Below are 93,962 nucleotides of genomic sequence, written 5' to 3'. Positions count from 1 at the left end.
CTTATGGGGAACACTGGGGCAATTTATACCGGGTACAAGGTCAAAACCGGCTCGGTGTGGTCTTTAGGTTTTGACGTTGACCTTGTGTTCCGGCTTCAATCGCACCGTTTTTTACCCTTCAGTCGGGGTCACGTGGCCGGGAGCCACGTGAGTGAGCGATCGTCTGGAACGAGTCGCGAACGACCGCGAATGTTGGGTGAAAAACGGTGTTTACCGCTTGCGGCGATTGATTTGCCGGGAGTCCGGGTTCTTAGGGTGACGACGGTGGTCACCCTAAGACGTTCACCAGTTCAGTGGCTATATGAAACAATGAACATCGGGTGAACGGAACTGTCTCCCTTCTCACAAAGATGTGACTAAGAGACAGCCTGGGGGAGAGGGATATTTATTCCCAAAATCAAAAATTATTGAATCCCTTCAAAGAAAGTTAAGCCACATCGTTGTATGTTACGCGCCGTTTAACACGCAATGGCGGACGTAATGTACGAGTTTAACCTGGTGTTACTGCTCCTTCAGCAGATGTGCGTCTACCTGGTTATCGCCTGGTTGATGAGTAAAACGCGTCTGTTTATCCCGCTGATGCAGGTCACTGTACGCTTGCCGCATAAATTACTCTGCTACGTCACGTTCTCTATCTTCTGCATTATGGGCACCTATTTTGGCCTGCATATCGACGACTCCATCGCTAACACACGGGCGATTGGTGCGGTAATGGGCGGGTTGCTCGGTGGGCCGCTGGTAGGCGGGCTGGTGGGTTTAACCGGCGGGCTGCATCGTTATTCGATGGGAGGCATGACCGCGCTAAGTTGCATGGTTTCCACCATTGTAGAAGGGCTACTTGGTGGGCTGCTGCACCGTTTGCTGATTCGCCGTGGCCGTAGCGATTTGCTGTTTAACCCGCTGACCGCAGGTGGCATTACGCTGCTGGCTGAATTTTTCCAGATGGGCATTATTTTGCTGATAGCCCGCCCGTTTGCCGATGCGTTGAACCTGGTGAAAAGTATTGCTGCGCCGATGATGGTGACCAACACCGTGGGTGCCGCGCTGTTTATGCGTATTCTGCTCGATAAACGGGCGATGCTTGAGAAATACACCTCGGCGTTTTCGGCCACCGCGCTGAAAGTGGCGGCCTCCACCGAAGGGATTTTGCGCCAGGGTTTTAACCAGGAAAACAGCATGAAGGTAGCGCAAGTGCTGCATCAGGAGCTGGATATTGGCGCGGTCGCTATCACCGATAATGAAAAGCTGCTGGCGTTTACCGGTATCGGTGCGGACCACCATCTTCCAGGTCGGCCCATCTCTTCTGAATATACCTGGCAGGCCATTGAGCGTGGGGAGGTGGTTTATGCTGATGGGAATGAGGTGCCATACCGCTGCTCGCTACACCCGCATTGCAAACTCGGCTCCACGCTGGTTATCCCACTGTATGGCGAAAACAGCCGGGTGATTGGCACCATCAAACTGTATGAAGCGAAAAACCGTTTGTTCAGTTCGATTAACCGCACGCTGGGCGAAGGCATCGCGCAGCTGCTCTCAGCCCAGATTCTGGCGGGGCAGTATGAACGCCAGAAGCAGATGCTAACGCAGTCTGAAATCAAACTGCTGCATGCCCAGGTGAATCCGCATTTCCTGTTTAACGCCTTAAATACGCTGGTCGCTGTTATTCGCCGTGACAATGAGCAGGCATGCCAACTGGTGCAATATCTCTCAACTTTCTTTCGTAAAAACTTAAAACGCCCGAGCGAAATCGTCACCCTTGCGGATGAAATAGAACATGTGAACGCCTATCTGCAAATTGAGCAGGCACGTTTTCAGTCACGCCTGAAAGTACAACTGAATGTGCCACCCCAGCTGGCACAAATTCGGTTACCCGCTTTTACCCTGCAACCGATTGTCGAAAATGCCATTAAACACGGTACGTCGCAGTTGCTCGGCGTGGGTGAAATCACCGTTAATGCCTGTCTGTGGGGTGACCATTTGGATCTGTCTATTGAAGACAATGCCGGTTTATATCAGGAAAACACCAGCGCCAGCGGGCTTGGCATGAGTCTGGTGGATAAACGGCTACGCGCTCGTTATGGCGATGACTGCGGCATTAAAGTGGATGTTGAACCCGACCGATTTACCCGCATTACCCTACGTTTACCTCTGGAGGAAACCCCATGTTAAAAGTGCTGATTGTCGATGACGAACCATTGGCGCGTGAGAATTTGCGCATCATGCTGCAAAACGAGCCAGACATTGACGTCGTGGGGGAGTGTGGTAACGCGGTGGAAGCGATTGGCGCGGTACACCGCTTGCATCCGGACGTGCTGTTTCTCGATATCCAGATGCCGCGCATCAGCGGGCTGGAAATGGCGAGTATGCTCGATCCTGAACAGCGCCCTTACATCGTGTTCCTCACCGCCTTTGACGAGTACGCGGTGCAGGCATTTGAGGAGCACGCTTTTGACTATTTGCTCAAACCGATAGACAGCAAACGGCTCGAGAAAACCCTGCACCGCCTGCGCCATGAACGCGTTGACCAGGATATGACGTTGCTTGCGCCAAACCAGGAAGATCTCAAATTCATTCCTTGTACCGGGCGCAGCCGCATCTATCTGCTGCAAATGGAAGAGGTGATGTACGCCAGCAGCCGCATGAGTGGCGTGTATGTGACCCATGCGCAGGGGGGTGAAGGGTTTACCGAACTGACGTTACGCACGCTCGAAAGCCGCACGCCGCTGGTTCGCTGCCATCGGCAATATCTGGTTAATATGGCGCACCTCAAAGAGATCCGCTTTGAAGAGGGTGGGCAAGCCGAACTGATGCTGCGCGACGGGCAGTCTGTCCCGGTGAGCAGGCGTTATTTAAAGAGCCTGAAAGAAGCGCTGGGGTTGAAAGCGGTCTAGTTTAAAAGGATATAGTTTTATGTAGGGTATATGCGGTCATGCCGATATACTGCCCGCTTTGCAAGATTTTGAACGAGAGAACCACCAACTATGATGAATAACGATGTACTACGCAGCGTGCGTTACATGCTGAATTTGGGCAATGACGATATGGTGAAAATTTTCGCCCTGACCGACACTGCCGTGACTGCTGAGCAAATTGTTAGCTGGACTAAAAAAGAAGACGAAGAGAACTTCAAACTTTGCCCTGACATTCTGATGGCTAACTTCCTTAACGGCCTGATTTACTTCAAACGTGGCAAAGACGAAAGCAAACCTGCGCCAAAAATCGAACGCAAGATGACCAATAACATCATCCTGAAAAAACTGCGTATTGCGTTTGATTTGAAAACTGATGACGTGCTGGAAATTCTGACCTCGCAGGAATTCCGTATCTCGATGCCAGAAATCACCGCCATGATGCGTGCACCAGAGAACAAAAACTTCCGCGAGTGCGGCGACCAGTTCCTGCGTTACTTCCTGCGCGGTTTGACTTCACGCGTACACGTCGCGAAAAAATAAGATTTATTGCGGTGGATGGTGCTCGCGCACATCCACCCTGCTGTAGGTCAGATTCGCGCAGCGGCATCCGATATAAAGCTGTGACCTCCAAACTATCCCCGCGCTTCGTTCTTCCGCTTCACGATATCAGCCATCACCGCCAGCGCAATTTCTGCCGGAGTTTTACTTCCCAGCGGCAAACCAATCGGCGCATGAATGCGTTGCAGTTCCTCCCGGCTAAACTCCGCAATAGTCTGCAAACGCTCAAGCCTGCGGGCGCTGTTCTTCTGCGAACCCATTGCACCAATGTAAAATGCGGGTGTATTCACCGCTTCCATTAAAGTCAGGTCATCCATACGCGGATCGTGGGTGAGTGCGACAATCGCTGTGTTGGCGTGGCAACTGTGCTGTTCGAGATAGTTCGCCGGGAAGTGTTTAATTAACGTGATTTCAGATTTCAGAAGAGCGGCAAAGTTTTCCAGCGCTTCCGGGCGATTCTCGCAAACTAACACTTCAAAACCCAGCGAGCTGGCAAAGTCAGCACAATAGAGCGCCACACTCGACAGCCCGGCAATCAGCAAACGTGGGGCGGCGGCAACATGCACGGTAATTTGCTGCCCGTTGCGTTCAACCTGAGTGATATCGGCAAATTCGGTGGCTTCCAGATGGCGGCAAGGCTCAGGGAGCGTCAGACGTTTTTGCAAGGCAAAATGGCCATTTAGCGCAGCTGCCATCTTTTCGAGATACTGCACATTTCCTGAGTGAGCAGGCAGATACTCCACCAGAATATCTAGCACGCCGCCGCAGGGCAGTGCGATGCCTGGCTCAAGCCCACCTTCACCGTAACGCACAACCTGGCTGCTTTGCTGGTACTCACCCTGCGCGATTCGTTGTAAAAAATCCTCTTCGACACAACCACCCGAAAGCGAGCCACAAAAGCGACCGTCGGCAGTGGCAACCATTAGCGCACCCGGTGAACGGGGCGATGAACCAAAGGTGTTTAATACCGTACAGAGCCAGACAGGTTGTTGCTCAAGCCAGCGACAAGCCTGGTGAACCACACTGATATCAAGATGCTGCATGATTATTTTCACTCCTTTGAGCCAGATGTGATGGAAGGTCGATATCACGTTGCGAGTCGGCATCGCCAGCCGCGATGAGATGCACAGCTTCAGCGCGTAACAATTCACGGGCACCGTTGTCGCCTGAAAGCTGGCTCAGTTTTTCAAACCACTGGCGTGCGAAACCGACTGGATGACCGGGGTGTTCACCCACACATGGTCGTGCAAGCGTGTGAAACTCCAGCGCGTCTGCGACCTCGATAAACAAAGCTGGCGCTACAAAAGGCATATCGGCCAGATGAATCAGCCAGCCTTGCCAGTGCGCAGTGGCGCAAACACCCGCGGCAATCGACTCACCCAAACCGGCACTGGCAATGAGTGTCACGGGAACCTGTTGCGCATGGCACAACGCTTGAATATGAGTATTTTCCGGGCGAGTCACAACATGCACTTCCAGACCAGATGCTTGCGCATGGCGTAGCGTTTGCGCAAACACACTGTCGTTGTTGAGCAACGCATTCAGTTTGTTACCTTCTCCCCCCGCTTTTCTGAAGCGTTCAGCACACCCTGCAGCGGCAATAAGAATGCCTGCTTTCATATTCAAGGCTTATTCCTCACTGCCTTTCTGATTACGCAATACCATGAGTAATTTGCGCAACAATGTTTTTTTTATGAAAATGAGATGTTAATTCTCACATGATTTAGCTTAAATATATATACTTATATTCACTACGGAAATGTATAAGATCTACGCATAATTGTTTGAAAAAAAGACAATAATAATTTTAAACGGGACGTTTTATGAGCAATTTTAATCCATCACGGCGCAGTTTTATTAAACGCGCGGTGGTTGCCGGAGTCGCGGTGTATCTTGCCCCTCTCTATAGCCGTGCTTATGCCGCGCTATTTGAACAAAAAATCCTTCATTCGCCGAACTGGGATGCCAAAAACAAGCGCATCCGTTTCCGAATTGACGGGAAATCAAAAGTGATGGGGCAGAAAGTCTTTGCCCGCGATATTCGCGCGGTAGACATGCCGCACTGGCCGCAGAAACAGGCACATGCTTTTATTTTGCGCACCACCAAAGCCGACAGGTTGTTTAGCGGTATCAATCTGGCTTTATTGGGTGATGATCTGAAACCCGATCGTCTGGTGACCGCCGAAGATCTGGCGCGTGATGGCCTGGCATTTCCGGCGTTCTATGGTGAAGACATGCTGCTGCCGACCGGCAAAACGCCGGCATATCTTGGGCAAGCTGTTGCCATCCTGATTTACCACGATTTTGCCCGTTTCCGCTTTGCCAAAGACAAACTGAAATTTAAAGACGAAGTTATCCAGTACGGTGCCGAAACCGGCCCGCTTGAGCGTGACCCGTGGGGCACCTTCCGCTTTGTGCGCGTCGGTGGTGCCACTTCGCAGGACGACGATCACTTCTCCAGCCTGAAAGACATGCCTATCTTCCCGGTGTCGATGAAAAAGCATCTGCCGGTCTGGCCTGAAGGGCGCGAAGGCGGCAAGCTGGATCAGGAAGGCATGTATTACGCAGGCATGATTGCCGATGAACTGAAGAACCCGCCGGAAGACTGGCTGGTGCTGTCACGCCGCTACACCACACAATCTATCGACACCGCAGCACTTGAGCCGGATAACGCCAACGGCTGGTTCGATGAAGCGACGCAAACACTGCATATGGTGGTGCCGACGCAATCCCCACAGGAAGTGGCAGACGAAATGCCACGCATGCTGGCAAAACGCACGCAGCCGGTAAAACAGCTGATTCTGCACCCGTGTTACACCGTGGGTTATGGCTCAAAAGATCACTACAACTTCCCGTATTACGGTGCGGTTGCCGCAATGTATGGCGACGGTCACCCGGTGCGCCTGGCGAACGACCGTTACGAGCAGTTCCAGAGCGCACTCAAACGCCACGCGTTCGATATGAATTACACCATCGCGGTGAATAAAAAGACCGGCATCCTGCAATCATTTTTGGGCGACATGACCGCCAACGGCGGCGGGCGCAGCAACTTTACCCCGTCAGTTTCGATGGTGGGTGCCACGGCGGCACAATCTATTTATTACTTCCCGAAAAGTGATTTATCGGCAGTGGGCGTGGCTTCTCGTGCCATCGACGCGGGTTCCGCTCGTGGTTATGGCACGCTGCAAAGTATGGCCGCCACTGAAATGATGGTGGATGAAATTGCTGCGCAACTGAATATCGACCCGATTGAATTCCGGATGCGCAACGCGCTGAAATCAGGCATGAAAAACACCCAGGGCGCGATCCCTGCCGGGGCGATTCGGGTTGATGAAGTGCTGGCGAAAGCGGCAAAACATGAAATCTGGCTGAAACGTGCCGAACGCAAAGCCGAATTTGAAATGAAGAACCCAGGCAAACGTTATGGCGTGGGCTTTGGCTGCGTACAAAAAGACTTTGGTACCGGGGCGGAAACCTCCTTTGCGCGCGTGGAAGTCGGTGCCGATGGGCGTATTGCCTTGCATCACAGTGGTGCGGAAATGGGCACCGGCATGTCGACATCACAATCCGTGCTGTGCGCCCAATGGCTGGGCAAACCGGCAGACGAAGCGCATTTCTCGGTAACCGACTGGAGTTCTCTGCCGGTTGTTACCAGCGGCGACCCGTACATTATGTCTCAGGAAGATCAAGACAAACTGTCTGCCAATCCTTCCTGGTCGCCGTCTTATTGCTCGCCATCAAGTGCCAGTAACTCGGCGTATTACTTCTCACACAGCACGCGTGAAGCGGCGCGTTTAGTGTTTGAGCATGGTTTGTGGCCTGCGGCAATGGCTATCTGGTCCACCGGAATCGGTGGTGGTCAGGCCGCACCGCTGGTGGTGCGCATCGAAGACGCCCGTTGGGTGGAAGGTGGTTTAACCGCCGCCGGAATGGAAATCTTAAGCCTCGAATTGCTGGCTAAAAAAGCCCACGAAATGAACCTGATGACCGGTGCTGCGGTGCACGTCTTTAACCGCTGGCAGTGGGCAGAAGCGGACTTTAAAATCGGTGAACAAAGCAAACGCCTGCCTGTGGACGGGCTTTCCGTGCGTAACGGCACCGGAGAGTTCACCACCCTTGCCCGGGAACATGTTTACTACCCGCCAACGCAGCGTAACAACGCGGCGGTGACCTATTACAGCGCCGTCGGCACGCTGGCGGAAGTGGCGGTCAGTCTCGCAACCGGCGATGTCGAACTGCTGAACCACCACTCGATTATGGAGTGCGGCAATCTAATCGTCCCGGAACTGGTTTCCGGGCAGCTGCAGGGCGGCCTGGCGATGGGTATTGGCCACGCACTACACGAATATTTACCTCTCTATGAAGACGGACCAGGCAACGGGACATGGAACTTCAACCGTTATCACCTGCCGCGTGCCAGCGATGTGGCGGTCTGGAAACAGACTGGCGATATCCTCCCCGCGCTTTCGGAAACTGACCCACCAAAAGGCATGGCTGAAGTCGTGATGATCCCGGTTGTCGCCGCGATTGTGAATGCGATTGCCGATGCCACCGGCCACCGTTTCCGTGATTTGCCCGTCCGTGCTGAAAATATTCGTGAGGTATTACCATGAGCATCACAACTAAACCAATGAACCTGACCATCAACAACAAACCCTACGGCCCGATTGATGTGCCGGAAGGGTTGATGATGATCGATTTCCTGCACGAATATGTCTATCTGACCGGTTCACGCCTGGGCTGCGGGCAGGGCATTTGCCACGCCTGTGTGGCGATTGTCGACAACCCAAGCGGCACCAGTGAAGAAGTGCGCACCTGCATTACGGGCGCTCATTTCTTTAACGGCAAAAAAGTCCGCACCGTGGAAGGCCACGCTAAAGTCGATGAGCAGGGCGAAGTGGTGGAACTGTCGCCCATTCAGCAGTCATTTCTCGATCACTACAGTTTCCAGTGTGGCTACTGCACGCCGGGCTTTGTGAACGCCGCAACGATTTTTGTTGAGAAGCTGAAACGTGAACCGATTGCACGTGAAGAGCTTGAAGGGGCGATTTCTACTGCGCTGGAGAACCACATCTGCCGCTGTACCGGTTATGTGCGTTACTACGAAGCGGTGCGCGATGTGGTGCTGAAAACGCCGGGGCTGGTGAAGGAGGCGGTGAAATGAAAAAACGTCTCGCACTCATTGTGCTGGCGGTGGTCGCCATTGTTGTGGCGATTTTGTACTGGCGGGAGTACCGTACGTATGACGGCCCGGTGCAGAAAGTCACCGCCAGCAAAGAGCAAATCGAACGCGGTAGTTATCTGGCTAAAGCGGCTGACTGTGCGGCTTGCCACACAGCTTCTGGCGGTGCTCCATTAGCTGGCGGCTACCCGCTGGAATCCCCATACGGCACGATTTACGGCAGCAACCTGACACCTTCTGCTGATTACGGTATTGGCCGCTGGACGAAAGATGATTTCTACAAAGCGCTGACCGAAGGCGTTACCCCAACCGGGCGTCATCTGTTCCCGGCGATGCCTTATACCTCGTATAAAAACATCTCGCGCCAGGATTCAGATGATATTTATGCGTACCTGATGACGCGCCCGGCGGTGGATGTGGCAACGCCGGATAACGAAATGGCCTTCCCGTTCAACCAGCGTATTGCGTTGATTGGCTGGAATATTATGTTCCACGATAAAGATCCTTTACCTGCCATTTCAACGGGTAATTCTGCTGACTGGCATCGTGGGCGTTATCTGGCGGATGTGCTTGGGCACTGCGGCGAATGCCATACTGAACGCGGATTATTGGGCCAAATGAAGCTCGATAAAGCGATGCAGGGAGGGGAGTTAGGGCGCTTTATGGCACCTGACATCACGCCAAAAGCGTTAGCGCAACGTGGCTGGACACCGCAGGATGTACAGCAATTCCTGACTACTGGGATTGCCCCGCAAGGTAGCGCGTTTAGCGAAATGCATATGGTGGTTGACCTCAGTACTCAGCATTTGACGCCTGCCGATCAGAAAGCGATGGCAACGTATTTGATGGGCAAAGCGCCGCCAGCCGCGGTGCCTGCAACACTCGGCAACGGTAACGAATCCGGGCGGATGACATATCTCGACCAGTGCGCTGGATGCCATGCCCGTGAAGGTGAGGGCAAACCGCACGTTGCGGTGTCGATGCTGAACAATGCGACGCTGCGCCAGCCGGATGCCAAAAACCTGATTGTTTCGGTGCTCGATGGCCTGCCTGCACAGAACTTCCCGAACGGCGAAAGCATGCAAAGTATGCCGGGCTTCGGTGAGCGTCTGAACGATGATCAAGTCGCGGAGCTGGTGAATTATCTGCGCGTGACGTGGGGTGGTTTGCCGGGGGATGTGACGGCGGAGCAGGTGAAGGCGCTGAGGGTGGAGAAGTAAACTGGGTGCTTATGCCAGAAGGGTGATTGTTCCGTTCACCTGAAAGTTCACTGATCCCACATAGGTTAGTGAACGGTGAACGTGCCAGGTGGATAACGACATCCCCCTGGCGACCCCGTCGCCCGGTGATTAAATTGCCGCTGCGCGGTAAACCCCAGCTTATCCCCAACGTTCAGGGGCGTTCGCGACTCGGTTATTCGGCACATCCGTGTGCCGAACCACTTCGTGGCCAACGCAAGCGTTGTTCAAAAATGTTCCTGACATTTTTGTCCGGCGGTCGCTCTCTTTCGCTGCTCCCGGCAGCTCAACCCTGACTTATGGGCAACGCTGGGGCAATTTATACCGGGACTAAGGTCAAAGCCCAAACCAGCCAGGCTTTTGACTTTAGCTTTTGACGTTGCCCTTGTCCCCGGCTTCAATCGCGCCGGTTTTTACCCTTCAGTCGTGGTCACGTGGTCGGGAACCACGTGAGAGAGCGATCGCCGGGAGCGAATCGCGAACGACCGCGAATGTTGGGTAAAAAACGGTGTTTACCGCGAAGCGGCGATTGACTTGCCGGGCGCCAGGATTGCCAAGGAGAGGGCGTTCTCTCCTTGGCACGTTCACCGTTCACTGAAAGATGTGGGATCGAATAACGTTTAGGTGAACGGAAAATCACCGCTCCGTCATAGGAAACGCACACTAGGGTGAACGAAATACCACTCCCCCCCCCATTTCTAACCGCTCAAACACCAATACAACCGCTCACCAAAACTCCCGCTTATTGCGTATCCAACCCATGCCAGCATAGCGCTGAACTTTTTATCTTTGGCTCTGGAGTGGGTTATGCAACACGCACTAACTTTTGTTATCGCGACTTTGTGCATTCTTGCCATCTGCTATCGCCTTTACGGGGTGTTTTTCGTCCGTAAAGTGCTGAACGCTGATGACTCTGAAATCACACCGTCACATATTCTTGAGGACGGCAAAGACTACGTCCCAACTAAAAAATGGGTTAACTTTGGCAGCCACTTTGCGGCAATCGCCGCAGCGGGCCCACTGGTCGGCCCGGTACTTGCGGCGCAATACGGTTACCTGCCAAGTTTCTTATGGCTGCTGATTGGTTGTGTGGTAGGCGGCGCGGTGCATGACACCGTGGTGCTTTTCGCGTCGATGAAACACCGTGGTAAGTCACTCTCAGAAGTGGCAAAAGCGGAACTCGGCCCGGTGGCTGGCTGGTGTACCGGTCTTGCCATGTTGTTCATTATCACTATTACCATGGCGGGTTTGTCGATGGTGGTGGTTCACGCTCTGGAACGTAACCCATGGGGAACCTTCGCGGTCTTCATGACGATTCCAGTCGCGATTTGCGTCGGCTTGTGGGAGCGGTATACCGGTAGCATGCGCGGTGCGACCTGGGTTGGCATTATCGTGATTTTCGCCTGCGTGGTGATTGGCCCCTATATTCAGGAATCCTCTTTCGGGGAGTGGCTGAGCCTGCGTGCTTCAACGGTGAGCCTGGTGCTGCCATTCTATGCTTTCTTCGCCACGGCGCTGCCGGTGTGGATGCTGCTGACGCCGCGTGGCTATCTCTCAAGCTTTATGAAAATCGGCGTGTTCGGTGCGCTGGTCATTGGCGTGGTGTTTATCAACCCGGAAATTCAATTCCCGGCGGTGACGCAATTTATCCACGGTAATGGTCCGGTACTGGCCGGTCCGGTCTGGCCATTTATCTCAATCACCATCGCCTGTGGCGCAATCTCTGGTTTCCATGCGTTTATCGGTTCCGGCACCACGCCTAAGCAAATTGATAAGTGGAACGATATTCTGCCTGTCGCTTTTGGCGCGATGCTTGCGGAGTGTGTCGTCGGTGTGATGGCGTTAATCGCCGCAACCGCGCTGCACCCGGCAGACTACTTTGCGATTAACTCCTCACCTGAAGTGTTTGCTGGCTTGGGGATGAGCGTGGTGAATTTGCCGCAGCTTAGCGAGTCTATCGGCCTGGATTTATACGGGCGTACCGGCGGGGCAGTGACGCTTGCAGTCGGCATGGCAGATATCTTCACCCGCATTCCATGGTTCAGCCACCTTGCGTCTTACTTCTTCCAGTTCGTGGTGATGTTTGAAGCGGTATTTATTCTGACGGCAGTAGATTCCGGTACCCGCGTTGCACGTTATTTGCTGCAAGATTTCCTCGGCGACATTTGGGCACCGCTCAAACGCACTAACTGGATGCCGGGCGCGATTGGTTGCAGCATCGTTGCCTGTGTGCTGTGGGGTTACCTGTTGAACTCGGGCGACATCAACTCAGTTTGGGCATTGTTTGGTGTATCCAACCAGTTAATGGCCTCTATCGGCCTGATGATTGGCGCGACCATTATCCTGCGGATGTCTGAAAAACGCTGGTACGTGCTGACTTGCCTGGTACCGCTGTCATACCTGTATGTCACGGTAAACTACGCGGCGTACTGGATGGTGAAGAACGTCTACTTCAACAGTGCTGCCAAAGGTTTCAACATCTTCAACGGTACGATTTCGATTGTGATGGTAGCGCTTGGGCTGGTGATTATGGTGGCGTCGGTTCAACGCTGGTTCGTGCTGTGGCGTGCCCGCGGGAATTCGGAGCCGATTGAATTGCTTTCCTGATAGCTAAACTTGAGGCTGGTCATCCGTGACCGGCCTTTTTACTTACTGAAAAATGACAGAATTAGCGTGATCGGCGCGATATTGAATCTTCACGCGCTGGCCGTTCAGGGTGTATTCGGTATACGGGTACACTTCTTTCCAGCCTGCCGCTTTAAGTTTTGCTTCTACCTGGCTGGTCGTTAAGTCCATCAGATCTTTCTTCTCGAGTTTCTTCGCACTGGTGGTGCTGGTGCTGGTGCTGCTAACTTGTTGCAGTGCGCCATGTTTATGCGGTGCAGACCATTCGCCACTCATTTCATCACCGCTACGGGTGAAACTCAGGGTGTAGCCCGCGCCTTTCCATTCTGCAAAATCAGGATTGTTAATGGTTCGGGTCGCTTTTTTACCGTTGATGGTTACGGCTTTGTTGTTCACCACGACTTTTACTGAATCACCCGCACCTTTCCAGCTACCGTTAGCTAAATCCAGTGCCATTGCTGCTGGAGATAACACTAATCCGCCCACCAGGGCTGCAACTACTACGTTAAATTTGTTCATCATTAACTCTCTTATATATTAGGTATTCTTAATTATTGCCCATAGGGAAAGTTTAAGAAGTGGAATGTATTTGCGTGGCGAGATAATGCTGCTGAGTGCGTCTGCCGTTGTTGATATAAATCAAATTGATGAATGTGATTTCGGTAAGTATTCTTAAAAATAATGATTAGCCGGTGAGAGTTGTTTTTAGCTCTTACATTCGAAAGGCCACTGGCGCACAGACGCCAGCGGCTTTGCTGATTATTCCACAGTGACAGCTTTATTTGCCGGCTGCTCAAGGATCATGGTTTGCGTCTGGCTCAGGCTGATACCTGCCGCGCGCAGCATCTTAAGAATTTCATATAACAAATCGCTGCGCGTTGAACTCACCATACGTGGGCTGTTCACATAGCCGGTTACGCTTAACACAATCCCGGTTGGCCCCAGCTCTTTAAAGCTGACTGATGGCGCTGGGTTTTCCAGAATCGACTCATGCAGGTTATAGGCTTCGAGCAACAAGTTGCGCACCTGTTCAGGGTCGATATCCAGCGGGAAGGTCAGCGTAATCGTGGCGACACCTTGTGCATTCCCCATCGTTGCGTTACGCACGTTCTGCGAAATTAGCTGCGAGTTCGGCACAATAACCGTGGATTTGTCGCCCAGTTGAATCTCGGTGGCACGCACATTGATGCGGCGAATATCACCTTCAACGCCACTGATACTCACCAGGTCACCCACTTTTACCGGGCGCTCGGTCAACAGAATCAGGCCGGAGATAAAGTTCTTCACAATCTCCTGCAAGCCAAAACCGATACCCACCGATAAGGCACTGACTATCCACGCCAGTTTGTTCCATTCAATACCCAACATGGATAGGGTTAGCATGATAATCAGCACGTAGCCGACGTTGGTGAACAGTGTCACCAGGGACGCGCGCAGACCACGGTCCATATTGGTTTTTGGCAGGAAATCGTTATCCAGCCAGCGGCGCGTGGAGCGCAGGACATACCAACCAACCACCAGACACAGAACCGCATTAAGGGCGTGTGCCGGGATGATGTTCATCCCTTCAAGGCCTTTGCCGCCCCACATATCGGCGATTTTGGCCAGCAGTTCCATCGGCGTCGTGGTACCGAAGGTACCGTTAAGCAGCGCAACCGCTGCCATTAACAGCAGTGACGTTTTACCCAGTGCGGAGAAAAGTGTCGCCGCAAGCGAGAGGTAGCGGTCATTCAGGCTAAGTGTACTTTTGAGGATTTTCCCGCTGTGCGTTGACGGTGAAAACACGGCTTCACACAAGTCCACCACGAAATGAATCAGCAGATACAGACTGCACACCACCAGGCCAATCCACAACAATTCGAAGGTGACGAAACGGGCCAGCGGAATGTAGCCAATCAACAGCGCCAGCAGAATAACGAAAGCGGTCAGGCTGATGACCAGGTGAATCAGACCCGCAACAGTGGAACGCGCTTCGGTTTGTTCCCCTTCAGCGCGCATTTTCCGGCGTATACGGTTCACACGAAGTGGAGCGACCAGGCAGTTTAGCGCCACTAATAGTGCAGAAAGGCCGTTGCCAAATAGCGTGGCGTCGATACTTGCGCCAACCAGCGCGTTCAACTGTTCAATGATGCCGAAAAGAAAGATGAACGTTGCCAGTAAAATCGGGAAGGTTGCGAGGGTTTTTGCCAGCGGATCGGCAATCCCCGGCAAACGCCAGGAAGGGTGGTTATTCGACAGCAGGGCGATACCCAGGCCTGCGATCACGGCGGAAAAATAGGTCAGCTCGACCAGTTGATCGGCAAATTCAAGGATCCATGGGGAGGTATCGGGCAGGCGCGTAAAGATATAGCACAACAGCTGCATGCAAATACCCAGCGTCAGCGTGGTGCTTAACGTGGTGAAACAGGCCAGGAAGCTGCGACGGAAACGACCTTGTGGTAGCCAGCGTGGTAGCACCCAGTTCATGGGTTTATCCAACGCGTGGCGGCCAAACAGCCCAATGCCTAATGCTAAGAGAAGATAGATGCCGGTGCCCAGGCGCCATTCTTCGCTCCAGGCCTCATCCCAGGCGCTTCCAACCTGAGCGCCGAACTCGCCAAAACGAGCCGCATCTTTATCGTTGGGTTGAAAGACGGGGGACCAAAATTTTTCACCAAGAATGCTGCCGGTGTTCAGCGCGATTTGTGTTTTCAGCGCGTCGCGGCGCAAGCCGGAAATTTGTGACGAGAGGTTTTGCGCGCCTACCGCAATCGCTTTAGTTTGCTCAATTTGGGTCGTGAGCAATGTTTTGCTGTTGTTGAGTTGTTTGCGCTGGCTAACAACCTGTGGCGTTTCAGTCAGCGTTCCCGGGGCTGGAGCCGGTCCCAGAACATCCAGCTGCGCCTGAACTTGAGTTAATTGCGGTGCCAGCGCAACGGCAAGTTTGTCGGCTTCGGCCACCAACTTTTGCGAATCATCGTTCAGGCTGGTGAATTGTTTATCGGTTTTTGCCGCGGATACGCGCTGTTTAAGTGAGTCCAGTCGCTTTTGCAGCGCCGGAAGTGCCGTGTTGGCATTAACCTTTGCCGGCTCTTCAGTGGCAGATTGCCCGGTGGACTCGTCTGCCTGAGACAGGAAGGGTGCCATCATTAAACAGGACAACAATGCCAGCAATAGCAGCGGCATTCTTAACGTTTTACGCATAGAAGGTTGTTTCCGATAAATCGAATCGTAAAAATAATCCGCTAAGGATACGCGTTATTCGCCGGAAACCAACCAGGGTTAATCTGTTTATGTTACCGATGGTATCAGGCTGGCAGGTGCCTGAAGCGTTTCGTTATGTTGATACTCCTGCCATTGGTTGCGGCCATTGTTTTTTGCCTGGTACAGCGCCTGATCGGCATGTTTAAACAATATTTCATATTTTTGCCCCTCAACCCACTTCGCCATACCGGCGCTGATGGTTAAAGGTAATGGCTCGTTATCAATGATCAGCGGCTTTTTGCCAATTTCAGTAACAATTAAATCTGTCAGCGCTTCATGGCTTTTATCAGACTCATTCGACAGTAGTAGCGCGAACTCTTCACCGCCGACCCGGCCAAACAATTGTTTAGCGGGTAAACAGAGTTTTACCAAACGGCAAAATTCGATTAAGACTTTATCGCCTTTTTGGTGGCCTAACTCATCATTCACTTTTTTGAAGTAATCGAGATCAATTAAAATCATCGCGCAGCGTTGGTCTTTGTTCAGTGACGCTATGGTGTGCTCTGCCGCATTCATAAATGCTCGACGATTGAGAATACCGGTCAAATCATCGTTATCAGCCAGTTCAGATATTTTTGAATAAAGTTTATCGCGCTCAGAAATCGCCACAGCAATGGTCAATGCGCACAGCGCAAGCACCGTGACAACAATTCTCACAATCGCCACATAGATGTTTTCGGAAAAATGTAAGTGCCGATGAGATGAATGAACAATCCACATGAAGAAGAAGGCACCATTCATACTGATACCAAAAGTAGTGAGGAATAAGTTCCCTGACAGTGCCAGCCAGACAATGGTAGGGATAATCAATATTGACGCCATCAAAAAGTACATTTCATTTTTTATGAAAATGAAAACGAACAGAAGTAAGGCTGAAGGAAGGATATGCAGGAAAATACTTAAAAGGTCACCCTCAGACGATTTAATGACTTTTGGGATCGCCAGGATAACGGGTAAGAAAACAATGAAATTAAGTGATTCGTTAAGATACCAAAAAATAGCCGATTGTAAGTAAGGCTTATCAAACATAAAGAACAACCCACCGGCACCCAATAAAGAGCCAATGATAAGGGAAGGTTGGCAAAGTAATAACCACTGGGGAACACAGTAAAGTGTCGAGAGCCATTCGGAGTTTTCAGAACGCGATGCGAAGCGGTTCAAAAACAGCCAACCTAACCAGATGGTGAGCACATTCGCACTTGTCATTATTAAAACCTGGTGATAAGCCGTCCCCGCCAGCAAGTCGGGAACCACCATCCCCACCGCGCAAACAGCAAAATGATGCCAGCTTACGCGCGGATAAAAACGCAGCAATAAGCCAATTGAGACCGCATTTGTCACCCACACCAGGGAAAATGGACCTTCTAATCTCTCTAAAATACCAATAATTGCTGTGACCACATTAGCTACAAATAAAGTCACCAGTGGGTAACGCTTGCAAGAAAAATATTGAAGAGAACGTATCATAATCTGTCCATTTCTTATGGGGGCACTTAATTTACACAAATCGTTAGTAGCTCAATAACACACTTGTACATGGGTCTCTATTTACACTAAAACAGAGATTCGATGGGCGCAGGTTTCCCGGTATGATAGCCCTGAAGCCAACCGACCCCCATGGTTACCAACATCTTTTCAATCTCTTCATTCTCAACAAACTCGGCCACGACTTCCAGGTTTTTAAAATTCGCCGCTTCACAAAATGACATGACGGTAAAACGATCGAATTCATTCTCAACAACATTTCTGATAAATGAACCATCTATTTTGAGAATGTCAGCTTCTAAATTTTTAAGGCGCAAATAACTGGACTCACCTGTACCAAAATCATCAATAGCAATTTTACAGCCCAGTTTACGGAGTTCACGTAACACCCGTGATGCGTTAATACTATCAATGATATCAGACTCAATGATTTCGAAGATGATGCGGTCTGGGCGAATGGAGTAGGCCTTAAATAGCGCATACAACCTGTCCTGGAAATCATTTTTTATCAAAGACTGTGGGGTAAGGTTTATTGAGAAGCGGCTGCTTGCATGTTCTTCATCAAGCGAATTAATAAAGCGGAATGTTTGTTCAATGACTGCCATATCAACTTCTGCGAGCAGGCCTGCATCATACGCAAGAGGTAAAAATGTATTGGGGAAACACAATTTATTACCCGCCATCTTCATTCGTATCAGTACTTCATGGTACTTCTCATGCCCCTTTGTCGAAACAATTGGCTGGGCAACCAGTACGAAACTTTGGCGGTCTATCGACTTTTGCAGATAATGGCGTATGACGCCGATACTCATTGCATCATCTCCACTTGAAGTGAGATTTAACGCTTCAGGCTTGCCTTGCTGTAGAGAGATGAAGGTACTGGCATTAAGTAGCCCGACCATATGCGATAGATTATTCACACTTTGGTCATAAACCGTGTGCGCTATGCCAAAGTTCAGGCCTAGCTTCATCTCCTCCCATGAGAAGCGGAACGCTGACATGGCTTGATAGTAGGAATCAATGCGGTCAACATTGATACTGTCCAGGCGCAAAAGTATCCCATAACCCGGGCTGTAATATATTTTCTCGTTGTCCGACAATAATGGGTTTAAATAGCGTACAACGGCTTTAACAAATTCAAAACGGAATGCAATCCCATGATTCTGTGTCAGAGTATTTAACTCCGGGCACTGGAGCATGCATAACCTTACACTGTTAAGGCGGATAATATCATTTTTCAGTGCTTGTAAATTGGGTAGCCCGGTATGCGGCTCAGATAAAGAGATACGTTTAAGGTGGCGAATATATTTTCGAATACGTGTCGTCATTACCCCAACGATCACTATCGTCAGCGAAAATACAAATATGACTGATGATGCCAGTGCCAGGTGGAAAATATAGTGGTCAACCGTAAATGTGCGTTCCAGAGTGATATAATTATCAATAGAATCACTCAGCAGAATAAGCATCAGCACCCAAAGGGGGGCGATCAAAGCATGCCCGAGGCATATTGCCCCCCAAAGCATCACGGGTAGAAGCCACACCAGAGAGTAATCTGTGAAAATAATGTCATCTCGTTTTATGTAAACCAGGCAACACATTAGCCCGACTAACAGCAATATCCACACGATCTGGTAGACCGCCTTCGGCCCGAAAATAATAATCTCTTTTAATTGTTTCAGGTAGCTGAAAAACCAAACAGGTTTGTAACAGGCGCGGAGAATAAGATAACAGAATGGAATACCTGTCAGGCATGAAGTCATCATCCATTGCATGCTGATCAGGGTCGGTATGCTCCAGATTTTTTCATCAAAAGTGGCGAAAAAATGGCTTTTTTGCAGTATGAGTTGGTGGAGCAGTGTGAACACAATGGTATTAACACATATCATCCAAATAATGCGTTGCGCACTGAGTTGGCTGCGGCCAAAACTCACGATGCTTCTTTTCCCTGCGGCATAAAAATAGATCGTATAGCTGGTTAAAGCAGCCATGAGTTGAGCAATGGTATACAGAAAATGTGACAGCGGGTGACTACAGAAAGAGTAAAGTGCAAACAGGCCTAACGTAGGAAGGGCTCTGAAGCTGTATAAAACGAGCAGGGCTGAAATCACGGGTAGGGTGAGATCATAGAGCTTGAGCGAAACACCGATGATCTGAATGCTGCTACTCAATGTATCAGCAAGCAGGTAAAGCAGAAAAAATGAAATACAGAGTACAAAATGTTTTTTTATACCACCAGGCAAAGCCATAATTGTCAGTGGCATATGTCCCCTATCGTGAAGGGAGACGCTGTTCCCGGTATTGTGATTTTTTTTGCTCAACTGGACATCCGTAATTTCTGGAGTATGTATTTTTGCACGCTTTTCCTTAAGCTGCGATATACATTCTCATAACAATGTTTATAACATGCCGTTAATTTCCAACCGATATTAATTACACTATTTCAATAATTATAATCCGGCATTATATAATAGCAGGCTGCCCGTAAATGAACATTAAACCAAATCAGGTTGTATAGAACCTAAACTTTAGGGTTTCATTTGTTCTAATTCACTCCTGAATACTTACTCATTAGTAGTGATTTTTGTGACCGGGTTGCAATTGCCATTGAGGGCAAGTTCCTGCTCCATCTCTTCTGAAAAAGGGCTTTGCAGGTTTAGTTTTAAATAAGGAATCGGGCTATTGAACCAGATGTCGTGAATTTTTGCGAAATCATGTGAATTACGAATTTTACACAGGCTTTGATTGACTAGCGACTTAAATTCATTATCACCATTCGGTAACAGGATAACGAAAAACTGCGGTTTCCCGACACCTTTTGCACTAATGTAAAATGATGATTTATCGGTTTGCCCCTCAACAATCTCTTTTAAAGAGATGTCATTAATGAAGGCTGCGGATGTTGTGCCGTCATGCATTAGCTCAAAAGCCTTCTCCATGGTCGGAGTGGTTATCACCAGGATATTCAGGCCAAGCTCACGGTTCGCTTTGTTGAGCGCAATCGAATCAACTGAACCTGCGGTAACACTAACGGTATGTCCGGCTAATTGTTCAATATTGGTGATTTTTTTATCTTTTAATGTCGCGAATCGGGTCCAGGAATAGGTATACGGAATAGAGTAATCAGCCAGATTCTTCCATTCGGCAACATTTGCATTGACTGAACAGATCATGTCAACTTTTTGATCACGCAATAACTCATCTCTTTCTGGCAAGTATTTATTATCAATATAATTAACTTTCAGATCGCGAATGTTAAGGTGTTTACTTATATCACTGACAATGACATTGCATAAATCAATGACGTAACCAACGACTTTTCCATCTGCTGTTTTATAAGAAAAAGGAGGGGCGTCGCGGTAGGCGATATTAATTTGATGCGAATTTGTTATGCTTTCGATCGTTTTTGATGCTTGAGCTTCAACGGTCTGTACAAACAGACCTGAAACAAAAAAAACACATATGCTTAACCAGTTAACTGTTTTTGTCATTCTGTCTGTTCCGCGCGTGATTTTGTTTTTTCTTTTTAGATAAGATGTTGAGTTTATGTGTTCTTTAACTAAATCTATTTAGATTTTGTCGTCGTGGCTAGTTATACACATAAAGCCTGCGGTTGCCAATTCTGTTATATCTTAAAACTCATCGCCACTGGTTCAACCTGTATCTTCTAAAGATGAATGGTTATATAACATCGGGCCTTTAAGTCATTCAGTAAGAACTAAGTTAATAAATACGATCTGTTATTGTTTTCACCAGTGGTAAAATAACCAATGGCATATAAAAGCGCGAAAATGGAAATTAGGAGCGTTGTAGTCTTTGTTATGTACTCGAGGGTAGCCAAAGGGACGACAGGCTTGCACGGGCATGTCACTTCCCCTACTCTGGCAAAAGTAAGCTAATAAGTACCACATGACTCGGGGTGCCCTTCTTTGTGAAGGCTGAGAAATACCCGTACCACCTGATCTGGATAATGCCAGCGTAGGGAAGTCAGATGCCTGCCAGGTCATCCCTTCTTCACGCCGGGCAGGAGCTTTTAAGATGCAACCTGACCTGCTACCCGGCACGCGTGCCGCCTCGGTTTTACAGAATTTACGCCACCATTCCCCACTTGTTCACTGCATGACAAACGATGTCGTACAGAGTTTTACGGCCAACGTTTTGCTAGCCCTTGGCGCGTCCCCTGCAATGGTGATTGAAACCGAAGAAGCCGCGCAATTTAGCCCCGTTGCCAGCGCACTGCTGGTTAATATTGGCACGCTGACGGCCGAACGCCGTGGCGCAATGCTTGCCGCCATTCATGCTGCCAATGAATCTTTCACACCCTGGGTACTCGACCCGGTAGCGGTGGGTGGCCTGGCATTTCGCACACAATTTGCTTTTGATGTTCTCGCGCTTAAACCTGCTGCTATCCGTGGCAATGCTTCGGAAATTCTGGCGCTGGCGGGTGAGCACTCTGCGGGGCGTGGTGTGGATAGCGCGGATGATGTGCTTTCCGCACTCCCGGCGGCGGTCAGACTCGCGCAACTTACTGGCGCAGTTGTCGCCGTGACAGGCGAGCGCGATTACATCACCGACGGTGAAAACGCATGGCGTGTTGACGGTGGTGGTCTGTTGATGACGCGCGTGGTCGGCACCGGTTGTGCGCTTTCCGCCGTGGTTGCTGCCTGCTGTTCATTGCCCGGTGAGCGCCTTGATAACGTCGCGGCAGCTTGCCGGTTTATGAAACGTGCAGGCGAGCAGGCTATTGCCGCCAGCCGGGGACCAGGGAGTTTTATTCCGGCATTTCTCGACGAACTCTACTTACTTAATGCGGGGGAGCTGGCATGAAAACGCTTAAACGCATTAACGCCCTCACCATTGCTGGCACTGATCCAAGTGGCGGCGCGGGTATTCAGGCTGACCTGAAAACTTTCTCCGCGCTGGGTGCGTACGGCACCAGCGTGATCACCGCGCTGGTGGCACAAAACACACGCGGTGTGCAGTCTGTTTATCGCATAGAACCAGCGTTTGTTGTCGCGCAACTGGAATCGGTGTTGAGCGACGTACGTATCGACACCATTAAAATCGGTATGCTGGCGGAAACGGATATTGTCGAGGCTGTGGCTGACGGGCTGGCATTTTACAAGGCGCATAACGTGGTGCTGGATACCGTGATGCTGGCAAAAAGTGGTGATGCACTGTTAGCCCCTTCAGCGGTGGAAAGTTTACGGCGCCAGTTGTTGCCACAGGTCGCGCTGATTACCCCGAATTTGCCGGAAGCCGCAGCGTTGCTGGGTGCGTCACATGCTCGTAATGAACATGAGATGAAAGAGCAGGGTGAAGCGCTTTTAGGTATGGGCTGCAAAGCCGTGCTGATGAAAGGCGGGCATCTGGATAATGCACAAAGCCCAGACTGGCTGTTTACCCGCGATGGCGCACAACGTTTTACTGCGCCGCGTGTGCAAACCCGCCATACCCACGGCACCGGTTGCACGCTTTCCGCCGCGCTTGCCGCACTGTATCCACGTTATAACGACTGGCCGCAAACCATCAATGCGGCGAAAAAGTGGTTATCTCAGGCGTTAGAACAGGCAGATTCACTGGAAGTAGGAAACGGGATTGGGCCGGTGCACCATTTTCACGAGTGGTGGTAGTGGCTTAAGCACGCGTCTGGAAAGCGTTACAGCGCAAAAGCAACCAAAAGTGCTCCCGGAGTGGCAAAGGACGCCACTCACGACCAGGATTAGGACTGCCTGTTTTCACCGAAAGCAGGCCAGGAGAATCCATCCTCGGCGGGCAGGGTGCTCGCTGAACTTATGGGAGCGTATTATGACTGATATTGCACAGTTGCTTGGCAAAGACGCCGACAGCTTGTTACAGCATCGTTGTATGACTATTCCGGCAGACCAGCTGTATCTGCCAGGCTCAGATTATGTAGACCGCGTGATGGTGGATAACAACCGCCCACCAGCGGTGCTACGAAATATGCAGACGCTGTATAACACCGGGCGACTGGCCGGCACCGGTTACCTTTCTATTTTACCTGTCGACCAGGGTGTGGAGCACTCCGCCGGGGCATCGTTTGCGGCAAACCCACTCTATTTTGACCCGAAGAATATTGTTGAACTGGCGATTGAAGCGGGCTGTAACTGTGTTGCTTCAACCTATGGCGTGCTGGCGTCGGTGTCGCGCCGTTATGCTCACCGCATTCCTTTCCTCGTCAAACTTAACCATAACGAAACCCTCAGCTACCCAAACACTTTTGACCAGACGCTGTACGCAAGCGTCGAGCAGGCTTTCAACATGGGGGCGGTGGCGGTAGGCGCGACGATTTACTTCGGTTCACCAGAGTCACGCCGCCAGATTGAAGAGATCTCTGTGGCGTTTGAGCGTGCGCATGAACTGGGGTTAGTCACCGTTCTCTGGGCGTATCTGCGTAACCCTGATTTCAAAAAAGATGGCGTGGATTACCACGTTAGCGCCGATCTCACCGGGCAGGCCAACCACCTGGCGGCGACCATTGGTGCCGATATCGTGAAGCAGAAAATGGCTGAAAATAACGGTGGCTACAAAGCGGTGAATTTTGGTTATACCGATGATCGCGTGTACACCAAATTGACCAGTGATAACCCGATAGACCTGGTGCGTTATCAACTTGCGAACTGCTATATGGGCCGCGCAGGGCTGATTAACTCCGGTGGTGCCGCAGGCGGGGAAACTGACCTGACAGATGCAGTGCGTACCGCTGTCATTAACAAGCGTGCGGGTGGCATGGGGCTGATTCTGGGGCGCAAAGCCTTCAAGAGATCCATGTCTGAGGGGGTGAAGTTGATTAATGCGGTGCAGGATGTGTATCTGGATGGGAAGGTGGGGATAGCGTGATGAGGGGGCTTGAGTCTGCAAGCCTGGCTGTTTTCCGTTCGCCGGAACGTTTAAGGTTATGGGAGTGCGGTGATGTTCCGTTCACCTGAGAGTTCTTCGTTCCCACAGATATCAGTGAACGGTGAACGTGCCAGGTGGATAACGACATCCCCCTGGCGACCCCGTCGCCCGGTGATTAAATTGCCGCTACGCGGTAAACCCCAGCTTATCCCCAACGTTCAGGGTCGTTCGCGACTCGCTCCCGGCGATCGCTCTCTTTCGCTGCTCCCGGCAGCTCAACCCTTACTTATGGGCAACGCTGGGGCAATTTATACCGGGACTCAAGGTCAAAATCGATTCGGCTTTTGACTTTAGGTTTTGACGTTGCCCTTGTTCCCGGCTTCAACCGCGCCGGTTTTTACCCTTCAGTCGTGGTCACGTGGTCGGGAACCACGTGAGAGAGCGATCGCCGGACAAAAATGTCAGGAACATTTTTGAACAACGCTTGCGTTGGCCACGAAGTGGTTCGGCACACGGATGTGCCGAATAACCGAATCGCGAACGACCGCGAATGTTGGGTAAAAAACGGTGTTTACCGCAAAGCGGCGATTGACTTGCCGGGCGCCAGGATTGCCAAGGAGAGGGCGTTCTCTCCTTGGCACGTTCACCGTTCACCGATAGATGTGGGATCGAATAACGTTCAGGTGAACGGAAAATCACCGTTCCGTCATAGGAACCGCACACTAGGGTGAACGGAAAATCACCAGACCGGACTAGGTTAGACTCACGCAATACCACTCACCCCCCTCGTTATCCCCGTCACAATTTCATAACAATTTGTGAAAAACATCACGCCACCTTGTGCATATGACCAAAAAATCACCCCCATTTAGGCACCTTTGAACGAGGCGAAGGTGCTTTTTTACGCATACAGTAGATGGTGAAACGCTGTTTTAAAATCACAAAAGGACACTAACAGCCGTGAAAATAGAATCCGTAAACGTAACCGTTTTTACTTACCCAACCCGCCGCGTTTCTGACAGCGCAGGCCATTCTCACCCAGGGCCGGAGAGCCTTGCAAAAATGGCGATGCTGACGATCACCACCGATGAAGGTGATTGCGGTTACTCTTTCGCGCCGCCGGAAGTGGTGCGCCCTTATGTGGTCAATGCCTTCTTCCGTAAAGTGCTGGTCGGGCAAGACCCGTTTAACCGCGAGCGCATCTGGCAAGACCTGGTGCACTGGCAGCGCGGCAGCGCACACCAACTCACTGAACGCGCACTCTCATTTGTTGAACAAGCGCTGTGGGACTTGATTGGCCGCAAACTAAAAGTGCCGGTTTACAAGTTACTCGGTGGCTTCCGCGACAAAGTCCCGGCCTATGGCAGCACCATGTGCGGCGATGAACTGGAAGGCGGTTTATCCACCCCGGACGAGTTCGGCCAATTCGCTGAAAAGCTGGTCGCTCGTGGTTACAAAGCTATAAAACTCCATACCTGGATGCCACCGGTTGCCTTCGCGCCAGACCCGAAAATGGATGTCAAAGCGTGCGCTGCCGTGCGCGAAGCCGTCGGTCCGGACATCGATTTAATGCTTGATGGCTACCACTGGTACAGCCGTAGTCAGGCGTTGTACATCGGCAAAGCGCTGGAAAAACTCAACTTTGCGTGGTTCGAAGAGCCGATGGAAGAAGAGAGCATGGCGTCTTACGTCTGGCTTTCAGAAAACTTATCCATTGATGTAGTCGGGCCGGAAAGCCTCGGTGGTAAACACCATAGCCGCGCAGACTGGGTGAAGGCTGGCGCGTGTGACATCCTGCGTGCGGGTGCCAATGGCGTGGGCGGGATTTCGCCAACCATGAAAGTGGCTGCACTTGCTGAGTCCTTCGGCATGGACTGCGAAGTTCATGGCAATGGTGCGGCAAGCCTCGCAGTAGTGGGCGCAATTCGTAATTGCCGCTGGTACGAGCGCGGTTTACTGCACCCGTTCCTCGAATACGATGAGCCAGCAGCGTACCTGAACAGCATTGTTGACCCGATGGATGCCGATGGCTTTGTGCATCTGCCACAACGCCCGGGCCTGGGTGAAGACATTAATTTCTCGTATATCGAAACACATACCGTAAGCAAAGACTAACAGCCGTAAAAATAATAATCCCGGCGCGAAAGACGCCGGGCAATCTCCACCCTACAAAAACGGTATCTATCATGAATCGAAGCTCCCGACTGGGGGCGTGGTTGCTCACGCTCCTGTTCATGTTCGGCAGCGGCTCGACGATGGCGAAAACGCCACCTGACCAGCTGATTATCGGCATGAATATGAACAACCTGCTCACCCTCGACCCGGCGGCGATGACCGGCAACGAAGTGGTCGGGCTGGTGGTAAACCTCTATGACTCGCTGGTGGAACTGGACCCGGCGAAACTCACCAACGTGCGCCCGGCGCTGGCAAAGTCCTGGGAAGTTTCTGAGGACGGCAATCGCCTGACCTTCCACCTGCGCGATGGCGTGAAATTCCACTCTGGCAACTCACTCACCGCCGATGACGTGGTGTGGTCGATGCGCCGCATTTTGCACCTTAACCTGGCACAGGCATCGGTGTGGAAATCCTACGGTTTTAGCAAAAAGAACGTCGATGAACATGTCAAAGCGCTGGATAGCTCAACAGTAGAAATCACGCTGCCGAAAGCCAACGACCCGCAACTGGTTATCTATTCGCTGGCCGCTCTCGGTAGCGTCGTGGTGCTCGACAGCAAAACGGTTGAGCAGCATGTGCAAAACGATGACTGGGGCAATCGCTGGCTGACGACCAACGAAGCGGGTTCCGGGCCATTCAGCCTTGAAGTGTGGCAGGCGAAAGATGTGCTGCGTATGCAGCGCAACCCGGAATACTGGCGCGGTGAGCCGAAACTGGCACGCGTGGTGTTCCGTCACTTCCAGGAGTCACAAACGTTGCGCCTGATGATTGCCAAGGGCGACCTGGACATTGCCAGCAACATGGCAGTATCTGACGTTAACGCGCTGCGAAAAGACCCGGATATGACGGTCGATGCGGTTAAAAAAGGCACCATTTACTACGTCGCTATGAGCATGAAAGAACCGCATTTCGCCAACCCTAAAGTGCGCGAAGCGGTACGTTATTTAATTGATTATCAGGGCATCAACAAAGCGCTGATGCCTGGCTATGGCGTGCTGCACCAGCGCCCGATTCAGTCCGGAATGCCCGCAACACTGCCGAACCCAGGCTACTCGCTGGATATTCCACGGGCCAAAAAACTGTTGGCTGAAGCTGGCTACCCGGACGGCTTCGACACCACGCTGCGCGTGCTGGCGGACCAACCCTTCCTGAATATCGCGATTGCGGTGCAATCCACGCTGATGCAGGCGGGGATCAACGCGAAAATCGTGACCGGCACGGGTAACCAGATCTACGGTGCGATGCGTGAACGCAAGTTCGACATGCTGGTGGGCCGCGGCGGCAGCGGGGTAGAACCGCATCCGCATTCAAGCCTGCGTTCGCTGGTCTACAACCCGGACAATAGCGACGCGGCTCGTCTGACAAACTTCCAGGGCTGGCGCACCAGTTTCTACGACAAAACGCTCAATCAGCAAATCGACAACGCGTTGGTTGAACGTGACCCCGCGAAACAGCTTGCTGAATATCAGGCGATCCAGACGCGTTATGACGAGCTGATCCCCGCTTTATTACCGCTTTCGCAAATGGTGGACTCGGTGGTGGTGCGCAAAGAAGTGCAGAACTACCAGCCGCACCCGTCGGCGACGACCTTCCTGCGTGATGTCTATAAAACGCCAGCTGAGAATGGGGAGAATAAAGGATGAGCATGATTCTACTGGCACCGGGCGGTCGCGCCCGGCGTTTCTCAAAGCGTCTGAGCCAGGTGCTGGTCACCCTGTTTGGGTTGCTGCTGCTGACTTTCTTTATTGGCCGCGTGATGCCAATTGACCCGGTGCTGGCGATTGTTGGCCCGGATGCGGACCAAAGCACCTATCAGCAGGTTTACCACCAGTTAGGGTTTGATCAATCGCTGGCTACTCAGTTCTGGATTTACCTCGGCGGTCTGCTGCACGGCGACTTAGGCAATGCGTTGCTGACCGGCAAACCGGTGGTGGACGACATTCTGCGTGTCTTCCCGGCAACGCTTGAACTGGCGACGGTGGCGATTATCGTCGGCGCGGGCCTCGGTATCCCACTTGGCGTCTGGGCGGCGGCTCGCCGTAACAGCGTGGTGGATTACGCGGTACGTATCATCAGCCTCGCGGGTTATTCGACGCCGATTTTCTGGGTCGGGATGATGGGACTGCTGCTGTTCTACGCCTGGCTTGGTTGGGTCGGTGGTGCAGGGCGGGTGGATTTAGGCCTCGATGGCATTGTGCCGCGTCGCACAGGTTTGCTGTTAGTGGATGCGTTGCTGGCGGGAAACAGCGCGGTGTTCTTTAACGCGCTAAACCACCTGATTCTTCCGGCTTCTCTTCTGGGCTTCCATTCGCTGGCCTACATCAGCCGTATGACGCGCAGCTTTATGCTGGCGCAGCTTTCGCAGGAATTCATTATCACCGCACGCGTCAAAGGGCTGACCGAGCGCCAGGTTATCTGGAACCACGCGTTCCGCAACATTCTGGTGCAGTTGCTGACGGTAGTTGCGCTGGCGTACGGCTCGCTGCTCGAAGGTGCGGTATTGATTGAAACTGTGTTTTCGTGGCCGGGTTTTGGTTCTTATCTCACCGGTAGTCTGTTGCTTGGCGATATGAATGCGGTGATGGGTTGCGTGCTGGTGGTGGGGGTTATTTTTGTGTTGCTAAACCTGCTGTCCGACATGCTTTACCAACTCTTTGATCCGAGGACAAAATCATGACGGTTTCCTTTGGAACACCACAACTCACCGCCGCTGACGAGCGCTCGCTGCGCGTTAAACGCGCGGGTCTGCGGGCGGTTGGGTTTATCGGCAAAATGGCACGTAACCCGCTGACCGCCATTGGCGGTGGGATTGTCTTCCTGCTGTTGATGGTAGCGGTTTTCGCGCCGTGGATAGCACCATTTAAACCGCTGGTGCAGGATTTGAATAATGCACTGACCGCGCCAAATGCCACACACTGGTTTGGCACCGATGAGTTTGGCCGCGATATTTTCAGTCGCCTGGTTTATGGCTCGCGCATCACGCTCTACATTGTGTTGCTAGTGTCGATAACCGTTGGCCCCATTGGTTTGCTGCTCGGTGTCACAGCCGGTTATTTCGGCGGCAAGGTCGATATGGTGCTGATGCGTATCACCGATATTTTCATCTCGTTCCCAAGCCTGGTACTGGCGCTGGCATTTGTTGCGGCACTCGGCCCCGGCCTTGAGCATGTGGTGATTGCGATTACGCTTACCGCCTGGCCGCCGATTGCTCGCCTGGCGCGTGCAGAAACCCTCTCTTTACGCCAGGCCGATTTTATCTCTGCGGTACGTTTACAAGGGGCGTCGCCAGTACGTGTGTTGTGGCGCCACATTGTGCCGCTGTGCATGCCATCGGTGATTATCCGCATCACGATGAATATGGCGGGCATCATCCTGACTGCCGCAGGTCTGGGCTTCCTGGGCCTTGGCGCACAACCGCCTGAGCCTGAATGGGGAGCGATGATCTCCAGCGGGCGCACTTACATGATGGAGTGCTGGTGGGTGGTCACAATTCCGGGGCTGGCGATTTTAATCAACAGTCTGGCATTCAACTTCTTGGGAGATGGCCTACGTGACATCCTCGATCCTCGTAGCGAATAACGCGCCACAACTGCTTGATGTACGCGACCTGAATGTCACCTTTGTGAACGGTCGCCAGCAAACCCACGCGGTGCGTGGCGTTTCATTCCAGCTTGGGCGTGAAAAGCTGGCCATCGTTGGCGAGTCCGGTTCCGGGAAATCCACCGTGGGCCGTGCGTTATTGCAGCTTCACCCGAAAAAAGCGCAGATCACCGCCGATCGTATGCAGTTCGGCGACGTTGACCTGCTGCGTGCCAGCGATGCGCAAATGCGCGACGTGCGCGGCAAACGTATCTCAATGATTATGCAGGACCCGAAATACTCACTGAACCCGGTGATGTGCGTGGGGGATCAAATCGCTGAAGCCTGGCTGACGCACCACCGCGTCGGCCATAAAGAAGCGAAGCAGAAAGTGCTGGAGATGCTGGAAGTGGTGCGCATTCGCCAGCCGGAGCGCGTTTATAACCTCTATCCGCATGAAGTTTCTGGCGGCCAGGGGCAGCGCATCATGATTGCCATGATGCTTATCACTGATCCTGAAATGGTAATTGCTGATGAACCGACTTCAGCACTTGATGTTTCGGTGCGCCTGCAAGTGTTGGCGCTGCTCGACGATTTGGTACAGTCGCGCGGGCTAGGGCTGATTTTCATCAGCCACGACATCAACCTGGTGCGCAGTTTCTGCGACCGAGTGCTGGTGATGTACGCCGGGCGGGTGGTGGAATCGATAGCAGCGAAAGACCTCGATAACGCGCAGCACCCTTATACGCAGGGGCTAATTAGCGCCTTGCCGGATATGGACAAGCGCCGGGTGCATCTGCCGGTTCTGCAGCGCCAGGCTAGTTGGCTAACCGAATAAAGGAGCAACGCATGTCATCTATGATTGAAGTCAGCCAGCTCAATTTAACCTTTGGCGAAGGGGTGAAAACCAACCAGGTGCTGTTTGACGTGAATTTTAACGTCGGACATGGTGAAATTTTTGGCCTGGTGGGGGAGTCGGGTTCCGGGAAAACCACGGTGCTGAAATGCCTCGCCGGGTTGTTTACGCACTGGCAGGGCAAACTGGTGATTGACGGAACCGAACTCGAGCACAAAATCAGCCGCGAGCGGTGCCGCATGGTGCAAATGGTGTTTCAGGATCCCTACGGTTCGCTCCATCCGCGCCATACCATCGGCGACATTCTGGAAGAACCGCTGCAAATTCAGGGTTTCACCGATCGTGACCGCCGCATCAATATGATGCTCGATAAAGTCGGTCTTAACCGCGCGTTTCGCAGCCGTTATCCGCATCAGCTTTCCGGCGGGCAACGTCAGCGTGTCGCCATCGCGCGTGCGCTGATTCTTGAGCCGGAGGTCTTGCTCCTTGATGAGCCGACGTCAGCGCTGGATGTTTCGGTGCAGGCGGAAATTCTCAACTTGCTGGCGGATTTGCAGCAAGAGTCGAAACTCACCTATTTGATGGTGACGCACGATTTAGGCGTAATTGCACATTTGTGCCATCGCGTCGGTGTCATGCAGCATGGGAAGATTCTTGAGTCACTTAGCACCGATAATTTAATTAGCGGTGCGGCACAAAATCCTTATACCCAAATGCTGGTAAACGCCAGCCGCCAGTACAGCCGTGAAATGGCTCAGCAGGTGGCGCAGTTCTGACCTGCTTTTCGCGCAAAACAAACTCGCCCGCGGTTGTTAACCCAGCAGCGGGCAGTTTGGCGGCAGGCGGCAGCTTATCGCATTCGGATGGATATCAATGCGGAACTTTTGGCTGGTCAGCGGCTCGCCATCAAGGTTAAAAGTGATGTCGTGTGGGGCGGTTATCTCAAACCAGGATGAACGCCCATCAATAATATTGGGGTTGTCGTCTGGTTGCGTCAGCGTTTTAAAAATTGCCGGTAGCAACTCTTCGCCAGTAAAAATACGCAACTCTAATAAACCATCATTAATCAACGCCTGCGGGCAAAGTTCCTGCCCACCGCCCGCCTGGCGGCCATTACCTATACCAATCACCAGCGCGTCACCTTGCCACTCAAAATCTTGCCCGCGAATTTCGCAGCGGTCGGGTTTAAGCGTATCGAGGCGAATCAAACCATGCACGAAATAGGCAATGCCGCCTAATGCCGCTTTCAGTTTTTCCGGTGTTTCAGTGGTGATGCGTGTACCAAAACCGCCGGTCGCCATATTGATAAACCAGGCCGACTCGTTCACTTGCACCAGGTCGATAGGCACGCCTTTGCCGACTATCGCCAGCTGTAATGCTTTGTCCAGCTCCTGAGGAATGCCGATGCTGGTGGCAAAATCGTTCGCTGTGCCGAGGGGTAAGATCCCAAGCACCGGGCGTTGTTCCGGTGCAAGCTTTGCCAGCGCCGTCGCCACTTCGTTTATTGTGCCATCGCCACCACCCGCAACCACGGTATCAGCGCCCATTCGCGAGGCTTCTTCAACATAGCGTATGGCATCACCTTTTTCCCAGGTAACACGGATATGTAACATGTATCCCTCATCACGCATCACGTTGACGGCACTGCGCAAAATGTCGTTTTCGGCACCTTTGCCGTTCAGGATGACGAACGTTACAGGAAACTGCTCCATGGCATACCTCTGGAAATGTAGTTGATTTCTGAGTGTATCTTATGTGAGGGATTTACGGGTAAGAACAGGCTGAGTCTGCGGGGTTTAGCGAAGAATAGTTACACGCGAAGCATATTATTGATAAATGACATACATACAGTTTTATGCGTGAGTATTATATCTGACGGCTTTCAACGCATTGAATAACTAAAAATACACAACAACATTCACTTAATAAAAAAGAAATATGATGATGAACAACATTGAAGAAGAACGTGGGCGTCTTAGAACGTCCTGCAGTGTCGAATTAAAGGGATTTTCTCAAGCGACTCCAGCGCAGACGTTTCAGGAAATGGCTGACTGGGCGCAGTCTAATGATGTAACCCACGACGTTTATGGTGAAGGTGCATTCATTCAACACTTTGAAGAGAAAGTGGCAAAACTGCTGGGCAAGCAATCGGCCGTATTCATGCCCAGCGGGGTTATGGCGCAGTTGATAGCAGTAAATATCTGGTGCGAGCGAAAGCGACTGCAACGCTTTGGGGTGCATGCATCTTCACATTTACTGCTTCACGAAAAGCAATCCTATCAGGCCTTAATGCAGTTGCACGGCGTGACGGTAGGACATCGACTTCGGCCTATTGTGGAGGAAGACTTATCCGCTGTTGCTGAACCGCTGGGCTGCCTGGCCGTTGAGTTACCGGCCCGGGAACTTGGCGGGCAACTACCGGAGTGGGAAGAACTGGAGGCGCTGAAAAAGAGTGCCGCGCAGTCAGGTACACCTTTGCATATGGATGGGGCGCGCCTGTGGGAAACCAAAGCCTATTACCAACGGTCATATGCCGAAATTGCTGATGGTTTCTCGTCAGTTTATGTCTCAGCCTACAAAGGTCTCGGCGGCATTGCTGGAGCACTGCTGGCAGGCGATACCGACTTCATCCAACAGGCACGTCTCTGGCTCAGGCGATTAGGCGGCAACCTGGTTTCACAAACGCCAATGGTGGTATCAACGGCTATGCGTTTTGATAAGCAATTAGCCATACTTGAGGCTTGTTATCAGCGGACATTGAGCCTGGCCGCTTGCCTTCAAACAATACCGGGCATTCGAATTTTGCCGCGCACTCCTCAGGTAAATATGTTTCATGCGTATTTTGACGCGGATATCCCCGCATTACTCAATGCCCGGGATAATATCGCCAGGCAGCATGGTTATTGGTTGTTCAATAATCTGGAAGGGACCGAAGTGCCCGGATGGTGCAAAACTGAGTTCTATATAGGTGACAGCTTGTTGCAGATGAGTGATGTTCAAATCCTGGATTTATTCAGCGAATTAATGGGGCAGGTTAATAAAGGCAATTAATGTTTCTGGATTGAAACTGGCGCAACGGTGTTTGCAAATGTTGAATCGGTAACGACAAAAAAGAAGGCCTGCGGAAGGGAGATTCCACAGGCCAATGAGGTGGTTCCTGGTACAACTAGCATTTATGGGTTATGTTTTTCAGCCCGACGATAATAACCGCATCAAACGAAGCGGTGTGTGATCGGTTTCTAAGAAATCTCCTGGCGTGAAAAAATAACGTAAATTAACTATTTAGCTTGTGGATCGCGTGCCGTTTGACCTGCCAAATTGCGCATCAGCAACGCATAATCCAGCGACACATCTTCTGGCACCGGCATCCATACAATATGGCCATCGCCAGGTGCGACTTCAATCGGCTGCGATTTGGTATTTTCCAGCACTTCAAGCGTGAAGGTGACGTTACCTTGCGGTGTCATTAATTCCAGGCTGTCGCCGAGCAGGAATTTGTTCTTCACTTTCACTTCTGCCAGACCGCCACGGCGTTCACCGGTAAATTCACCGACAAATTGCTGACTTTCAGAAACCGAGTGGCTGTACTCGTAATTCTGATAAGAATCATGATTATGACGACGCAAGAAACCTTCGGTGTAGCCACGGTGTGCCAGACCTTCCAGCGTGGTCAGAAGCGTTGGGTCGAACGGTTTGCCTGCTGCGGCATCGTCGATTGCACGGCGATAAACCTGAGCGGTACGCGCACAGTAGTAATAGGATTTGGTGCGGCCTTCGATTTTCAGCGAGTGCACGCCCATTTTGGTCAGGCGTTCAACGTGTTCGATGGCGCGCAGATCTTTCGAGTTCATGATGTAGGTGCCGTGTTCGTCTTCGAACGCCGTCATGTATTCGCCAGGGCGTTTGCCTTCTTCCATCAAAAACACTTTATCGGTTGGTGCGCCCGCGCCCAAAGTCGGCTCAATGTTTTGTACCGGAATCGGCTCATGAAGATGCACGATATTACCGACATCATCTTCTTTGCCTTCTTCAACTTTGTATTCCCAACGGCAGGCGTTGGTGCAGGTACCCTGATTCGGGTCACGCTTGTTGATGTAACCCGACAGCAGGCAGCGGCCAGAATAGGCCATGCACAGTGCGCCATGAACAAAGATTTCCAGTTCCATGTCCGGCACTTGCTCACGCACTTCAGCAATCTCTTCCAGCGACAGTTCGCGGGACAAAATCACGCGGGTCAGGCCCATTTGTTTCCAGAATTTCACGGTCGCCCAGTTCACGGCATTCGCCTGTACCGACAGGTGAACGTCCATTTCCGGGAATGCTTCACGCACCATCATGATAAGACCAGGGTCAGACATGATCAGCGCATCCGGGCCCATATCGATAACCGGTTTCAGGTCACGGATAAAGGTTTTCAGCTTGGCGTTATGCGGGGCAATGTTGACAACCACGTAGAATTTTTTGCCAAGCTCATGGGCTTCGTTGATGCCGAGCTGGAGGTTTTCGTGATTGAATTCGTTGTTGCGTACACGCAGGCTGTAACGCGGTTGGCCCGCGTAGACAGCATCTGCGCCATAGGCGAATGCGTAACGCATATTTTTCAGCGTTCCGGCCGGGGATAGAAGTTCTGGTTTAAACATGGGGTTCTCGTCTGATTTCAGGTCAGAAACCACCGCATATGGTGCGGTGGTTTGAAAGCGTGTGCATAAGGCACAGTTTTAGGGCGGGAATTGTAGCGCTAATGCTCTTCATACTTCAAGTTGCAGGGGCGTTGGCTGCGCTCACTTACCCGAATCACTTACATAAGTAAGCTCATCGGGATAAATTCCCTTGCCGCCTACCTGAAACTCGAATTATTTTGAGCATATTTCTTCCAGAAACTACCCTCACGCAATCCTGCACTCGTCCGCTTCCCAGCGGTAACCCACGCCGTAGACCGCACGGATAAACGACTGTTCTTCATCCAGCGCTTCGAGTTTACGGCGCAGGTTTTTGATATGACTGTCGATGGTGCGGTCAGTCACTACGCGATAATCATCATAAAGCTGGTTGAGTAACTGTTCGCGTGAAAAGACTTTGCCCGGCTCGTGAGACAGCGTTTTCAGCAGGCGGAATTCAGCTGGAGTTAAATCCAAAAGTTTGTCGCGCCAGCTCGCCTGAAAACGACCTTCGTCAATGATTAACGGGCTGATTTCATCGGCTGCAACCGGGTCGCGCTGGCGTTTGCAGCGGCGCAAAATGGTTTTGACGCGAGCCACCACTTCCCGAGGACTGTAAGGCTTGCAGATGTAATCATCTGCACCAATTTCCAGACCAAGCAGGCGGTCGATTTCCTCGATTTTAGCGGTCACCATGACAATCGGAATTTCAGAGAAACGACGAATTTCACGGCACAGCGTCAGGCCATCGGTGCCTGGCAGCATTAAATCAAGCAGGATCAAATCTGGCGGCGTCTGGCGCACGAAAGGCAGTACTTTGTCGCCATGGGTAATCAACTCTGGCGCATATCCCGCAGCACGTAAGTAATCAATTAACAGTTGGCCGAGCTTCGGCTCGTCTTCAACAATTAAAATACGCGGTGTGTTTTCGTCAATCGGTAACTCAGTCATACAGGTCTCAACGATTCTGGCTCCAGCGGTAACTCTACTGTAATGCTAACCCCGCCGAAAGGCGAATGCGTGGCGTAAAGCTTGCCGTTATGGGCGGCAACAATATTCTGGCAGATGGATAGGCCAAGCCCGGAGCCGCCACTGGCGCGGTTGCGGGAGCCTTCGGCACGGTAAAAACGCTCGAACAGCATGGTTAACTGCTCGTCGCTCACACCCGGTGCGCTGTCGGCAAAGTGCATGACGAAACGTTGATTTACCACTTCACCTGAGATAACTAACTGGCCGCCCGCATCCGTGTAGCGCAGGCTGTTTTCCAGCAGGTTATTGAATAACTGCATCAAGCGGTCGCTGTCACCGAAAATGGTCGCACTATCTGGCAGGGCAAGGCTGATGCTTAAACCACGTGAGTTAAAGCGCTCGCGGAATGCGCCCGCCACAATCTCCAGCAGGTTAATGATATCCAGAGATTGCTTCTGGTAGGCCAGTGCCCCTTCGTCGGACATCGACAATTGGTGCAGGTCATCAACCAGTTTGGTCAGGGTGGCGACTTCCATTTGTAGCGAGGCGACCGACTCCGGGGTGAATTTGCGCACGCCATCCTGAATTGCCTCCAGCTCACCGCGTAAAATCGCCAGCGGGGTGCGCAATTCATGGGAAATATCGGCCATGTAAGCGCGGCGCATATTGTGGTTTTTCTCAAGCGTACTGGCGAGCTGGTTGAAGTCCTGCGCCAGTTTGCCGAGTTCGTCCTGGCTGGTGGAGTCCACGCGGGTGGAGAAATCCCCGGCGGCGAGTTTGTGCGTCCCTTCAACTAATCGTTTCACCGGGGCTAACAACCCTCGTGCCAGCAAGAAAGTGGCGGCCGCAGCAAGCAGTGTGGCGAGGCCGACGATAATCCAGCTGGTGCGCCGTTGTTGGCGATCGAAATTAATATCGGTGTTGCGCGTCAGGCGCTCGACCGGCGAGGCGACCACCCAGCCGGCATCGCGGCCATTGACGTTAATCGCCCGGCGCGTACCGTCGGTCGGAACCGGGCCGCGTGGGCCAACCAGCACTTTGTAATCCTGGTCAATGACCCAGAATTGCGTGCGCCAGCCGTGTGGCGGTAGGTTAGCGTTTTCCACATCGCCATGCTCGAATGAGCGCAGCAGCTTGAACATAAAGCGGTCGTTGTTGCGCAGGAACTGCCAGTTGCCGTGCTGCTCGTATTGCTCGCCCAGCGCGTCGCTTAACATCTCGAGGCGCTGTTCATTGCCGCGTTTAATGTAATCAATAAACCCATGTTCGAAGCTCAGCCGCACGCCCCAATGCATGATTGCCAGCACCAGCAGGCAGGTCGAGAAAATCGCGAGGAACAATTTGCCAGTGATACCTGGCCGCCAGAGCTTCATGGGTTCCTCCTTTTGCGTCGCGCAATCACGACATTTTTGGTGGTGTCTTTCGGGACGCGAGCAAAAATCAGCGCGGGGAGGGCGATAACCACCGCCATGCTGAGATACGTATACATAAACACGCTATGGACGACGGCGCTGTCCGCCGTCAGTTGATGATGCCCGTACATGCCGAGCAGCAGCCCGGCGATGGTGACGCCGATACTCATCGAAAGCTGCATCACCATCGAAAGCATGCTGTTGCCGCCGCTGGCCAGATCGTCAGGCAAATCTTTCAGCGTCAGCGTGTTCATAGACGAGAAGCGCGTGGAATTGACCATGCCGAGCAGGAACAACACCACTGGCAGCAGGTAGTACCAGCCCAGCAGAGCTGTCGCCATAAATAACAGGATAACCAGCGATAACCCTAAGGTGGTGGCGACCAAAACGTTGCGGTAGCCGAAGCGGTTAACCACCTGCACCACAATGCGTTTCATGCCCATACTGCCGAGCACCATCGGGATCATCATCAGGCCCGCGTGGAAAGGCGAAAAGCCAAGGCCGATTTGCAGGAATACCGGTGTCATAAACGGGATCATTCCGCTGCCGATACGGCCACAAAAACTGCCTAACAGGCCGAGCGAGAAAGTCTGCGTCTTAAAAAGATTGAGGTTGAACAGGGCGTTGTCATTGGCTTTGGCGTGCCACAAATAGAGCGCCATTGCTGCAGCTCCGCCACCCACTAACAACCACACCGTGGATGGGCTCACGCCTAAACCTTTTGCGCCATCAAGTGCAATAGTCAGCGCCGCCATACCAAACGCCAGATAGACAAAGCCCATCATGTCGAATTTGCGCGTCTGCATGGTGTAGTTCGGCATTAGCCACAGCGTGGCGATGGCGCCGATAATGCCAACCGGCAGGTTAATCAGGAAAATCCAGTGCCATGACGCATATTCCACCAGCACGCCCCCGAGTGCCGGGCCAAGCAGTGGGCCGATTTGCCCGGGCAAAGTCACAAAGGTCATTGCCGCCATATATTGCTCACGCGGGACAATTTTCATCACCGTTAAGCGCCCGACGGGCACCATCATGGCCCCGCCAACCCCTTGCACCACTCGCGCCATCACCAGTTCATTCAGCGTGGAAGCGTGCGCGCATAATAACGAGCCGATGGTAAACAGCACGATGGCGGTGAAAAAGATATTGCGCACGCCAATGCGGTCCGCCAGCCAGCCGCTTGCGGGCAACATCACCGCGACCGTCAACACATACGACACGATAACCGAGTGCATGTGCAACGGGCTTTCCCCAAGGCTCGCCGCCATGGAGGGCAGGGCAGTGTTGACGATGGTGGTGTCGAGCGACTGCATGAAGAAGCCAAAGGCGACAATCCATAGTTGCCAGCGGACGGCGGCAGGCAGTTCAGTCATTTAAATATCCTTCATACTTGAAGCTGCAGCAGCGTTGCTGCGCTCTTTCGCCCAAATCACTTACTCAAGTAAGCTCATCGGGACTCATTCACTTGCGGCCTTGCTGCAACTCCAATTATTTTGGATATTCCAGTGCCATCGGATGATTAATCCGTTGTCGCAAGACGATCATTTTTACGCGCAAAGCGCATCCGCAGGCGGTCAAAGAACAGATACACCACCGGGGTGGTGTACAGCGTCAGCAACTGGCTGACGACTAAACCGCCAACGATGGTGATCCCCAGCGGCTGGCGCAGTTCCGCGCCGTCACCGCTGGTCAGCACCAACGGCAATGCGCCAAACAGCGCCGCCAGCGTAGTCATCATAATCGGGCGAAAACGCAACAAGCAGGCCTGGAAAATCGCCTCTTCGGGTTGCAGGTTACCGATACGCTGCGCGTCTATCGCGAAGTCCACCATCATGATGGCGTTCTTCTTCACAATACCAATTAAGAGCATGATGCCGATAAGCGCAATTAAGCTAAACGGCGCACCAAATAGTTCCAGTGCCAGCAAAGCTCCGACGCCCGCAGAGGGCAGGGTAGAGAGGATTGTCAGCGGGTGAACGTAGCTCTCATACAAAATCCCCAGCACGATATACACCGTGGCGATGGCAGCGATAATCAGCAACACCTGGGATTTCATGGTGTCCTGGAACACCTGCGCGGTTCCGGCGTACATCCCGCGCACAGTGGAAGGCACGCCTAATGCCGTCATAGTGCGGTCGATGGCCTCGCTTGCTTCCGATAACGACACGCCGGTTGGCAGGTTAAAGGACACCGTAGACGCGGCGGATAACCCCTGGTGGTTGACTGATAGCGGGGCGTTCGCCGGTTGCCATTTGGCAAAGTAAGAAAGCGGGATCGGCTTGCCCTCTTTATTCATGACAAACATTTGGTCCAGCGCGCTGATGTCCTGCGTATAACGTGGGTCGACTTCCATCACCACTTTGTACTGGTTTAGCGGCTGATAAATGGTCGAAATCTGCCGCTGGCCAAAGGCGTTATTTAGCAGGTTATTGGCATCTGAGACGCTGATCCCCAACCGTGCCATGGTTTCACGGTCATAAATCAAGTCCATTTCCGCACCGTTGTCCTGGCTGTCGGAGTTTACGTCAGCCAGCTGCGGTAGTTTGGCGAGCGCCTGGCGAATTTTCGGCTCCCAGGTACGCAAGTCGGCTAAATTATCGGAAAGTAGCGTGTACTGGTAACTGGCATTGGCCTGGCGGCCGCCAACACGGATATCCTGCACAGCCATTAAGAACAGGCTCGCGCCCGGCTCTTTTGCCAGCGACTGACGTAAACGATCGATAACCTGTTGCGCGGTTTCTTTACGCTCAGAAAGTGGCTTTAACGAGATAAACATCATGCCGCTGTTGACCCGTGAACCCCCGGTAAAACCCGTGACGTTATCGACGGCAGGATCGTCACGGACGATTTTCATAAAGTCCTGCAATTTGCCGCGCATCGCCTGGAAGGAAATGCTCTGGTCGGCCTGAATGTTGCCCATTAAACGCCCGGTATCTTGTTCCGGGAAGAAGGTTTTCGGGATCGCAATATACAGCCAGACGTTCAGTGCGATGGTCGCCAGTAGCACAACGCCCACCAGTTTAGTGTGGTTCAGCACCCACTTAAGCGAGCGCCCGTAGCCCTCTTGCATCGCAATCAGTACACGCCCAAAGCCGCGTTTGCGGGTCGGGCTATGTGGCGGTTTGTTCTTTAACAGCCACCCGCACATCATTGGCGTAAGCGTAATCGACACCACCAGTGAAATCCCGATGGCAACGGAAAGCGTGACGGCAAACTCCTTGAATAACCGACCCGGTAAGCCGCCCATTAACAGTAACGGCAGGAAAACCGCGACCAGCGACAGACTCATCGACAACACGGTAAAGCCCACTTCGCGCACGCCCTGAAGTGCCGCCTGTAAGGGTTTGACGCCCGCTTCGAGGTGGCGGGAAATATTTTCCAGCACCACTATCGCGTCATCTACCACAAAACCGGTGGCGATGGTCAGCGCCATCAACGACAAGTTATTCAGGCTAAAGCCGCACAAATACATGGCGATGAACGTACCAATCAGGGACACCGGTACCGCTACTGCGGGAATCAGAGTTGCCCGGCCGGAGCGCAGGAACAGGAACACCACCAGAATGACCAGCGCAACGGAGATAATCAGCGATTGTTCGACTTCGGCAAGTGATGCACGAATGGTGGGTGAGCGATCCTGAGCTATCTGCAAATCAATCGACGCCGGAATCGTTTCACGCAGCTCGGGGATTTTTGCCCGGATCCTGTCCACCGTTTCGATGATATTCGCTTCCTGGGATTTACGAATCATCAGCAAAATCGCGGGCTTCGCGTTGGTCATCCCGGCGTTGCGCACATCTTGAACGGAGTCGGTGACGGTGGCGACATCGCTTAAATGCACCGCACCACCATTGTTGTAATGAATAATTAACGGCTGATATTCCGCAGCGGTTTTGAGTTCATCATTGGTTTGCAGCTGCCAGCGGCGTGCGCCGTCTTCCAGTGCACCTTGCGGGCGGCGCACGTTGGCGTTGTCGATTGCCGTACGAACGGCATCAAGCGAAACGCCCTGGTTAAACAGCGCCTGAGGATTCAGGCCGACGCGAACGGCGGGGAGCGAACTGCCGCCGACATCCACATCACCCACGCCATCAATCTGTGCCACGGTTTGCGCCAGTTGCGTGGAGGCGAAATCATAAAGCTGGCCTTGGGAAAGCGTGTCTGAAGTCAGTGTCAGAATGATAATGGGCGCATCAGACGGGTTGGCTTTGCGATAGGTCGGGCGGCTTGGCATACCGCTTGGCAACAGGCTTTGTGCGGCGTTGATTGCAGCCTGCACATCACGCGCCGCACCGTTGATATCGCGATCAAAGGTAAACTCCAGAATGATGCGCGTGCTGCCGAGCGAACTCGACGACGTCATCTCATTTACCCCGGCAATACGCCCGAGCGCCCGTTCAAGCGGCGTAGCCACTGACGACGCCATGGTTTCAGGGGAGGCACCCGGCAGTGATGCGCTGACCATAATCACCGGGAAATCCACCTGTGGCAGCGGGGCCACAGGCAGCAAACGAAAGCCCAGCACGCCACACAATGTAATGGCGGCGGTCAGCAAAATGGTGGCGACGGGCCGGTAGATGAACAGTGCGAAGAATTTCACAGCACTTCCTCATCGCGACGACCAAAACGGCGACTTACTGCATGCGACAGGTTATCAAATAGCAAGTAAATCACCGGAGTGGTGAACAGCGTCAGTACCTGGCTCACCAGCAAACCGCCGACCATGCCGATACCCAACGGGCGGCGCAGTTCTGCACCGACGCCGGTTGAGAGCATCAGCGGCAATGCCCCCAGAAGGGCGGCAAGTGTGGTCATCAGAATCGGGCGAAAACGCAGCAAACAAGCCTGATAAATGGCATCGTACGGCTTCATTCCTTGCTCGCGCTCCGCCGCCAGGGCGAAGTCGATCATCATGATGGCGTTTTTCTTCACGATCCCGATGAGCAAAATAATGCCGATTATCGCAATCACATCCAGCTCAGCCCCTGCCAGCATCAACGCCATTAATGCGCCGACACCCGCGGTTGGAAGGGTCGAAAGGATAGTTATCGGGTGGATAAAACTTTCGTATAGCACGCCGAGCACGATATACATCGCCACCACTGACGCCACGATAAGCCAGATGGTGCTGCCGAGTGCAGCCTGGAAGGCGAGGGTGCTGCCCTGGAACTGCGTGGTGATATCCGCAGGCATGGCGAGCTCTTTTTCCGCCGCGGTAATCGCTTTGACGGCCTCTTCCAGGGAGTGATCGTTTGTGACGTTAAACGAGAAAGTGGTCGACGGGAACTGGTCGAGATGATTGACCGTCAGCGGCGCAAAACGCTGCTCTATTTTTGCAATGCTGTTTAGCGGCACGCTCCCGCCATCGGTGCTGGCAAGGCGGATATTATCCAGCGCGCTCAGGCCCGGTGTCGTGCTGGTGTCGTGTTCCAGTACCACGCGATACTGGTTAGCCTGGGTGTAAATGGTGGAAATCAGGCGCTGGCCAAACGCGTTATACAACGCATTGTCGACATCAGACATTGAGATGCCCAAACGACTGGCACTGGCGCGGTCGACATTGACATACGCCACCAGACCTTGATCCTGCCAGTCGCTGCTGACATCCGACAATTGCGGCAATGTGCGCAGCTTTTCGGTGAGTTGTGGAACCCAGGTGCTCAGTTCATCAAGGGACATCGCCTGTAAGCTGAACTGGTACTGGGTGCGGCTGACGGTGGTGTCGATGGTCAAATCCTGCACCGGTTGCAAATAAAGTTCGACGCCAGGTACTTTCGCCACGTCAGCTTGTAACCGCTCGATGACCACCGGAATGCGGTCGTCACGGTCGCTCAACGGCTTGAGGTTAATTTGCAAACGCGCACTGTTCAGTGACGGATTGGTACCATCCACGCCAACAAATGAGGTCAGGCTTTCTACCGCCGGATCTTTCATTATCACATCTGCCACCTGCTGTTGGCGGGAAGCCATACTGGAGAAGGAGACAGATTGTGGCGCTTGTAAGGTGCCCTGAATAATGCCGTTGTCCTGAATCGGGAAGAAGCCTTTCGGGATAAACATCCACAGCACCACGGTGAGGGCCAGAGTGCCAAAAGCGACGCCCAGCGTTAGCCACGGGTGGTGCAGCACGCGCGTCAAAATACGGCCATAACCGGCAATGACACGCTCGAAAAAGCGCTCGCTGGCTCGGGAGAAACGGTTCTGCTTGCGTAATGATTCGTGGCTCAACATGCGTGCGCACATCATCGGCGTTAGCGTCAGTGACACCACCGCAGAGATCAGAATCGCAATAGCCAAAGTGACGGCAAATTCGCGGAACAGGCGGCCAACGATATCGCCCATAAACAGCAGTGGGATAAGCACGGCGATCAGCGAAAAGGTTAGCGAGATAATGGTGAAGCCAATTTCACCGGCACCTTTCAGCGAGGCGGCGAGCGGTTTTTCACCTTTTTCGATATAACGCGAGATGTTTTCGATAACCACAATCGCATCGTCGACCACGAAACCGGTGGCGATGGTTAACGCCATCAGCGTCAGGTTGTTTATCGAGAAGTCGAGAAAAACCATCACGGCAAAAGTCCCGATCAGCGATAGCGGAACGGCAACCGCCGGGATAATCGTTGCCGGAACGTTGCGCAGGAACAGGTAAATAATCATCACCACCAGCGCGATGGCGAGCATCAGTTCGTACTGGGTGTCGGTAACGGAGGCGCGGATATTGGTGGTGCGGTCGCTAAGCAGTTTGACTTCAACCGATTTCGGCAGGCTTTTGGTTAGCGCGGGCAACATTGCACGAACGCTGTCGGCAGTATCGATAATATTGGCACCCGGCTGGCGCTGCACGTTCATCACGATCGCCGGTTGTTTGTTTGCCCAGGCACCAAGCCAGGCGTTTTCCGCCCCTTGTTCAACGGTTGCCACATCACCAAGACGAATTGGTGCACCGTTCTGATAAGCAATAATCAGGTTGCGATACTCTTCAGCCGACTGCATTTGGTCGTTGGCTGAAAGCGTGACGGCGCGCTCCGGGCCGTCAAGGCTACCTTTTGCCGAGTTAACGTTGGCACTGGTGATGGCTGTGCGCACGGTTTCGCTGGTCAAGCCAAATGCTGCAATCGCCGGAGCGTTAAGTTTCACGCGCACCGCAGGGCGTTGGCCGCCGGAAAGCGTCACCAGACCGACGCCGGACACCTGAGAAATTTTCTGCGCGACGCGCGTTTCCACCATGTCTTCAACTTGCGTCATTGGCATGGCGGTTGAGGTCACGGCGAGCGTCATAATCGGCGGATCGGCCGGGTTAACTTTGCTGTACACCGGCGGGTTGGGGAGATCGGATGGCAACAAGTTTGTCGCGGCGTTAATCGCAGCCTGCACTTCTTGCTCGGCAACATCCAGCGGCAGAGAGAGCTGGAATTGCAGCGTCACCACCGATGCGCCACCAGCACTTTGTGAAGACATTTGTTTCAGGCCGGACATTTGCCCGAACTGGCGCTCAAGCGGGGCGGTAATCGCCGAGGTGACGACATCCGGGCTCGCGCCTGGGTAGAGCGTCACAACCTGAATAGTGGGGTAATCCACTTCGGGTAGTGCAGAAACGGGCAGGAAGCGATAACCGATAATCCCGGCAAGTAAGATCGCCACCATCAAAAGTGTGGTAGCGACAGGCCGCAGGATGAACAGGCGCGATGGGCCACCTGTGGAGCTCGGTGGTAACACCTGCATCAGGAAGTCGCTCCGTTACGTTTGTGTTTTTGCGGGTGTTCGACCTCTTTCGGTGGGGAAGCAGCTGTCGCTGATTGCGCCTCAACTACTTCAACTTTCGCGCCTTCTGTCAGGCGATCAATTCCGTCAGTCACAACACGATCTCCGGCAGAAAGCCCGGCGGCAATCACCACTTTTTGGCTGTCCTGAATGCCGGTCGTGACCAGGTGTTTACTGACTTTATCATCACTATTAAGCACCCAGACAAAGTTGCCTTCGTTACCCATTTGCAGGGCAGCCGTTGGAATGACTACCGCATTTTGCTGGGTATCAACCAGCATTCGCGCGTTGACGAACTGGTTAGGGAAAAGCGCATCGTCTTCATTATTAAAACGAGCTTTGAGTTTGATGGTGCCGGTTGTGGCATCAATTTGGTTATCCAGGCTCAGTAATGCGCCGGTGCTCAGCTTGAGTTTGTTGGTGCGATCCCAGGCCTCAACGCTAAGCGTGGCTCCCGCTTTTTGCGCTTTGACAACGGTCGCAATATCACCTTCCGGCAGGGTAAAGATCAGGTCAATAGGATGCGTTTGGGTCAGCACCACAATACCTGCGGTGTCGCTGCTGGAGATCTGATTGCCGACATCGACCTGTTTTAGCCCCACGCGGCCATCAATCGGCGCGGTGATGCGGCTCCAGTCGAGTTGCAATTGTGCGCTGGCGACAGCGGCTTCATCGGCTTTTATCGTCCCGACAGATTCATTGACCAGCGCTTGTTGGGCGTCCATCTCCTGGCGGGAAACCAGATTGGTTTTAACCAGTTGCTGATAACGTGCCAGGTCACGGCGTGCATTGGCAAGTGTTGCCTGATCTTTTGCCAGCTGCCCTTGAGCCTGGGCGAGGGCGATTTTGAACTGGCTTGGGTCAATTTCTGCCAGCAAATCACCGGCTTTAACCTGTTGCCCTTCCTGGAAGTGAATGGCCAGCAATTGCCCGTCTACCCGGCTGCGCACCGTGACAGTATTGGCCGCAGTAATGGTGCCGAGACCCGTCAGGTAACGCGGCACAGATTCGCTGGTTGCCGTTGCGGCTTGCACCGGGGCTAACGCGCCACCGCGCATCCCGTGGCGACCGCCAGCAGGGCGTTGTTGTGTCGATTGCGAACCTGCGGTGTCGTTACCGGCATTCATGTTACGCCAGAAGAAAATGGCGGCGATAACGACAATGACTGCTGCTGCAATCCAAAACCAACGAGCGGTGAATGTGCCTTTCATAGATGTACGTATTCTCTTCCTGAAACGATTATCCCCGTCATGCTCAGGGGTTAGGCCTAATGATACTAGTGTAGTGAGATAAGGCAGCGGAAAAATGGAGGAATTATGAAGTACTGTATGGATCCATCAAGGGGGATGGTTTTTTGCGTAGCGCCTCGGAAGAAAACGGTTGAATAGTATCCTGTTTGAATTTTGGGCAATAAACTGTGGTTTATACATTTAATATAAACTATAGTTTATAAGGCAACGCTATGACATGGAAGATATTGACTACAAAACGGTATGAAGAATGGTTTGATGAGCAACACAATGACCTTCAGGAAAAGATGCTTGCAGTGATGGGGCATTTACGGTTTTGGGGGCCTTATTTGCCTCGTCCCTATGCCGACACTGTAAATGGTTCACGTTTTGCCAACATGAAAGAGTTGAGAGTTCAGCACCAGGGTAAGCCCGTTCGGGCATTTTATATTTTTGATTACCGCCGAAATGCTGTTCTGTTGTGCGCAGGTGATAAGTCGAAAACTAAACGGTTCTACGAATCGATGATCGCTATTGCGGACAAAGAGTTTATAGCTTGGTTGAAGTCACAGGAAAAATAATATGAAAAACAATCCGAAAGGTTACAGCACATTAGAAGAGTTAATTGCTCGTCGTTCACCTGAAAGTCAGAAACGAATAGCTGAAGCGACTCAGGAACTGATTCTGGAAAGCTGTCTGTCAATGGTTCGCGAGCAAATGGGCTGGTCGCAACAACAACTGGCAGAAGCGATGGGTATCAGCCAACCGGCGGTGACGGCCATTGAAAAACGCGGCAATGAAGTCAAACTGGGGACGTTAAAGCGTTATATCGAAGCGTTGGGTGGCAAACTCTCGCTGCAAATTGAGTTTCCGGATGGTGTTAAACAGATGAAAATTTAAAACGCCGCAGGTTCCCCCACGGCGTGGTTTTTAATTAGCGGAACACCACATCAGCCCAACGGGCAAGGCCTGCGGTGACGGAGCCGAAATCATCGCCTCCTGCCAACGGAATACCCGGTAATTGCTGCGCAAGTGCATGCTTGAGCAATGGCGAACGGGCACTCCCGCCGGTGAGATAAATCACATCAGGTTTTACCGCACTGTTTTCCAGCGCCAGTGTGACTTGCTCGAGAATACGTTGCAGCGGCTGGCTGATAGCACTTTCCAGCTCTGTTTGAGTAATCTCGCAGCCCAGTTCTTTACTGATAAACGGCAGCATGGTCGCGACTTGCTGGCTGTCTGAAAGCGCAATTTTGCTCTCTTCAGCTGCGCGCACCAGGCGATAGCTAAGACGCTGGCGCCAGACTTTTTGCAGGAATGCGACTTTCTCAGGCTCACGCGAATCGCGTACCAACTCGTTTAGCATGCGGCCATTGGCACTGCTGTAAAAATCGTTTTGCGCCGGGACATCGTTTATCGCAACCGCATTCCACCACGGCAGTACCGGCAGCGCGATGCCTTTCTCCGTTTGGCCGCCCATGCCCAGTAAGGGGGAGAGCTGTTTGAAAGCCAGCATGATATCCAGATCGTTACCGCCAACACGGCAGCCGCTATGGCCGAGCAGACTTTGCTCGCGGTCACGTCGGGCGCGCCATTGTGGGCCCATCAGTAACACCGAGCAGTCGGTAGTCCCGCCGCCGATATCCACGACGAGCACCTGTTTTTCTTCCGTTAGCGTCGCTTCAAAATCGAGGCCTGCCGCGACCGGCTCAAACTGAAACACCACGTCTTTAAAGCCCGCGCGATGAGCTGCGCGGTCAAGAATACCTTGCGCCTGCTGGTTTGCTTCATCGCCGCCTGAGCCCTGGAAGTTGATCGGGCGACCAATCACGGCTTGAGTGATGGGTTCTGCGACCTGGCTTTGCGCTTGATTGCGAATATGCAGCATCATGGCGCAAACTAAATCTTCGAACAGCGCGACTTGTTGTGGTTTTAATCCGTTGGCGCCGAGGAATGATTTTGGTGATTTAACGAAGTAAACTTCTTCGGGATCTTCCATATACTGCTGCAGGGAGCTGAGCCCAAACTGCACGCTGCCAGGCAACACATCAATATCTTCTTCGCGGTTAAAAGAGACCGCTCGACGCAGCAATGCCTGGGTTTCAGTACCGGTAGCCGGGACTTCGTGATGACGATAAAGCCACTCACTCACTGATTCACGTGTCGGTGCGCACAACATTGACGGAAGCAATGTCGAACCGTTTTCCATCTCCAGCGCCTGTGGAACGCCATCGCGCATCACTGCTACAGAGCAGTTTGCAGTACCATAATCAAAGCCTATAAATTGCATAACATCCCCCATGCCGGTGAAGAAGGGGGGCGACTTTAGCGGAATGTGAAGCACTGAGCAATAAAATATACTTCTGTGCCGCCGATACTCAACAGCAGAGATGAAAGTATGTACCAACTAGACTACAACCCGCCTTATGACTGGAAGTGGATGTTTGGATTTCTGGCCGGACGTGCGGTCAGTGGCATTGAGATTGTCTCAGAGGATCGTTATTGCCGCAGTTTTGCACTGGGGAACCATCAGGGGTTACTGACGCTTGAAGCGGATGAAGCAGCCTGCCGGCTAAACGTGACGCTAAGTGAAGGTTTGCAGCCAGTTGCCAGCGAAGTGTTAGCGCGAATAAAGCAGTTGCTGGATTTGGATTGCCAGCCGCATACCATTCTTGAAAGCCTCGGTGAATTGTCGGTGGCGCGTCCGGGCCTGCGCCTACCCGGCTGTATGGATACTTTTGAGCAAGCTATTCGCGCAATTTTAGGGCAACTGGTGAGCGTGGCGATGGCTGCAAAACTGGCCAGTAAACTGGCGCTCACCTTTGGTGAGCAGCTGGTGGAACACCCAGAATGGGTTATTTTCCCACGCCCTGAGGAGTTGGCATCGTTGGTGCCTGAACAGCTAAAAGCGCTTGGTATGCCGCTAAAACGCGGTGAGGCGATTATTCATCTGGCGCGTTTGATGGTCGAGGGTGAGTTCCCGCTACACAGCCCTGCGGATGTGGAACAAGGCGTGAAAATGCTGACAACGTATCCAGGAATTGGCCGCTGGACAGCAAACTACATCGCTTTGCGTGGCTGGCAGGCAAGCGATGTATTCTTGCCTGATGATTATTTGATAAAGCAGCGTTTCCCCGGCATGACGCCTGCACAAATCCGCCATTACGCAGAACGCTGGAAACCCTGGCGCTCCTACGCGCTATTGCACATCTGGTATAGCGAAGGCTGGTTTCCGGCAGTTGAACCCGAGCCTCAGTTAATCGCAAAATAACTGGAGTTAAGCAGCATTTCCAGCGGGGTTGGTTGTGTCACCGCTTCACCATAAATCAGCTCTACACCAATGCCGGAAAGCGTATCCAACACCATCGGGATATCCGCCGGGCCAGCGATGGTTTGTAATGACTGGCGCTGTGCGTGGCCATGAATTATGGTCACCATCATTTCGTCCATCAGGTTGCAATGCACGTTCTGAATCAGTTCGCTGTCCACAATGATGTAACTGAAATGCTGGCGTGATATGTCTTTAAAGATATCCAGATCGCGGCCCACATGACTCAAAATTAGCTGGCAGCCGCTGTCGCGAAGCCGTTGCAGGTTGCGGTCGATTCTTTCATCTTCATGTTGCAACGCTTCGCAATGGATCATCAGGTGCAACAAGCGTGCGGGGAGGGGGCTACGTGATAATTGCGCCAGTATTTCATCGACGACGTTATCGCTTGCGAGGCCAGCAGAGGAAAGGGTGAATGCAACCCCAAAGCCTTTGTTGGCCACTTGCAGGGCAAACTTGCTGAAGAATTCATTAAAAATCCGCAGGTCGAGTGCACATTGCAGATTTTTATCGGTCACTGCGGCACGGAAAACGGACTCATTAATCACCATATCGTCACTTCCCCACAAGCGCAGCGACATGACATAGAAGCTGGTTGTCTCCGGGATGCGTGGTGGGGCAACACCCTGGGCGACCATCAGAATAGGGTTGTCATTGATAATGCGTTTTTGTTCATCGACAGAAAAATTCTGATCGTTGGTGTGAATATCGTGCTGGGAAGATTCAAACACCGTTACCCGGCCACGGCCGCCATTTTTCGAGGCGTAACAGGCTATATCCGCTTGAGACAGCACTTCCGAGGCTATTCGGTTATCGGCGTCAATTTGCGTGATCCCGGCACTGGCACCAATACGATGCAGACGCCCGTTCCAGGTAAAGTGGTAGTCATTGATACTCTGAATAATACGTTCAGAAATATGACGTGCGTTGTCTGCTGAACAGTCCGGGAGGAGCAGGCCAAACTCATCGCCACCCAGACGAGCCAGGAAGTCTCCAGTGCGCAACATGCTAAGCATTAAGGAAGCCAGTTCGCGCAGCAGCGCATCGCCCGCCGCGTGCCCCGCAGTGTCGTTCACCGCTTTAAACCGGTCGAGATCGATAAATACCAGAGCGTGGCGTTGGCGGTTTTCCCCGGCGCTTTGCAGTAAACGCTTGAGATGATTTTCGAAACTCACCCGGTTTGCCAGGTGCGTCAGGCCATCGTGTGAAGCGCTGTAGCTCAGTTGTTTGAGCATTTTCCGCGATTCAGTGACATCCTGAATAACCAAAACCGAGCCGATACTTTGCCCATCAAGTGTGGTTAACGGGGTAATGCTATAATGAATGTCGTAACTGCCGCCGTTGCGGCAATGCAGAACCACATCATGCTCGATAGTTGTGCGTGAATAATCACCGCTGTGAATGTTTTCCATCACCGGACCGGTGTCGCCAAACGTGATGTGTAAAATCGCCAGAATATGCTGGCCAATCGCCTGCTGTTGCGGCCAGCCGCTGAGCTTTTCGGCAATCGGGTTCATAAAGGTGATATTCATATCCACGTCGGTACAGATCACCGCTTCCCCAATTGAGTCCAGCGTGATGTGCAGTCGCTCTTTTTCCTGGTACAGCGCTTCGTTAAGCTGTTTGACTTCCGTCATATCCATGTTGATACCGAGCAAACGCTCAACATCACCATTCTTATTCAGTACGCGGTTCGCCAGCGAGCGAATATGGCGAATACCCTCTTTGACATTAATGCGGTATTCCATTTTAAATGGCACACGATCATGCAAGGCTTCGCGAACTGTTTTCTCAGCCGCAGCGGCGTCATCAGGAACAATACATTCCAGCCATAAAGCGTAGGTGGGTTTCATATGGGCCGGGACTTCGTAGAGATCAAACATGCGTTTATCCCAGCTAATCACATCGCTGACAAGATCCCACTCCCAAATCCCAATTCCGCCCGCTTCATTAGCCAGCGTAATGCGCTCCATCAACCGCTTATTCACCCATTCGGTATGCTTGAGGTCGTTGATGTCTTCGATTTGCGCGATTAAATAGAGCGGGGAACCGTCAATATCGCGCACGATAGATACCGCAAGCAGTGCCCACACCACATCACCCTTACTGGTGTAGTAGCGCTTTTCCATCGAATAGCTGTTGATACTACCGCTAACCAGCATATTGAGTTGCTGCAAATCAGCATGTAAATCTTCCGGATGCGTAATTTGCTGGAAGGTGAGTGAGCGAAGCTGCTCCGGGGTATAGCCAAGGAATTTGCTCAGTGATTTATTAACCTGCAACCACTGCCCGTCGGTCGAAACCAGCGCCATACCAATGGCTGAGTACTCCATGGCGTTACGGAAACGTGCTTCACTTTCGGTGATGTGCTTACGCTCTTCACGAAATGAATACATCACCATCGTCATGACGTTTGCCGGCAGCAAAATCATCAGAAACGGCAGCCAGGGCGCATTGTTCATGATTGCTGTGTGGGGCTGTTGCAGGCCGGTTTGATTGGTGGTGGCCATCATTAATGAGACAACCATGAGTGTCCCAAGGAAAACAATAAAGGCTTCCAGGCGGGGCAGGCGGATTGCACTCCACATCAGAAAAACAATAATAAAAGTAAAAGGCCATGGCATATAAAGCAGGGCGAGATAGCTCAGGGTCAGAGTGATAACAAAAGTGAATATCGTTTCTACTAATAGTTTTGGGTTCTTATAGCGTAATAAATAGGCAGGTTTAAACAATAATGCTGTTGGAACCAATGCCAGGCTACCGATCGTTTCTGACAGAACCCAGACAAAAAAGGTTTTTGCGACATTTGCGCCACTCAAGCCTTCCAGCCAAACCGCCAGCAACCCTCCAACCAGCGGGGGGATTACGGCGCTGCCGACGACCAGCCGCACCCAGCTATTAAGATTTTGCAGTGGATTATGCTGTGGCAACAGACGGCGCAATAAAGATGCGCCGAGCAACGCCTCAATAATATTGATAGCGGAATAGCCGAGATTAATTTCATTTATGGGAAATACAACAGCCGATGCGCACAAACTGCCGAGAGCACAAACCACAATGACCATTGGCCACTGGCGAAAAGAATGGCGAAATAATGCCACCATCATGATGGACGTTGGGAACCATAATGGCGCTAAAACAGTACCGACTAGTGATAATTCCAGGGAGTAATAGGTAAATACAAAGCTTAGAACCCCTAATCCCACCGGCAGTACGAAGGAAGGCATTGCGATTAACTCTTTTGTGCTTTGTTTGATCATTACCGCAAATCCGTTAAGGCGTGCCGCCAGGTGCCATGCCCGGATGCAAATAAAAAAGATAAGTGTCGGTTTATGCTAGTACAAACAATTTACAATTCCTATGCAGTGCGGTCATAATTTAACATCAAGAAGTCATAAAAAGTGATATTTGACAGACTTATTTTCACCTCTTGATAATAGTCATATTTATTGAAAGGACATTATTGCCTTCCCCTTCAGCAGCTAAAATCGCCCTTGAGAGCGCATTACTCTGGTATCAGCGGGCGGATCTCCCTATAATTGCCGCGTTTGACGCATGTAGCGTCGCCCTTCCTCAACATTTAAGTCAACAAGGCTCGTTACAACATGACTGACAAGTCCCATCAATGCGTCATCATCGGGATAGCCGGTGCGTCGGCTTCAGGAAAAAGTCTTATTGCCAGCACACTGTATCGCGAATTGCGTGATCAGGTTGGTGATGAACACATTGGTGTCATTCCAGAAGACAGTTATTACAAAGACCAAAGCCATCTTTCGATGGAAGAACGAGTTAAGACCAACTACGACCATCCTAATGCGATGGACCACAATCTGCTGTTCCAGCATTTACAAACGCTTAAATCCGGTAACCCCATTGAACTGCCTGTCTACAGCTATGTGGAGCACACCCGTACCGGTAACACTGTTCATTTAATGCCGAAGAAAGTCATCATTCTGGAAGGGATTTTGTTGCTGACGGATGCCCGTCTGCGCGAAGAGATGAACTTTTCTATCTTTGTTGATACGCCGCTGGATATTTGCCTGATGCGTCGTATGAAACGTGATGTAAACGAACGTGGCCGTTCAATGGACTCTGTAATGGCCCAATACCAGAAAACCGTTCGTCCTATGTTCTTACAATTCATCGAACCTTCTAAGCAGTATGCCGATATCATCGTGCCGCGCGGGGGTAAAAACCGTATTGCCATTGATATCCTCAAAGCAAAAATCAGTCAGTTCTTTGAATAACCACTCCGGTTAACGCGCCTGTAGCAAGTCTGTTCTTGCAGCTTGCTCGCAAAAAATAATGAAATCCCGGTGTTTACCCTGCCACAGCATGGCTATCTCAGCCCCGCTGTGGCAGGGTAAACAAAACTGAGCATGAGATAAGGAGCATCACTGATGCGTTTGTGTGACCGCGATATAGAAGCCTGGCTTGATGACGGGCGCTTAACGATTACCCCTCGTCCGCCAGTTGAACGCATTAGCGGAGCAACCGTTGATGTTCGTTTGGGGAACAAATTCCGTACCTTCAGCGGCCATACCGCACCGTTTATTGATTTGAGCGGCCCTAAAGATGAAGTAAGTGAAGCGCTGGAAAGAGTGATGAGTGACGAAATTGTCCTCAAGGAGGGCGACGCATTCTACCTGCACCCTGGTGAACTGGCGCTGGCTGTCACGCTGGAGTCCGTCACGCTGCCTGATAATTTAGTCGGCTGGTTAGATGGGCGTTCATCTTTAGCACGTTTGGGTCTGATGGTTCACGTTACCGCACACCGTATCGATCCGGGCTGGCATGGTTGTATCGTGCTTGAGTTCTATAATTCCGGTAAGTTGCCATTAGCATTACGCCCAGGCATGATGATTGGTGCGTTGAGTTTCGAGCCGCTTTCAGGTCCCGCTGCTCGTCCGTATAACAGCCGCCAGGACGCGAAATATCGCGATCAGCAAGGGGCTGTTGCGAGCCGTATTGATAAGGACTGAGATTCCATCTGTATGGGGATTGTATGAGACGATTATTAACCACGCTGATGATCTTGCTGGTTGTCCTGGTTGCCGGCCTTTCTGCGTTGGTGTTATTGGTTAATCCCAATGATTTTCGTGCATATATGGTGCGCCAGGTTGAAGCTCGCAGTGGTTACCAGCTGGATTTAAGTGGACCATTGCGTTGGCACGTCTGGCCCCAGCTCAGTATTTTATCAGGGCGTATGTCGCTGACCGCACCCGGCGCTTCTCAACCGCTGGTGAGCGCGGACAATATGCGCCTTGATGTTGCGCTTATACCGCTATTGTCACACCAACTCCAGGTTCAGCAGGTGATGCTCAAGGGTGCTGTGATTCAACTCACTCCGCAGTCTGAAGAGCGCCGTCCAAAAGACGCGCCGGTGGGTCCATCAAGCCGCATTTCCCCACCTGAAGAAGAGCGTGGCTGGACGTTCGATATCGGCAAATTAAAAGTTGCTGACAGCGTGCTGGTCTTCCAGCATGACGGTAACGAACAAATTACGGTGCGTAATATCAATCTGCACATGGAACAGAATGATAAAAAACAAGCGCATATCGAACTGAGCAGCCGCATTAATCGCGACCAGCGAGACCTGAGTTTATCGCTGGTGGCCGATCTTGATGCCAGTAATTATCCGCAGCAACTCAGTGCCAATATTTCCAAACTTGATTACCAGCTTCAGGGTGCAGACCTCCCGTCGAAAGGGATTTCAGGCAACAGCACTTTTGTGGCCAACTGGCTTGAACCACAGCGCCGCCTTGAGCTTAATCAGTTGCAATTCACCGCTAACGACAGCGACCTGCAAGGCAATGCGAATGTCGTGCTGGAAGAAAAACCTCAGTGGGTGTTCGACCTCCATTCCAGTAAGTTAAACCTCGACGGTCTGGTTGCGGGTAATATCAACGCTGTGACGGCGACTAAACCGGCTCAGCAAGCCCAGTTGCAAAGTACTTTACCGCGCCCAATCATTGCTTCGGGTATTGAAGACACCAACTATCAGAACCTGCGTAGTTATAGCGCTCAAGTCAAAATTGCCGCTTCAAGTGTGCACTGGCGCGGTCTGGAATTTACCGATGTCCAGACGGCAATGACGAACCAGTATGGTCTGTTGACGGTCTCTGAACTGATGGGGAAATTCGGCAAGGGCAGCATGTCATTCCCTGGCGTTCTTGATGCACGCAAGAATGAGCCGCAGTTAACCTTCAACCCAAAAATCGATGATATTGAAATTGGCCCGATTCTTACCGCATTCGACTACCCCATTGCACTGACTGGATTGTTGTCGATGGAAGGGGAGTTTAGTGGCGACAGGCTCAATGCCGAAGCGTTCCGCCGCAGCTGGGAAGGGGATGCGAGCGTAACAATGTCGCACACCTCAATGCAGGGCATGAACTTCCAGCAGTTGATTCAGCAAGCCGTCACCCGTAGTAATGGTGATGTCGAGGCTCAGGATAACTACGATAACGTTACCACACTCGATAGTTTCTCCGCTCAGGCTAGCCTCGATACCGGCGAGCTGACGCTCAAGCAAATGGCGGGTAAATCTTCCGTGCTTGAACTCACCGGGCAGGGGACGCTTGATTTGGTTAAGCAACAATGTGATACCCGATTTAACGTCACCGTACTGGGCGGCTGGAAAGGGAATACTCAACTCGTTGAAATGCTGAAAACCACGCCAATCCCACTGCGCGTTTATGGACCATGGCAGAAGCTGAATTACTCATTGCAAGTTGACCAGGTGCTGCGTAAACAGTTGCAAGGCGAGGCGAAGCGCCGCCTTAACGATTGGCTCGAGCGCCATAAAGACAGCAGTAAATCGAAAGACGTTAAAGAGTTGCTGGATAAGATGTAATCATCTCAAATCGGGGGAATAGTGGATGTCGCAGCGCTAATCCCCCGGGACAATTCACACCTCGTAATCTGCATCCTCATCGCGGGTCTTCGGTACAATTTGCACCTTCTGAACGCGATGGCTTTCCACCTGTAAAGTTCGCAACAGAAAATCCCCCACTTCAACCGTTTCTCCCCTCACCGGAATATGCTGCAACGCCTCCATCAATAACCCGGCGATGGTGTGATAGTTGCGTTTGTCATCAAGTGGTAATTGCACGTACTGGACCAAATCCTCAAGCGGCATATGCCCGTTCGCCGTCCATGTGCCGTCCGGGTTTTTCTGGATATCATGGCGCGCATCTATTTCTTCGACTTCATTGGGCAAATTACCGGCGATGGTTTCCATCACGTCACTTAACGTCACAACGCCCTCAACTGAACCAAACTCATCCACCACAAAGGCAAAGTGCGTTCTGGCATTGCGGAACTGCTCGAGTGCAGCCAGCAGTGGCAGCGTTTCCGGGAAGATAAGCGGCTGGCGAATTAATACTTCAAGGTTGAGCGGTTCGCCCTTCAGCGATTGCTGTAGCAAATCAATAACGTGAACCACACCTAAAATTTCATCGCCATCACCGGTTATTACCACGCGTGTATGCTGGTTTTTATCCAGCAATGTGCGGATTTGTGGCTCGGGGTCGGTGAGTTTGATGTGTTCAACATCATGGCGTGAAGTCATGATACTGCTCACGGTACGCTGGTTAAGATTGAGTACGCGTTCAATCATCAGGCGTTCCTGTGGCTCAAATATCTCATCTTGCCGGGCGTGGTCGGCAATCAGCGAAGCGGTTTGTGCATCCAGTTCAGCCTCTTCCTTCTTACCATTCAATAAGCGCAGCACGGCTTCAGCGGTGCGCTGGCGCAACGATTGATCAGCAGAAAGGAAACGGCGGCGGTTGAATATCGCCAGCTGGTTTAAACTTTCAATCATCACCGAGAAGCCGATAGCGGCATATAAATAGCCTTTCGGGATATGGTAACCAAAACCGTCTGCGACCAGGCTAAAGCCTATCATCAGCAGGAAGCTCAGGCAGAGAATCACAATAGTTGGGTGGTTATTCACAAAGCGGGTTAAGGCTTTGCTGGCAAGCAGCATCAGGCAAATTGCGATTATCACTGCGGCCATCATCACGGGCAGATGGTCGACCATGCCCACGGCGGTTATCACCGAATCGAGGGAAAAAACTGCATCCAGAATGACGATTTGTGCGACCACGGGCCAGAACCGTGCACCGCGCCGCTGAGTGTGGTTTTCGCTATCTTTGCCCTCAAGCCGTTCGTTGAGCTCAACGGTCGCCTTAAATAAAAGGAATAACCCACCAAAGAGCATGATCAGATCCCGGGCGCTAAAACCAAGTTCACCGAACCTGAACAGCGGGCGGGTTAACGTGACCAGCCAGGAAATGGAGGCCAGCAGCAACAAGCGCATTAGCATCGCAAGAACGAGCCCGGTGACGCGTGCTTTGTCGCGTTGGGCAGGGGGAAGTTTTTCGGCAAGGATAGCGATAAACACCAGGTTATCGATACCCAGGACCAGTTCAATAACGACCAGTGTAATGAGACCAGCCCAGATTGAGGGGTCGGCAATCCATTCCATATCCCGTAGTAAACCTTTTGTTAGATGGCAAACGCCACTATCAAATGATGGTTAACCGCGCGAAAAATTGCAATGTTGCTGGTCGGGATAAATCTTGCAGGGTTTAAATGTTAAATATCTCCCGGTTAATTCCACTTAGTCACTAAGGTAAATAATTAATTATTCGCCAAATAGTGATGTATTGTTTTTTCTTATTGTAAAATTCACATGAGATATATCTGTATATTAAGTTACGCCTTATCATTTATTAATTTTCTGTCAATATAAAGAAAATCCTAAAGGCATGTAATTGTGTTGTTAATACTATTCTTAAAAGCCGCGCTATTGTCTGGCGGTGCCTTGCCTGAAATAGGGTTAGCTGCAACAATCGATATCGGTGACTGATATCGGTTGTATTTTTTATATTCACTGAATCCGTGATATTTAACCGGGCACCCAAAGGTTTATCTCCAAAGACGTGTTCTTTGGTGTTAATTATTATACTCGTTACTTCTTATAAATTGTCTTTTTTCAGTAGGTTGGTGACTGTAAGCCAGGGGCGGTAGCATGCCCGAAGGCCAGAGAATAAGCCTCAATTATTCTGTCAATAGGATGTCGGGAAATAAGCGATTTTTTAGGATTGATGCCAGTTATTTTCTGCATCAACCAGGTTTCAATTTAGGCCTTATTCAAAACCCTAACGAGTCACTTATTTTATACCCAAAATAATTCTAGTGCAGCCAACACCCCTGTAACTTGAATTCTGAAGGGTATGTTCGCTCAGGATAATTACTCTGCCATAGTGATAAATACTCAATGATTAAATACAAACTTAAATTGATGCCTTTATTGGTGTCGGTAGCCCTTATGAGTGGTTGCACAGTACTCCCCGGTAGCAATATGTCTACGATGGGGAAAGACGTTATCAAGCAACAGGATTCAGATTTTGATCTGGACCGCATGGTCAATGTGTATCCGTTAACACCGCGCCTGGTTGAGCAATTACGTGTCCGCCCAGCGGTCGCACAGCCAAATATGTCTCTCGACCAGGAGATCTCTGCTTACCAATACCGTGTGGGGCCAGGCGATGTTCTGAATGTCACGGTTTGGGACCACCCTGAACTCACCACCCCAGCGGGCCAATACCGTAGCTCAAGCGATGCGGGTAACTGGGTACAGTCAGACGGCACCATGTTCTATCCGTATGTCGGCAAAGTAAAAGTCACCGGTAAAACCCTTTCTGAAATTCGCAGTGATATTACCAGCCGCCTTGCGACGTACATCGCTGACCCGCAGGTGGACGTTAATATCGCTGGCTTCCGCTCCCAAAAAGCCTATGTCTCAGGCCAGGTGAATAAATCAGGGCAGCAGGCGATTACCAACGTCCCGCTCACCGTTCTGGATGCCATCAACGCCGCAGGCGGCCTGACTGATGCTGCCGACTGGCGCAACGTGGTGCTGACGCACAACGGTAAGGAACAACGCATTTCCCTACAGGCGCTGATGCAAAACGGCGACCTGAGCCAGAACCACCTGCTTTATCCCGGTGACATCTTATTCGTGCCGCGCAATGACGATCTGAAAGTGTTCGTGATGGGCGAAGTGAAGAAACAAACCACCCTGAAAATGGACTTTAGCGGCATGACGCTGACCGAAGCGCTCGGCCAGGCCGAAGGTCTGGATATGACGGCTTCAAATGCCAGCGGGATCTTCGTGATTCGCCCAATCAAAGAGAAACAGGGCGGCAAAATCGCCAACATTTATCAGCTTGATATGTCGGATGCGACGTCGCTGGTTATGGGCACTGAATTCCAGTTGCAACCTTACGATGTGGTGTATGTGACCACAGCACCTGTCACGCGTTGGAATCGTCTGATCAACCAACTGCTGCCGACGATCAGTGGCGTTCGTTATATGACGGATACCGCCAAAGATATCCATACCTGGTAACGCGCTATGTTCAACAAAATTTTGGTTGTCTGTGTGGGGAATATTTGCCGTTCCCCAACCGCTGAGCGGTTACTCAAAAGCTATCACCCGGAGCTGACCGTGACCTCGGCGGGGCTGGGGGCTTTGGTGGGGAAGGGGGCTGACGCTGGCGCCATTCGTGTCGCCGAACAGCATAACCTCTCCCTTGAGGGGCACTGCGCAAAACAAGTTTCCGGCAAAATGTGCCGCGAATACGACCTGATCCTCGCCATGGAAAAACGCCATATCTCCGCACTTTGCGAAATGGCTCCAGAGATGCGCGGCAAAGTGATGCTGTTTGGTCACTGGGATGCGGAACGGGAAATTCCCGATCCGTATCGCAAAAGCCACGACGCTTTTGAAGCGGTTTACGGTCTTCTGGACCAGAACGCCCAAAAATGGGCTAACGCACTCAACGCTCATCAGGGATAACAATGACAGACAAAGCACGCCGTTCGAGCGCCCCGGCTGAGGGCAATGACGAAATTGATATTGGCCGATTGTTCGGTACGGTCCTTGAAGCCCGTTGGTGGGTTCTGGGGATCACCGCCATCTTCGCGATACTTGCCACTATTTATGCCATGTTCGCCACGCCAATTTATAAAGCCGATGCACTGGTGCAAATCGAACAAAACGCCGGTAATTCGTTAGTCAACGACATCAGCTCCGCGCTATCTAATAAGCCGCCTGCTTCTGCCGCTGAAATGCAGTTGATTCAGTCGCGCCTGGTATTGGGCAAAACAGTTGACGATCTTAACCTGGATATCGCCGTCGAAAAGAACAGCTTCTGGCTGTTAGGCGCGGGCTGGGACAGGCTTCAGGGCCGCCAGAACGACACTGTCATTGTCGATACTTTTAACCTCCCGGCAGGGCAGGCCAAAAATGTGTTTACCATTGAAGTGCTAAGCCCGCAGCAGTATCTACTGACCAGCGATAATGGATTTAGCGCCAAAGGGCAGGTGGGTCAGCCACTGAGTCAGGGCGGCATCACCCTGTTAGTGAGCGCCATTAAAGCGCAAGTGGGCGACACGTTTACCGTCAACAAATACTCAACGCTTGGCATGATAAATCAGCTTCAGGGCAACCTGACGGTGGCTGAAAACGGCAAAGATACCGGCGTGTTAAGCCTTTCTTATACTGGCGAAGACAAAGACCAAATCCGCGCCATTCTCGACAGCATCACGCGTAACTATCTTGCGCAGAACGTGCAGCGTAAATCGGAAGAAGCGGCCAAAAGCCTGCAATTCTTAGCGCAACAGCTTCCGGAAGTCCGCAGCCGTCTCGATGCTGCCGAAAATAAATTGAACGCTTATCGCCAACAACAGGACTCGGTTGATTTGTCGCTGGAAGCTAAATCCGTCCTCGACACCATGGTTAACATCGATGCGCAGCTCAATGAATTGACCTTCAAAGAGGCGGAGATTTCCAAGCTTTATACCAAGGTTCACCCGGCTTACCGCACGCTGCTGGAAAAACGCCAGACTCTCGAAGACGAGAAAAAGCGTCTGAATGGGCGTGTCACCGCGATGCCGAAAACACAGCAAGAGATCGTGCGTTTAACGCGTGATGTGGAGTCCGGCCAACAGGTTTACATGCAGCTGTTGAACAAACAGCAAGAGTTGAAAATCACCGAAGCCAGTACCGTGGGTGATGTGCGTATCGTCGATGCGGCCATTGCGCAACCGGGCATGGTGAAACCGCAGCGTGCCCTGATTATTCTCGGCAGCATTATTCTTGGCCTGATGTTGTCCATCATGGGCGTGCTGTTACGCTCCTTGTTCAACCGTGGTATTGAAAGCCCGGCGGTACTCGAAGAAGCCGGGATTGGTGTTTACGCCAGCATCCCACTTTCTGAATGGCAGAAATCCCGCGATAACGCCACCGTGCGTAGCGTCAAAGCGGCGAAGCGTAATAAGCAAAGCCAACTGCTGGCGGTGGGTAACCCGACGGATCTGGCCATTGAAGCGATTCGCAGCCTGCGTACCAGCCTTCATTTCGCCATGATGCAGGCATCGAATAACGTTCTGATGCTGACAGGTGTTAGCCCGTCGATTGGTAAAACGTTTGTCTGCGCCAACCTTGCTGCAGTCATCAGCCAGACCAATAAGCGCGTGTTGCTTATCGACTGCGATATGCGCAAAGGCTATACCCACGAACTGCTAGGCACCACCAACACCAACGGTCTGGCAGAAGTGCTCTCAGGCCAGGCGGAAATTACCCGTTGTGCGCAAAAAACCTCAGTACCCAATTTTGACCTTGTGCCGCGCGGTGTCGTGCCGTCGAACCCTTCCGAATTGCTGATGAGCGAGCGCTTTGCGGAGTTAATCGCATGGGCAAGCAAAAGTTATGACCTGGTGTTGATTGATACCCCGCCGATTCTCGCGGTTACCGACGCCGCGGTTGTGGGCCGCCATGCGGGCACCACGCTGATGGTGGCGCGTTATGCAGTCAACACGCTGAAAGAAGTCGAAACCAGTCTCAGCCGCTTTGAACAAAATGGCGTCACCGTACGCGGCGTAATTCTCAACTCCATCTTCCGCCGTGCGGCAGGGTACGAGGATTACGGTTATTACGAGTACGAATATAAATCCGATGCGAAATAATTGAGTTGTTCGCCCTCACCTAACCCTCTCCCCAGGAGAGGGAATCTATTGCCCCTTCTCCCTAAGGGAGAAGGCCGGGATGAGGGTGGTTGCATGCTGACTTGTCATAAAACAATTTCAAGGGGAGCGCCATGAAACGCCCACTTATCTCTATTTATATGCCGACATGGAACCGCCAGCAGCTGGCGATTCGCGCCATCAAATCAGTGCTGCGCCAGGATTATGAACACTGGGAAATGTTAATCGTTGATGACTGCTCGTCCTCTTTCGAGCAGCTTCAGCACTTTGTTGATGAGCTGGGTGACCCACGCGTGCGTTATACCCGCAATGATTTCAACTCGGGTGCCTGCTCAGTGCGCAACCAGGCCATCAGTAATGCCACGGGTGAATTAATTACGGGTATTGATGACGATGATGAGTGGACGCCAAACCGCCTGTCGGTATTCCTGGAGCAGAAACATCAACTGGTGACTCATGCATTTCTCTACGCCAATGACTATGTCTGCGAAGGCCAGGTCTATTCACAGCCCGCGAGTTTGCCGCTTTACCCGAAATCACCTTTTTCATTAAAGCTGTTTTATAAGCGCAATATTATCGGCAACCAGGTCTTTACCTATGCCGACCGCTTCAAGGCCTGCCTGTTCGATACAACCCTTGCCGCGGCCCAGGACTACGATATTTTCCTGCGCATGGTGGTGGAGTATGGCCAGCCGTGGAAAGTGGAAGAGGCCACGCAAATTCTGCACATTAACCATGGCGAAATGCAGATCACCAAATCACCGAAAAAGTTTGCCGGTTACTTCCATTTCTATCAAAAGCACAAAGACAAATTCGACCGGGCCAGCAAGAAATACCAGCTGTTTACCCTCTACCAGATCCGCAACAAGCGTATGTCTTTACGCACATTATTAGCGCTCTTGAGCGTGCGTAATACTAAGCGTCTGGCTGATGGATTGCGGGGGAAATAACGGTGCTTGAAGATCTGCGCGCAAACTCCTGGAGCCTTCGCCCTTGCTGCATGGTGATGGCCTATCGCATCGCTCATTTTTGCTCGGTATGGCGTAAAAAAAGCGTCATCAACAATCTTTGGGCGGCACCCATAATCCTGCTTTACCGCTTTGTTAGCGAGTGTCTGTTTGGCTATGAAATCCAGGCGGGCGCGACCATTGGCCGCCGTTTCACCATCCACCACGGTTATGCCATTGTCATCAATAAATTCGTGGTCGCCGGAGATGATTTCACCATTCGCCACGGCGTCACTATTGGTAATCGCAGCAAAAGCAATGATTGCCCGGTGATTGGCAACAGTGTCGAGCTAGGCGCGAATGTAGTGATTATTGGTGGCATCACCGTGGGTAATAACGTGGTGGTCGGCGCGGGTAGTGTGGTGCTGGACAACGTGCCGGACAATGCGCTGGTCGTCGGTCAGAAAGCGCAAGTAAAGGTTATAAAATGAATATCTTACAATTCAACGTGCGCCTGGCAGAAGGCGGTGCGGCGGGTGTCGCGCTGGATCTTCACCAGCGCGCAAATGCCGCAGGTTTTAGCTCACGCTTTATTTACGGCTACGGTAAAGGCGGCAAGAAAAGCGCCAGTCATGACAAGTTCCAGGGGGTGGAAAAACACACCCCGCGCCTGACGTCTATCGCCAACATTATTCTGTTTCGCTTTTTCAACCGCGACCCGTTCGGCAACCTGAATAACCTGTATCGCAAAGTGACTCGCGCCCAAGGCCCGGTGGTACTGCATTTCCATGTGGTTCACAGTTACTGGCTGAGTCTCGAAGAGATGGTGACATTCTGCCAGCGCGTAAAAGCCCATAAATCAGATGTGAATTTTGTCTGGACGTTGCACGATCACTGGAGCATTACCGGGCGCTGCGCGTTTCTGGATGGTTGCGATGGCTGGAAAACCGGCTGCCAGAAATGCCCGACGCTCAACAACTACCCGCCTGTAAAAAAGGATCGTGCGCATCTGCTGGTGGACACTAAACGCCAGCTGTTCCGTGAAATGCTCGCGCTGGGCTGCCAGTTTATTTCGCCAAGCCAGCACGTAGCCGATGCCTTTAACCGAATTTACGGGGCAGGGCGCTGCAAAATTATCAATAACGGAATTGATGTGGCAACCGAAGCGATTCTGGCTGAATTACCGCTCACGCAAGCCGCGGGTGCTAAGCCAAAAGTCGCGGTGGTGGCACATGATTTACGTTATGACGGCAAAACCAATCAGCAGTTGGTGCAGGCAATTATGGCGCTGGGCGACGAAATCGAGTTGCACACTTTTGGTAAGTTCTCACCGTTTAACGGCCCGAACGTGGTGAATCACGGTTATATGACCGATAAAAAAGCGCTGATGAGCGAGCTTAACGAAATGGACTCGCTGGTGTTCAGCTCGCAGGTAGATAACTACCCGCTGATTTTGTGCGAAGCGCTGTCGATTGGCGTGCCGGTTATCGCCACGCAAAGTGAAGCCGCTGACGAAGTGCTGCGCAAAGTCGGTGGCAAAACCTTTTGCGATGAGCGCGTGCTTGAACTGGTGAAAATGCCAAAAGAACAGTTAGCGCAGCAGGTGTTTGGCAAAGAGTTGCAGGTATTTAAAGCTGCAAGCCGCCAGGCGTTTAGTGGGCAACAGATGCTGGAGGAGTATGTCTCGTTCTATCAGAATCTGTAGTTATCTGCTGTTACCCTTTATCTATCTGGTGGTCAACGTGAAGTTGGCCTCATTGGGGGAAAGTTTCCCGATAACGATAGTCACCTTCTTACCCGCCATCCTATTTTTGTATATTGAACGAATTAGCATCAAAAAATTGATGATAGCGCTGGGTATTGGTGCCGGACTGACTGCATTTAACTACATCTTTGGCCAATCGCTTGATGCCAGCAAATACGTCACCTCGACATTATTGTTCGTTTATATCGTGCTGATTATGGCGATGACCTGGAGTTGCCGGTTCAAAACTATTTCGCAGCGTAATCACCGAAAGATTCTACGGTTATTTTATGGTGTGGTGGGTATTATTGTGATGCTCGCTGCGGCGGAAATGGCTCAGATTATTCTGACTGGTGGCAGTAGCCTGATTGAGAAAATTTCGAAGTTTCTTATATACAGTAATAGCTATGTTCTGAACTTTATTAGCTTCGGCGGCAAGCGCACCACGGCACTTTATTTTGAACCGGCGTTCTTTGCTCTGGCGTTAATCTCAATTTGGCTCAGTATCAAACAGTTTGGTATCAAAACACCGAAAACAGATGGTATGATTCTTTTAGGGATAGTCCTTTCAGGATCGTTTTCAGGGGTGATGACTTTTATCCTGTTCTATCTTCTTGAATGGGCATTCCAGTACCTTAATAAAAATGCCATAAAGAAGAAGTTGCCATTGGCAATTATTTCTCTTTCCGTGTTCTTAGTAGGGTTAATATTCGCATTCCCTTATATTGCAACACGTCTTGGCGATTTGGGAACGGAAGGTTCGTCATCGTATTACCGTATTATTGGCCCATTAGCCATGGTTGGGTATTCATTAACCAACATTGATGGGGTAGTGCGTTTCGGATCTTTATATGAATATGTTGCATCATTCGGAATCTTTAACGGTGCGGATGTCGGTAAAACAGTAGACAATGGTTTGTATCTGCTAATTATTTATTTCTCGTGGTTCGCGATATTACTGACAGCCTGGTATATGTGGAAAGTCATTAAAATGATGCGAACGGCGTTTGGTAATAATGAGAATTATCGCGTTCAATTATGGCTTTTTACTCCGGTGTCGTTATTTTTTACCGGTTCAATTTTTAGCCCTGAATATGCGTTCTTGATTGTGTGCCCATTTATTTTACGTAAGGCACTCAAAATTACGAACACCTGAGGTCAATAACAATGCTGCTAAGTGTCATCACGGTTGCTTATAAAAATCTCGCCGGAATAGAAAAAACCTGGCAGTCGCTGGCTCACTTAGCGAAGGCACCAGGCATCACATTTGAGTGGATTGTTGTAGATGGCGCCTCAAATGACGGCACAGCGGAATTTCTGGAAAACCTGAATGGTGAGTACTGTTTACGTTATGTCAGCGAGAAAGATAACGGCATTTATGATGCGATGAATAAAGGCATTGCGATGGCCCAGGGCCGCTTTGCGTTGTTCCTTAATTCTGGTGATATTTTCCACCAGGACATCGCAAAAATCATGCCGCAGCTCGCTGCTATGCCCGCTACCGATAATGCAATGGCCATTGGTGATGCATTATTAGATTTCGGTGACGGTACAAAAATAGAACGCCGTGCAAAACAGGGCTGGTATATCTACCACAGTCTACCTGCCAGCCATCAGGCGATATTTTTCCCGGTTTCCGGACTACGTAAATACCCTTACGATCTGCAATATAAAGTTTCATCGGATTACGCGCTTGCCGCACGGATGTATAAAAAAGGTTATGCATTTAAACGCGTCAAGGGGCTGGTGTCTGAATTTTCCATGGGTGGAGTGTCGACTTCAAATAATATTGAATTGTGTCGGGATGCAAAAAATGTTCAGCGCAAAATATTAGGTGTACCGGGCTTTATTGCAGAATTATCTTATAAGCTACGTTTGCGTACCACCGGAAAAGCAAAAGCACTTTATAACAAAGCCTGATTCTGTAGGTCGGATTAGCGTCAGCGACATCCGACAAAAATGTAGGAAATATTATGCAGGAATTAAATGGCTTCACGGTACCGAAAGGTTTTCGTGGCGGGCACCCTATTAAGGTTCAACTGTGGTGGGGGGTACAGGCAACATTATTTGCCTGGTCGCCACAAATATTTTATCGCTGGCGTGCCTTTTTATTACGCCTGTTTGGTGCACGAATTGGTAAAGGTGTTGTGATTCGTCCGTCAGTAAAAATTACTTATCCGTGGAAATTAACGCTGGGTGATTATGCCTGGGTAGGTGATGACGCCGTGTTATATACGCTGGGCGATATCACGATAGGCGCAAATTCTGTGGTGTCACAAAAGTGTTATTTGTGTACTGGTAGCCACGATTATATGAGCAAGCATTTCGATATTACCGCCACGCCAATTGTCATCGGTGAGAAATGCTGGCTGGCAACAGATGTTTTTGTTTCACCTGGCGTGAATATTGGCAATGGTACCGTCGTGGGTGCGCGCAGCAGTATTTATAAATCATTACCGGCGAATGCCGTTTGCCGGGGTAACCCAGCAGTAAAAATACGCGATCGTATTTAAGCCCTCACCCTAGCCCTCTCCCCCAGGAGAGGGGACCGCTCGGTTTTCTCCCTCTCCCTAAGGGAGAGGGTTGGGGTGAGGGGATACAAAATTTTAACAGAGGAAAATCCATTATGACTAAAGTAGCTCTCATCACGGGTGTAACCGGGCAAGACGGCTCCTATCTGGCGGAACTGCTGCTGGAAAAAGGTTATGAAGTTCATGGTATTAAGCGCCGTGCTTCTTCTTTCAACACCGAACGTGTTGATCATATTTACCAGGATCCGCATACCAGCAACCCAAAATTCCATCTGCACTACGGTGATCTGACGGACAGCTCAAACCTGACCCGTATTCTTTCCGAAGTGCAGCCGGATGAAGTGTATAACCTGGGCGCAATGAGCCACGTAGCGGTTTCTTTCGAATCCCCGGAATACACTGCAGACGTTGATGCCATGGGCACGCTGCGCCTGCTCGAAGCAATTCGTTTCTTAGGATTAGAGAAGAAAACCCGTTTCTACCAGGCATCCACTTCCGAGCTCTATGGCCTGGTACAAGAAACCCCGCAGAAAGAAACCACACCTTTCTATCCGCGCTCTCCTTATGCCGTTGCCAAACTTTACGCCTACTGGATCACCGTCAACTACCGCGAATCCTACGGCATGTACGCCTGTAACGGGATTTTGTTTAACCACGAATCCCCACGCCGTGGCGAAACCTTCGTGACCCGCAAAATTACCCGCGCCATCGCCAACATTTCTCAGGGCCTGGAAAAATGCCTGTATCTGGGCAACATGGACTCCCTGCGTGACTGGGGCCATGCGAAAGACTACGTGAAAATGCAGTGGATGATGCTGCAACAAGAGACTCCAGAAGATTTCGTGATTGCGACCGGTGTGCAGTATTCCGTGCGTCAGTTCGTGGAAATGTCAGCGGCACAGCTGGGTATCAAACTGCGCTTTGAAGGCACGGGTGTGGAAGAGAAGGGCATTGTTGTTTCTGTTACGGGCCACGATGCGCCGGGTGTGAAACCAGGTGATGTGATTGTCTCTGTTGACCCACGTTACTTCCGTCCTGCTGAAGTGGAAACCCTGCTGGGTGACCCAACTAAAGCACACGAAAAACTGGGCTGGAAACCAGAAATCACGCTTAAAGAGATGGTTGGCGAAATGGTCGCTAAAGATCTGGAAGCGGCGAAAAAACACTCGTTGCTTAAGTCCCACGGTTACGAGGTTGCCATCGCGCTGGAGTCCTGAGCATGAATAAACATCGTATCTTTGTTGCCGGCCATCGGGGGATGGTCGGTTCAGCCATTGTCCGTCAGCTTGAACAACGCGCTGATGTCGAACTGGTGCTGCGTAATCGCGATGAACTGAACCTGTTAGATGGTGCAGCGGTGAATGCCTTCTTTGCCGAGGAGCGCATTGACCAGGTTTACCTGGCCGCGGCAAAAGTGGGCGGAATTGTTGCTAACAACACTTATCCGGCAGACTTCATCTACGAAAATCTGATTATCGAGAGCAACATTATTCACAGCGCGCATACGCACAATGTGAATAAGCTGTTGTTCCTCGGCTCATCGTGCATTTACCCGAAAATGGCTCACCAGCCAATGGCGGAAAGCGAGCTGCTGCAAGGCACGCTTGAAGCGACTAACGAGCCGTATGCGATTGCCAAAATCGCCGGTATTAAACTGTGCGAGTCGTATAACCGCCAGTACGGTCGTGATTATCGTTCGGTAATGCCGACCAATTTGTATGGCCCGAACGATAACTTCCACCCAAGCAATTCGCACGTAATCCCTGCGTTGCTGCGCCGTTTCCACGAAGCGACACAGCAAAACTCACCGGATGTGGTGGTGTGGGGCAGCGGTACGCCAATGCGTGAATTCCTGCATGTTGATGATATGGCGGCAGCCAGCATTCACATTATGGAAATGGCCAGCGAAGTGTGGCAGGAAAACACCCAGCCGATGCTGTCGCACATTAACGTCGGCACGGGTGTGGATTGCACCATTCGCGAACTGGCGCAAACCATCGCCAAAGTCACGGGTTACCGTGGGCGCGTAGTGTTTGATGCCTCTAAGCCTGATGGCACGCCACGTAAATTGCTCGACGTGACACGCCTGCGCCGTCTGGGCTGGTATCCGGAAATCACCCTGGAGCCTGGCCTTGCCAGCACCTACCAGTGGTTCCTCGAAAACCAGCAACGGTTCCGGGGGTAAATATGTTTCTGAGTGCTGAAGACTTCTCAACCGTTGTCCGCTCCACACCGCTGATCTCAATCGATCTGATCGTTGAAAATCAGGCAGGAGAGTTCCTGCTGGGGCAACGCACTCAGCGCCCGGCGCAGAACTTTTGGTTCGTGCCGGGAGGCCGGGTACAGAAAGACGAAACGCTGGAGCGTGCTTTTGCGCGCTTAACCGAGGCTGAATTAGGTACGGCGTTCACCTTGCAGGATGGCGAGTTTTACGGCGTGTGGCAGCACTTCTATGACGACAACTTCTCCGGCACGGATTTCTCCACGCACTATGTCGTGCTGGGTTTCCGCCTGCGTGTTGATGCCAGTGCGCTGCAACTGCCGGATGCGCAACACAGTGCTTATCGCTGGTTAACGCCTGAAGAATTGCTGGCTCGTGACGATGTGCACGACAACAGTCGCGCTTATTTTCTGACCGACAAGGCAGATAAGGTCATCGGATTATGAAAATCCTGGTCTACGGCATTAATTACTCCCCGGAATTAACTGGCATCGGCAAATATACCGGCGAGATGGTTGAATGGATGACGCGTCAGGGCCATGAGGTGCGTGTTATCACCGCACCACCTTACTATCCGGTTTGGGAAGTGCATCCCGATTATTCCGCCTGGAAGTACAAGAAGGAAGTGGGGGCCGCCACTGTCTGGCGTTGCCCGCTGTATGTACCAAAGCAGCCTTCAACGATAAAGCGTCTGATTCATTTGGGCAGCTTTGCACTGAGTTCTTTATTCCCGCTGCTGGCGCAACGCCGCTGGAAGCCGGACCGCATTATCGGTGTGGTGCCGACGCTATTTTGTGTACCGGGCATGCGCCTGCTCGCAAAATTGAGCGGCGCGCGCACGTTGCTTCACATTCAAGATTACGAAGTCGACGCCATGCTTGGCCTCGGAATGGCAGGTAAGAAGCAGGGCAAAGTAGCCCGTCTGGCCAGCCGTTTTGAGCAAAGCGGCCTGCACAACGTTGACAATGTTTCGACCATTTCCCGTTCGATGATGAACAAAGCGGCCGAAAAGGGTGTGGATCCGAAGAAAGTGATCTTCTTCCCAAACTGGTCGGAAGTAGAGCGTTTTCGCGGTATTTCCCGTGAAGAAATTCTGGCGGTTCGTGACAGCCTGCAATTGCCAGACGATAAAAAAATCATCCTCTATTCCGGCAATATCGGTGAAAAACAGGGGCTGGAAACGGTCATTGAAGTGGCGGAGCGTTTTGCCCTCCAGCCGTATGTATTCGTGATTGTCGGCCAGGGTGGTGGCAAGGCACGGCTGCAAAAACTGGCGCAGGACAAAGGGCTGCACAACGTGGTGTTCCATCCGTTGCAGCCTTACGACGCGCTGCCAGCGTTACTTAAGCTTGCCGATTGCCATTTGGTCATTCAGCGCAGAGGTGCTGCAGACGCGGTTCTGCCATCAAAACTGACCAACATTCTTGCGGTGGGCGGTAATGCGGTGATTACCGCAGAAGCAGACACCGAACTCGGCCAACTTTGCGATGCGTTTTCCGGTATCGCGGTGTGTGTTGAGCCGGAATCGGTTGATGCGCTGGCCGATGCCATTCAGCGCTGCCTGCAACTGCCGGAACATAACATCGTGGCATGTGAATATGCCGAGCGCACGCTCGAGAAAAACAGCGTGTTGAATCAATTTATTGCGGACATTCAGGGTTAATTATGACTAATTCCAGACTCTATCCGGTCATCATGGCTGGAGGAAACGGTAGCCGCTTGTGGCCGTTGTCCCGCGTGCTTTACCCGAAACAGTTCCTGTGCCTGAAAGGGGAACTGACGATGTTGCAGACTACCGTCAGCCGTTTAAACGGCGTCGAGTGCGAAAGCCCGGTGGTGATTTGCAATGAAGAACACCGTTTTATCGTCGCTGAACAGTTACGTGAGCTGAACAAGCTGACGGAAAATATTGTGCTGGAGCCTGCTGGTCGCAACACCGCTCCGGCTATTGCGCTGGCAGCGCTGGCGGCAATCCGCAACCAGCCAGAAAACGACCCGCTGATGCTAATTCTGGCCGCTGACCATGTTATCCAGGACGAAGAAGCATTCCGAAGCGCGGTGCGTAATGCGCTGCCGTATGCCGAAGCGGGCAAACTGGTGACTTTCGGCATCGTGCCCGACTTGCCAGAAACGGGCTACGGCTACATTCGCCGTGGCGAAGTTTCAAACCTCAATACGCCAGACGTCGATGCCGTTGCATTTGGTGTGGCGCAGTTTGTGGAAAAACCGGATATCGCTACGGCTCAGGCGTACGTTGCCAGCGGCGAATATTACTGGAACAGCGGCATGTTCCTGTTCCGCGCCGGGCGCTACCTGGAAGAGCTGAAAAAATTCCGCCCGGATATTCTCAGCGCCTGCGAAAAAGCCATGGCGAACATCGACCCGGATCTCGATTTTGTGCGTGTTGATGAAGCTGCATTTCTGGCCTGCCCGGATGAATCTATCGACTACGCCGTGATGGAAAAAACTGCTGATGCGGTTGTTGTGCCGATGGATGCGGGCTGGAGCGATGTCGGGTCATGGTCTTCGTTGTGGGAAATCAGCACCAAAAACCAGCATGGTAATGTGCATCACGGCGATGTGATCAGCCACTCTACCGAGAACAGTTACATCTATGCCGAATCCGGCCTGGTCACGACAGTGGGCGTGAAAGACCTGATTGTTGTGCAGACCAAAGATGCCGTGCTGATTGCCGACCGCGACCACGTCCAGAGCGTGAAGAAAGTGGTTGAGCAAATCAAATTCGATGGCCGCCACGAACACCACAACCACCGCGAAGTGTACCGCCCGTGGGGCAAGTACGACTCTATCGACGAAGGCGAACGCTACCAGGTGAAACGCATCACCGTGAAACCAGGCGAAGGTCTGTCTTTGCAGATGCACCACCACCGCGCCGAGCACTGGATTGTGGTGGCGGGCACCGCGAAAGTGACGCTGGGTGAGGAAGTGAAACTGCTGGGCGAAAACGAGTCCATCTACATTCCGCTGGGCGTGACGCACTGCCTGGAAAACCCGGGGAAAATCCCGCTCGACCTGATTGAAGTGCGTTCCGGCACCTACCTCGAAGAAGACGACATTGTGCGTTTCGAGGATCGCTACGGACGCATCTAACCATCATATTTCACGCTGCAGATGCGTTGGCTTCCTTTGCGCACACCGGTCACTTAGTTAACTAAGCTCCCGGCGATGCACGCTGTTGCCGCCTTCCTGCAACGCGAAATCTAATGGTTATACATTTTAGAAAAAGTTATCTCCGTACTGGAGAGGGCTGACTGTTGCCTGAAAAGAGGTAAAACATGACTGAATTGACCTGTTTTAAAGCTTACGACATTCGCGGCAAGCTGGGCGAAGAGCTGAATGAAGATATTGCTGAACGTATTGGCCGTGCGTATGGCGAATACCTGAAACCGAAAACTATCGTACTGGGCGGCGACGTGCGACTGACCAGCGAAGCGCTCAAGCTGGCGCTGGCAAAAGGGTTGCAGGATGCGGGCGTGGATGTGCTGGATATCGGCCTGTCCGGCACCGAAGAAATCTATTTTGCCACCTGGCATCTGGATGTGGACGGTGGCATTGAAGTCACCGCCAGCCATAACCCGATGGACTACAACGGCATGAAACTGGTGCGCGAAGGGGCTCGCCCGATTAGCGGCGACACGGGCCTGCGCGACGTGCAGCGCCTGGCGGAAGCCAAAGACTTCCCGCCGGTGGATGCGGTAAAACGCGGCAGCTACCAGAAAGTTTCGGTGGTTGAGGCGTACATCGACCATCTGGTCTCCTACATCAATGTGGAAAACATCAAGCCGCTGAAACTGGTGATTAACTCCGGTAACGGTGCGGCGGGCCCGATTGTCGATGCCATCGAAGCACGCTTTAAGGCATTCAACGTACCGCTGACGTTCATCAAAGTACACAACCAACCTGATGGCAACTTCCCGAACGGTATCCCGAACCCGCTGCTACCGGAGTGCCGCGACGACACCCGCAACGCGGTGATTGAACACGGCGCGGATATGGGTATCGCCTTTGACGGTGATTTCGACCGCTGCTTCCTGTTCGACGAGAAAGGGCAGTTTATCGAGGGCTATTACATCGTTGGCCTGCTGGCAGCGGCATTCCTCGAAAAACAGCCGGGGGCGAAGATTATTCATGACCCGCGCCTGTCGTGGAACACGGTGGATATCGTTGAGCGCGCAGGCGGTACGCCGGTGATGTCGAAAACCGGTCATGCGTTTATCAAAGAGCGTATGCGCCAGGAAGACGCCATCTATGGCGGCGAAATGAGCGCCCACCACTATTTCCGTGATTTTGCTTACTGCGACAGCGGGATGATCCCGTGGCTGCTGGTGACTGAGTTGCTGTGTCTGAAAGGGAAAACCCTCGGCGAGCTGGTGCGTGACCGTATGGCGGCGTGGCCGGCGAGCGGCGAAATCAACAGCAAACTGGCAGACCCGCAAGTGGCGATTGCGCGTGTGCAGCAGCACTTTGCACCGCACGCGCAGGAAGTGGACCACACCGACGGCGTGAGCATGGCGTTTGCGGACTGGCGCTTTAACCTGCGCAGCTCAAATACCGAGCCGGTGGTGCGTCTGAATGTGGAGTCGCGTAGCAACGAGCAGCTGATGCAGGCGCGAACGCAGGAAATTATGGAACTGTTGAATCAGTGATTTGACCAGGCATAGGTCGCCCTCACCCGAGCCCTCTCCCCCAGGAGAGGGGATATTCTTTGCTCCCTCTCCTGAGGGAGAGGGTCGGGGTGAGGGTGATTTTAATAAAGGTAAAACGATGACAAACCTAAAAAAGCGCGAGCTACCAAAAACGAACGCATCGTTAATTTCTATGGTGCAACGTTTTTCCGACATAACCATCATGTTTGTTGGGTTGTGGGTGGTGTGTAAGGTCAACGCGTTACCGTTTTTGTATATGCATTTACTGATGGCGTTGCTTGCCCTCGTGGTCTTCCAGATGATTGGCGGAATGACCGATTTTTATCGCTCCTGGCGTGGAGTGAGAATTTCCAGCGAACTGATGTTGCTGCTGCAAAACTGGACGCTGAGCCTGATTTTCAGCGCTGGCCTGCTGGCGTTTAACCCTGACTTTGATGGTTCATTCTGGGTGTATCTGGCCTGGTATGTGTTGACCAGTTTCGGCATGGTGATGTGTCGCTCGTTTATTCGCTTCGGTGCCGGTTGGCTGCGCAATATGGGCTACAACACCCGCCGTATCGCGATCGCGGGTTCGCTGCCGGTAGGTTACACACTGGCAGAAAGTTTCCGTAATGAACCCTGGCTGGGCTTTGATGTCACGGGCGTTTATGACGACCAGCAGCCTGAATCCCCACATGGTGATTATGCGGGCTGCTTCGCAGATTTGGTTGAGCAAGCGCGTGCCGGGCAAATCGACAACATCTACATCGCCATGGCGATGAGTGAAGAAGCGCGGATTAAATCGTTGGTACGGGAACTGACGGATACCACTTGTTCAGTGATGCTGATCCCCGATGTTTTCACTTTTAATATTCTTAACTCACGCACCGAAGAAGTTAACGGTGTGCCAGTCGTACCGCTGTTTGCTACCCCGCTGAACGGTATTAACCGTGTGCTCAAACGCCTCGAAGATATCGTGTTGGCGGCGATGATCTTGCTGTTTATTTCCCCGGTATTGCTGTGCATTAGTGCTGCGGTGAAACTGACCTCGCCAGGGCCGGTTATCTTCCGCCAGACGCGCTACGGCATGGACGGTAAGCCAATCAAAGTGTGGAAATTCCGCTCTATGAAGGTGATGGAAAATGACGCCGTGGTCACGCAGGCCACTAAAGGCGATAAGCGTATTACGCCGGTGGGGAATTTCCTGCGTCGCACATCACTCGACGAACTGCCGCAGTTTATTAATGTGCTGATGGGAGAGATGTCGATTGTCGGTCCTCGCCCCCATGCGGTTGCGCACAACGAGCAATATCGCTTGCTGATTGAAGGCTACATGCTGCGCCATAAAGTGAAACCGGGCATTACCGGCTGGGCGCAAATCAATGGCTGGCGCGGCGAAACTGACACGCTGGAAAAAATGGAAAAACGCGTTGAGTTCGACCTGGAATACATCCGTGAATGGAGCCTGTGGTTTGACATAAAAATCGTTTTCCTGACTATTTTCAAAGGCTTTGTTAATAAAGCTGCGTATTAAGTGAGTCTTCAATGAGCCTGAGAGAAAAAACCATCAGCGGTGCCAAATGGTCTGCTATCGCCACGGTGATTATTATTAGCCTGGGTCTGGTGCAGATGACGGTGCTGGCACGCATTGTCGATAACCACGAGTTTGGCCTGCTGACCATTTCACTGGTGATTATCGCCCTGGCCGATACGCTGTCGGATTTTGGTATCGCCAACTCGATTATCCAGCGCAAAGAAATCAGCCATCTGGAGTTAACCACGCTCTACTGGCTGAATGTTGGCCTGGGTCTGGTGGTGTTTGCGCTGGTGTTTTTGCTGAGTGATTTTATCGCCTCGGTACTGCACGCACCCAAGCTTGCACCGCTTATCAAAACCCTGTCGTTTGCTTTTATTGTCATCCCGCACGGCCAGCAGTTCCGCGCGTTGATGCAAAAGGAGCTCGAGTTCTCAAAAATCGGCTCGATTGAAACGGTGTCGGTGATGGCGGGTTTTACCGTGACCGTGGGTGCGGCGATGTATTACCCGTTCGCCATGACCGCCATCGTCGGCTACCTGGTGAACACCGTGGTGCGCACCTCTCTGTTTGGCTTCTTTGGCCGCAAAATTTATCGCCCGGGCCTGCATTTTTCACTCAAGTCCGTCGGCTCTAACCTGAAGTTTGGCGCGTGGCTGACTGCTGACAGCATCATCAATTATGTGAATACCAACCTTTCTACGCTGGTGCTGGCGCGTATCCTTGGCGCGAGTATCGCCGGTGGCTACAACCTTGCTTATAACGTGGCGGTGGTGCCACCGATGAAGCTCAACCCGATCATCACTCGCGTATTATTCCCGGCATTTGCCAAGATTCAGGACGACACCGACAAGTTACGCCTCAATTTCTACAAGTTGCTGTCGATTGTCGGAATTATCAACTTCCCGGCGCTGCTGGGTCTGCTGGTGGTATCGAACAACTTTGTGCCGCTGGTGTTTGGTGAGAAGTGGCAGTTTATTACCCCAATTCTGCAATTGCTGTGCGTGGTGGGGCTGCTGCGTTCTATCGGTAACCCGATTGGGTCATTACTGATGGCAAAAGCGCGAGTGGATATCAGCTTTAAGTTCAACGTCTTCAAAACCTGCCTGTTTATCCCAGCGATTATTGTCGGCGGCCATCTTGCTGGCGCACTGGGCGTGACGCTCGGCTTCCTGTTCGTGCAGGTGGTGAACACCGTTCTGAGTTATTTCATCATGATTAAACCGGTGCTGGGGTCAAGTTATCGCCAGTACATTCAGAGCATCTGGCTACCGTTTTACCTTTCGATTCCAACCATTGTGGTGAGTAGTGCGCTGGGAATTGCCCTGAAAGGCCATCTGGCGCTCGGTTTGCTGGTGGGTATACAAATCGCAGCAGGCGCATTGGCCTTTATCGTCATGCTGGTGCTTTCCCGCAATGCGCTGGTGGTTGAGATGAAGCGCCAGTTTATAAGAATTCCCCCTCTCCCCGTGGGAGAGGGCCGGGGTGAGGGCCATGGCTAATTTCCCCCTAACCCTAACCCTAACCCTAACCCTCAAGGGAGAGGGAACAAGAGAACCCCATTTGAAAAAGAGGTCTATATGAAATTATTGATTCTTGGCAACCACACTTGCGGCAACCGCGGTGACAGCGCCATTTTGCGCGGACTGATCGATGCGATTACTACCATTGATGAAACCGTGCAGGTTGATGTAATGAGCCGTTATCCGGTGAGTTCTGCATGGCTGCTGGGCCGCCCGGTGATGGGTGACGGTCTTTATAAGCAGATGAAGCAGCATAACAATGCGGTTGGGCTGATGGGGCGGGTAAAAAAAGTGCTGCGCCGCAAATATCAGCACCAGGTTTTGCTGGCGAAAGCCACGGATAACGGACGCCTGCGCAATATTTCCATCCCGCAGGGCTTTATTGATTTTGTGAAATCGCTGCAAAAATATGACGCGATTATTCAGGTCGGCGGCTCATTTTTTGTCGATCTCTACGGCGTTTCTCAGTTCGAGCACGCGCTGTGTAGCTTTATGGCGAAAAAACCGGTGTACATGATTGGCCATAGCGTTGGGCCATTCCAGGACCCGCAGTTTAATCACCTGGCGAGTTATGTTTTCGGTAATGCTGAGTCGCTGATTTTGCGTGAGTCCGTCAGTCTCGACTTGATGAAACAAAGCAATATTGACAGCAGCAAAGTGGAGCAGGGCGTCGACACCGCCTGGCTTGTCGATCATCACAATGACAGCTTTGTACCGAGCTATGCGGTACAGCATTGGCTCGACACCATCAAGCGTAAGAAGACCGTCGCTATCACGCTGCGTGAACTGGCACCGTTCGACAAGCGCCTGGGGACCACGCAGCAAGCCTATGAGCAGGCGTTTGCCTCGGTAGTTAATCGCGTAATTGAACAGGGTTACCAGGTTCTGGCGTTGTCGACCTGTACGGGTATCGACAGCTACAACAAAGATGACCGCATGGTGGCGCTCAACCTGAAGCAGTATGTGAATGACCCGGATCAATACCATGTGGTGATGGATGAGCTTAACGATCTGGAGATGGGCAAGATTCTCGGCGAATGCGAGCTGACGGTTGGCACACGCCTGCACTCCGCCATTATTTCCATGAACTTTGGCACGCCAGCCATTGCCATCAACTATGAACACAAATCAGCAGGCATTATGAAGCAGCTCGGCATGCCGGAAATGGCGATTGAAATCCGCCAGTTGCTGAATGGATCTTTACAGAGCGTGGTGGCAGATGTGCTTGGTCAGATACCGGCAATTAAAGAACGCCTGGCTCATGCGGTCCGCGCAGAACGTGAAGATGGCCTGCGGATGGTGGAATCGGTAATCAAGCGTGTGAAGGGGGAAAAATGAAAGTTGGTTTCTTCCTGCTTAAATTCCCTGTGGCATCGGAAACCTTTGTGCTCAACCAGATAACGGCATTTATCGATATGGGCTATGAGGTGGAAATTGTCGCCATCCAGAAGGGTGATTTGACCAATACGCACTCGGCATTTAAAGAGTACAACCTGGCGGAGAAAACCACCTGGCTGATGGACGAACCACATGGCAAAGTGGCGAAACTGCAAAACCGGGCCTGGAATACGCTGCGTGGATCACTTCGCCCACAGACCTGGCGTGCGCTAAATTCAGCACGCTATGGCGAGGAGGCACGCAATCTGATCCTCTCATCCATTTGCGGCCGTAACCCGCAAACCGTGCAGGCCGATGTGTTTATCGCCCACTTCGGCCCGGCGGGCGTGACGGCAGCCAAACTTCGTGAACTGGGCCTGTTAAAGGGAAAAATTGCCACGGTTTTCCACGGCATTGATATTTCAGGGCGCGAGGCGCTTGCGCACTACACGCCGGAATACCAAAAGTTGTTTGTGCGCGGCGACCTGATGCTGCCGATAAGCAACTTGTGGGCAGGGCGCCTGCAAAAAATGGGCTGCCCGGCGGATAAAATCAGTGTTTCGCGGATGGGCGTGGATATGGAGAGGTTTTCGCAGCGCGCGGTTAAAGCCCCTGCCAAAACGCTGGAGATTATTTCGGTCGCTCGCCTTACTGAGAAGAAAGGTCTGCATGTGGCGATTGAAGCCTGCCTGTTATTAAAAGAGCGCGGTGTTAAATTCCGCTACAACATTCTCGGCATTGGCCCGTGGGAAACACGCCTGCGTACGCTGATTGAGCAATATCAGCTCGACGACGTAGTGTTTATGCCTGGCTTTAAACCGAACCATGAAGTGAAAACAATGCTCGATGAGGCCGATGTGTTCTTGTTGCCGTCGATAACCGGTGAAGATGGCGATATGGAAGGCATCCCCGTGGCATTAATGGAAGCGATGGCGGTGGGTATCCCGGTTATATCGACTGTTCATAGCGGCATTCCGGAACTGATTGATGCCGGGCGCTCAGGCTGGTTGGTGCCTGAAAAAGATGCGACAGCACTCGCAGATTGCTTACAAGCTTTCGGCAATATCGAGACCAGTGAACTGAAACCGATGCTGAACCAGGCTCGCGAAAAAGTTGAAACTGAATTCAACCAGCAAGTTATCTACCGAGAATTAGCCCGTCAGCTACAAACGCTGTAAACCCACCGAGTGAAACCTCACGAGGATGTATGCGCAAAAGATTTGAATCGACTCACCCTTCGTTTTCCTCCTCCCGCCGCAAATTGCTCAAAGCCAGCTCTGTGCTGGCCGCGGTGCCATTCATCTTACCTCGTAGCCTGTATGCCACTGGCCTTCAAAGCGAGGTCAACGTGCAAAAATTCTATAGCGGTGACTGGATTGCCGCTTTCAAACAGGCTTTCTCAGCGGCTGATATCGTATCCGTTCCTGCCGATTTGGTTTGCGACAACATCAATACCGCCATTTTTATGCCGGAAGGCAAAACTTTGCACGTCGCTGGCGGCTTAAAGGGCAACGGTAAAGGGCGTTTTGTATTGCAGGATGGCTGCCAGGTGCTGGGCGAGAAGGGTGGGCGGTTTAATAATATCACCCTTGACGTGCGTGGCTCGGACTGCACTATTAAAGGGATTGAGATGAGCGGCTTTGTGCCGGTCACGCAGATCTATATTGGTGGCAAAGAGAAACGCACCATGCGCAATCTGGTGATCGATCAGATAAAGGTGCACGATGCGAACTACGCCATTTTGCGGCAAGGGTTCCATAACCGAATGGAAAACGTGAAGATCACCAACGGGCATTTTAGCCACTTGCAAGGTGATGCGATCGAATGGAATGTGGCAATCAACGACCACAACTTGCTTATCTCCGACCATGTGATTGAAAACATTGACTGCACCAATGGGAAGATCAACTGGGGCATCGGTATTGGACTCGCGGGCAGTACTTACGACAACGAGTACCCGGAAGATCAAGCAGTGAAGAACTTTGTGGTGGCGAATATCACTGGCAGCAATTGTCGGCAATTAATACATGTGGAGAATGGCAAACACTTTGTTATCCGCAATATTAAGGCGCGCAATATTAACCATACATTTAGTCAAAAAGCGGGAATTGATAATGCCACTATAGCAATTTATGGCTGTGATAATTTCGTCATTGATAATGTCGATATGAAACAGAGTGCTGGCTTTCTAATTGGTTATGGTGTCATTAAAGGTAAATATCTGTCTATTCCGCAAAATTTTAAATTGAACGATATTGAACTAGATAATACCAATATGCAGTATAAAAGCCGCGGGATTCAGATCTCTTCGGGTAACGCGACGTCGTTTGTTGCTATCACAAACGTCAAGATGAAGCGCGCGACCCTTGAGGTGCATAACAAACCGCAACACTTGTTTCTGCGAAACGTTGATGTCATGCAATACGCTGACGCCGGACCTGCGCTGAAGCTCAATTTCGACCTGCGCAAAGACGTGCGTGGCCGCTTTATGGCAAAAAACGATACGCTGCTGTCGCTGGCCAATGTGCGCGCTGTGAACGAGAAAGGGGACAGTTCGGTGGATATTGACAGGGTTGACCATCAGCACGTGAATACCAATAGGTTGAATTTTGTGCTTCCAACAACAGTCAAGTAGGCTGTCAAATCACATTGCGATTAATCTGAGCTTTTGCAATGCATAAATCAAGGTTTTGGTTTTACGTAGTTTGTTGAGAACGTTAAGATGAGATACTAATTATGGGGATCAATTCATGCTGGCATCAACGCACGAAAAGACTATAATCCCCCAACCATTTCGAGGTGGGTTTGAATATGATTAATTTGAAAGCAGTTATTCCGGTAGCAGGCTTAGGTATGCACATGTTGCCTGCCACAAAAGCGATTCCAAAAGAGATGCTGCCGATAGTCGATAAACCGATGATTCAGTATATTGTCGATGAAATCGTCGCTGCTGGTATCAAAGAAATCGTGCTGGTGACGCATTCTTCCAAGAATGCAGTTGAAAACCACTTCGACACCTCTTACGAACTCGAAGCTCTGCTTGAGCAGCGCGTTAAACGCCAGTTACTTGCAGAGGTCCAGTCTATCTGCCCACCGGGCGTGACCATCATGAACGTTCGTCAGGCGCAGCCTCTTGGCCTTGGCCACTCCATCTTGTGCGCTCATCCAATCATTGGTGATAACCCATTTGTTGTTGTGCTGCCTGACGTCATCCTTGATGGCGCCAGCGCTGACCCATTGCGTTATAATTTAGCTGCCATTGTTGAGCGTTTCAAAGAGACAGGGCGCAGCCAGGTTCTGGCAAAACGCATGCCTGATGTAGATCTGTCTGAGTACTCAGTGATTACCACTGAAGAGCCACTGCAAAATGACGGGCAGATTGGCCGCATTGTCGATTTCGTTGAAAAACCAGATCAACCACAGATTTTGGATTCTGACATTGCGGCAGTAGGGCGTTATGTATTGTCCGCTGACATCTGGCCGGAGCTTGAGAAAACCGAACCAGGTGCCTGGGGACGTATCCAGTTGACTGATGCCATCGCAGCGCTTAATCAAAAGCAAGCGGTAGAAGCTGCGTTAATGACTGGCGAAAGCTACGACTGCGGCAAGAAAATGGGTTATATGCAGGCATTTGTACAATATGGTCTGCGTAACCATAAAGAAGGTCAGAAGTTCAGGGACAGCATTCAGAAGTTGCTGGCTCGCTAAGCGTTTTGGGAAAGACAGTGATAAGCGTTTGATGCGAAGAACGGCAGTCGATAGTGGCGGTGGGGTTACATTTTTGTAACTTTACTAGAGCTGACTGCCGTTTTTTTTGGGGTAAAATCAGATATAAGATTTTTCCGATGAAATAGTGCATATTCGAATATTCATCAACGTGACCATTCGAATGAGTACCAACATTTAGCCATCTATTCGTTGAACAGAGTGGTAAGAGAACAAATTCAGTCCATTGGTAGCTGTTAAGCCAGGGGCGGTAGCATGGCTGATGTAAATTATTTCCCTTTTGTATTAACCATTATTACCTGAATTAATTCAAACGTCCGATATTCATTTATCGAAGAAAATTACTACAAGATTAAAGAGAGATTGCATCCGTGAAAATTCTTGTTACTGGTGGTGCCGGCTTTATTGGCTCTGCGGTCGTTCGTCATATCATAAATAATACTCAAGACAGCGTCGTTAACGTTGATAAATTAACCTATGCAGGAAATCTTGAATCATTGGCAGAAGTTTCTGGCAATGATCGCTATGCTTTTGTGCAAGCAGATATTTGCGACAGAAATGCTCTGGATAAAATTTTTGTCGAACACCAGCCAGATGCTGTGATGCATCTGGCTGCGGAAAGCCATGTTGATCGTTCTATCACAGGACCTGCTGAATTTATTGAAACCAATATTGTTGGCACTTATACCTTGCTGGAAGCAACACGAGCATATTGGTCACAATTAAGCGAAGAGCGTAAAGCGGGTTTCCGTTTCCACCATATTTCTACTGATGAAGTATACGGTGATTTGCCGCATCCAGATGAGTGCCCGGAAGGGACGGCTCTACCTTTATTCACCGAAACAACCTCTTACGCTCCAAGTAGCCCCTATTCCGCATCTAAAGCATCCAGCGATCACTTAGTTCGTGCCTGGCAGCGTACTTATGGTTTACCTTGCATCGTAACAAACTGCTCAAATAACTACGGCCCATATCACTTCCCGGAAAAATTGATTCCATTGGTTATCCTCAACGCACTTGAAGGCAAGAACTTGCCTGTATATGGCAAAGGCGATCAGATCCGTGACTGGCTATATGTTGAAGATCACGCTCGTGCACTTTATACAGTGGTGACTCAAGGTTCTCTCGGCGAGACTTACAACATTGGTGGTCATAATGAGAAGAAAAACCTCGACGTTGTTTTGACTATTTGCGATCTGCTGGACGAACTGGTTCCAAAGAATACCTCTTACCGTGAACAAATTACCTATGTTGCTGACCGTCCTGGTCATGACCGTCGTTATGCTATTGACGCCAGCAAAATTAGTCACGATTTGAACTGGAAACCACAAGAAACGTTTGAAAGTGGTATTCGCAAAACGGTTGAATGGTATTTAACAAATCAGCTGTGGGTGGATAACATTAAAAGTGGTGCCTATAAATCCTGGATTGAACAGAATTACGGTGAGCGCAAATGAATATTTTATTATTTGGCAAAACTGGGCAAGTTGGCTGGGAGTTACAACGCTCCCTTGCGCCATTAGGCAATATTATTGCCGTCGATGTTCAATCCACTGAATACTGCGGTGATTTCAGTAATCCAGAGGGAGTTGCTGAAACTGTTCGTCGCGTGAAGCCTGATGTTATTGTCAATGCTGCTGCCCATACCGCCGTTGATAAAGCTGAAAGTGAACGCGAATTTGCACAGTTGCTTAATGCAACAAGTGTTGAAGCGATCGCAAAAGAAGCAGAAAAAATCAATGCCTGGCTGGTACACTATTCGACGGATTATGTCTTTCCGGGAAATGGCGAAAGTCCTTGGCTTGAAACCGATGTAACCTCGCCACTTAATACTTACGGTGAAACGAAACTTGCTGGTGAAATTGCGGTGCAGCAATATTGCTCGAAACACCTCATTTTCCGTACTAGCTGGGTATATGCAGGAAAGGGTAATAACTTCGCAAAAACTATGCTGCGTTTAGCAAAAGATCGAGAAGAGCTATCTATCATCAATGATCAATTTGGTGCACCTACTGGTGCTGAGTTGCTTGCTGATTGCACTGCTCATGCGATTACGACCGCATTGCGTAAACCTGAAGTGGCTGGTTTGTATCATCTGGTCGCATCAGGAACCACAACCTGGTTTGATTATGCGAATTTGGTATTTGCTGAAGCTAAGATTGCAGGTATGGTACTGGCAGTAAATAAAATTAATCCGGTTCCAACTAGCGCTTATCCTACTCCTGCGCTTCGTCCTCAAAATTCACGCCTCAATACAAATAAATTCCAGCAATCATTTGGGTTAACATTACCTTCATGGGAAATCGGTGTTAAACGGATGTTGGCCGAACTTTTTGCTTCTGCAAACGCATAACAATCACGCTATATCAGTGGCTTGAATACGAGCCGCTTTAAATTATTGGAATATTAAAATGACTTCACGTAAAGGTATTATTCTTGCTGGTGGTTCTGGTACTCGTTTATATCCAGTAACTATGGCAGTTAGTAAGCAACTCTTGCCTATTTATGATAAGCCTATGATTTATTACCCGCTTAGCACTTTAATGCTGGCAGGTATTCGGGATATTCTTATTATCAGCACACCTCAGGATACACCACGCTTTGAACAATTGCTTGGCGATGGTTCTCAATGGGGCTTGAATTTGCAATACAAAGTGCAGGAAAGTCCTGATGGCCTTGCTCAAGCATTTATTATCGGTGAAGAATTCATCGGTAATGATGATTGTGCATTGGTTCTCGGCGACAATATTTTCTACGGACACGATCTCCAAAAACAACTTGAAAATGCAGTCGCTAAAGAGTCAGGGGCAACAGTATTTGCGTATCATGTTCACGACCCAGAGCGTTACGGTGTGGTTGAATTTGATAAAGAAGGTAAGGCCATATCTCTTGAAGAAAAACCACTTGAACCGAAAAGTAATTATGCTGTAACTGGTTTGTACTTCTACGATAATAGTGTTGTCGAAATGGCAAAAACCTTGAAACCATCACCTCGTGGTGAATTAGAAATTACTGATATTAACCGTATCTATATGGAACAAGGGCATATGTCAGTCGCTATGATGGGTCGCGGATATGCTTGGTTGGATACTGGTACACATCAAAGTTTAATTGAAGCCAGTAATTTTATTCAAACCATTGAATTGCGTCAGGGACTTAAAGTGGCTTGTCCTGAAGAGATTGCATTCCGTAAAGGTTTTATTGATGCGGAGCAGGTTAAGAAACTGGCTGCACCATTAGTGAAGAATGATTATGGTCAGTATTTACTTAAGATGATTAAAGGCTATTAAAAATGAATGTTATTAAAACCGAAATTCCGGATGTATTAATTTTCGAGCCAAAAGTCTTTGGTGATGACCGCGGTTTCTTCATGGAAAGTTTTAACCAAAAAGAATTTGAAGAGGCCGTCGGGCGTAAGGTAGATTTTGTACAAGATAATCATTCAAAGTCGACTAAAGGTGTTTTGAGAGGTCTTCATTACCAACTTCCCCCGTTTGCGCAAGCTAAATTAGTGCGGTGTATTGTAGGTGAGGTTCTTGATGTAGCGGTAGATATTCGTAAAGGCTCAGCTAGCTTTGGTAAGTGGGTAGGTGTAAATCTTTCAGCAGAAAATAAACGACAATTATGGATTCCTGAAGGGTTTGCTCATGGTTTTTTAGTATTAAGTGAAACTGCAGAGTTTGTATATAAAACTACAAATTATTATTCTCAAACGCATGACCGTGGAATAGTATGGGATGATGATAAATTAAAAATTGACTGGCAATTGAAATGTACACCAATTCTTTCAGAAAAAGATAAAAATGCAAAACATTTGACCTCTGCCGAAATATTCAACGCGATTTAGAAAACCTAACTCCAATTTAATTTGAGGGCCATGGATGGCGCTCATGATTTGCTCTTGGATTAGTAGAGGCTATATTAGGTTAAAACATGAGTTTAATTAAAAATAGTGTATGGAATCTTGGTGGTTATATAATCCCAACAATAATAGCGATACCAGCTTTAGGATATCTGGCAAGGACATTAGGAATAGAGTTATTTGGAATTTACACTCTTGCCATTGCTATTGTTGGATATGCGGGGATTTTTGATGTCGGTTTGACAAGGGCCATTGTTCGTGAAATTGCATTATATAGGGATGATGCTGAGGAAAGAAAAAAAATAATATCAACTACAACAATTTTTATAGCTATTTTTAGTTCACTAGGGGTTGTTGCCATTTTTTTGCTAATACCTAATATTGTTACTCTTTTAAAAATATCACTTTCGCATGTCGAAGAAGTTGAAACATCTCTAAGAATACTTGTTTTTTCTATTCCATTGTTTCTTCTTAATCAAGTATGGATGTCTATATTAGAAGGTGATGAACGATTTTTTATTGTGAATATACAAAGAAGTATCGGTAGTTCTATTATTGCTGGACTTCCTGCTTTATGTGTATTGCTCCAAAATGGATTAGTATCAGCAATAACTGGGTTAGTTATTGGACGAATTGCATCCGTAATGATAGCTTATATGGTTGTCCGCAAAGAGATTATCGGTTCAAAGTTTCAATTTAATATGATGACTTTTAAACGGTTGATATTCTTTGGTGGCTGGATTACAGTTAGTAATATTATAAGTCCTGTTATGGTCTATTTCGATAGATTTGTAATTTCAAGTATTCTGGGGGCAAAACTAGTTGGTTTTTATACTGCGCCGTCAGAAGCTGTTTCGCGTCTTGGCCTACTTCCTGGAGCGTTATCGAGAGCTGTATTTCCAAGGCTAAGTAATATTACTGATAAAAAAGATTTTAACAGGCAAGTTAAATTTTCATATGCATTAATGATAAGTGGATGTCTACCTATAGTACTTATAGGTATTTTGTTTTCAGAAAAGATTCTTAACTTATGGTTGGGAGTGGAGTATGCAGCACATTCGGCAATTATTTTAAATATTTTACTTATCGGTTTCTTTTTTAATTCTATTGCTCAAATCCCTTTTACTATTATTCAATCAGTTGGTAAAGCAAAAATAACAGCCTTATTACATTGCTTCGAAATTATACCATATTTAGTGATGTTATACCTCTGTGTAAGTAATTATGGGATTATGGGAGCAGCATATGCTTGGACAATCAGAGTCATTGTAGATAGTCTGCTATTAATATTTTTTTCGAATAAATACTCTAGCAGGTAATAAGGCCATTTATGAATTACGACGTAATTATAGCTACTTATAATGGTGAAAAATATATTATTGAGCAACTGGAAAGCATTATCAGACAAACGGTTAAACCCAATAACATTTTCATTAGAGATGATGGCTCAAGTGATGATACAGTAAAAATCATTAATGATTTCATTACTTCAGGATCAAATGAATTAAAAATACATTTTATCCCCGATGGGGAAAATGTCGGCTACATTAAAAATTTTCAAGCTTTATCATCTCTCACAATTTCAGATATTGTATTTTTCTCAGATCAGGATGATATCTGGGTAGATAATAAAGCTGAGATTTTAATGGGTAAATTCGATTGCAACGAGGATATTAGTGTTGTATTTTCTGATGCACTTTTGATCAATAATCAAAAGCAGACTCTTGGCACATTATGGCGTTTCATTAATTTTATTCCAACAAAGGAAAATTTCCGGTTGGAAAAAATAATGCAAAATAATTTCGTTACTGGCGCTACTATGGCTGTTAAACGAGATTTTTTGATTGATTTAATACCTTTCCCTGAGAATGTCCCACATGATTATTGGTTAGCATGTAATGCTGTAATTGATGGTTGTCTTGATTGTACGGATAAAGAACTAATTTATTATAGGCAACATGAGAATAATCAGATTGGAGCAAAAAAAACCTCTTTAATTAATAAAATAATTAACTTTACAGACAAGAATAAAGTAATGAAAAGACTAGGATTTTATCGGCAAATATTTAAATTAACCGAAGCTTTAGTAGAAAGAGATAAGTTATCGGAGAGTGAATATAGTAAAATTAAAGATTATCTTAATTGTATGAATATAATATATGACAGACAGATAACAAACAGCTTTAATTATAATGAAAACAACAAACCCTTTTTTATGATTTTCTTTAATTCCGAGTATCTGAAACACAAAACAATCAAATCGTTTTTAAGCGATTTGCTAGATAGTATTCTTATGCGTGCGATTTTAAGGAAATGAGAGATTTAAAACTGAGTTCTTTGAAAAACAGGAATTATCAATGAGTAATAGTACTAATGAAATTTGTGCGGTTATTGTTACGTATAATCCTGTTGTCAATAGAGTAATGGATTTAGTGGAGCAACTGAAACAACAAGGTTGCGATTCAATTATTGTTGATAATAGTACCTATTCAAGTGAACTTCTTAACGAATGCACAAATAAATATAAGTGCCTTCATAAAAATGTCGGTATTGCTAAAGCACAGAACATTGGTATTGAGGAATGTTTATCGAGAAAATACAAATATGTGATATTTTTCGATCAAGATAGCAGTATCAATCCAACATTTATTAGTACGCTTCTCCAACCTCTATGCGAAAATTCATATAATATCTGTGCCCCTATTTTTTTTGATGAAACGAAGGGTTTTGAATATGCAATTATTGATATCAACAAAAATGGTAAGCGTAGAAAAATATTTTCAGAGGGAAAAACTGAACCATTTACAACCTCTACTGTAATTTCTTCAGGAACTGTTGTCCGTACGGATATATTTGATAATGTAGGGCTTATGGATGATAGTCTTTTTATTGATTATGTCGATACTGAATGGTGTTTAAGATGTTTTAGTAAAGGAATTATAGTTCATATTATTCCTTCTGCAAGAATGATCCATTCAATAGGAGATAAAAGTTTTAATATATTTGGATTTTGTGTGCCAGTCCATTCAGCACAACGTAGATATTACCGTGTAAGGAATTCAATCCATTTATTGCGTTACCCTCATGTGCCGAAGATACTTGCGCTCCGTGAGATTATCTTTTGCCTAATACATAGCTTCCTATTAATTATAAAACAGAAAAATAAATTAGAATATGTTTTATCCTTCCTCAATGGTGTGAGGGATGGAGTTGTAAATATTAAAGGTGAAAACCCTCGTACTTATAAGAGATAAAGGTGGAGTAATTATAACTTCATATGGTCATTATTAGAGACTGAATAAATGAATAAAATAGCTGTATTACTCGCTGTCTATAATGGCCGAGAATGGATAGACGAACAAATAAATTCTATACTAAATCAAGAAGGCGTAAATTTAGATATATATGTCAGTGTAGATGTATCAAGTGATAGTTCTTATGAATACTTGCTTGAAAAATACTCACACTATTCAAATGTTTTTTTATTACCATATGGTAATAGATTTGGCTCAGCCGGTAAAAATTTTTATCGTCTACTGCAGGATAGTCCATTGGAAAACTATGACTATATATCATTTTCTGATCAAGATGATATATGGACCTATAATAAATTAAAACATGCGATTAACTCTTTAAAATCAAAGAATGTGGAAGCCTATTCAAGTAATGTCATAGCCTTCTGGGAAGATGGTCGACAAGTTTTAATTAATAAAGCACAAGCGCAAGGAAAGTATGACTATATTTTCGAAGCTGCAGGGCCCGGGTGTACATATGTATTTAGTAAAAAGTTGGCTATTCATTTTAAAGAATTCCTAACTAATAATTTAGATGTCCAAAACATAGCCCTTCATGACTGGATATTATATGCCTTTGCAAGGAGGAATGGTTATTCGTGGTGGATCGATAATGATTCATGGATGATGTACCGTCAGCATTCCAATAATCAGGTTGGTGCAAATAATAGTATTGCAGCTGCTATTAAGCGTTTTACGCTTGCTAAAAAAGGATGGTATAAAAATGAAGTTTATAAAATAAGCCATGAACTTAATTTAGATAATTTGCGAGTAATTAAAGAGTTAAAGAAAAATAATTTCTCGCGCCTGTTATATCTTTTTTCAAACATTAAAGAATTAAGAAGAAGAAATCGAGACCGTATTGTTCTTATTGTATTTTTCTTATTGCGCTGGATTTAATTCTAAACTCAGAATGTTCATTATTTTTTCCTAATCATATCAATACATAAAATTATAGTTATGTAAAGACATGCTCTTCGAGCGTAATAATACTTTGTGAGAAACATGATTACTTTGAATAAGATCTTGATATTGCTTGTAACGATAGAGATTATTTTTGGTGGAGGAGGGCGCCTACTGGATCCGCTTGGTATACCTCCGTTAAGGTACATTCTATTTTTTGTTGCGATAATTTTATTTTTAATAAATGTAGTTACAAAAGGTGGAAAAACAACAATTCAAACATTCGGTATTATGATCCTTTTAGGATCACTACCAATATATGGGACGCTAATTGGAGTTATACAGGGTAATTTTTTTGAGAAGATTTATTTTGATCTTCAACCATATATCTATATGATAATGTTACTATATGTCTGTGTTAATAGATATGATGTGAAAGAATATGCCATTTCTACATTTATAAAAACTTCAAAAATATATGCAGTCTTAGCTTCAGTGTCTTATATAACATATGTTATTATGCTTCATAGTAATTTCCTCAATTTTAATTTTGTATATGGATTATTGTCTTCAACAGGAGAGTTTTTCTTTAGGCCTGGAGGCGCCTTTTTTGCTAAATCATTCTTCTTTATTGGTATTGGAGCTATTGCTTTTTTTTGTGAAAGAAAGATTGGTTATTTTTTATTGTGCATTTTTGCCATATTTCTGACTGAAACTAGAGGTGTATTTTTATTTACTTGCGTAGCTGCGATGTTTGCAAGTTTAAGAATTAATTCAATGTTAAAAAACATAACATTTATTTCTATTACAGTTTTTTTTGGTGCAGCATTAGCTATATTTGTAGGTGCAAGAGCTGGCAATTCCGATGCTGTAAGATTGAATGATTTCTCTTATGTGATAAATAATATTAACCCTATATCTATGTTTTTTGGTGAAGGATTCGGGAGCGAGATTTTAGGTAGATCAAGAATAGAAGTTGTGCCGCTGGAGTTATTTTATAAAATAGGCATATTGGGGCTTATTCTTTCTCTAATACCGATGTTATATATTATATTTAAATCTATAAATAATAAGCTCACTTGTATATCATTGCAAATGTCCAGCATTGCTTTATTTTCCGCGCTAGTTTCCATGACTAATCCTTTCCTATATACACCAATGGGTGTTTATATTATTGGTATATCTCTAATAAGCATGGAAAATACAACTCGATTAAGTAAAAGTTTAGATTAATGTATCCGAATGGTGTATTTGTACTGTTAGTCATGAATCTTTTTCATTTTAGAGAAGGAATTGACTATTAAAAACTCATTAAGATAATATGAAGAAATTCCTTCTTTAAATATTTATTAATTTTCATATTTAATACATTGCTTCATTGGGGCGTTTTTTATGTTCCAATATTTATTGAAATTGGAGTAAGGTATAAGTAATCTGGCAGGGATTTTTTGCCGCCGGCACGTTTTCATTTTTGTTAACGCTAGACATACCTTTATATCGAAATATGACAGAGAAAGTATTTTTTTATTTTTGTCAATCATTAGAAGGTTAAGCTATTTGTTATTTAATGGAACTGCAATAGATGAGGTATTTGGATTGGTCAGATATAGTGATTGGACTGAGTGTAATGCTGAGTGTACCGTTATTCCGCAAAACTCTATTAGAGAAAATGCTAAGTTATAACAGTCGAATGATTGTTGTTTCAAAAAGTTTTATAAAAATTAATATTGCGGATTATCCTGTCTTAGAAATTCTCTTTGAAAATAATAATGGAGTATTGCTTGGTATGAAAAATATGTGACAGAATTAAGTATAAAACCAATCATAGTTGTATCGCTATATAATTTCCAGTCATTTTTAGTTTAGTAGACCCGTAGATTGTCAGCTGAATTTTTCTGGTAATGTATTGATAATACATTATGGCACATCAAGCATTCATAAATGAATGCTTGATGTGCGGCATGGGTTTAATGAACCCATACCAGGCAAGATAAATTTGAGTTAACATCAAGACAACATTAGTTAGTACGGCGTTGAAGTCGTACTAACCTTCCAAAAGACAGGAGTTTGTAATGTCCAAACAACAGATCGGCGTCGTTGGTATGGCAGTGATGGGGCGCAACCTGGCGCTCAACATCGAAAGCCGTGGCTATACCGTTTCCGTGTTCAACCGTTCTGGCGATAAAACTGAAGAAGTTATCGCTGAGAATCCGGGCAAGAAGCTGGTTCCTTATTACACAGTGCAAGAATTTGTTGAATCTCTTGAAACTCCTCGTCGTATTTTATTAATGGTTAAGGCAGGCGAAGCCACGGACAAAACCATTGATTCTTTGAAACCTTATCTTGATAAGGGTGACATTCTTATCGATGGCGGTAACACGTTCTACCACGATACTATCCGTCGTAACCGCGAACTATCTGCGGAAGGTTTTAACTTTATCGGTACCGGTGTTTCTGGTGGTGAAGAGGGCGCATTGAAAGGCCCATCTATCATGCCTGGCGGTCAGAAAGCAGCTTACGAACTG

General features: G+C 50.0%; 73 protein-coding genes and 1 riboswitch (1 of these 74 running past the window's edge). Of the genes, 55 read left to right on the top strand and 18 right to left on the bottom strand.

The annotated features are described in order from the left end of the window. The first annotated feature begins 480 nt into the window (after positions 1–480). The 3 genes from M975_RS11850 to M975_RS11840 all read left to right on the top strand — a co-directional run bounded on the left by M975_RS11850 (position 481) and on the right by M975_RS11840 (position 3,452). A complete protein-coding gene (locus M975_RS11850; protein WP_064559584.1) occupies positions 481–2,169 on the top strand; it encodes a sensor histidine kinase in 1,689 nt (562 codons plus the stop codon). Further along, on the top strand, positions 2,163–2,891 hold the full coding sequence (btsR, locus tag M975_RS11845) for a two-component system response regulator BtsR (RefSeq protein WP_064559582.1): 729 nt from the start codon (positions 2,163–2,165) through the stop codon (positions 2,889–2,891). Before M975_RS11850 ends, btsR begins: the two co-directional genes overlap by 7 nt. A gap of 90 nt (positions 2,892–2,981) precedes the next feature. Beyond that, positions 2,982–3,452, top strand: a complete 471-nt coding sequence (locus M975_RS11840; RefSeq protein ID WP_064559580.1) for a YehS family protein — start codon at positions 2,982–2,984, stop codon at positions 3,450–3,452. Positions 3,453–3,544: 92 nt separating this feature from the next. On the opposite strand, the gene M975_RS11835 is transcribed toward M975_RS11840, so the two are convergent. Together M975_RS11835 and M975_RS11830 are read right to left on the bottom strand one after the other, a co-directional pair. Beyond that, positions 3,545–4,513, bottom strand: coding sequence for an XdhC family protein (locus M975_RS11835; RefSeq protein ID WP_064559578.1), 969 nt, complete (start codon positions 4,511–4,513; stop codon positions 3,545–3,547). Continuing rightward, on the bottom strand, positions 4,500–5,090 hold the full coding sequence (locus M975_RS11830; RefSeq protein WP_064559576.1) for a nucleotidyltransferase family protein: 591 nt from the start codon (positions 5,088–5,090) through the stop codon (positions 4,500–4,502). Before M975_RS11830 ends, M975_RS11835 begins: the two co-directional genes overlap by 14 nt. A 203-nt stretch (positions 5,091–5,293) precedes the next feature. On the opposite strand from M975_RS11830, the gene M975_RS11825 reads away from it, so the two are divergent. The 4 genes from M975_RS11825 (at position 5,294) to M975_RS11810 (ending at position 12,497) form a co-directional block, all read left to right on the top strand. After that, positions 5,294–8,083 (top strand): xanthine dehydrogenase family protein molybdopterin-binding subunit, encoded by a 2,790-nt coding sequence (locus M975_RS11825; RefSeq protein WP_064559574.1) that lies wholly within the window; start codon positions 5,294–5,296, stop codon positions 8,081–8,083. Beyond that, positions 8,080–8,634 carry a (2Fe-2S)-binding protein gene (locus M975_RS11820; protein WP_064559572.1) on the top strand — a complete coding sequence of 185 codons (555 nt, stop codon included), beginning with the start codon at positions 8,080–8,082 and terminating at the stop codon, positions 8,632–8,634. The genes M975_RS11825 and M975_RS11820 overlap by 4 nt, the downstream gene beginning before the upstream one ends. Beyond that, positions 8,631–9,872, top strand: a complete 1,242-nt coding sequence (locus M975_RS11815; protein WP_064559570.1) for a cytochrome c — start codon at positions 8,631–8,633, stop codon at positions 9,870–9,872. The genes M975_RS11820 and M975_RS11815 overlap by 4 nt, the downstream gene beginning before the upstream one ends. Positions 9,873–10,697: 825 nt before the next feature. After that, a complete protein-coding gene (locus M975_RS11810; RefSeq protein ID WP_064559568.1) occupies positions 10,698–12,497 on the top strand; it encodes a carbon starvation CstA family protein in 1,800 nt (599 codons plus the stop codon). Between the two features lie 42 nt (positions 12,498–12,539). Here M975_RS11810 and M975_RS11805 read toward each other — a convergent pair whose 3' ends face one another. From M975_RS11805 to M975_RS11785, 5 genes are all read right to left on the bottom strand, one after another. Beyond that, positions 12,540–13,037 (bottom strand): hypothetical protein, encoded by a 498-nt coding sequence (locus M975_RS11805; protein ID WP_064559566.1) that lies wholly within the window; start codon positions 13,035–13,037, stop codon positions 12,540–12,542. 237 nt (positions 13,038–13,274) lie between these two features. Beyond that, positions 13,275–15,698 carry a DUF3772 domain-containing protein gene (locus tag M975_RS11800; protein WP_064559564.1) on the bottom strand — a complete coding sequence of 808 codons (2,424 nt, stop codon included), beginning with the start codon at positions 15,696–15,698 and terminating at the stop codon, positions 13,275–13,277. A gap of 87 nt (positions 15,699–15,785) precedes the next feature. Beyond that, complete coding sequence (locus tag M975_RS11795) at positions 15,786–17,264, bottom strand: GGDEF domain-containing protein (protein ID WP_157093373.1); 1,479 nt, start codon at positions 17,262–17,264, stop codon at positions 15,786–15,788. Positions 17,265–17,311: 47 nt separating this feature from the next. After that, positions 17,312–19,507: an EAL domain-containing protein gene (locus tag M975_RS11790; protein WP_064559560.1), complete on the bottom strand. Its 2,196-nt coding sequence runs from the start codon at positions 19,505–19,507 to the stop codon at positions 17,312–17,314. 300 nt (positions 19,508–19,807) lie between these two features. Next, positions 19,808–20,734, bottom strand: a complete 927-nt coding sequence (locus M975_RS11785) for a transporter substrate-binding domain-containing protein (RefSeq protein ID WP_064559558.1) — start codon at positions 20,732–20,734, stop codon at positions 19,808–19,810. 414 nt (positions 20,735–21,148) lie between these two features. Then, positions 21,149–21,245: riboswitch (TPP riboswitch) on the top strand. Between the two features lie 36 nt (positions 21,246–21,281). Here M975_RS11785 and thiM point away from each other — a divergent pair. From thiM to M975_RS11740, 9 genes are all read left to right on the top strand, one after another. Beyond that, a complete protein-coding gene (gene thiM / locus M975_RS11780) occupies positions 21,282–22,070 on the top strand; it encodes a hydroxyethylthiazole kinase (RefSeq protein ID WP_064559555.1) in 789 nt (262 codons plus the stop codon). Beyond that, positions 22,067–22,876, top strand: a complete 810-nt coding sequence (thiD, locus tag M975_RS11775; protein ID WP_064559553.1) for a bifunctional hydroxymethylpyrimidine kinase/phosphomethylpyrimidine kinase — start codon at positions 22,067–22,069, stop codon at positions 22,874–22,876. Before thiM ends, thiD begins: the two co-directional genes overlap by 4 nt. A gap of 175 nt (positions 22,877–23,051) precedes the next feature. Further along, positions 23,052–24,104, top strand: coding sequence for a class I fructose-bisphosphate aldolase (gene fbaB / locus M975_RS11770; RefSeq protein ID WP_064559551.1), 1,053 nt, complete (start codon positions 23,052–23,054; stop codon positions 24,102–24,104). A 960-nt stretch (positions 24,105–25,064) separates the two neighbouring features. Beyond that, on the top strand, positions 25,065–26,219 hold the full coding sequence (locus M975_RS11765; RefSeq protein WP_064512349.1) for a mandelate racemase family protein: 1,155 nt from the start codon (positions 25,065–25,067) through the stop codon (positions 26,217–26,219). Positions 26,220–26,290: 71 nt separating this feature from the next. After that, a complete protein-coding gene (locus tag M975_RS11760; protein ID WP_064559549.1) occupies positions 26,291–27,922 on the top strand; it encodes an ABC transporter substrate-binding protein in 1,632 nt (543 codons plus the stop codon). Next, positions 27,919–28,956 carry an ABC transporter permease gene (locus M975_RS11755; protein ID WP_064559547.1) on the top strand — a complete coding sequence of 346 codons (1,038 nt, stop codon included), beginning with the start codon at positions 27,919–27,921 and terminating at the stop codon, positions 28,954–28,956. Before M975_RS11760 ends, M975_RS11755 begins: the two co-directional genes overlap by 4 nt. Then, positions 28,953–29,858, top strand: coding sequence for an ABC transporter permease (locus M975_RS11750; protein WP_064559545.1), 906 nt, complete (start codon positions 28,953–28,955; stop codon positions 29,856–29,858). The genes M975_RS11755 and M975_RS11750 overlap by 4 nt, the downstream gene beginning before the upstream one ends. Beyond that, positions 29,830–30,696 (top strand): ABC transporter ATP-binding protein, encoded by an 867-nt coding sequence (locus M975_RS11745; protein WP_064559601.1) that lies wholly within the window; start codon positions 29,830–29,832, stop codon positions 30,694–30,696. Before M975_RS11750 ends, M975_RS11745 begins: the two co-directional genes overlap by 29 nt. Before the next feature lie 20 nt (positions 30,697–30,716). Continuing rightward, positions 30,717–31,490, top strand: coding sequence for an ABC transporter ATP-binding protein (locus M975_RS11740; RefSeq protein WP_064559599.1), 774 nt, complete (start codon positions 30,717–30,719; stop codon positions 31,488–31,490). A 36-nt stretch (positions 31,491–31,526) separates the two neighbouring features. Here the strand turns inward: M975_RS11740 and yegS are convergent, their stop codons facing one another. Next, positions 31,527–32,426, bottom strand: a complete 900-nt coding sequence (yegS, locus tag M975_RS11735) for a lipid kinase YegS (RefSeq protein ID WP_064559543.1) — start codon at positions 32,424–32,426, stop codon at positions 31,527–31,529. A 229-nt stretch (positions 32,427–32,655) separates the two neighbouring features. Between yegS and M975_RS11730 the strand changes: the two genes are divergently transcribed. Beyond that, positions 32,656–33,765 carry a threonine aldolase family protein gene (locus tag M975_RS11730; RefSeq protein WP_083967887.1) on the top strand — a complete coding sequence of 370 codons (1,110 nt, stop codon included), beginning with the start codon at positions 32,656–32,658 and terminating at the stop codon, positions 33,763–33,765. A 227-nt stretch (positions 33,766–33,992) separates the two neighbouring features. Here M975_RS11730 and trhP read toward each other — a convergent pair whose 3' ends face one another. The 7 genes from trhP to M975_RS11695 form a co-directional block, all read right to left on the bottom strand. Then, the gene (gene trhP, locus M975_RS11725; protein ID WP_064559541.1) at positions 33,993–35,354 is read right to left on the bottom strand and encodes a prephenate-dependent tRNA uridine(34) hydroxylase TrhP; all 1,362 of its coding nucleotides are present in this window, start codon (positions 35,352–35,354) and stop codon (positions 33,993–33,995) included. 246 nt (positions 35,355–35,600) lie between these two features. Then, positions 35,601–36,323: an envelope stress response regulator BaeR gene (gene baeR / locus M975_RS11720; protein WP_064559538.1), complete on the bottom strand. Its 723-nt coding sequence runs from the start codon at positions 36,321–36,323 to the stop codon at positions 35,601–35,603. Further along, positions 36,320–37,714, bottom strand: a complete 1,395-nt coding sequence (baeS, locus tag M975_RS11715) for an envelope stress sensor histidine kinase BaeS (protein ID WP_064559536.1) — start codon at positions 37,712–37,714, stop codon at positions 36,320–36,322. The genes baeR and baeS overlap by 4 nt, the downstream gene beginning before the upstream one ends. Continuing rightward, entirely contained in the window at positions 37,711–39,126 is a 1,416-nt protein-coding gene (mdtD, locus tag M975_RS11710) for an MFS transporter (protein ID WP_064559534.1), read from the bottom strand. Before mdtD ends, baeS begins: the two co-directional genes overlap by 4 nt. Positions 39,127–39,272: 146 nt before the next feature. After that, positions 39,273–42,353: a multidrug efflux RND transporter permease subunit MdtC gene (mdtC, locus tag M975_RS11705; protein WP_064559532.1), complete on the bottom strand. Its 3,081-nt coding sequence runs from the start codon at positions 42,351–42,353 to the stop codon at positions 39,273–39,275. Next, positions 42,350–45,475: an MdtB/MuxB family multidrug efflux RND transporter permease subunit gene (locus M975_RS11700; RefSeq protein ID WP_064559530.1), complete on the bottom strand. Its 3,126-nt coding sequence runs from the start codon at positions 45,473–45,475 to the stop codon at positions 42,350–42,352. The genes mdtC and M975_RS11700 overlap by 4 nt, the downstream gene beginning before the upstream one ends. Further along, positions 45,475–46,725, bottom strand: a complete 1,251-nt coding sequence (locus M975_RS11695) for an MdtA/MuxA family multidrug efflux RND transporter periplasmic adaptor subunit (protein WP_064559528.1) — start codon at positions 46,723–46,725, stop codon at positions 45,475–45,477. Before M975_RS11695 ends, M975_RS11700 begins: the two co-directional genes overlap by 1 nt. A 251-nt stretch (positions 46,726–46,976) precedes the next feature. Here M975_RS11695 and M975_RS11690 point away from each other — a divergent pair, with 251 nt between their 5' ends. Together M975_RS11690 and M975_RS11685 are read left to right on the top strand one after the other, a co-directional pair. Continuing rightward, on the top strand, positions 46,977–47,324 hold the full coding sequence (locus tag M975_RS11690) for a type II toxin-antitoxin system RelE/ParE family toxin (RefSeq protein WP_064559526.1): 348 nt from the start codon (positions 46,977–46,979) through the stop codon (positions 47,322–47,324). Position 47,325: 1 nt separating this feature from the next. Continuing rightward, positions 47,326–47,643 carry a helix-turn-helix domain-containing protein gene (locus M975_RS11685; protein ID WP_064559524.1) on the top strand — a complete coding sequence of 106 codons (318 nt, stop codon included), beginning with the start codon at positions 47,326–47,328 and terminating at the stop codon, positions 47,641–47,643. Between the two features lie 34 nt (positions 47,644–47,677). On the opposite strand, the gene yegD is transcribed toward M975_RS11685, so the two are convergent. Further along, entirely contained in the window at positions 47,678–49,033 is a 1,356-nt protein-coding gene (yegD, locus tag M975_RS11680) for a molecular chaperone (protein WP_064559522.1), read from the bottom strand. 108 nt (positions 49,034–49,141) lie between these two features. Here yegD and alkA point away from each other — a divergent pair, with 108 nt between their 5' ends. Next, entirely contained in the window at positions 49,142–50,014 is an 873-nt protein-coding gene (gene alkA / locus M975_RS11675) for a DNA-3-methyladenine glycosylase 2 (protein ID WP_064559520.1), read from the top strand. Here the strand turns inward: alkA and M975_RS11670 are convergent. Continuing rightward, a complete protein-coding gene (locus M975_RS11670) occupies positions 49,996–53,331 on the bottom strand; it encodes a diguanylate cyclase (protein ID WP_064559517.1) in 3,336 nt (1,111 codons plus the stop codon). The genes alkA and M975_RS11670 overlap by 19 nt on opposite strands. 345 nt (positions 53,332–53,676) lie before the next feature. Here M975_RS11670 and udk point away from each other — a divergent pair, with 345 nt between their 5' ends. From udk to asmA, 3 genes are all read left to right on the top strand, one after another. After that, positions 53,677–54,318 carry a uridine kinase gene (udk, locus tag M975_RS11665; protein WP_064559515.1) on the top strand — a complete coding sequence of 214 codons (642 nt, stop codon included), beginning with the start codon at positions 53,677–53,679 and terminating at the stop codon, positions 54,316–54,318. A gap of 153 nt (positions 54,319–54,471) precedes the next feature. Beyond that, positions 54,472–55,053: a dCTP deaminase gene (dcd, locus tag M975_RS11660; protein WP_064559513.1), complete on the top strand. Its 582-nt coding sequence runs from the start codon at positions 54,472–54,474 to the stop codon at positions 55,051–55,053. Between the two features lie 23 nt (positions 55,054–55,076). Beyond that, a complete protein-coding gene (gene asmA, locus M975_RS11655) occupies positions 55,077–56,927 on the top strand; it encodes an outer membrane assembly protein AsmA (protein ID WP_064559511.1) in 1,851 nt (616 codons plus the stop codon). A gap of 54 nt (positions 56,928–56,981) precedes the next feature. Here asmA and M975_RS11650 read toward each other — a convergent pair whose 3' ends face one another. Next, positions 56,982–58,562: a TerC family protein gene (locus M975_RS11650; protein WP_064559509.1), complete on the bottom strand. Its 1,581-nt coding sequence runs from the start codon at positions 58,560–58,562 to the stop codon at positions 56,982–56,984. A gap of 795 nt (positions 58,563–59,357) precedes the next feature. On the opposite strand from M975_RS11650, the gene M975_RS11645 reads away from it, so the two are divergent. The 32 genes from M975_RS11645 to gndA form a co-directional block, all read left to right on the top strand. After that, positions 59,358–60,491: a polysaccharide export protein gene (locus M975_RS11645; protein ID WP_064559507.1), complete on the top strand. Its 1,134-nt coding sequence runs from the start codon at positions 59,358–59,360 to the stop codon at positions 60,489–60,491. A gap of 6 nt (positions 60,492–60,497) precedes the next feature. Then, the gene (wzb, locus tag M975_RS11640) at positions 60,498–60,941 is read left to right on the top strand and encodes a low molecular weight protein-tyrosine-phosphatase Wzb (protein ID WP_064512241.1); all 444 of its coding nucleotides are present in this window, start codon (positions 60,498–60,500) and stop codon (positions 60,939–60,941) included. 2 nt (positions 60,942–60,943) lie between these two features. Next, complete coding sequence (gene wzc / locus M975_RS11635; RefSeq protein ID WP_064559505.1) at positions 60,944–63,112, top strand: tyrosine-protein kinase Wzc; 2,169 nt, start codon at positions 60,944–60,946, stop codon at positions 63,110–63,112. A gap of 131 nt (positions 63,113–63,243) precedes the next feature. Next, positions 63,244–64,080 carry a colanic acid biosynthesis glycosyltransferase WcaA gene (gene wcaA / locus M975_RS11630; protein WP_064559503.1) on the top strand — a complete coding sequence of 279 codons (837 nt, stop codon included), beginning with the start codon at positions 63,244–63,246 and terminating at the stop codon, positions 64,078–64,080. Positions 64,081–64,082: 2 nt separating this feature from the next. Further along, entirely contained in the window at positions 64,083–64,568 is a 486-nt protein-coding gene (wcaB, locus tag M975_RS11625; RefSeq protein ID WP_074388363.1) for a colanic acid biosynthesis acetyltransferase WcaB, read from the top strand. Next, the gene (locus M975_RS11620) at positions 64,565–65,782 is read left to right on the top strand and encodes a glycosyltransferase (RefSeq protein WP_064559501.1); all 1,218 of its coding nucleotides are present in this window, start codon (positions 64,565–64,567) and stop codon (positions 65,780–65,782) included. The genes wcaB and M975_RS11620 overlap by 4 nt, the downstream gene beginning before the upstream one ends. Further along, a complete protein-coding gene (wcaD, locus tag M975_RS11615) occupies positions 65,757–66,977 on the top strand; it encodes a colanic acid polymerase WcaD (protein WP_064559499.1) in 1,221 nt (406 codons plus the stop codon). The genes M975_RS11620 and wcaD overlap by 26 nt, the downstream gene beginning before the upstream one ends. Positions 66,978–66,988: 11 nt before the next feature. Beyond that, a complete protein-coding gene (gene wcaE / locus M975_RS11610; protein WP_064559497.1) occupies positions 66,989–67,741 on the top strand; it encodes a colanic acid biosynthesis glycosyltransferase WcaE in 753 nt (250 codons plus the stop codon). Positions 67,742–67,794: 53 nt separating this feature from the next. Then, a complete protein-coding gene (gene wcaF / locus M975_RS11605; RefSeq protein WP_064559495.1) occupies positions 67,795–68,334 on the top strand; it encodes a colanic acid biosynthesis acetyltransferase WcaF in 540 nt (179 codons plus the stop codon). 113 nt (positions 68,335–68,447) lie between these two features. Continuing rightward, positions 68,448–69,569: a GDP-mannose 4,6-dehydratase gene (gmd, locus tag M975_RS11600; protein ID WP_064512223.1), complete on the top strand. Its 1,122-nt coding sequence runs from the start codon at positions 68,448–68,450 to the stop codon at positions 69,567–69,569. 2 nt (positions 69,570–69,571) lie between these two features. Continuing rightward, positions 69,572–70,537, top strand: a complete 966-nt coding sequence (fcl, locus tag M975_RS11595) for a GDP-L-fucose synthase (protein ID WP_064559493.1) — start codon at positions 69,572–69,574, stop codon at positions 70,535–70,537. A gap of 2 nt (positions 70,538–70,539) precedes the next feature. Further along, positions 70,540–71,019 (top strand): GDP-mannose mannosyl hydrolase, encoded by a 480-nt coding sequence (locus M975_RS11590; RefSeq protein WP_064559491.1) that lies wholly within the window; start codon positions 70,540–70,542, stop codon positions 71,017–71,019. Then, a complete protein-coding gene (wcaI, locus tag M975_RS11585; RefSeq protein WP_064559489.1) occupies positions 71,016–72,236 on the top strand; it encodes a colanic acid biosynthesis fucosyltransferase WcaI in 1,221 nt (406 codons plus the stop codon). Before M975_RS11590 ends, wcaI begins: the two co-directional genes overlap by 4 nt. 2 nt (positions 72,237–72,238) lie before the next feature. After that, the gene (cpsB, locus tag M975_RS11580; protein WP_064559486.1) at positions 72,239–73,684 is read left to right on the top strand and encodes a mannose-1-phosphate guanyltransferase; all 1,446 of its coding nucleotides are present in this window, start codon (positions 72,239–72,241) and stop codon (positions 73,682–73,684) included. Between the two features lie 185 nt (positions 73,685–73,869). Beyond that, on the top strand, positions 73,870–75,240 hold the full coding sequence (gene cpsG, locus M975_RS11575; RefSeq protein WP_064559484.1) for a colanic acid biosynthesis phosphomannomutase CpsG: 1,371 nt from the start codon (positions 73,870–73,872) through the stop codon (positions 75,238–75,240). Between the two features lie 118 nt (positions 75,241–75,358). After that, positions 75,359–76,753: an undecaprenyl-phosphate glucose phosphotransferase gene (wcaJ, locus tag M975_RS11570; RefSeq protein WP_064559481.1), complete on the top strand. Its 1,395-nt coding sequence runs from the start codon at positions 75,359–75,361 to the stop codon at positions 76,751–76,753. A gap of 11 nt (positions 76,754–76,764) precedes the next feature. Continuing rightward, the gene (locus M975_RS11565; RefSeq protein WP_064559479.1) at positions 76,765–78,255 is read left to right on the top strand and encodes an MOP flippase family protein; all 1,491 of its coding nucleotides are present in this window, start codon (positions 76,765–76,767) and stop codon (positions 78,253–78,255) included. A 78-nt stretch (positions 78,256–78,333) separates the two neighbouring features. After that, complete coding sequence (gene wcaK / locus M975_RS11560) at positions 78,334–79,614, top strand: colanic acid biosynthesis pyruvyl transferase WcaK (protein ID WP_064559477.1); 1,281 nt, start codon at positions 78,334–78,336, stop codon at positions 79,612–79,614. Further along, positions 79,611–80,831: a colanic acid biosynthesis glycosyltransferase WcaL gene (gene wcaL / locus M975_RS11555; RefSeq protein WP_064559475.1), complete on the top strand. Its 1,221-nt coding sequence runs from the start codon at positions 79,611–79,613 to the stop codon at positions 80,829–80,831. The genes wcaK and wcaL overlap by 4 nt, the downstream gene beginning before the upstream one ends. Positions 80,832–80,860: 29 nt before the next feature. Continuing rightward, on the top strand, positions 80,861–82,288 hold the full coding sequence (wcaM, locus tag M975_RS11550; protein ID WP_064559473.1) for a colanic acid biosynthesis protein WcaM: 1,428 nt from the start codon (positions 80,861–80,863) through the stop codon (positions 82,286–82,288). 176 nt (positions 82,289–82,464) lie between these two features. Beyond that, a complete protein-coding gene (galF, locus tag M975_RS11545; RefSeq protein ID WP_064559471.1) occupies positions 82,465–83,361 on the top strand; it encodes a UTP--glucose-1-phosphate uridylyltransferase GalF in 897 nt (298 codons plus the stop codon). A 389-nt stretch (positions 83,362–83,750) separates the two neighbouring features. Beyond that, complete coding sequence (gene rfbB, locus M975_RS11540) at positions 83,751–84,836, top strand: dTDP-glucose 4,6-dehydratase (RefSeq protein ID WP_064559469.1); 1,086 nt, start codon at positions 83,751–83,753, stop codon at positions 84,834–84,836. Next, on the top strand, positions 84,833–85,732 hold the full coding sequence (gene rfbD, locus M975_RS11535; protein ID WP_064559467.1) for a dTDP-4-dehydrorhamnose reductase: 900 nt from the start codon (positions 84,833–84,835) through the stop codon (positions 85,730–85,732). Before rfbB ends, rfbD begins: the two co-directional genes overlap by 4 nt. A 58-nt stretch (positions 85,733–85,790) precedes the next feature. Next, on the top strand, positions 85,791–86,669 hold the full coding sequence (rfbA, locus tag M975_RS11530) for a glucose-1-phosphate thymidylyltransferase RfbA (RefSeq protein WP_064559465.1): 879 nt from the start codon (positions 85,791–85,793) through the stop codon (positions 86,667–86,669). A 2-nt stretch (positions 86,670–86,671) separates the two neighbouring features. Then, positions 86,672–87,226, top strand: a complete 555-nt coding sequence (gene rfbC, locus M975_RS11525; RefSeq protein ID WP_064559463.1) for a dTDP-4-dehydrorhamnose 3,5-epimerase — start codon at positions 86,672–86,674, stop codon at positions 87,224–87,226. Between the two features lie 86 nt (positions 87,227–87,312). Continuing rightward, positions 87,313–88,560 carry a flippase gene (locus tag M975_RS11520; RefSeq protein ID WP_064559461.1) on the top strand — a complete coding sequence of 416 codons (1,248 nt, stop codon included), beginning with the start codon at positions 87,313–87,315 and terminating at the stop codon, positions 88,558–88,560. Between the two features lie 11 nt (positions 88,561–88,571). Further along, positions 88,572–89,558 (top strand): glycosyltransferase family 2 protein, encoded by a 987-nt coding sequence (locus M975_RS11515; protein ID WP_064559460.1) that lies wholly within the window; start codon positions 88,572–88,574, stop codon positions 89,556–89,558. Positions 89,559–89,598: 40 nt separating this feature from the next. Continuing rightward, complete coding sequence (locus M975_RS11510) at positions 89,599–90,495, top strand: rhamnosyltransferase (RefSeq protein ID WP_064559458.1); 897 nt, start codon at positions 89,599–89,601, stop codon at positions 90,493–90,495. Between the two features lie 48 nt (positions 90,496–90,543). Beyond that, positions 90,544–91,434: a glycosyltransferase gene (locus tag M975_RS11505; protein WP_064559456.1), complete on the top strand. Its 891-nt coding sequence runs from the start codon at positions 90,544–90,546 to the stop codon at positions 91,432–91,434. Between the two features lie 105 nt (positions 91,435–91,539). Next, the gene (locus M975_RS11500) at positions 91,540–92,670 is read left to right on the top strand and encodes a hypothetical protein (RefSeq protein WP_064559454.1); all 1,131 of its coding nucleotides are present in this window, start codon (positions 91,540–91,542) and stop codon (positions 92,668–92,670) included. 349 nt (positions 92,671–93,019) lie between these two features. Then, positions 93,020–93,238 (top strand): hypothetical protein, encoded by a 219-nt coding sequence (locus M975_RS11495; protein ID WP_064559452.1) that lies wholly within the window; start codon positions 93,020–93,022, stop codon positions 93,236–93,238. 271 nt (positions 93,239–93,509) lie between these two features. Next, on the top strand, positions 93,510–93,962 hold the beginning of the coding sequence (gene gndA, locus M975_RS11490) for an NADP-dependent phosphogluconate dehydrogenase (RefSeq protein ID WP_064559450.1). It continues 957 nt past the right edge of the window; 453 of the gene's 1,410 nt are visible here — the first part of the coding sequence; it begins with the start codon at positions 93,510–93,512; its stop codon lies off the right edge, out of view.

This window comes from Buttiauxella brennerae ATCC 51605, assembly GCF_001654925.1.
In the GTDB taxonomy this organism is placed as follows: Bacteria; Pseudomonadota; Gammaproteobacteria; order Enterobacterales; family Enterobacteriaceae; genus Buttiauxella; species Buttiauxella brennerae.
This window is presented reverse-complemented; position numbering and strand designations above follow the sequence as displayed.

Coding starts and splice junctions, on each gene's coding strand:
- fcl (WP_064559493.1), top strand. CDS start 69,572: ATGAATAAACATCGTATCTTTGTTGCCGGCCATCGGGGGATGGTCGGT.
- thiM (WP_064559555.1), top strand. CDS start 21,282: ATGCAACCTGACCTGCTACCCGGCACGCGTGCCGCCTCGGTTTTACAG.
- alkA (WP_064559520.1), top strand. CDS start 49,142: ATGTACCAACTAGACTACAACCCGCCTTATGACTGGAAGTGGATGTTT.
- M975_RS11700 (WP_064559530.1), bottom strand. CDS start 45,475: ATGCAGGTGTTACCACCGAGCTCCACAGGTGGCCCATCGCGCCTGTTC.
- yegS (WP_064559543.1), bottom strand. CDS start 32,426: ATGGAGCAGTTTCCTGTAACGTTCGTCATCCTGAACGGCAAAGGTGCC.
- gmd (WP_064512223.1), top strand. CDS start 68,448: ATGACTAAAGTAGCTCTCATCACGGGTGTAACCGGGCAAGACGGCTCC.
- wzc (WP_064559505.1), top strand. CDS start 60,944: ATGACAGACAAAGCACGCCGTTCGAGCGCCCCGGCTGAGGGCAATGAC.
- M975_RS11730 (WP_083967887.1), top strand. CDS start 32,656: ATGATGAACAACATTGAAGAAGAACGTGGGCGTCTTAGAACGTCCTGC.
- M975_RS11755 (WP_064559547.1), top strand. CDS start 27,919: ATGAGCATGATTCTACTGGCACCGGGCGGTCGCGCCCGGCGTTTCTCA.
- M975_RS11690 (WP_064559526.1), top strand. CDS start 46,977: ATGACATGGAAGATATTGACTACAAAACGGTATGAAGAATGGTTTGAT.
- wcaK (WP_064559477.1), top strand. CDS start 78,334: ATGAAATTATTGATTCTTGGCAACCACACTTGCGGCAACCGCGGTGAC.
- wcaA (WP_064559503.1), top strand. CDS start 63,244: ATGAAACGCCCACTTATCTCTATTTATATGCCGACATGGAACCGCCAG.
- M975_RS11740 (WP_064559599.1), top strand. CDS start 30,717: ATGATTGAAGTCAGCCAGCTCAATTTAACCTTTGGCGAAGGGGTGAAA.
- M975_RS11500 (WP_064559454.1), top strand. CDS start 91,540: ATGATTACTTTGAATAAGATCTTGATATTGCTTGTAACGATAGAGATT.
- M975_RS11815 (WP_064559570.1), top strand. CDS start 8,631: ATGAAAAAACGTCTCGCACTCATTGTGCTGGCGGTGGTCGCCATTGTT.
- M975_RS11825 (WP_064559574.1), top strand. CDS start 5,294: ATGAGCAATTTTAATCCATCACGGCGCAGTTTTATTAAACGCGCGGTG.
- M975_RS11760 (WP_064559549.1), top strand. CDS start 26,291: ATGAATCGAAGCTCCCGACTGGGGGCGTGGTTGCTCACGCTCCTGTTC.
- M975_RS11840 (WP_064559580.1), top strand. CDS start 2,982: ATGATGAATAACGATGTACTACGCAGCGTGCGTTACATGCTGAATTTG.
- M975_RS11695 (WP_064559528.1), bottom strand. CDS start 46,725: ATGAAAGGCACATTCACCGCTCGTTGGTTTTGGATTGCAGCAGCAGTC.
- wcaM (WP_064559473.1), top strand. CDS start 80,861: ATGCGCAAAAGATTTGAATCGACTCACCCTTCGTTTTCCTCCTCCCGC.
- M975_RS11785 (WP_064559558.1), bottom strand. CDS start 20,734: ATGACAAAAACAGTTAACTGGTTAAGCATATGTGTTTTTTTTGTTTCA.
- M975_RS11650 (WP_064559509.1), bottom strand. CDS start 58,562: ATGGAATGGATTGCCGACCCCTCAATCTGGGCTGGTCTCATTACACTG.
- M975_RS11830 (WP_064559576.1), bottom strand. CDS start 5,090: ATGAAAGCAGGCATTCTTATTGCCGCTGCAGGGTGTGCTGAACGCTTC.
- wcaE (WP_064559497.1), top strand. CDS start 66,989: ATGCTGCTAAGTGTCATCACGGTTGCTTATAAAAATCTCGCCGGAATA.
- M975_RS11645 (WP_064559507.1), top strand. CDS start 59,358: ATGATTAAATACAAACTTAAATTGATGCCTTTATTGGTGTCGGTAGCC.
- M975_RS11790 (WP_064559560.1), bottom strand. CDS start 19,507: ATGCCACTGACAATTATGGCTTTGCCTGGTGGTATAAAAAAACATTTT.
- galF (WP_064559471.1), top strand. CDS start 82,465: ATGATTAATTTGAAAGCAGTTATTCCGGTAGCAGGCTTAGGTATGCAC.
- yegD (WP_064559522.1), bottom strand. CDS start 49,033: ATGCAATTTATAGGCTTTGATTATGGTACTGCAAACTGCTCTGTAGCA.
- M975_RS11510 (WP_064559458.1), top strand. CDS start 89,599: ATGAGTAATAGTACTAATGAAATTTGTGCGGTTATTGTTACGTATAAT.
- baeS (WP_064559536.1), bottom strand. CDS start 37,714: ATGAAGCTCTGGCGGCCAGGTATCACTGGCAAATTGTTCCTCGCGATT.
- wcaJ (WP_064559481.1), top strand. CDS start 75,359: ATGACAAACCTAAAAAAGCGCGAGCTACCAAAAACGAACGCATCGTTA.
- M975_RS11590 (WP_064559491.1), top strand. CDS start 70,540: ATGTTTCTGAGTGCTGAAGACTTCTCAACCGTTGTCCGCTCCACACCG.
- M975_RS11800 (WP_064559564.1), bottom strand. CDS start 15,698: ATGCGTAAAACGTTAAGAATGCCGCTGCTATTGCTGGCATTGTTGTCC.
- wcaI (WP_064559489.1), top strand. CDS start 71,016: ATGAAAATCCTGGTCTACGGCATTAATTACTCCCCGGAATTAACTGGC.
- btsR (WP_064559582.1), top strand. CDS start 2,163: ATGTTAAAAGTGCTGATTGTCGATGACGAACCATTGGCGCGTGAGAAT.
- rfbA (WP_064559465.1), top strand. CDS start 85,791: ATGACTTCACGTAAAGGTATTATTCTTGCTGGTGGTTCTGGTACTCGT.
- M975_RS11820 (WP_064559572.1), top strand. CDS start 8,080: ATGAGCATCACAACTAAACCAATGAACCTGACCATCAACAACAAACCC.
- wzb (WP_064512241.1), top strand. CDS start 60,498: ATGTTCAACAAAATTTTGGTTGTCTGTGTGGGGAATATTTGCCGTTCC.
- M975_RS11520 (WP_064559461.1), top strand. CDS start 87,313: ATGAGTTTAATTAAAAATAGTGTATGGAATCTTGGTGGTTATATAATC.
- M975_RS11850 (WP_064559584.1), top strand. CDS start 481: ATGTACGAGTTTAACCTGGTGTTACTGCTCCTTCAGCAGATGTGCGTC.
- rfbD (WP_064559467.1), top strand. CDS start 84,833: ATGAATATTTTATTATTTGGCAAAACTGGGCAAGTTGGCTGGGAGTTA.
- M975_RS11835 (WP_064559578.1), bottom strand. CDS start 4,513: ATGCAGCATCTTGATATCAGTGTGGTTCACCAGGCTTGTCGCTGGCTT.
- fbaB (WP_064559551.1), top strand. CDS start 23,052: ATGACTGATATTGCACAGTTGCTTGGCAAAGACGCCGACAGCTTGTTA.
- trhP (WP_064559541.1), bottom strand. CDS start 35,354: ATGTTTAAACCAGAACTTCTATCCCCGGCCGGAACGCTGAAAAATATG.
- M975_RS11565 (WP_064559479.1), top strand. CDS start 76,765: ATGAGCCTGAGAGAAAAAACCATCAGCGGTGCCAAATGGTCTGCTATC.
- M975_RS11810 (WP_064559568.1), top strand. CDS start 10,698: ATGCAACACGCACTAACTTTTGTTATCGCGACTTTGTGCATTCTTGCC.
- M975_RS11805 (WP_064559566.1), bottom strand. CDS start 13,037: ATGATGAACAAATTTAACGTAGTAGTTGCAGCCCTGGTGGGCGGATTA.
- M975_RS11750 (WP_064559545.1), top strand. CDS start 28,953: ATGACGGTTTCCTTTGGAACACCACAACTCACCGCCGCTGACGAGCGC.
- wcaD (WP_064559499.1), top strand. CDS start 65,757: ATGTCTCGTTCTATCAGAATCTGTAGTTATCTGCTGTTACCCTTTATC.
- udk (WP_064559515.1), top strand. CDS start 53,677: ATGACTGACAAGTCCCATCAATGCGTCATCATCGGGATAGCCGGTGCG.
- asmA (WP_064559511.1), top strand. CDS start 55,077: ATGAGACGATTATTAACCACGCTGATGATCTTGCTGGTTGTCCTGGTT.
- M975_RS11685 (WP_064559524.1), top strand. CDS start 47,326: ATGAAAAACAATCCGAAAGGTTACAGCACATTAGAAGAGTTAATTGCT.
- mdtD (WP_064559534.1), bottom strand. CDS start 39,126: ATGACTGAACTGCCTGCCGCCGTCCGCTGGCAACTATGGATTGTCGCC.
- M975_RS11670 (WP_064559517.1), bottom strand. CDS start 53,331: ATGATCAAACAAAGCACAAAAGAGTTAATCGCAATGCCTTCCTTCGTA.
- M975_RS11495 (WP_064559452.1), top strand. CDS start 93,020: ATGAGGTATTTGGATTGGTCAGATATAGTGATTGGACTGAGTGTAATG.
- wcaL (WP_064559475.1), top strand. CDS start 79,611: ATGAAAGTTGGTTTCTTCCTGCTTAAATTCCCTGTGGCATCGGAAACC.
- wcaF (WP_064559495.1), top strand. CDS start 67,795: ATGCAGGAATTAAATGGCTTCACGGTACCGAAAGGTTTTCGTGGCGGG.
- thiD (WP_064559553.1), top strand. CDS start 22,067: ATGAAAACGCTTAAACGCATTAACGCCCTCACCATTGCTGGCACTGAT.
- M975_RS11515 (WP_064559460.1), top strand. CDS start 88,572: ATGAATTACGACGTAATTATAGCTACTTATAATGGTGAAAAATATATT.
- cpsG (WP_064559484.1), top strand. CDS start 73,870: ATGACTGAATTGACCTGTTTTAAAGCTTACGACATTCGCGGCAAGCTG.
- baeR (WP_064559538.1), bottom strand. CDS start 36,323: ATGACTGAGTTACCGATTGACGAAAACACACCGCGTATTTTAATTGTT.
- cpsB (WP_064559486.1), top strand. CDS start 72,239: ATGACTAATTCCAGACTCTATCCGGTCATCATGGCTGGAGGAAACGGT.
- M975_RS11620 (WP_064559501.1), top strand. CDS start 64,565: ATGAATATCTTACAATTCAACGTGCGCCTGGCAGAAGGCGGTGCGGCG.
- M975_RS11505 (WP_064559456.1), top strand. CDS start 90,544: ATGAATAAAATAGCTGTATTACTCGCTGTCTATAATGGCCGAGAATGG.
- dcd (WP_064559513.1), top strand. CDS start 54,472: ATGCGTTTGTGTGACCGCGATATAGAAGCCTGGCTTGATGACGGGCGC.
- rfbC (WP_064559463.1), top strand. CDS start 86,672: ATGAATGTTATTAAAACCGAAATTCCGGATGTATTAATTTTCGAGCCA.